This is a genomic window from Allobosea sp. TAB14 (assembly GCF_052113865.1).
Taxonomy (GTDB): Bacteria; Pseudomonadota; Alphaproteobacteria; order Rhizobiales; family Beijerinckiaceae; genus Allobosea; species Allobosea spartocytisi.
This window is the reverse complement of the sequence record NZ_JBFRDQ010000017.1, coordinates 1-97314: the sequence shown is the minus strand read 5'-3', so window position 1 is coordinate 97314 and position 97314 is coordinate 1. Positions and strand designations below refer to the sequence as shown.

93 protein-coding genes are annotated in these 97314 nt (G+C 65.8%); 50 read left to right on the top strand and 43 right to left on the bottom strand.

The window, feature by feature from the left end; all coding sequences use genetic code 11:
• Positions 1-361, top strand: a 361-nt coding sequence (locus tag AB4Y99_RS04380; RefSeq protein WP_441522503.1) for a hypothetical protein, incomplete at its 5' end; no start/stop codon positions are given.
• 365 nt (positions 362-726) lie between these two features.
• Here the strand turns inward: AB4Y99_RS04380 and AB4Y99_RS04375 are convergent.
• From AB4Y99_RS04375 to AB4Y99_RS04345, 7 genes are all read right to left on the bottom strand, one after another.
• The gene (locus AB4Y99_RS04375) at positions 727-1779 is read right to left on the bottom strand and encodes a LysR family transcriptional regulator (protein WP_441522502.1); all 1053 of its coding nucleotides are present in this window, start codon (positions 1777-1779) and stop codon (positions 727-729) included.
• A gap of 245 nt (positions 1780-2024) precedes the next feature.
• Positions 2025-2753 (bottom strand): amino acid ABC transporter ATP-binding protein, encoded by a 729-nt coding sequence (locus AB4Y99_RS04370; protein ID WP_441522501.1) that lies wholly within the window; start codon positions 2751-2753, stop codon positions 2025-2027.
• Positions 2754-2760: 7 nt separating this feature from the next.
• Positions 2761-3471, bottom strand: coding sequence for an amino acid ABC transporter permease (locus AB4Y99_RS04365; protein WP_441522500.1), 711 nt, complete (start codon positions 3469-3471; stop codon positions 2761-2763).
• Positions 3471-4169: an amino acid ABC transporter permease gene (locus AB4Y99_RS04360; RefSeq protein ID WP_441522499.1), complete on the bottom strand. Its 699-nt coding sequence runs from the start codon at positions 4167-4169 to the stop codon at positions 3471-3473. Before AB4Y99_RS04360 ends, AB4Y99_RS04365 begins: the two co-directional genes overlap by 1 nt.
• A gap of 33 nt (positions 4170-4202) precedes the next feature.
• Complete coding sequence (locus AB4Y99_RS04355; protein WP_112762640.1) at positions 4203-5015, bottom strand: ABC transporter substrate-binding protein; 813 nt, start codon at positions 5013-5015, stop codon at positions 4203-4205.
• A 15-nt stretch (positions 5016-5030) separates the two neighbouring features.
• Positions 5031-5915, bottom strand: a complete 885-nt coding sequence (locus tag AB4Y99_RS04350) for an aminotransferase class I/II-fold pyridoxal phosphate-dependent enzyme (protein WP_441522506.1) — start codon at positions 5913-5915, stop codon at positions 5031-5033.
• Positions 5916-5971: 56 nt separating this feature from the next.
• Positions 5972-6631, bottom strand: coding sequence for an RraA family protein (locus AB4Y99_RS04345; protein WP_133565758.1), 660 nt, complete (start codon positions 6629-6631; stop codon positions 5972-5974).
• A 132-nt stretch (positions 6632-6763) separates the two neighbouring features.
• Here AB4Y99_RS04345 and AB4Y99_RS04340 point away from each other — a divergent pair, with 132 nt between their 5' ends.
• Complete coding sequence (locus AB4Y99_RS04340) at positions 6764-7672, top strand: LysR family transcriptional regulator (protein ID WP_441522498.1); 909 nt, start codon at positions 6764-6766, stop codon at positions 7670-7672.
• 414 nt (positions 7673-8086) lie between these two features.
• On the opposite strand, the gene AB4Y99_RS04335 is transcribed toward AB4Y99_RS04340, so the two are convergent.
• A complete protein-coding gene (locus AB4Y99_RS04335) occupies positions 8087-8692 on the bottom strand; it encodes an amino acid synthesis family protein (RefSeq protein WP_441522497.1) in 606 nt (201 codons plus the stop codon).
• A 131-nt stretch (positions 8693-8823) separates the two neighbouring features.
• Here AB4Y99_RS04335 and AB4Y99_RS04330 point away from each other — a divergent pair, with 131 nt between their 5' ends.
• The 9 genes from AB4Y99_RS04330 to proX all read left to right on the top strand — a co-directional run bounded on the left by AB4Y99_RS04330 (position 8824) and on the right by proX (position 18636).
• Positions 8824-10437, top strand: a complete 1614-nt coding sequence (locus AB4Y99_RS04330) for a helix-turn-helix domain-containing protein (protein WP_441522496.1) — start codon at positions 8824-8826, stop codon at positions 10435-10437.
• Positions 10438-10543: 106 nt separating this feature from the next.
• The gene (locus AB4Y99_RS04325; protein WP_038367085.1) at positions 10544-11545 is read left to right on the top strand and encodes a flavin reductase; all 1002 of its coding nucleotides are present in this window, start codon (positions 10544-10546) and stop codon (positions 11543-11545) included.
• The gene (locus AB4Y99_RS04320) at positions 11542-13053 is read left to right on the top strand and encodes an aldehyde dehydrogenase (RefSeq protein ID WP_441522495.1); all 1512 of its coding nucleotides are present in this window, start codon (positions 11542-11544) and stop codon (positions 13051-13053) included. Before AB4Y99_RS04325 ends, AB4Y99_RS04320 begins: the two co-directional genes overlap by 4 nt.
• A 34-nt stretch (positions 13054-13087) precedes the next feature.
• On the top strand, positions 13088-14173 hold the full coding sequence (locus AB4Y99_RS04315; RefSeq protein WP_441522494.1) for an LLM class flavin-dependent oxidoreductase: 1086 nt from the start codon (positions 13088-13090) through the stop codon (positions 14171-14173).
• A gap of 41 nt (positions 14174-14214) precedes the next feature.
• Positions 14215-15024 carry an alpha/beta fold hydrolase gene (locus AB4Y99_RS04310; RefSeq protein WP_441522493.1) on the top strand — a complete coding sequence of 270 codons (810 nt, stop codon included), beginning with the start codon at positions 14215-14217 and terminating at the stop codon, positions 15022-15024.
• Positions 15021-15335: an NIPSNAP family protein gene (locus AB4Y99_RS04305; RefSeq protein ID WP_038367094.1), complete on the top strand. Its 315-nt coding sequence runs from the start codon at positions 15021-15023 to the stop codon at positions 15333-15335. Before AB4Y99_RS04310 ends, AB4Y99_RS04305 begins: the two co-directional genes overlap by 4 nt.
• A 67-nt stretch (positions 15336-15402) precedes the next feature.
• Entirely contained in the window at positions 15403-16572 is a 1170-nt protein-coding gene (locus AB4Y99_RS04300; RefSeq protein ID WP_038367095.1) for a quaternary amine ABC transporter ATP-binding protein, read from the top strand.
• Positions 16569-17516: an ABC transporter permease gene (locus tag AB4Y99_RS04295; RefSeq protein WP_441522492.1), complete on the top strand. Its 948-nt coding sequence runs from the start codon at positions 16569-16571 to the stop codon at positions 17514-17516. Before AB4Y99_RS04300 ends, AB4Y99_RS04295 begins: the two co-directional genes overlap by 4 nt.
• A gap of 79 nt (positions 17517-17595) precedes the next feature.
• Entirely contained in the window at positions 17596-18636 is a 1041-nt protein-coding gene (gene proX / locus AB4Y99_RS04290; protein ID WP_441522491.1) for a glycine betaine/L-proline ABC transporter substrate-binding protein ProX, read from the top strand.
• Positions 18637-18831: 195 nt separating this feature from the next.
• Here the strand turns inward: proX and AB4Y99_RS04285 are convergent, their stop codons facing one another.
• The 4 genes from AB4Y99_RS04285 to AB4Y99_RS04270 form a co-directional block, all read right to left on the bottom strand.
• Complete coding sequence (locus AB4Y99_RS04285) at positions 18832-20190, bottom strand: ABC transporter substrate-binding protein (RefSeq protein ID WP_441522490.1); 1359 nt, start codon at positions 20188-20190, stop codon at positions 18832-18834.
• A gap of 152 nt (positions 20191-20342) precedes the next feature.
• A complete protein-coding gene (locus AB4Y99_RS04280; RefSeq protein ID WP_038367107.1) occupies positions 20343-21164 on the bottom strand; it encodes an IclR family transcriptional regulator in 822 nt (273 codons plus the stop codon).
• Positions 21165-21232: 68 nt separating this feature from the next.
• The gene (locus AB4Y99_RS04275; RefSeq protein WP_441522489.1) at positions 21233-22759 is read right to left on the bottom strand and encodes an AMP-binding protein; all 1527 of its coding nucleotides are present in this window, start codon (positions 22757-22759) and stop codon (positions 21233-21235) included.
• A gap of 26 nt (positions 22760-22785) precedes the next feature.
• Complete coding sequence (locus AB4Y99_RS04270; RefSeq protein WP_441522488.1) at positions 22786-23562, bottom strand: enoyl-CoA hydratase/isomerase family protein; 777 nt, start codon at positions 23560-23562, stop codon at positions 22786-22788.
• Positions 23563-23699: 137 nt separating this feature from the next.
• Here AB4Y99_RS04270 and AB4Y99_RS04265 point away from each other — a divergent pair, with 137 nt between their 5' ends.
• The 4 genes from AB4Y99_RS04265 (at position 23700) to AB4Y99_RS04250 (ending at position 27737) form a co-directional block, all read left to right on the top strand.
• Positions 23700-25247 carry an AMP-binding protein gene (locus AB4Y99_RS04265; protein WP_441522487.1) on the top strand — a complete coding sequence of 516 codons (1548 nt, stop codon included), beginning with the start codon at positions 23700-23702 and terminating at the stop codon, positions 25245-25247.
• Positions 25248-25333: 86 nt separating this feature from the next.
• Positions 25334-26302 carry an ABC transporter permease gene (locus AB4Y99_RS04260; RefSeq protein WP_441522486.1) on the top strand — a complete coding sequence of 323 codons (969 nt, stop codon included), beginning with the start codon at positions 25334-25336 and terminating at the stop codon, positions 26300-26302.
• Positions 26299-27210, top strand: coding sequence for an ABC transporter permease (locus AB4Y99_RS04255; protein WP_441522485.1), 912 nt, complete (start codon positions 26299-26301; stop codon positions 27208-27210). The genes AB4Y99_RS04260 and AB4Y99_RS04255 overlap by 4 nt, the downstream gene beginning before the upstream one ends.
• A gap of 170 nt (positions 27211-27380) precedes the next feature.
• Positions 27381-27737 (top strand): response regulator, encoded by a 357-nt coding sequence (locus AB4Y99_RS04250; protein ID WP_441522484.1) that lies wholly within the window; start codon positions 27381-27383, stop codon positions 27735-27737.
• On the opposite strand, the gene AB4Y99_RS04245 is transcribed toward AB4Y99_RS04250, so the two are convergent.
• From AB4Y99_RS04245 to AB4Y99_RS04220, 6 genes are all read right to left on the bottom strand, one after another.
• Positions 27738-28676, bottom strand: coding sequence for a sensor histidine kinase (locus AB4Y99_RS04245; protein WP_162720020.1), 939 nt, complete (start codon positions 28674-28676; stop codon positions 27738-27740).
• 396 nt (positions 28677-29072) lie between these two features.
• A complete protein-coding gene (locus AB4Y99_RS04240; protein WP_441522483.1) occupies positions 29073-29387 on the bottom strand; it encodes a hypothetical protein in 315 nt (104 codons plus the stop codon).
• On the bottom strand, positions 29384-29668 hold the full coding sequence (locus AB4Y99_RS04235) for a hypothetical protein (RefSeq protein ID WP_441522482.1): 285 nt from the start codon (positions 29666-29668) through the stop codon (positions 29384-29386). Before AB4Y99_RS04235 ends, AB4Y99_RS04240 begins: the two co-directional genes overlap by 4 nt.
• 5 nt (positions 29669-29673) lie before the next feature.
• Entirely contained in the window at positions 29674-29895 is a 222-nt protein-coding gene (locus tag AB4Y99_RS04230; RefSeq protein WP_038367122.1) for a hypothetical protein, read from the bottom strand.
• Positions 29896-30116: 221 nt separating this feature from the next.
• A complete protein-coding gene (locus AB4Y99_RS04225; RefSeq protein WP_441522481.1) occupies positions 30117-30353 on the bottom strand; it encodes a hypothetical protein in 237 nt (78 codons plus the stop codon).
• An 82-nt stretch (positions 30354-30435) separates the two neighbouring features.
• Positions 30436-30900, bottom strand: a complete 465-nt coding sequence (locus AB4Y99_RS04220; RefSeq protein ID WP_441522480.1) for a hypothetical protein — start codon at positions 30898-30900, stop codon at positions 30436-30438.
• Positions 30901-31401: 501 nt separating this feature from the next.
• Here AB4Y99_RS04220 and AB4Y99_RS04215 point away from each other — a divergent pair.
• The 7 genes from AB4Y99_RS04215 (at position 31402) to AB4Y99_RS04185 (ending at position 39699) form a co-directional block, all read left to right on the top strand.
• Positions 31402-33303: an ABC transporter substrate-binding protein gene (locus AB4Y99_RS04215; RefSeq protein ID WP_441522479.1), complete on the top strand. Its 1902-nt coding sequence runs from the start codon at positions 31402-31404 to the stop codon at positions 33301-33303.
• A gap of 100 nt (positions 33304-33403) precedes the next feature.
• Positions 33404-34408 carry an ABC transporter permease gene (locus AB4Y99_RS04210; protein ID WP_441522478.1) on the top strand — a complete coding sequence of 335 codons (1005 nt, stop codon included), beginning with the start codon at positions 33404-33406 and terminating at the stop codon, positions 34406-34408.
• Complete coding sequence (locus AB4Y99_RS04205) at positions 34408-35271, top strand: ABC transporter permease (RefSeq protein ID WP_191125547.1); 864 nt, start codon at positions 34408-34410, stop codon at positions 35269-35271. The genes AB4Y99_RS04210 and AB4Y99_RS04205 overlap by 1 nt, the downstream gene beginning before the upstream one ends.
• Positions 35268-36278, top strand: a complete 1011-nt coding sequence (locus tag AB4Y99_RS04200) for an ABC transporter ATP-binding protein (RefSeq protein WP_191125548.1) — start codon at positions 35268-35270, stop codon at positions 36276-36278. The genes AB4Y99_RS04205 and AB4Y99_RS04200 overlap by 4 nt, the downstream gene beginning before the upstream one ends.
• Complete coding sequence (locus tag AB4Y99_RS04195) at positions 36275-37120, top strand: ABC transporter ATP-binding protein (protein ID WP_441522477.1); 846 nt, start codon at positions 36275-36277, stop codon at positions 37118-37120. The genes AB4Y99_RS04200 and AB4Y99_RS04195 overlap by 4 nt, the downstream gene beginning before the upstream one ends.
• Positions 37117-38652 (top strand): arabinosylfuranosidase ArfA, encoded by a 1536-nt coding sequence (gene arfA / locus AB4Y99_RS04190; RefSeq protein WP_133565776.1) that lies wholly within the window; start codon positions 37117-37119, stop codon positions 38650-38652. The genes AB4Y99_RS04195 and arfA overlap by 4 nt, the downstream gene beginning before the upstream one ends.
• A gap of 15 nt (positions 38653-38667) precedes the next feature.
• Positions 38668-39699, top strand: a complete 1032-nt coding sequence (locus AB4Y99_RS04185; protein ID WP_081925606.1) for an ArsR/SmtB family transcription factor — start codon at positions 38668-38670, stop codon at positions 39697-39699.
• 130 nt (positions 39700-39829) lie between these two features.
• On the opposite strand, the gene ald is transcribed toward AB4Y99_RS04185, so the two are convergent.
• Positions 39830-40945, bottom strand: coding sequence for an alanine dehydrogenase (gene ald / locus AB4Y99_RS04180; RefSeq protein WP_441522476.1), 1116 nt, complete (start codon positions 40943-40945; stop codon positions 39830-39832).
• 133 nt (positions 40946-41078) lie between these two features.
• Between ald and AB4Y99_RS04175 the strand changes: the two genes are divergently transcribed.
• Positions 41079-41261 (top strand): hypothetical protein, encoded by a 183-nt coding sequence (locus AB4Y99_RS04175; RefSeq protein ID WP_441522475.1) that lies wholly within the window; start codon positions 41079-41081, stop codon positions 41259-41261.
• 86 nt (positions 41262-41347) lie between these two features.
• Here the strand turns inward: AB4Y99_RS04175 and AB4Y99_RS04170 are convergent, their stop codons facing one another.
• Positions 41348-42247 (bottom strand): LysR family transcriptional regulator, encoded by a 900-nt coding sequence (locus tag AB4Y99_RS04170; protein WP_038367151.1) that lies wholly within the window; start codon positions 42245-42247, stop codon positions 41348-41350.
• A 137-nt stretch (positions 42248-42384) separates the two neighbouring features.
• Here AB4Y99_RS04170 and AB4Y99_RS04165 point away from each other — a divergent pair, with 137 nt between their 5' ends.
• Positions 42385-43302 (top strand): alpha/beta fold hydrolase, encoded by a 918-nt coding sequence (locus AB4Y99_RS04165; protein ID WP_038367154.1) that lies wholly within the window; start codon positions 42385-42387, stop codon positions 43300-43302.
• A 59-nt stretch (positions 43303-43361) separates the two neighbouring features.
• On the opposite strand, the gene AB4Y99_RS04160 is transcribed toward AB4Y99_RS04165, so the two are convergent.
• The 6 genes from AB4Y99_RS04160 to AB4Y99_RS04135 all read right to left on the bottom strand — a co-directional run bounded on the left by AB4Y99_RS04160 (position 43362) and on the right by AB4Y99_RS04135 (position 49283).
• Positions 43362-44045 (bottom strand): hydrolase, encoded by a 684-nt coding sequence (locus AB4Y99_RS04160; protein WP_441522474.1) that lies wholly within the window; start codon positions 44043-44045, stop codon positions 43362-43364.
• Positions 44046-44086: 41 nt separating this feature from the next.
• Positions 44087-45712 carry an MFS transporter gene (locus tag AB4Y99_RS04155; RefSeq protein ID WP_441522473.1) on the bottom strand — a complete coding sequence of 542 codons (1626 nt, stop codon included), beginning with the start codon at positions 45710-45712 and terminating at the stop codon, positions 44087-44089.
• Positions 45709-46128 carry a DoxX family protein gene (locus AB4Y99_RS04150; protein ID WP_441522472.1) on the bottom strand — a complete coding sequence of 140 codons (420 nt, stop codon included), beginning with the start codon at positions 46126-46128 and terminating at the stop codon, positions 45709-45711. The genes AB4Y99_RS04155 and AB4Y99_RS04150 overlap by 4 nt, the downstream gene beginning before the upstream one ends.
• A 2-nt stretch (positions 46129-46130) precedes the next feature.
• The gene (locus AB4Y99_RS04145; RefSeq protein ID WP_441522471.1) at positions 46131-48113 is read right to left on the bottom strand and encodes an amidohydrolase; all 1983 of its coding nucleotides are present in this window, start codon (positions 48111-48113) and stop codon (positions 46131-46133) included.
• Positions 48110-48382 carry a XapX domain-containing protein gene (locus AB4Y99_RS04140; protein WP_038367164.1) on the bottom strand — a complete coding sequence of 91 codons (273 nt, stop codon included), beginning with the start codon at positions 48380-48382 and terminating at the stop codon, positions 48110-48112. Before AB4Y99_RS04140 ends, AB4Y99_RS04145 begins: the two co-directional genes overlap by 4 nt.
• Before the next feature lie 64 nt (positions 48383-48446).
• Complete coding sequence (locus tag AB4Y99_RS04135) at positions 48447-49283, bottom strand: alpha/beta fold hydrolase (RefSeq protein ID WP_441522470.1); 837 nt, start codon at positions 49281-49283, stop codon at positions 48447-48449.
• Between the two features lie 244 nt (positions 49284-49527).
• On the opposite strand from AB4Y99_RS04135, the gene AB4Y99_RS04130 reads away from it, so the two are divergent.
• Entirely contained in the window at positions 49528-49869 is a 342-nt protein-coding gene (locus AB4Y99_RS04130) for a winged helix-turn-helix transcriptional regulator (protein WP_051988418.1), read from the top strand.
• A gap of 369 nt (positions 49870-50238) precedes the next feature.
• Here AB4Y99_RS04130 and AB4Y99_RS04125 read toward each other — a convergent pair whose 3' ends face one another.
• The 4 genes from AB4Y99_RS04125 to AB4Y99_RS04110 all read right to left on the bottom strand — a co-directional run bounded on the left by AB4Y99_RS04125 (position 50239) and on the right by AB4Y99_RS04110 (position 54050).
• Positions 50239-51252, bottom strand: a complete 1014-nt coding sequence (locus AB4Y99_RS04125; RefSeq protein ID WP_441522469.1) for a DUF1254 domain-containing protein — start codon at positions 51250-51252, stop codon at positions 50239-50241.
• Between the two features lie 42 nt (positions 51253-51294).
• Positions 51295-52125, bottom strand: coding sequence for an acid phosphatase (locus tag AB4Y99_RS04120; RefSeq protein WP_441522468.1), 831 nt, complete (start codon positions 52123-52125; stop codon positions 51295-51297).
• A 47-nt stretch (positions 52126-52172) separates the two neighbouring features.
• Positions 52173-53087 carry an outer membrane protein gene (locus AB4Y99_RS04115; protein ID WP_441522467.1) on the bottom strand — a complete coding sequence of 305 codons (915 nt, stop codon included), beginning with the start codon at positions 53085-53087 and terminating at the stop codon, positions 52173-52175.
• Positions 53088-53222: 135 nt separating this feature from the next.
• The gene (locus AB4Y99_RS04110) at positions 53223-54050 is read right to left on the bottom strand and encodes a transporter (RefSeq protein ID WP_112762584.1); all 828 of its coding nucleotides are present in this window, start codon (positions 54048-54050) and stop codon (positions 53223-53225) included.
• Between the two features lie 362 nt (positions 54051-54412).
• On the opposite strand from AB4Y99_RS04110, the gene AB4Y99_RS04105 reads away from it, so the two are divergent.
• The 15 genes from AB4Y99_RS04105 (at position 54413) to mmsB (ending at position 69428) form a co-directional block, all read left to right on the top strand.
• Positions 54413-54880: an AraC family transcriptional regulator ligand-binding domain-containing protein gene (locus AB4Y99_RS04105; RefSeq protein ID WP_441522466.1), complete on the top strand. Its 468-nt coding sequence runs from the start codon at positions 54413-54415 to the stop codon at positions 54878-54880.
• Positions 54778-55176 (top strand): helix-turn-helix transcriptional regulator, encoded by a 399-nt coding sequence (locus AB4Y99_RS04100; RefSeq protein ID WP_441522465.1) that lies wholly within the window; start codon positions 54778-54780, stop codon positions 55174-55176. Before AB4Y99_RS04105 ends, AB4Y99_RS04100 begins: the two co-directional genes overlap by 103 nt.
• Positions 55177-55323: 147 nt before the next feature.
• Positions 55324-55998 carry an RraA family protein gene (locus AB4Y99_RS04095; RefSeq protein WP_038367173.1) on the top strand — a complete coding sequence of 225 codons (675 nt, stop codon included), beginning with the start codon at positions 55324-55326 and terminating at the stop codon, positions 55996-55998.
• Positions 55999-56213: 215 nt separating this feature from the next.
• Positions 56214-57176, top strand: coding sequence for a galactofuranose ABC transporter, galactofuranose-binding protein YtfQ (gene ytfQ, locus AB4Y99_RS04090; RefSeq protein ID WP_441522505.1), 963 nt, complete (start codon positions 56214-56216; stop codon positions 57174-57176).
• Positions 57177-57303: 127 nt separating this feature from the next.
• Positions 57304-58821, top strand: coding sequence for a sugar ABC transporter ATP-binding protein (locus AB4Y99_RS04085; RefSeq protein ID WP_441522464.1), 1518 nt, complete (start codon positions 57304-57306; stop codon positions 58819-58821).
• 8 nt (positions 58822-58829) lie between these two features.
• Entirely contained in the window at positions 58830-59813 is a 984-nt protein-coding gene (locus AB4Y99_RS04080) for an ABC transporter permease (protein WP_441522504.1), read from the top strand.
• On the top strand, positions 59810-60787 hold the full coding sequence (gene yjfF / locus AB4Y99_RS04075) for a galactofuranose ABC transporter, permease protein YjfF (protein WP_441522463.1): 978 nt from the start codon (positions 59810-59812) through the stop codon (positions 60785-60787). The genes AB4Y99_RS04080 and yjfF overlap by 4 nt, the downstream gene beginning before the upstream one ends.
• Positions 60784-61506 (top strand): FadR/GntR family transcriptional regulator, encoded by a 723-nt coding sequence (locus AB4Y99_RS04070; RefSeq protein WP_038367182.1) that lies wholly within the window; start codon positions 60784-60786, stop codon positions 61504-61506. Before yjfF ends, AB4Y99_RS04070 begins: the two co-directional genes overlap by 4 nt.
• Before the next feature lie 68 nt (positions 61507-61574).
• Positions 61575-62507, top strand: a complete 933-nt coding sequence (locus AB4Y99_RS04065; RefSeq protein WP_441522462.1) for a dihydrodipicolinate synthase family protein — start codon at positions 61575-61577, stop codon at positions 62505-62507.
• A gap of 2 nt (positions 62508-62509) precedes the next feature.
• Positions 62510-63436: a Gfo/Idh/MocA family protein gene (locus AB4Y99_RS04060; RefSeq protein ID WP_191125563.1), complete on the top strand. Its 927-nt coding sequence runs from the start codon at positions 62510-62512 to the stop codon at positions 63434-63436.
• Positions 63430-64527 (top strand): aldose epimerase family protein, encoded by a 1098-nt coding sequence (locus AB4Y99_RS04055; RefSeq protein ID WP_441522461.1) that lies wholly within the window; start codon positions 63430-63432, stop codon positions 64525-64527. The genes AB4Y99_RS04060 and AB4Y99_RS04055 overlap by 7 nt, the downstream gene beginning before the upstream one ends.
• The gene (locus tag AB4Y99_RS04050) at positions 64524-65447 is read left to right on the top strand and encodes an SMP-30/gluconolactonase/LRE family protein (RefSeq protein WP_441522460.1); all 924 of its coding nucleotides are present in this window, start codon (positions 64524-64526) and stop codon (positions 65445-65447) included. Before AB4Y99_RS04055 ends, AB4Y99_RS04050 begins: the two co-directional genes overlap by 4 nt.
• Positions 65448-65552: 105 nt before the next feature.
• Positions 65553-66623 (top strand): multiple monosaccharide ABC transporter substrate-binding protein, encoded by a 1071-nt coding sequence (gene chvE, locus AB4Y99_RS04045; protein ID WP_441522459.1) that lies wholly within the window; start codon positions 65553-65555, stop codon positions 66621-66623.
• A 61-nt stretch (positions 66624-66684) separates the two neighbouring features.
• A complete protein-coding gene (gene mmsA, locus AB4Y99_RS04040; RefSeq protein ID WP_441522458.1) occupies positions 66685-68220 on the top strand; it encodes a multiple monosaccharide ABC transporter ATP-binding protein in 1536 nt (511 codons plus the stop codon).
• Between the two features lie 92 nt (positions 68221-68312).
• Positions 68313-69428, top strand: a complete 1116-nt coding sequence (gene mmsB, locus AB4Y99_RS04035) for a multiple monosaccharide ABC transporter permease (RefSeq protein ID WP_142023329.1) — start codon at positions 68313-68315, stop codon at positions 69426-69428.
• A gap of 117 nt (positions 69429-69545) precedes the next feature.
• On the opposite strand, the gene AB4Y99_RS04030 is transcribed toward mmsB, so the two are convergent.
• Positions 69546-71060 carry a tripartite tricarboxylate transporter permease gene (locus AB4Y99_RS04030; RefSeq protein ID WP_038367197.1) on the bottom strand — a complete coding sequence of 505 codons (1515 nt, stop codon included), beginning with the start codon at positions 71058-71060 and terminating at the stop codon, positions 69546-69548.
• The gene (locus AB4Y99_RS04025; protein WP_441522457.1) at positions 71060-71482 is read right to left on the bottom strand and encodes a tripartite tricarboxylate transporter TctB family protein; all 423 of its coding nucleotides are present in this window, start codon (positions 71480-71482) and stop codon (positions 71060-71062) included. The genes AB4Y99_RS04030 and AB4Y99_RS04025 overlap by 1 nt, the downstream gene beginning before the upstream one ends.
• 596 nt (positions 71483-72078) lie before the next feature.
• Here AB4Y99_RS04025 and AB4Y99_RS04020 point away from each other — a divergent pair.
• Positions 72079-72552 carry a peptidoglycan-binding domain-containing protein gene (locus AB4Y99_RS04020; protein WP_113251836.1) on the top strand — a complete coding sequence of 158 codons (474 nt, stop codon included), beginning with the start codon at positions 72079-72081 and terminating at the stop codon, positions 72550-72552.
• 77 nt (positions 72553-72629) lie between these two features.
• Here AB4Y99_RS04020 and AB4Y99_RS04015 read toward each other — a convergent pair whose 3' ends face one another.
• On the bottom strand, positions 72630-73661 hold the full coding sequence (locus tag AB4Y99_RS04015; RefSeq protein WP_051988423.1) for a LacI family DNA-binding transcriptional regulator: 1032 nt from the start codon (positions 73659-73661) through the stop codon (positions 72630-72632).
• A 163-nt stretch (positions 73662-73824) separates the two neighbouring features.
• Here AB4Y99_RS04015 and AB4Y99_RS04010 point away from each other — a divergent pair, with 163 nt between their 5' ends.
• The 6 genes from AB4Y99_RS04010 to AB4Y99_RS03985 all read left to right on the top strand — a co-directional run bounded on the left by AB4Y99_RS04010 (position 73825) and on the right by AB4Y99_RS03985 (position 81559).
• A complete protein-coding gene (locus tag AB4Y99_RS04010) occupies positions 73825-75111 on the top strand; it encodes an ABC transporter substrate-binding protein (protein ID WP_038367214.1) in 1287 nt (428 codons plus the stop codon).
• 5 nt (positions 75112-75116) lie between these two features.
• A complete protein-coding gene (locus AB4Y99_RS04005) occupies positions 75117-76139 on the top strand; it encodes a carbohydrate ABC transporter permease (protein ID WP_038367217.1) in 1023 nt (340 codons plus the stop codon).
• Positions 76136-77188 (top strand): carbohydrate ABC transporter permease, encoded by a 1053-nt coding sequence (locus AB4Y99_RS04000; protein ID WP_038367219.1) that lies wholly within the window; start codon positions 76136-76138, stop codon positions 77186-77188. The genes AB4Y99_RS04005 and AB4Y99_RS04000 overlap by 4 nt, the downstream gene beginning before the upstream one ends.
• A gap of 16 nt (positions 77189-77204) precedes the next feature.
• The gene (locus tag AB4Y99_RS03995; RefSeq protein ID WP_441522456.1) at positions 77205-78272 is read left to right on the top strand and encodes an ABC transporter ATP-binding protein; all 1068 of its coding nucleotides are present in this window, start codon (positions 77205-77207) and stop codon (positions 78270-78272) included.
• Between the two features lie 19 nt (positions 78273-78291).
• Entirely contained in the window at positions 78292-80583 is a 2292-nt protein-coding gene (locus AB4Y99_RS03990) for a glycoside hydrolase family 31 protein (RefSeq protein ID WP_142023313.1), read from the top strand.
• A gap of 277 nt (positions 80584-80860) precedes the next feature.
• On the top strand, positions 80861-81559 hold the full coding sequence (locus tag AB4Y99_RS03985) for an SDR family oxidoreductase (protein WP_113251833.1): 699 nt from the start codon (positions 80861-80863) through the stop codon (positions 81557-81559).
• Positions 81560-81633: 74 nt separating this feature from the next.
• Here AB4Y99_RS03985 and AB4Y99_RS03980 read toward each other — a convergent pair whose 3' ends face one another.
• From AB4Y99_RS03980 to AB4Y99_RS03945, 8 genes are all read right to left on the bottom strand, one after another.
• Positions 81634-82614 (bottom strand): peptide ABC transporter ATP-binding protein, encoded by a 981-nt coding sequence (locus AB4Y99_RS03980; protein WP_038367230.1) that lies wholly within the window; start codon positions 82612-82614, stop codon positions 81634-81636.
• Entirely contained in the window at positions 82611-83630 is a 1020-nt protein-coding gene (locus AB4Y99_RS03975) for an ABC transporter ATP-binding protein (protein WP_038367232.1), read from the bottom strand. Before AB4Y99_RS03975 ends, AB4Y99_RS03980 begins: the two co-directional genes overlap by 4 nt.
• A gap of 4 nt (positions 83631-83634) precedes the next feature.
• Entirely contained in the window at positions 83635-84546 is a 912-nt protein-coding gene (locus AB4Y99_RS03970) for an ABC transporter permease subunit (protein WP_441522455.1), read from the bottom strand.
• A gap of 58 nt (positions 84547-84604) precedes the next feature.
• On the bottom strand, positions 84605-85615 hold the full coding sequence (locus AB4Y99_RS03965; RefSeq protein WP_038367236.1) for an ABC transporter permease subunit: 1011 nt from the start codon (positions 85613-85615) through the stop codon (positions 84605-84607).
• 301 nt (positions 85616-85916) lie between these two features.
• Complete coding sequence (locus AB4Y99_RS03960; RefSeq protein WP_441522454.1) at positions 85917-87269, bottom strand: ABC transporter substrate-binding protein; 1353 nt, start codon at positions 87267-87269, stop codon at positions 85917-85919.
• Between the two features lie 123 nt (positions 87270-87392).
• Positions 87393-88985 (bottom strand): ABC transporter substrate-binding protein, encoded by a 1593-nt coding sequence (locus AB4Y99_RS03955; RefSeq protein WP_441522453.1) that lies wholly within the window; start codon positions 88983-88985, stop codon positions 87393-87395.
• A 213-nt stretch (positions 88986-89198) separates the two neighbouring features.
• Complete coding sequence (locus AB4Y99_RS03950) at positions 89199-90560, bottom strand: sigma-54-dependent transcriptional regulator (protein ID WP_370954784.1); 1362 nt, start codon at positions 90558-90560, stop codon at positions 89199-89201.
• A gap of 11 nt (positions 90561-90571) precedes the next feature.
• Positions 90572-92413: a sensor histidine kinase gene (locus AB4Y99_RS03945; protein ID WP_441522452.1), complete on the bottom strand. Its 1842-nt coding sequence runs from the start codon at positions 92411-92413 to the stop codon at positions 90572-90574.
• Positions 92414-92619: 206 nt separating this feature from the next.
• Here AB4Y99_RS03945 and AB4Y99_RS03940 point away from each other — a divergent pair, with 206 nt between their 5' ends.
• Positions 92620-93957 carry a dicarboxylate/amino acid:cation symporter gene (locus AB4Y99_RS03940; RefSeq protein WP_038367244.1) on the top strand — a complete coding sequence of 446 codons (1338 nt, stop codon included), beginning with the start codon at positions 92620-92622 and terminating at the stop codon, positions 93955-93957.
• Positions 93958-94031: 74 nt separating this feature from the next.
• On the opposite strand, the gene AB4Y99_RS03935 is transcribed toward AB4Y99_RS03940, so the two are convergent.
• Positions 94032-95381 carry an amidase gene (locus tag AB4Y99_RS03935; RefSeq protein ID WP_441522451.1) on the bottom strand — a complete coding sequence of 450 codons (1350 nt, stop codon included), beginning with the start codon at positions 95379-95381 and terminating at the stop codon, positions 94032-94034.
• A gap of 190 nt (positions 95382-95571) precedes the next feature.
• Between AB4Y99_RS03935 and AB4Y99_RS03930 the strand changes: the two genes are divergently transcribed.
• Both AB4Y99_RS03930 and AB4Y99_RS03925 read left to right on the top strand, forming a co-directional pair.
• Positions 95572-96549, top strand: coding sequence for an aldo/keto reductase (locus AB4Y99_RS03930; protein WP_441522450.1), 978 nt, complete (start codon positions 95572-95574; stop codon positions 96547-96549).
• Complete coding sequence (locus AB4Y99_RS03925) at positions 96543-96989, top strand: RbsD/FucU family protein (protein ID WP_133565805.1); 447 nt, start codon at positions 96543-96545, stop codon at positions 96987-96989. The genes AB4Y99_RS03930 and AB4Y99_RS03925 overlap by 7 nt, the downstream gene beginning before the upstream one ends.
• A 138-nt stretch (positions 96990-97127) precedes the next feature.
• Here AB4Y99_RS03925 and AB4Y99_RS03920 read toward each other — a convergent pair.
• A partial coding sequence (locus AB4Y99_RS03920; protein WP_441522449.1) for a DNA translocase FtsK occupies positions 97128-97314 on the bottom strand: 187 nt, incomplete at its 5' end.

Genomic DNA, 97314 nt, shown 5'->3' with positions numbered 1-97314 from the left:
GTCATCAGCCCACGTGCTCCTTGGCCCCGCTCGAAAGCTCTCGATGTGCCGCATCGGCTTTGGCGTTGATCTGATCGGTTTGGTCGCGCTGTTCCTTCAGCGTCGCAGCAATTTTTGTTCCGTGCTCTTCCGCCAGATCGAAGGCTCGTTCGATCCATGGCTCGCCGGCTTTCGGCACGGTGCGCAAGGCCGCGTGAGCGCGCTCGGGCGGCAGCTTCCGCCCGACGAGGGCATTGCAGGCCGTGAAATGGAGAGCCGGCTCCCGCTCGGCGTAGAATGGGGCGGTCAGGCCAAGGACAAGCCGTGCGAAGAGGAAATCAATCTCCGGTGCTGTCAGCCGATCAGCGTATTGCCGCTGTAAAGCGGTCCAAGCCATATCGGATTTCGAGCAAATTAATTCAAATTCCGAAGTTATTTCGCTCATATGCCAAGTCGACCGCCATACAGATGACCATTTGGACATCTGTTGCTACTCATGACTGCGCGTCTGCGTAAAGCGCCAATTTTGCCTCTTTGAAGACACGAAATTAGCGCATTGCGCCGCAGCATAGGTTACGGCTCATGAAAAGCGGCAAACGTTAGCCGCGAGGCGCTTTGCATGCGCCTTGCGCCTGATTGCCATGCTTTATGCGCATGAATTGCTTCTCATCGACGGCGGGGTGCGCGCCTGCGCATGCCTCGCCATTTAGGCCTCGGCGGCTCGCCTTTTCCTGATGCGCCGCGGAATCACCCGACGGTCAGGGTCTTTCCTTCCCCGTCTTGGCCCGAGCGCGCTTCGCGTTGCTCGAACGCTCTCAAGGCATCGCATACGGCTGCAGCGAACGCCGCCGCGGCCGGCGACAGGTCGCGATCGGGCAATTTGCAGCAGGCGAGCACATTCCGCGAAAGAAGAGCGTCGTCGATTTCGACATGGCTCAGTCGCCCCCGATCCTCCTTTTGCTCTCGCCCGGTCACGACGCTGACCCCGACCCCGCATTCCACAAGCGAATGGATCAGCTCGAAGGAGTTCGTCTGCACGATCTGGTTGACCCGTGCCTTGGAGCCGCCGAACGCGATATTGAATATCTGCCGTATAAACCCCGAGCCATCGGGCAAGATGAGATTGTGTTCGCCGAGGTCTGAAAGCGTGACGGACGGACGCGCCGCGAGAGGATGATCAGGCGAGGCGATCATATACATCTTGAGAGAGATGCTCTCCATGTATGAAAGCTCTGCTTCCGGGGAGAAATTATAAGCAACTGCGAAATCTATATCGCCATCCTTCAGCCGCGAAACGAGCTCCCRCGTGCTGTCGACCTTGACGTCGAAGGTTATATTCGGATGGGCCTGATGAAAACCTTTGATTGCCTCCGGCAATATGGTGTTTACGATCACGTCGTTGAATCCGACCGTCACGTGCCCGCGCCCGAGACCCTGCAGCGCAATAATTTCATCGTTTGCCATGCGCAGTTCGTTGATCGCCGAACGCAGGCGGGACTGCAGGATGCGTCCCGCTTCCGTCAGTTGCAGCCCGGCTCGACCGCGCGCCCTTTCGAACAATTTGACGCCGAGATCGGTCTCGAGATTGCTGACCTGCCGGTTGATCGCCGACGCCGCGATGCGCAGGGATTCCGCCGCAGCGCGAAAGGAGCCACGCTCGGCCACCTCGGAGAAGTAGCGCAGCGTGGTCGAACCCACCAATTTAGGAATCACCGGATGCTCCGATAGCCATGCAACCGCCTGGTTTCCCGTCAAAAAGTCATAGGGATTGCGATCCTGATGGCGAACAGCTCTCGCCATTCCGTCCATAAGGCGCGATTACGTTAGGCGACTGTCAATCGGTTGGCTTGTCCCGRCACGCATCGGCGGGGCAGGTTGCAGTTTGAGGTGCGTCATCGCAATCACCGCTCGCTCCCTCGTCGGTGTCCGCTTCCCGGCAGTGACCCAATGTCTGGTTGTGGCGCTCGGTTCCCGGGAAATCGTTCTGTTGCCGTGGGTTACGCTCCCTGATGGCTGCCGTCGAGATCCCTATCTTCGCCAGACACTCAGGTCGCGCCGACTTTCTGGAGGAATGCTCCCAGTCGTGACTGCGCTGCGCGACCCGCGAGTTCCGTCGGTTTACCACGCTCGATCACCCTGCCGGTTTCCATGAACCAAATCTCGTCCGCGACCTCGCGGGCGAAGCCGATCTCGTGGGTGACGCAGATCATGGTCATACCCGCGGCTGCGAGCCGCTTCATTGCGGCCAGTACCTCGCCGACCATTTCGGGATCGAGCGCGGAGGTCGGCTCGTCGAACAGCATGACTTCCGGGTCCATCGCCAGCGAGCGGGCGATGGCGATGCGCTGCCTTTGCCCGCCCGAGAGCAGGCCGGGCATCTCGTTTGCCTTCTCGGTCAGCCCGACTCGGRCAAGTTCCTCCATGGCGCGCTCGCGTGCCGCCGCCTTCGACATGCCGCGCAATTTGGTCAGGCCGAGCGTGATGTTGCCGAGCGCGCTGAGATGCGGGAACAGGTTGTAGGCCTGGAAGACGAAGCCGACGCGCTGGCGCAATCGGTTGATGTCGACGCTCCGGGCGGCGATGTCGGCGTCGTCCACAAGCACGCGCCCGCCTTGGATGGTCTCCAGACGGGTCACGGTGCGGATCAGGGTCGACTTGCCGGAGCCGGACGGGCCGACCAGGACCTTGACCTCGCCGCGCCGGACCTCGCCGGAGATTCCGGCGAGCACCTGGAGCGTCCCGAACCATTTGTCGACGTTTTCAAAGCGGATCATGGCTTCCTCACGCCGCGACGACGACGCCGGGCGCGCCGCCACGGCCGGCCGAGATGCGCCGCTCGATCAGGCGCGCCAGCGAGGTCAGCGCGAAGCAGAGCGCGAAATAGGTCAGCGCCAGGATGCCGTAGACCTCGAAAGGCTGGGTCAGCAGGACGTTGTTGACCTGCGCCGCCGCGAAGGTGAGCTCATGGGCGCTGATGACATAGCCCAGCGAGGTTTCCTTGATGGTCGAGACGAACTGGCTGACCATGCTCGGCAGCATGTTGTGCAATGCCTGCGGCAGCACGACCTTGATCGTCGTCGGCCAGTAGCGCAGGCCGAGCGAGGTCGCCGCCTCGGTCTGGCCCTTGGGCAGCCCCTCGATGCCGGCGCGGATGATCTCGGAGAGATAGGCGGCTTCGTAGACCACGAGCGCGATCACCAGCGTCTCGACCCCGCCGACGGCCCGGCCGATGATCAGCGGCGAGAAGAAATAGGTCCAGAAGATGAACATGATCAGCGGCAGGCCGCGCACCGTGTGCACGATCGCGGTCGCCGGCAGGCGCAGCCAGCGATAGGGGCTGAGGCGCGCCAGCGCCAGGCCGATCGCGAAGGGAAAGCACAGCGCCAGCGAGAGTGCGGCCATGAACAGCGTCATGACGAGGCCGCCGATCGGCCCGTGCGGATACTGCCCGACAAGGAAGAGCAGCCAGTTGTTCTGCAGGATCTCGAGCATCAGCGCGTCTCGAGCCTGAGGCGATGGCCGGACCAGCTGCCCAGCGCCATGATGCCGAAGGAGATGGCGAGATAGATCGCGGTCGCGACCGCGAAGGCCTCGAAGGTCTTGAAGGTGTAGCTCTCGACCTCGCGCGTCCGATAGGTCAGCTCGCCGACGCCGATCGCCATGGCGAGGCTGGTGTTCTTGAATAGCAGCAGGGTCTGGTTGATCAGCGGCGGCACGGCGATGCGCAGCGCCTGCGGCAGCACGACATAGCCCATGGCGCCGAGATARCCGAAGCCCATCGAGCGGGCCGACTCGTACTGGGCCTTCGGGATCGAGCGGATGCCGCTGCGGATATCCTCGGCGACATAGGCCGCCGCAGCCAGGCCGAGCGCGGTCGCCGCCAGCAGGAACTCGCCGTGATGGGCGTTGATCCACTGCCGGGCAGGGCGCGGCAGCAGCGAGGGCACGCCGAAATACCAGACGAAGATCTGGACCAGCAGCGGCACGTTGCGGTGGTACTCGACATACAGAGCCACGAACCAGCCGAGCGGCGGGAACGGAATCATCCGGACAAGCGTCAGGACGATCCCCATCGCCATGGCGAGGCACCAGGCGACCGCCGTCAGCGCCAGCGTGGTGGCGATGCCGATCAGGAACCAGTCGAGATATTTCCCGGTCAGCACGCTGCCGATATCGAAGATATAGCCCATCGATCGGCTCCCCTCCGATGCCCTGCCGTCAGATCAGCCCCTGATCTCTTCGATCTTGTAGTCGCGCTTGATGTCGAAGGCCGTGCCCGGGCCGAACCACTTCGAGAAGATCTTGTCGATCTCGCCGGAGTCTGCGGCCTTGGCGAGGGTTTCGTTGACCAGCGTCTTGAAGGCCGTTTCGCCCTTGCGCAGGCCGAGCCCCCAGGGTTCGACGAAAAGCGACTTCTCGATCACGACCATCGGCACCTTCGACTGCTTGGCGAGCTTCACCAGGATGAGCTCCGAGCCGCAGAAGGCATCGACCTTGTCCTGCGCCAGCGCCAGGAAGGCGGAGGAGGTGTCCTGGAAGGTCACGGTCTCGGCAGTCGGGATCAGCCGGCGCACGCCCTGTTCGGAAGACGAGCCCTTGATCGCCGTGATCTTCTTGCCGGCCAGCCCCTCCAGCGTGGTGATGCCGGTTTCCTTGGTGGTCAGCAGCTTCTGCTGGCTGACGAAATAGGAATGGGAGAAGTCGATCTGCTGGGCGCGTTCGGGCGTATAGCCGAGATTGGCGGCGAGGATGTCGACCCGGCCCTGCAGCAATTCGGGAATACGCGCCTCGACGGCGATGCTCTTCAGCTCAAGCGGAACACCGACCGCGTCCGCGACCTTCTTGCAGATGTCGACATCGTAGCCGACGATCTCGCGGGTCTGCGGGTGCTGGAAGGAGAATGGTTCGGAGGTGCCGAGCGTGCCGCAGATCAGCTTGCCGCGCGCCTTGATGTCGGCGAGCTGGTCGGCCTGGGCGGCTCCGGAGAGGCCGGCGGCGAGGGCGGCCGCAAGGCCGAGAACCGAGAAGAGCTTCATCGTCATCCCCTGTTGTTATGATCGTTGCAATGCGTCGCAGGCCGTCTTGATGCGGGCGGAGGCCTCCTCGATCGCGCCGAGCGAGGTCGCGATCGACAGGCGCAGATAGGGCGAGAGGCCATAGGCCGAGCCGTCGAGGACGGCGACGCCGGCTTCTTCGAGCAAGTAAAGCGCGACATCGAGGTCGCTCTGCAGCACCCGCCCGTCCGGCCGGCGCCGGCCGATCAACCCAGTGCAGCTCGGATAGACGTAGAAGGCGCCGTCGGGCTTGCGGCAGCTCATCCCGTCGATCGCGTCGAGCAACTCGAYCGCGCGGTCGCGCCGCTGTCGATAGGCCGAGCGGGCCTCGCCGACAAAGCTCTGGTCACCTTCGAGTGCCGCTGCGGCCGCCGCCATGCACATCGAGGCCGCGCCTGAGGTCGTCTGCGACTGGATGACGTTGATCGCGTTGACCAGTGCCTTCGGTCCGGCGCCGTAGCCGATGCGGAAGCCGGTCATGGCATAGGTCTTGGAGACGCCGTTGAYGAGCAAAGTGCGCTCGCGCAGTTCGGGCGCAATCGCGACCGGGCAGACCGGCTCGCTGCCGTCGAAGCGGATATGCTCGTAGATGTCGTCCGTCATCAGCGCGACGTGAGGATGGCGCTTCAGCACCTCGGTCAGCGCCGTCATCTCGTCGGCGGCGTAGGTCACGCCGTTCTCCCGCGCGAACTTGGCGATGATCGCCTTGCGCAGGCGGAGCGTGCCGTTGACCGGCGCATAGCGGGTTTCGCCGGCCGCCATGGCGGCGGTCGTCGCTTCCCGGATATGGGCAGGCGTGTCGAAATCGGGCTCTCCGGTGGTGAGGTCGATGATGTCGCGCCCCTGCGCCTTCAGCTCCTGGGCTCGCAGTCGCGCCACCATGCTGGGCGAGGGCTTGATCCGGCCGACGCGCGCGGAAAGCGGGATGGCCGGTACCGTCACGACGCAGCCTTTCCGGTCTTCATGTAGAAGCTGTCGACGCGCCCTTCCGCGATCGCGGCGAGCGCGTTCGCCTCGCGCTCTTCCTGCTGGCGCACCAGTTCGAGGAGCCCGGCCGCGTCGGTACGATCGAAGGCGACGATGCCGTCCGCATCGCCGACCACGACGTCACCCGGCATCACCACCATGCCGTCGATCGAGACCGGGACGTTGATCTCGCCCGGCCCGCTCTTATAGGGGCCACGATGGGTCACGCCGCGGGCGTAACAGGGAAAATCCGCCTGCTGGAACGCATCGACGTCGCGGATCGCCCCGTCGATGACGAAGCCGGCGACACCCATCGCCCGCGCCCGGCTCATCATGATCTCGCCGACGAGCGCCTGGGTCAGGTCGCCACCACCATCGACGACGAGGATATCGCCCGGGCGCAGCAGCTCATAGGCGCGGTGCAGGGTCTGGTTGTCGCCCGGCCTCGTCTTCACCGTCACGGCCGTGCCGAGAAGTCGGCCGGAGCGATGATAGGGCCGCAGCGCCCTGGTCCCATGCAGGCGGTTCATCACGTCGGAGATGATCGAGACGGGGGCGGTCCGGAAGCCGTCGAGGATCGCCTCCGGCACCGCAGGGCTGTTCGGATTGGTACGGTGGCCGATCAACGACATGGAAGATTCCGTCCCCAAGAGCTTGGTTTCGGGAATCATGTGACATGGCGAGAATGACAGAAAGCGAATATATTTCTCACAAGCTATCGCTTTTCTTCATCATGAAGTGGCGCCGAGCGATGGGGGAAAGCGATGCCGGCGAGTCTGAGGCAGATCGAGGCCTTCTACTGGACCGCCAAACTTGGCGGCTTCACCGAGGCGTCGCGGCATCTCAATCTGGCGCAATCGACGGTGTCGAAGCGGATCATCGAACTCGAGGCCGTGATCGGCGGACCCCTCTTCGACCGCACGAGCCATGCCTTGCGCCTGACCCGGGCCGGCGAGGCGAGCCTGCCGATCGCCACAGAGATGCTCGCGCTGGAACCGCGCTTCCGTGAGGCGGCCGGCGGGGCCGCGACCTTCTCGGGGCCGTTCCGCTTCGGCACGACCGAGCTCGTCGCCCTGACCTGGTTGCCAAAGCTGATCGTCGCGATGAAGCACGACTACCCCAATGTCGTGCCCGTTCCCGAAGTCGCGGCCAGCGTCGACCTGTTCGGCAAGCTGGCGGCCACCGAGCTCGACCTCGTCATCGCGCTGGATCCCCCGCAAACGCCGGAATTCACGGCATTGCCGCTCGATACGGTTCAGCTCGAATGGGTGTCGGCGCCGGGCTTCGGCCCGGAGGAGAACCTGATCCCGCTCGGCGAGATGGCGCGTTATTCGATCCTGACGCAGACCCAGGGCTCCGGCCTGCAGAAGCTGGTGCTCGACTGGGCGGTGGCCAATGGACTCGCGATCAACCACATCGTTCAATGCAACAGCCTGAACGTGCTGGCAGCCCTTGCCGCCGCCGGATTGGGCGTCACCTTCCTGACGGCCAGCTATTTCGGCCCGGAGATCGCCAACGGCCGGCTGCGCGTCATCCGGACCGAGCCGCCGATTCCACCGCTCCGTTACCATGCGGTGCACCGCAAGGGCGACATCTCGCCGCTCGCCGCGCGCATTGCGACAATCGCTCAGCAATCCTGTGACTTCAGCGCCCGCAGCCTGCCGCGGGATTGAGTGCTGAGGCGGACGCCTTCGTCGCTCGCCTGCGAGTGAGAAATATCCGTCTAAATCCGACACCGACACCAGGGTGTGCCTGAACGAATGTCTGCTTCCGGGCATCGTGCCAATGTTTACATACGGCGCAAGATGGGAGCGCGCAGCGCGATGTGCTGGCGAGGGATGCCGCCTCCCATCGGAAACATGCAAGTTATGTAGCGCCAAGATAGCTCGACGCCAGTCGCCTCATATAGATGCCGATCAAACCAGGCGCCCACGAGCGCACCGATGCCTCAAGTCGGGGCCATTGCGAAGGCGCCACGCCCCTGTGTGCCAGGATTATCTCGATGGCCCACCGCGCTGTGCATCGGCGCCGGCATGGACCGCATTCGCACAGATGAGGCCGACGGCGTCTGCCACCGTCGGATTCGATCAGATGCTGACGAGCTCAGGTGCTGTTAGCTCCGCCTCCATCTCCTTCATATCCTCGAAGCGGTCGGCGATGCGCGGATGGGCGCGGCCGCCATCGGAGGCGCCGATCGCGACGACGATCTCGTCGGGGCCGGGCGCATCGGCGATCTGGAAGGTTGCCGTGATGAAATGCGAACGCTTGCCGGTCTCGCTCTTGTGGATCATCGGCAGCGAAACCAGCGCGCCCGGCGCGGTGCGCGTGTTGGTGAAGCTCAGGAAGGCGGTTCCCGAGACCGCCTCGCGGAAGGTGTTGCCGAAGCGCAGCGTATGGATGAGCGCCGAAGCGTGCTCGATCTCGCCATTTACGCCGACGATCGCGGCCTTGCCGTAGGCTTCGACCCGCTCCCCCGGCAGCACGGCGATCAGCCGGCGCGTCATCTCCAGGCCGAGCGGGCGCGCGATGCGCATGATCTCGGGACGAAGGTTCTCGACGAAGCCCTGGCCGGCCCAGGGGTTCTTCACCACTGCCGCGACAACCGTCATGGTGATCGGACGCGGCGCCGCCTTGCCCCCCTCGATTATCGTCTCCTCGACGAAGGTCGCGATCTTGCGCACCCCGATATCCATGGCCCTCTCCCGACAGCTCAGTGGCGATGACGGCCGAGGCTAGTGTTCGTCAGCCGGATGTCTTCCTATGATTGCGAGGAAGCTTGGCCGTTGGAATGCTGCGAGGTTGCGCAAGATAGGAAGGGGACGAAGTGCTTACGCCTGTTTCGCAAATGCATTCGCTCAGGGAGGTGGCGAGCCGGATCAACTCCGGCGTCGATCTCCCCGGCATCCTGTTCGACCTGGTCAAGGCGGCCTGTGACCATGGYGGTTGGAGCATGGGCTCGATCATGTCGATCGACGTAGGGCATGGCTACGCCCATGTCTCCGTGCGTCATGACCCGACGCTGCTGCGACGCCAGCTCGAGGATCGCTGGGAACTGGCGACGAGCCCGGCGCTCTTGGCGTTGCGGACGGGAGAGCCGGTCTACATCCCCGACGCACGGGCCTCGGAGGAATTCCCGGGCTACCGGCGCGAGGCCTTCGAGCGCGACTACCGTTCGGTTCTGGTGATGCCGCTGACCAGCGTCGATGCCGAAGGGCGCCCGATGGTGCTGAGCCTCATCTCGCGCGACATCAAGCCGCTGCCCTCCGACGACCTCGCCTTCATGGGCATGATCGCCCATCTCGGCGCGATCGCAGTCGAGCGCGAGCAGCGTTTATGGGCAGAGCGGCGCGCAGCAGAGGAGCAGCGTCGCGCGCTGCATGCCCAGGGAGCCTTGCTGCAGGAAGTCCTGTCGGGCGGATCGGCGGATGCCCTGGCGGCTCGGCTCGACGAGTTGCTGCGATGCGCGGTGCTTGTGGTGGATTTCGCCGAAAACGGACTCGTCGCCGCAGGCTCGCCAGCCCCCGTCTCCTATGACGAAGCTGCGTGGCGCACCTTGTTGGCGACGGGGCAGGCCGATCCCGTCATCGCCACGGTCAAGGCCGCGGTGGCCGACGGCGAGGCAAAAATTGGCAGCATCTCCATCGATGCCGGCGGCGGAAAGCTGGTCTTGCCTGCCTTGATCGAGCCCTTGAGCGTCGATGCGGATATCGTCGGTGCCCTCGTCCTGTTCGACGCCGAGCCGGGCGACGATCTGCGGCGGCTCATGCTGGACAGCGCCAAATTCGCGCTGAGCGTCCAGATGATGCGCAGCGTGATCCAGTTCCGCCCGGGGCCCCCGCGGCAACATGGCCTGAGTTGCCATGTCATAACGATCGGAACAGGCTTGGTCTGCCTGCTCCCAGCGCAGGCGGGCGAGGAGCGAGAGCGGCTCGACCGTTTCGCGCAGCGCCTGGTCGAAACGCTGCGCCATGGCCCGCGTGGCGAGCCCATCGCCGTCATCGGCGGCGTCTGTGACGGGCTCGACGCCTATTCCGGAGAATGGGAGCGGGCCTGGCGAATGCTGCGGATCGCGCGCAGCTTCCGGCGCAGCGGCGTGCTTTCGGCGCTCGATTTCGGCCCTTTGCCGATGCTGATTGGCGCCGCCGATTCGGCCGAGGTGCGGGCCTTCGTCGAGGGCAGCATCGGCCGGGTAGCATCGCATGATCGCGAGCATGGCACGCCCTATCTGGAAACGCTGACGGCTTATCTGCGCGCCGGCTGCCGCAGCCAACCCTGCGCCGATGCGATGGCGCTGCACGTCACGACGCTGCGCTATCGGCTCGCTCGGATCGAGGAGTTGTTCCAGATCAATCCGGACACGCCGGAAAGGCGCTTTACTCTCGAACTGGCGTTGAAGATGCACGACGTCATTGAAGGCCGAACCGCCGCTTACCCCTGAAGCGGCGAATCCTTTTGCCTACGTGTCCTCCGTTTCGGAGGAAGAAAGGCTGCGGGCGGCTGCCTAGCCTCATCCTCATTGGTGACGAGCACCGAAGAGGATCGCCATGCTGGCGACGGCGCCCCAACATTCCACCACGATCGACCCCGTCGCCTTGCGGCGGGCTTTTGGGACCTTCCTGACTGGCGTCACGATCGTCACGACGCACGACACCGAGGGTCGTCCGCGCGGCATGACCGCGAATTCCTTCACCTCAGTCTCGCTGGATCCGCCCTTGTTGCTGGTTTGCGTCGGCAAGGGGGCGTCGAGCTTTCCCGCCTTCGAAACGGCGGATTGCTTCGCGGTCAACCTGCTGCAGGAGGAGCAGAAGGACCTCTCGAACCTCTTCGCCTCCAAATCTCCGGATAAATTCGCCAACGTCGCTTATGACAGCGTCCATACCGGCGCGCCCGTACTCGGCGATTGCCTGACCTGGTTCGACTGCAGCCTGCACCAGCGCGTCGATGCCGGCGACCACATCGTCCTGATCGGACAGGTGCAGGCATTCGGCACCAGCCCCTCCGCGCCGCTGGCCTTCTGCCGCGGCCGCTATGCGGCGGTGAAGGATCCGCTGCCGCCGGGCTGGCTCGCTTCGAGCAGCATGATCGTCAACTACCTCGTCGAGTCCGATGGCAAGCTGCTGCTTTGCCGCGAGGGCGATGGCGGCTGGGCCCTGCCGCGAGCGACCCGCCGCATTCTCGACGGAAGGCTGCCGCTCGCCAATGGCGAGAGCCTGCCGCTGCTGCCGGAGGACACCTTCCTCTATTCGGTGTTCGACGTCGCCGATGGCGATCCAGGCCATCTTGTCTACCGGGCGCGTCTCGCAGGTGATGCCGGCGACATTTGCCTGCCCGAGGGCGTGCGCTTCTTCGGCTTCGACGAGTTGCCCTACGAGCAGATCCTGACGCGGGAAACCCGCAGCGTTCTTCGCCGCTATGTCAGCGAGAGCAACGGCCGCCGCTTTGGCATCTACATCGATTCCCATGATGGCGGACGCTTCGCGATGGTCGAGGACACCCGGCCCTGGGCCGGCATTCCGCAACTCTGGGAGCGCGGCGGCGCATCATGAAGACGACGGTCGAAACCCTTCAGGGCTCGCGCATCGGGCATTTCATTGACGGCTCCTTCGTCGCGCCGCAAGGTGGCGTCTACGTGCCGAGCTATGATCCGACCACGGCCGAGCCATGGTACGAGTTCGCCCTGGGCGATGCCGGCGATGTCGACGCCGCCGTCCGCTCGGCCCGCGCCGCGCTGATCAACCCGGCCTGGCGGCGCATGACGCAGACCGATCGCGGCAAGCTGCTACGCCGGCTCGGTGAGCTCGTTCTGGCCCATGCCGAGGAATTGGCCCAGCTCGAATGCCGCGACAACGGCAAGCTGATCAAGGAGATGCGCGCCCAGATGCGGGCGATCCCGGACTCCTACGGCTACTTCGCGGGGATGGCCGACAAGCTCCAGGGCGACACGATCCCGGTCAACAAGCTCGACACGCTGAACTTCAACCTGCGCGAGCCGATCGGCGTCGTCGCGATGATCATCCCCTGGAATTCGCCGCTGATGATGCTGACGGGCACGCTGGCGCCCTGCCTCGCCATCGGCAACACGATCGTGGTCAAGCCCTCCGAGCATGCCACGGCCTCGGCGCTGGCGCTGGCGGAACTGGTGATCGAGGCCGGCATTCCGCCTGGCGTCGTCAATGTCGTGACCGGCGACGGCATGACCACCGGTGATGCGCTGACCCGCCATCCCGGCATCGCGAAATACGTCTTCACCGGCTCGACCGACACCGGCCGCAAGATCGCCGGCAACGCAGCGGGCAATCTCGTGCCCTGCCAAATGGAACTCGGCGGCAAGTCGCCCCATGTCGTGTTCTCGGATGTCGACATCGAGCGCGCGGTCAACGGCGTCGTCTCCGGCATCTTCGCTGCGGCCGGCCAGACCTGCGTCGCCGGTTCCCGCTGCTTCGTCGAGGCGCCGGTCTATGACCGCTTCGTCGAGGCGCTGGTCGAACGCACCAGGCGCGTCAAGGTCGGCCATCCCATGGCCGAGGACACCGATATCGGGCCGCTCGCGCTCGCGGCGCAACTCGACAAGGTCGAGCATTTCGTCGGCTCCGGCGTGCGCGAGGGCGCCAGGATCGCCGTCGGCGGCCGCAAGCCGCAGAACGAGGCGCTGGCGCGCGGCTGGTACTACGAGCCGACGGTGCTGACCGAAGCGCGCAACGACATGAGCTTCATGCGCAACGAGATCTTCGGCCCCGTCGTCGGTGTCGTGCCCTTTTCGAGCGAGGAGGAAATGATCTCGCTCGCCAACGACAGCGAATACGGGCTCGCTTCCGGTATCTGGACCCGCGATATCGACCGAGCCATGCGCTTCRCCCGCAATGTCGAGGCTGGCACCGTCTGGATCAACACCTACCGCTCGGCCGCCTTCATGTCTGCGAACGGAGGCACGAAGAAGAGCGGCTATGGCCGCCGCGGCGGCTTCGAGGTCATGCGCGAGTTCTCGCGCCTGAAGAACGTCGTCATCGACTACTCGGGTGCCATGCAGGACCCGTTCGTCATCCGCCTGCGCTGATGCGCTGTCCCGCACGTTTGCACGGAGGCAAGCCATGAAATTCGCTCTTTCGGTCAATATGGAGCGCTTTTCACCCGATGAATCGATGCAGGACGCCATGTCCAACATGCTGGCGCTTGCCCGCATGGCCGACGAGGGCGGCTTCGAGACGTTGTGGACCGCCGAGCATCACACCATCGAATGCAYGATCTCGCCGAATCCGTTCCAGACGCTGGGCTGGCTCGCCCAGCATACCAGCCGGATCAGGCTGGGCACGGCGACGCTGGTCGCGCCCTACTGGTCGCCGATCCGGCTGGCCGGCGAGGCGGCGCTCTGCGACCACCTGACCGGCGGCCGCCTCGAAATCGGCATCGCGCGCGGCGCTTATCAATACGAGTTCGACCGCATGGCCGGTGGCATGCCCCAGCAGGAGGGCGTCGCCTATATGAAGGAGCTCGTCCCCGCCGTTCAGAAGCTTTGGGCCGGCGACTACGCCCATGACGGGCATTACTGGCGGTTCCCGCTCGCGACCTCGGTACCCAAGCCGCTGCAGAAGCCGCATCCGCGGATTTGGGTCGCGGCGCGCGATCCCGGCACCTTCGACTGGGCCGTCGGCCTTGGCGCCAGTATCCTCTCGACCCCGCTTTCGGCGCCTGTTGCGGAGATCGGCGTACTCGCCGAGAAGTTCCGCAAGGCCTGCGCCGATCATCCCGAGCGCCCGCGCCCGAAATTCATGATGCAGCGCCGCACCTGCGTCTATGACAGCAGGCAGGATTGGCAGGAGATCGTCCGATACAGCGTCGATTACGGGCGCTATTTCGAGAATCTGATGCAGAATATCGGCACGGTGAAGAACGGCTTCCCCGAGGCCGTGCCATTCGAGACGGTCGCCAATCGCGGCAGCTACGACCCAAAGGCGATCCGCGATAACCTCGTCTTCGGCACGCCGGAAGAGGTCATCTCCAAGCTCGAGGTCTACGAGGCCGCAGGCGTCGACCAGTTCTGTCTTGGCCTCTCCTACAATCTGCCCTTCGAGTTGCAGGTCCGGACGCTCAGGCTCTTCATCGACGAGGTGATGCCGCATTTCGCAGCCCGCGAACGCGAGGCCGCCCGTCCGCGCTTCGCTGCGGTCGGGGCCTGACGGCGATGGCGGATGCGGCTGCCCTGACACAGGCGCCTGACGTGAACGGCGCGCTCCTTCGCGACGGCGTCGAGCTGAACTACCGGCTGAGCGGCTCGGGCGGTCTGCCGCTCGTGCTGGTCCATGGCGTCGGCTCCTATTGCGAGTCCTGGGACGGGGTGATCACGCGGCTGTCCGACCGCTTCCGCATCTTGAGCTTCGACCTGCGCGGCCATGGCCGCTCGGCGCGGGTCAAGGGCCGCTATGAGATCGACGATTTCACTGGCGACGTGCTCGCGCTCGCCGATCACACCGGCTTCGGCCGCTTCGATCTCGCCGGTTTTTCGCTCGGCGGCCTGATCGCGCAGCGCCTCGCCCTGACCCACCCCGAGCGGCTGCGGCGGCTGGTGCTGCTGTCGACGGTCTCTGGCCGGACCGACGAGGAGCGGGAGCGCGTGCTGGCGCGCCTCGCCGCGCTCAAGGCCGGCGATCGCGGTTCGCACTACGACGCCTCGCTGTCGCGCTGGCTGACCGAGGATTTTCAGGCGCGCAATCCCGAGCTGATCGTCGAACTCCGCCGCCGCAACGCTGAAAACGATCCCGATTGCTACGCATCGGCCTACCGCGTGCTGGCCGAGACTGATTTTGGCGGGTTGATCGACCAGATCCGGCTGCCGACACTGATCATGACCGGCGAGCTCGATCAGGGCTCGAACCCACGCATGTCGCGCTACATGCATGAGCGCATTCCGGACTCCCGGCTGCACATCCTGCCGGGGCTGCGTCACTCCCTGCTGAACGAGGCACCCGGCCAGGTTGCTGCGCTGATGCGGGGCTTTCTCACCGAAGCCGCCGAGGAGGGCCGCGCGTGATCGTCGAGGAGCGCATCTATCGCATCCGAACGGGCAGGATGGGGACCTATCTCAAGCTTGTTCGCGAGGAAGGGCTCGCGATCCAGCAGCCCATCCTCGGTCGCCTTATCGGCTACTTCACCACCGAGATCGGTGCACTCAGCCAGGTCACGCATCTCTGGGCCTATGAGGATCTGGAGGACCGGCGGCGCAGGCGCCAGCAGCTTGCCGACGAGCCGCGCTGGCAGGCCTTCCTGCCCAGGCTTTCCGAGAACATCGAGCAGGCTGAGAACAAGATCCTGCTGCCGACCGACTTTTCGCCGCTGCGCTGACCGCGCAGCGCTCCTGGGAGAACGGGCGGAAGGTCGACCCCACCGGACAATGAGAAGGGGAACAGCGGTGAGCGAAAGGCTGCGTATCGAAAACCTCTACAAGGTTTTCGCCAAGGACCCGACCGAGGCGCTGCAGATCCTGCGCGGCGGCGGCACGAAGGACAGCGTCTTCGGGAAGCTCGGCCAGGTTGTTGGGCTCGATGGCGTCTCGCTCAGCGTCCCGTCCGGCGCGATGTACATGATCATGGGTCTGTCCGGCTCCGGCAAATCGACGCTCGCACGCTGCGTCAACCGGCTGAACGAGCCCAGCGCCGGGCGCATCCTGCTGGACGGTCAGGACATCGTGCCGCTCTCCGAGAAGGCGCTGCGCGAGGTCCGGCGCACGCGGATGTCGATGGTGTTCCAGCACTTCGCGCTGCTGCCCAACAAGCGCGTCATCGAGAATGTCGAGTTCGGGCTGAAGCTGCGCGGCGTCGCGCCGGCCCAGCGCCGCAAGCGCGCCGAGGAGATTCTCTCCGTCGTCGGGCTTGCGCGCTGGGGCTATCACCTGCCGCACGAGCTGTCGGGCGGCATGCGCCAGCGTGTGGGGCTCGCGCGGGCCCTCGCGACCGATGCCGACATCCTGATCATGGACGAGGCCTTCAGCGCGCTTGATCCGCTGATCCGCACCGAGATGCAGGACGAGTTGCTGCGCCTTCAGCGCACGCTGAACAAGACCATCCTGTTCATCACCCATGATTTCCAGGAAGCGCTGAAGCTGGGCACCCGCATCGCGATCATGTCGGAAGGCAAGCTCGTGCGCGAGGGCACGCCGCAATCGATCGTGCTCGAGCCGGGCAGCGACTATGTCGCCGCCTTCACGCGCGAAGTCGACAGGGCACGGCTGTTCGACGCACACTCGGTGATGAAGGCGCCGACCGTGCTCTGGCGCGGGCCGAACGGCATCGTCGTCGGAGGCGCCGGGGGCGGCCTCCTGCTCGACCAGCAGGAGCATGTGGTCGCCGGACTCGGCGAAGCCCAGATCGCTACGCTGAAGCAGACCGGCGAATTGCCGGCCGGGCGTGGCCCTTATCTCTGCGTTCCCGAGGGCGCCAGGCTCGTCGATGTCGCGCGCAGCTACCGCTCCGATCACGCCATGGGCGTCGTCGACGACAGTGGCAAGCTCGTCGGTCTGCTCGGCGCCGAGCAGATACTCGCCCGTATCGCCAACCTGCCGAGCCCGGGAGAAGCCGCATGATCAAGGCTGACGATCTCGCGATCTTCCCGGTCGACCAGTGGATCCAGGACGGAGTCCGCTGGCTGGCCCTGAACCTGCGGCCGCTGTTCCAGGCGATCAAATGGCCGGTCGAAAGTCTGCTCGGCTTCAACGACTGGGTGCTGCATGCGATTCCGTTCCCCGTGATGCTCCTGCTGATCGGCTTGATCGCTTGGCGCAGCGCCGGCCGGGGCGTCGCGGCCTTCAGCGTCGTCTCTCTGATCGTCATCGCCATGCTCGGCGTCTGGACCGAGGCGATGACGACGCTCTCGCTAATCACGACCGCGATCGTTTTCTGCGCGGTGATCGGCATCCCGATCGGTATTCTCTGCGCCCGCAGCGACCGGGTCTGGAACGTCGTCCGCCCAATCCTCGACATCATGCAGACTACGCCGACCTTCGTTTACCTCGTGCCGGTGGTGATGCTGTTCGGCGTCGGCACTGTCCCGGGCGAGGTCGCGGTGGTCACTGCTGCGGCTCCCCCGCTGATCCGCTTCACCAATCTCGGCATCCGCATGGTCGAGCACGAGATCGTCGAGGCTGGTCTCGCCTTCGGCGCGGACAGCCGCCAGTTGCTCTGGGAGATCCAGCTTCCGCTTGCGATCCCGTCCATCCTCGGTGGGCTCAACCAGACCGTTCTGACCGCGATGGTGATGTCGGTCGTCGTCGCGATGATCGGCGCCGAAGGGCTCGGCCTCGTCGTGCTCCAGGGCCTCGGGAGGCTCGATGTAGGCCGCGCCGCCATCGGCGGCATCGCCATCGTCCTGCTGGCGATGATGCTCGACCGCATCACCCAGAAACTCGCCGAGACGAAACGTGATCAGCGCACCTCCCTGCTTCAGGCGCTGATGCGCTTCCTGCGGGGAAGCCGCCGCGAGGAGATCACCGCGCCTGCGCCGCCGGAGGCCAGCCGACAGGCGGCGTGACCGACCGATTTCAACGAAGAACCCGCCCACAAAGGGCGGGCCGGGGACAAGACCAGCCATAACCGAAGAGGAGAACGCGATGATCAGCCTGTCAGCCAGACCGTTTATCAAGACTGTTGCCGCGGCGGCGCTCGCCGCAGTCACCCTGCAGGGAGCGGCGTTCGCCCAGGCCTTGCCGGGCAAGGGCAAGACCGTGCGCTACGCCCAGAGCGACAGCCTCGGCGCCAATTACGTGACTGCCCAAATCATCAGCCGGGCGATGAAGGAGCTCGGCTACGAGGTGAAGCTCTCGACGCTCAACACGACGCTGTTCTTCCAGGCTGCAGGGCAGGGCGATCTCGACCTCGCCACCGACGTCAACATGCCCCAACGCGAACCCGCCTTCCGGGCCGTCGAGAAGCAGGCCGAGCTGCTCGGCAGCGGCATGATCGTCGGCGGCGGCATCAACGGCTACCTCATCGACAAGAAGACCGCGACCGCACACAACATCACCACGCTGGTGCAGATGAAGGATCCCAAGATCGCCGCGCTGTTCGGCAAGGATGGGCGCGCGGACCTGATCAACTGCGACCCGGGCTGGAGTTGCGGCGACGTGGTCGACTTCCAGCTCGACAAGTTCGGCCTCAAGGACACCGTCCGCTCGGTGCGCGGTAAATACGAGACCCTGATGGTCGAGGCGGTGGCGCGCGTGAAGCGCGGCGAGCCCGCCTTCTTCTATGCGTGGAGCCCGTCCTGGGTGAACAACGCGCTGATCCCGGGCGAGGACGTCGTCTGGCTGCCCACGCCGGAGGATGCGCTGCCGCCGAACATGCCGAACCGCGGTTCAGCCCTGGTACCGGGCGTCAAAGGCTGCGCCGGCGGAGCCGATCCCTGCCGCATGGCGATGTCGTCCTGGAACTGGGCCTCTGTCGCGAACAAGCAGTTCGTCGCGGCCAACCCGGCGATCAAGACACTGATCGAGCAGATCAAGTTCCCGCTCGCGAGCTGGTCGGCCTGGGAGTTCAACATCAACAAGAACGGCGCCAGCAGCGCCAACATCAACCGCATGGCCGATGAGTGGATCACCCAAAACAAGGCCATGTTCGACGACTGGGTGGCGAAGGCCAGAGGCGGCGTCTAATCGCAACTTGTAGGGAAAACGACAACAGTTCGGAATCGCATGCCCGGCTTGAGATGCCTCCAGGAAGGCTGCTGGAGGCCTCTCGGCGCAAGGCAGCCCCCATTCGCTCGCCCAACAGCGTCTGCTTCCTGGCCGGGCGACAAGGTCGGCTATTGGCGCTTGCCGCTGATCGAGATCAAACTGTGCGTGCTCGTGCTATTTGTGTTTCACGTCGACTGCCAATGTGAGCTCGTCGATGCGTGGCTGGTAGAACACCTTGCCTCGCGTCGCCCAGATGTTCTTGAAGTGGTAGAGCGGGAGGATGGCGACGTCGGTGGAGACCAGCTTCACCGCGTCGAGCACGAGGGCCTCGCGCTTGGTGTCGTCGATCTCGGCGATGGCGCTGGCATTGAGCGCGTCGAGCTTCGAATTGGAATACTGCGCCCAATTGTAGAGGCCCCAGCCGGTCTCCTTGTTGCGCGTGCCGACGAGATCCCTGAGCAGGCCCGTGCCTTCCATGGAATTGTTGCTCCAGCTCCCGAGATAGGCGGTGAACTGGCTTTTGGCGCCTCGCGACGAGTAGACGCTGAAGGGGATGGCGTCGATCGCGGTGTCGACGCCGATGCGGCTCCACATCTGCGCGATCGCCTGCGCGACCTCGACGCTGTAGGGCACCCGGTCGTTTGAGGTCGAGAGCGTGATCTTGAAGCCGTTGGGGAATCCAGCCTCGGCCAGAAGGCGCTTGGCCTTTTCCGGATCATAGGCCGGGACCGGGGTCTTGGGATCGTATCCCATGATCCCGGGCGGCAGCCATTGGCCCGTGGGATTGGCGGTGCCCAGCATGATCCGCTCCGTGATGCCGGCACGGTTGATCGCGATCGAGAGCGCCTCGCGGACCTTCTGGCTGGTCAGCGGCGACGGATCGAGCTTGGCGCCCTTCTTGTCCGTTATCGGCGGCGCATCCTCGGCCGGCTTGATCATCGGGACGATGTAGTTGACGCGCATGCCAGCGACCGAGGCAACGTGGATGTTCTCGGACTTCTCGAGGCGCGGGAGATCGCTGGCGGAGGGCGTGTCGATCAGGTCGAGATCGCCGGACAGCAGGGCGGCCGTCCGTGCGGCGGTATTCGGGATCAGCCGGATCGTCAGCGTCGTCCAGGCGGGCTTCTCGCCCCACCAGTTGTCGTTGCGGGCGAATTCGACGCGCTCGCCGGGCGTATAGCTCACCAGCTTGAACGGGCCGGTGCCGATCGCCGCCTTGCCGCTGTTGTAGTCGGCCGTGGTCGCATCGGTGCCGGCGTGGCGCGAGACGATGGCGAGGCGGGTGAGGTCGCTCGGCAGGTTCGGCACTGGCGACGTGGTGGTCAGGCGGATCACGGTGGGGCCGACGACCTCGGTGTCCTTGATCGGCCGGATGATGCCGGCGAAGCCGCCGAGATTGTTGGGAACGTCGATGGCGCGCTTCAGGGTGAAGGCGACGTCGTCGGCCGTGAAGGGCCTGCCGTCATGCCAGGTCACGCCTTCGGTCGAGGCGAGCGCGAGGCGCTTTACCGGCGAGGTGAGGGTGGCAGCCATACGCGATCCCCTTATTATTGGTATATAATAATTGATATTTGAGGACGATTTTTGCTGACTGTCAAGCGAGCGCAAGCCCGATTGCGCGCGAGCGACGCCCGCACGTTGAAACCCAGAGATTCCGATTGAGTGAGCGGGCGCCGAGGCCCGGCTCAGGAGGCGAGCGTTTCCGTCGCTTTCGTCGCGGCCTCGAGCACGAGCGGCGCGAGTTCCGCGATCGCGGTCTCGCGGCTGTAGCGCGTGGTCAGGGTCGAGAGGTTGATCGAGCCGATCGCGCGGCCGGCGCGATCATGAACCGGCGCGGACACCGAGATGCTGCCCTGTTCCATGTTCTTCTCGGTGACGGAGAAGCCGACCGCCTTGGCCGCTTCGAGGATGCGCATCATCTCGGCCGCGTCGCGCGCCTTGGTGCGCTGTGACACCGAAGGGGCGGACGCTTTCCAGACCTTCTCGACATGGCTCGGTGCGGAATGGGCGAGCAGCATCTGGCCGGACGAGGAGGAGAGTGCCGGAAACCGGGTGCCGATGGGGAGGTTGACCGACGAGATATGCGTGCTCGGTATCGTTGCGATGATGACGATGTCGGCGCCGTCGACCTCGACCCAGGAGATCGTCTCCCGGGTCTTCTCGCTCAGGATGCGCATCTGCGGATAGGCCGCTTCCAGCCCTTGGTTCGACGAGCTGGCATTTTGCGCGAAACGGAAGACCTTCCGCGACAGGCCGTAGCGCTTCGTCTGGGCGTCGCGATCGAGATAACCGAGGCGCTCGAGCGTATAGATGAAGCGCTGCGAAGCGCTGCGGCCCAGCCCCGTACGGATCGCGATGTCCGACAGGCTCAGCGTCGCGGCCGTCTTGTCGAAGGCCTCCAGGACCTTCATCGCCTTGGCGACGGAGGCGACGAAGAGGCGCTCGTCGATCTCCGGCGCCCCTTCGCCGCGGTCGGCCAGGGGTGCGGCTGGCGCAGATTTCGACATCGACGACACCATGGTGTGCGGAGACCTTTCGCGGGGCTGTCCAAGCTGTAGCAGCTTCGTCCGGCGCCTCAACCCGCGCCCGGGCCGAACGTTCCGGCGAAGCGCTGCTTGAGGAGGTTCTTCTGGATCTTGCCGAGCGTATTGCGCGGCATCTCGTCGACCAGCTCGATGCGCTTGGGCACCTTGTAGCCGGCCAGCGAAGATCGGAGCGCCGCGATCGCTTGCTGCGGATCGAAGGGTGTGCGGCGGTTCGCCAGCTGCACCACGGCAACGACGGCCTCTCCGAAATCAGGGTGCGAAACGCCGATCACAGCGCTTTCGGCGATCGCGTCCAAGGCGTTGAGCGCCGCCTCGACTTCCTTGGGGTAGACGTTGAGGCCGCCGGTGATGATGAGATCGGCGCCGCGACCGAGCACGCTGACATGGCCCTCCTCGTCGACGCGGCCGAAATCGCCGGTCACGAACCAGCCGTCGCGGAAGGCGGCTGCCGTCTTCGCGTCGTCGCGCCAATAGCCGAGGAACGGAAAAGGCTGCTGCAATTCGATCATCCCGACCGTTCCGGTCGGCACCTCCTGCCCGTCCTTGTCGACGATGCGAAGCCGCGAACCCGGCAGCGGCAGGCCCGACGTATCGGGGCGGCGATGATCCTCGAAGCGGTTTGAGGTGGCGATCAGGGCCTCGGTCAACCCGTAGCGGTCGAGGAGGCGATGGCCGGTGCGGGCCGCGAAGGCCTCGAAGGCATCGGCCCGCATCGGCGCCGAACCGGTGACGAACAGGCGCATCTCGGTGCAGAGCTCCCGGCCGAAACGCGGGTCGGCCATGAGGCGGCTGTAATAGGTCGGGACCCCGGCGAAGATCGTCGCGCGGGGCAAGGCGGCCAGCACCGCCTCCGTCTCGAATTTCGACAGCAGGATCATCGCGGCGCCTCCGGCAAGTGCCGGCGTCGTCGTGCCGAAGAGCCCGTAGGCCATGGGGTTGGCGTGGAGCAGGGTATCGTCCGGGCCGATCCGCCAGCAGGCGGCGAGCGCGCGTGCGTTCCAGATCACGCTGCCGGCCGAAAGCAGCGCGCCTTTCGGCCGGCCCGTCGTGCCGGAGGTGTAGACCATGGCGTTCGCGTCGGACGGCGAAACCGCCGTGAGTTCGTCCAGCCCTTCGATTCCGCGGCTCCCCTCGGTCAGCGTGCCTGCGCCCTTTGCGTCCAGCGTCAGCACTCGGTGCGTTCCGGCCGAGCCGACGCAGTCGCGCCGCGAGGGGTCGCAGACCACCGCCACCGRCTCGGCGTCCCGGAGGATATGGCTGATTTCAGCGTCGGTCAGGCCGATATGGACAGGCAGATAGACGGCTCCGAGCCTGCAAACCGCGAGATAGAGCAGGATGCCCTCCGGCGATTTCTCCAGAAGGCCGGCGACGAGCCGGCCTTTCGCGACGCCGAGTCCGGCCAGCAGGCCGGCGTAGCGGGCGGTGATGCCCGCCGCCTCGCCGAAGCGGAGCTGCCGCCCGGCCGCCGTTTCCATGAAGACGCGCGCCGGATCGTGCTCCCGGCCGAACAGGGCGCCAAACACGTTCGCGTCGGTGGGCACGGTGATCTCGGTCATCGTCGTCGTCCTGTCGGCGTTCCGGTTCAGCGCCCGGTGAAGACCGGCTTGCGCTTCTCGGCGAAGGCGCGCGTGCCTTCGCGATAGTCCTCGCTGCGATCGGCGGTGTCCGACAGCGCCGCGACATTGGCTGCAACATCGGCGAGGCGGCCCAGCTGAATCGCGTCGCAGGCGAGCTTGGCGGCCCGGATCGACAGTGGAGCATTGGCGAGTATCGGCCGGGCGAAGCGCAGCGCCGCCTCGACGACATCGTCCTCGACGACGTCCGACACGAGCCCGCAGGACAGCGCCGCCTCGGCCCCGATCAGAGCGCCGGTGTAGAGCATATGCCGCGCCATCGAGAGGCCGGCCGTCGCGGCGAGGAGCTGCGTGCTGTCGGCTGGATAGACCAGGCCTAGCTTTGCCGGGGGCACGCCGAAACGCGCGGTCGCGTCGGCGATCCGGAAATCCGCGCGCAGCGCCAGGGTGCAGCCGCCGCCGACGCAGGGTCCACTGACGGCCGCGATCACAGGTACGCGTGCCGCCGACACCGCCGCGTAGCAAGCCATGATGCCGTCCCAATAGACCTGGCGCGCCGGAGGATCGTCGCGCACGGCGGCGAAGGCGCCAATCTCGTCGCCGGCGCAGAATGCGCCGCCACGGCCGGTGAGAATGATGGCACGCAGCGCATCGTCGGCATGAAGTTGCGTGAACGCGCCACCCAGTTCGCGCCAGGCCTCGCCGCTGAGCGCGTTGCGCTTGGCCGGACGATTGATCGCGACGATCGCGACCGCGCCGTGGCGTTCCAGTTCGATGTCGGACAAATCAGCCTCCGTGTCTCGCTCGCCCTGGCTTGACACATATCCGAACATAATATCAATATTCAATCACTGTTATTGCAATTCGATACTGCCTTGGCCGACATATGCGCGTCGACCGGGCGAGCATTCCGGGATACGACATGCAGACCGACGCCGTTACGATCGGGCAGCTCTGGGACAGGCGGGCTGCCGCGGATCCCGCACATGTCTATTGCCGCTTCGGGGAGCGCGACTGGTCCGTCGGCGAACTCGATGGCCGGATCAACCGGCTGGCGAACGCGTTGCTGGCGACGGGATTGCGCAAGGGCGACCGTGTCGCCGTGATGCTGCCGAGCCATCCCGATCACATCGTCACCATCTTCGCGCTGGCGAAGGCGGGACTGGTCCGCATCCCCGTCAATGTCCATCTCAAGGGCGCCTCGCTCGACTTCGTCTTCGATCGCTTCGCGCCGCATGCGCTCATCGCCGATCGCAGCCATGCCGAGCTGCTCGCGCCGATCACCGCGCGGCTGCCGGAGCTCAAGCTGGTCTGGCGCGGGGGCGACGGTCCGGGAGAGTTTTCCCGGTTGATCGATGCCGCTTCGCCTGGCCGGCCGCCCGTCGATGTGTTGGCCGACGACATCATCGCGATCACGCCGAGTTCCGGCACCACCGGCGAACCGAAGGGCGTGCTGAAGAGCGACCGCAGCCTGCGTGCGGGGCCGATGGGGACGCTGGCGCTGACCGGCGCCAGGGCCGGAGACGTCTTCCTGCTCTGGGAGCCGTTGCATCATGGGGCCGGCGTCGCCGTGCTGATCGCGGCGCTGATGGAGCCGATCACGCTCGCCATGGTCGAGAAGTTCAGTGCCTCGCAGTTCTGGGACCAGGTCCGGCGCTACGACGTCACGCATATCCACTATCTCGGCGGCGTCCTGCCGCTGCTCCTGAAGCAGCCGGAAAGTCCCCTCGACCGGCAGCACAAGGTCCGCATGGCCTGGGGTGGCGGCTGCCCGATCGATGTCTGGCGGGCCTTCGAGGAACGCTTTGGCGTCGTGTTGCGCGAGGGTTACGGGCTCTCGGAAATGACGACCTTCGTCACGATCAATCCGGAAGGCCGGCTCGGTTCTTGCGGGCGCGCCCTGCCGTTCTACGATGTGAAGCTGCTCGGCGAGGACGGGCAGGAGGTGCCTGTTGGCGAAGCGGGCGAGATCGTCGTCAGGCCGCGCGAGGCCGAGCTCGCCTTCAAGGGCTATTTCCGGATGGAGGAGGCGAGCGCCGCGCTGGTCAGGGACGGCTGGTTCTCGACCGGCGACCTCGCCCGGAGCGACGAGGACGGCTTCCTGTTCTATGCCGGCCGCAAGAAGGACAGCGTGCGCCGGCGCGGCGTCAACATCTCGGCCTGGGAGGTCGAGCGCATCATCCTCACCCATGACGACATTGAAGAATGCGCGCTGATCGGCGTGCCGAGCGAACTCGGCGACGACGATCTCAAGCTGTTCATCCGCGCGGCCGGCGGACGCAGCCCCGATCCGCTGGCGTTGATCCGCTGGTGCGAGGGGCGGATGCCGTATTTCCAGATTCCGCGCTATATCGAGAGGATCGACGAGTTCCCGAAGACGCCGACGCAGCGGATCAAGAAGAGCGATCTCAGCCGCAGCACCGAGGCCGCTTTCGATCTCGAGCGCTCCGGGCATCGGATCGGCAAATAGCGGCCCCAGCCTGCAGATGAGCGGACGGCGCGAAATCAGATGAATGGCAGCACCACCGAGGCGCGTGAGATGGGCGAGCGCAGATCATGAGCGCCTGGCTGCTGCGGCGCCTGCTGCAGGCGATCTTCGTGGTGMTCGCCATGACGGTGATCGTCTTCRTCGGCRTCARCGTGMTCGGCGATCCGGTCGAGACGCTGATCTCACAAGATGCCGACCAGGGCGAGAGGCTGCGCACCATTGCCGCCTTCGGCCTCGATCGGCCGCTCTGGGTCCAATATCTCTCCTTCCTGAACGGCGCGATCCACGGCGATCTCGGGCGCAGCTTCGTCTATAACGAGCCTGCCCTGCAGATCATTCTTCAGCGCATGCCGGCGACGCTCGAACTGGCGGTCGCGGCGATGTTGCTGGCGATCGTGATCGGCATCCCGCTCGGCTTGTTCGCCGGGGTGAAACCGCATTCGCCGGTCTCCAAGGCGATCATGACCGGCTCGATCCTCGGCTTCTCGCTGCCGGGGTTCTGGGTGGGGCTGCTGCTCATCATGGTCTTTGCCGTGCAGCTCGGCTGGTTGCCCTCCGGCGGGCGCGGCGAGACGCGCGCGCTCCTCGGCATCCAATGGTCGTTCCTGACGCTGGACGGGCTGCAGCACATGATCTTGCCGGCGCTGAATCTGGCGCTGTTCAAGACCTCGCTGGTGATGCGCCTCGTCCGCGCCGAGGCGCGCGAGATCATCCCGCAGGACTACATCCGCACCGCCCGCGCCAAGGGACTTTCCGAGCGCGCGGTCGTGAGCAGGCATCTGCTGAAGAACATCATGATCCCGGTCGTCACCATCGTCGGGCTSGAATTYGGMTCGGTGATCGCCTTTTCCGTCGTCACCGAGACGATCTTCTCCTGGCCGGGCATGGGCAAGCTGATCATCGACAGCATTCATGTCCTGGATCGGCCGATGATTGTCGCTTATCTGATGATCATCGTCCTGCTCTTCGTCGCCATCAACCTCCTGGTCGATTGCCTCTACGCGGTGCTCGACCCGCGCGTGAGGACGAGCCGATGAGCGCGCCGGCCTCGTTCGATCAAGTCGTCCCGCCGCGCGCCTCGGGCTTCAATCGATTCGCACGCGCCTTCACCGCCTCGCGCACCGCCGTGGTCGGCCTGACGCTGCTGGCGGTCGTCGTCCTGCTCGCGCTCCTCGCTGCCTGGATCGCGCCGCAGAACCCCTACGACCTGACTCAGCTCGACATCCTGGACGGACGCATGCCGCCCGGCTCGACCTCGGCGGGCGGCATGACGTTCTGGCTGGGCACCGACGACCAGGGGCGCGACATGCTCTCGGCCATTCTCTATGGCCTGCGCATCTCGCTGTTCGTGGGCGTGACCTCCGCCGTGGTCGCGGCCGCGGTCGGCGCCCTGCTGGGCCTCTTTGCTGCCTATGCCGGCGGGCGGATCGAGAGCGCCTTGATGCGCCTGGTCGACCTGCAGCTCTCCTTTCCGGCGATCCTGATCGCCTTGATGATCCTCGCCTTTCTCGGCAAGGGCGTGCTCAACGTCGTGCTCGCGCTCGTCATCGTCGAATGGGCTGCCTATGCGCGCACGGCCCGGGCCAGCGCGCTGATCGAGAGCCGCAAGGAATATATCGAGGCGGCCAGGGCGATGGGCGCCTCGCCCTGGCGCATCCTGCTGCGGCACCTGCTACCGAATTGCCTGACGCCGCTGATGGTGATCGCGACCGTCCAGGTGGCCCGCGCCATTGCGCTCGAAGCGACGCTGTCCTTCCTGGGGCTCGGGGTCCCGGTCACCGAGCCGAGCCTCGGCATGCTGATCGCCAATGGCTACCAGTACATGCTCTCCGGCAAGTTCTGGATCAGCTTCTATCCGGGCCTCGCTCTGCTGTTCACCGTCATCGCGATCAACCTTGTTGGGGATCGGCTGAGGGACGTTCTCAACCCGCGTGGAGCAAGCTGACAGGCTGGCAGCACCGCGGCTGAGGCGAGGCGGGCAGGAAGCGCTCGGCTTCATCGAAACCCCGCCGGCTTTCATGCGGCGATCAGGACAACGGACGCAATTCTTTTCAATGCGAGGCAACAAGAGCTGCCGCGGGCAGTTGGCTTGAGAGACGCATCCGAAAGAACATGATGTCGAAGCTGGTTGTCCTGATCGTCGAAGATGAGCCGCTGCTCCGGATGGACGCAGCGGACTTCATCGCGGAAGCCGGATTCGAGGTGATCGAGGCTGCTCATGCCGACGAAGCCATCGCCATCCTGAAGGCCCGCCGCGACATCGCGGTGGTGTTCACGGATATCGAAATGCCGGGCTCCATGGACGGCATGAAGCTGGCGCATGCCGTGCGCCTGGGCTGGCCGCCGGTCCTCGTCGTGGTGACGAGCGGACGCGTCCAGCCCCGTGAAGGCGATCTGCCGGCGAATGTCCGCTATCTCAGGAAGCCGTACCGGCCGGCCGAGGTGATCGAAGCCTTCCGGGAAGCGGCTTGATCAGTCGGCGGTGAGGGCTTCGATGGGCCCACGGAGCGAAAAGACCACGCCGGCCGGCTGATAGTCCATCCCGGCGGTCCCGCTGAAATATCCGGCCAAGGCCCGTTCGATCATCCGCGATCCGAAGCCACGGCGGCTGGGCGGCTCGACGGGAGGGCCGCCGCTCTCGCGCCACTCGAAATTGAACTCGCCCTCCAGGACCGACCACGTCACGTCGATGCGTCCGTCGTCCTGGCTGAGCGCGCCATATTTCGTGGCGTTGGTCGCCAGTTCGTGGAGCGCAAGCGCCATCGCCAGGGCGGTCTTCGACGAGAGCTCGACGGCCGGACCTTCGATCCGGAAGCGCGACAGGTCGCCATGCCCCTTCAACGATTCTGCGACGAGATACTTCAAGCTCGCCCTTGCCCAGGCGGTCTGTGTCAGGATGTCCTGCGCCGAGGCCATGGTGTTGAGCCGCGCGGTGAAGGCGTCCTTGACGGCGTCAATCTCGGCGCCGCCACGGATCGTCTGATTGGCGATCGCCTGGATCATGGCGACCGTGTTCTTCATCCGGTGCTTCAGCTCGAGCGCAAGCAGGCGTTGCCGTTGCTCGGCTTCCTTGATCGCCGTGATGTCGCGCGACACCGACAGGATCGCCTCGGGCTTGCCGTCCGGACCGATGATCGGGCCGACCTGGACATCCCAGAAGCGAGGATTTCCGGCAAACGTATTGGCGATGCCCTGGAAGCGATAGCTGCGGCCGGCCCGCGCTTCCTCGAGCGCGAATTTGGCGTCTGCGTTGCCCTCATCGGTCCAGAAATCAGGCCAGGGACATCCCTTGATCGCGTTGAAGTCGCTGACCTCCATGATGCGCTGGCCGCCCTCGCTCATGAAGGACAGCCCACCGGCAAGATCGATGACCTTGATGCAGTCGTCGGACGCCGCCAGCAGGCTGCGCATGAAGCGTGCGTCTCGCAGTTCCGGCGTCGTCAAAACATCCCCGCTCTCGCTCCGCTTGGCGGGGCATTCCCAGTTTATGCCATGTACGTGCCACGCGGCCAGATCGATGTCCCTGTCATTTGACATGCAGGACTGTCCGACTTGAACTCGAGAGCGGGCCTCGACGAGGAACAAAGAACAGCGCGGGCCGTTCGTCCTTGATGACCGATGCGATCAAATCCCAGGACGGCCAGACACACGCTGCGACACACGCCCCGGTTCACGACATGGATCGGTCGCTTCCGCTGGATTCGCCCAAGAATGTCACCCGCAAGAGCCAGCAACTGAAAGCGCGCGCCGTTGCAGGGCGGCATATCGACGAAGCGCTCTCCGACGTGCCGATCGCGGGGCGCTTCGTCACGATGCCGGCTCCTCGTCACGATCGCCGGGTTGCGCGCGCCTACAAGTTCCACGGGTGAAGCGTTCGATCTCGGCAAGCGCCTCATCCAGTGTCCGATAGGGTTCGAGCTTCATGCTCGCCATCGTCTGCACCGCATGACCGGCGGGCTGGATCCGAAACGCGCCTGGGCTTTCTTCCACAACCTGCCCCATCTCCCGGCCGAGCAGATCGGTCAGCAGCCACGCCGCCTCGCCGGGTTTAGACGTCACGTCGATATCCAAGACAGATTCCTTCGGTTCGTTGCTTGCGACCGCGACGGCCTTGGCTGTCATTTCGGGCGCTTGCTGGCCTTCGGCGTTGCTGCCGCGGTCGCGCGGTCGAGGGCTTCCTTCTGGAGCCGCTGTTCCTTCAGCCTGGCCGTATTGGCGTCGCGGGCCTGATTGACGCCTTCGGCTTCCGACAGGATGCGATTGCGCGACAGGGCTTGTGTCTGCGTCTTGAGGRATGCGGCTTCCGCCTGGGTGCGGGATTTCGAATGTTCGGTCATCTGCTTTCTCCTGATAGGCGGCTGCGGCCGCCCCTTCTGTCCGGTCGCTGATGCCAGCGAACCCATGATCGTCACCGGGAGCCGGATGCCGGCGATTTCGTTGTCGAAAGGACGATCTGGTCGTGACCGATCGCCCTCTCATGTCCGTCAGCGCCTCTGACGCGATACTGGCGCTCTCCGCTCTCGCGTACGGGCATCACGCGAAAGACCTCATAATCTCCCTCTCCCGACCGGTCGGCGAAGCCGAATGAGAGGTTCACGATATCGCCAACCTTGATGATCCGTTCGGTCATGGTTTTTCACTTTCGAGGGCAAGTTGCCCGGCGGGACGCCGTGCGTCTTCGCGGCGGGTATCCAGGCGCGCGTCGCAAACGTCCATCGCATCCAGCAGCGCGGCGATACCGGCGCACGACGACCCTCGACGGATCGGGGTGCAGGTACAAGGCCTGCCTGTTCGGGAAACTGGGCTGGGACAAGATGTCCGCCGATCTGTTTGTGCAAGATCGCCGAAGGCTCAGGYGTGCAAGACCCGAAGCGGCGCCAGTTTCGGCCGATCCCCGCCGACGCGGGCAAACTGGCGAATCTCGGCGAGACTGATCAGACAGGATACCACGGATTCGCCGCCGCTGTTCTCATTTGACCGATCGCGATGCAGGCGGTCGCGGCAGGCGCCGGCATCGAGGTCGACCAGCGATAATGCGAGATCGCTATCGCCCCGGAAACCAGGCAAAGGCACGCGCGGCTTCAGCACACGCCCCCGGCGCGCTGTCCCGAAAGCGTCGCGACCGCTCGACCGATGTCGCACTGCGCGCGGAACGGTCGCTGCGATCGCCTCAAGTCTTCGGCATGCCGAGCCTTTCGGCACAGGCCTTGGCGACCGCCGAGTCGGGCGATGTGCTGCCGATCATCGTGGCCCAGCCACCCTTGGCGATGAAATCGCCCTGGCTCCACGAGCTGATCTTCTTCAGCTCGGAGAGCGCGGCATCCGCGTTTGGCTGATTTTGGAAGTTGCTCACGCAGATCGGAGACAAGGCGGCGACAACGGCGTTCTCGGCTCTGAGCTTCGCCAAGCGCTCGCTCGACGCGGCTGTCGACCAGCCGCCCCAGGAGAATCCGACTACGGCCAGGGCGATCGCGCCACCAACGGCACCCCAGATGGCAGGCTTGGTTTGTGAAGGAATCTTCATGATATTTTGTTCCGTTCTACGGAAGAAAATCTTTCCGTAGAACATAATATCATACTTTAAAGAAATAATTCGTGATATTTTATTTTCAATGACGATGGCGAATATCTTCAATTATGTAGAAATTATGCGCGATACTTCGCGCTAAAGCTGCGGCCGGCGCCGATCGAAAACAGTAAGTTCTGAATTTTTCGCAGCTCAAATCTCTCTGGAAATCGCAAATCGCTTGAAATCTCTGGGGGAGCGATCCAGCGGCGATGGCGGTGCTCGGGCGCTATGGGCTTGTCCCGGATTCGGGCGGACCCCGGACACCGATCAGGGCGGACCTTTCTCCTCCATCCGGGCGCGATAGGGCGGCCAGAGCCCTGCATATCGTTCGCGGTCGCGCCGGATCGCCGACGCATCAGCCCGGGCGATCTTCACGGCATGGCAAGCGGCGCGGCCGGATGTGGCGGGGCGCTCGAAAGATGCATTATAGGTCATATTTTCAATGTCTTACGTCATTCATATCTAACCTTCTGATATAGACCATATCCATCGTTGCTCCCCTTTTGGGCACCGCCTAAGCTCGCGTCATCGAAGGGCGAACAACGCCCCGTCTTTAGGGAGGTGACGATGACGCGTCTGCGCGCGTGGCTGCTTGCGGCCGCGCTCCTTGCACCCGCAATACCGTTCTTACCGACGCCGTCGGCGGCCCAGGGCGTTCCGCAGAGCATCCCCCGCAAGGAGCTCCTGATTCTCGAGAATCCGGAAGGGACGATTAAGAACGCGGGCTGGTTCAACATCTGGGCGATCAACGCCGGCAGCCAGTCGAACGGGCTGCAGCAGGCGGCTCTCGACACGCTCTGGTACATCGATCCCGAAAAGGGTCTCGACGGCGCCTGGGACAATTCGCTGGCCGCCGAGAAGCCGGTCTACAATGCCGACTTCACCGAGATGCGGGTCAAGCTGCGACGCGGCCTGTTCTGGAGTGACGGCGTCGAATTCACCTCCGCGGATGTGAAGGCAACGGTCGATATCCAGATCAAGAACCCGAACATGCGCTTCTCGGCGGTGCTCGCCAATAACGTCGCCTCCGTCGACACGCCTGACGCCGAGACGGTCATCTTCAAGCTCAAGAAGTCCAACTCGCGCTTCCACACCAATTTCACCGTGCGCTGGGGGGCGATCTGGATCCTGCCCAAGCACGTCTTTGAGAAGGTCGAAGATCCCGCGAAGTTCGACTTTAACAAGCCCGTCTCGCTCGGGGCCTATACGCTCCACTCCTTCGACCCCGACGGCAAATGGTACATCTGGCAGCTGCGCGAGGACTGGCAGCGCAGCTCGCTCGGCCGGCACGGCAAGCCGGGACCGAAATATCTCGCCTATATCGACCCGGGGCCGCCGGACAAGCGCGTCATCGCGCAGCTCAATCATGAGCTCGACGTCATTCACGACATCGCCCCGGAGGGCATGTTCACGCTGGCAAAGCAGGACAAGGGCACCCGCGCCTGGTTCAAGGGCTTCCCCTATGGCCATCCGGACCCGACCTTGCCGGCGGTGATCTTCAACACCCAGCACGAGCAGCTGAAGAACCGCGACGTGCGCTGGGCGCTGGCGCTGATGATCGACGTCAAGGCCGTGACCATGGCCGCCTATCGCGGCGCCGCGACCATCTCCGCGATCGCCGTGCCGCCGACCGGTATTCATCCGGAGGCCTATCACAAGCCGATGGAGGCCTGGCTCAAGGATTTCGAGATCGATACCGGCAAGAGCAAGATCAAGCCCTACGACCCGACGGTCGGCAAGCAGATCGCCGACATGCTGCGTCCGTCCATGGGCGACCAGATCCCCTCCGATCCGGCGGTGATCGACAAATCCTTCGGCCTCGGCTGGTGGAAGACCAATGTCGCCGCCGCCGGCGAATTGCTGACGCGGGCCGGCTTCCGCAAGCAGGGCAACCAGTGGCTGACGCCTGACGGCAAGCCGTTTGTGGTCAGGCTCATGGTCGAGGGCGATCTTCGGCCGGTCATGACGCGGGCGGGCACGATGATCGTGCAGCAATGGAAGCAGGCCGGCGTCGATGCGCGCATCGACGTCGCGCAGGGCACGCTGCTGACGCGGCGCGCGRCCGGCGATTTCGACGCCTTCATCGGCTGGAGCGTCGAGACCTGGGGCGGCCATCAGGACCTGTCCTATTTCATGGACAGCTGGCATTCGCAGTTCGTCGCCCCGCCCGGCCAGCCGCAGCCGCTGCGCAACTGGCAGCGCTGGAGCCATCCGGAACTCGACAAGATCATCGAGGATATCCGCAAGATCGACTTCGACGATCCCAGGGGCGTCGAGCTCGGTCGCGACTACGTCAAGCTGATGACCCGCGAGATGCCGATCATTCCCTTGATGGCCTACAACGTCTTCACCGCGATGGATCAGACCTATTGGAAGGGCTACCCGACCGCCGACGATCCCTACGCGAACCCGGTCACGAACTGGGGCAACTCCCGCTACATGTTCGTGCGCTTGAAGCCGGCCAACTGAGAAACCCGGGCCGCCTCGCCGGGCGGCCCGCCTTCCTCCCAGGACAATCGCCAGCCGGTGACGTCTGCGTCGCACGGACCGGTGGAGCTTTCGGGATCGCATGAGCGCCTACCCCGCCTATCTCGCGAAACGTCTGGCCCAGTTCGCCGTCGTGGTTTTCATCGGGGTCAACCTGGCCTTCGTGATCACCCATGCCTCGCCGATCGACCCGGTCGAGCAGTCGATCTCGGCCGTGACCTCCTTCGGCAGCACCGCGCCCGAGGCGATTGCGGCGATGCGCGCCTCGCTGCAGGAGCTTTACGGGCTCAAGGGCACGCTGGCCGAGCAATACCTCACCTTCTGGAGCCGGGTCCTGCGCGGCGATTTCGGCCCCTCTCTCTCCGCCTTCCCGACCCCCGTCTCGACCCTGATCGGTCGCGCGCTGCCCTGGACGGCGGGTCTGCTGATCGTCTCGACGCTGATCACCTGGGTGCTGGGCAATTGGCTCGGCGGGCTCGCCGGCTACTACCAGCGCAACCGCACGCTGAAGCTGATGGGCGTCGTCGCCATGGGCGTCCATCCGATCCCCTACTACATCGTCGCGCTTCTGCTGCTCATCGTCTTCGGCTTCCTCTGGCCGGTGCTGCCGATCACCGGCGGGGCGGCGATGAACCTACAGCAGGGCTGGAACTGGTCCTTCGTTTCGAGCGTCGCCCGGCACTCGGTCCTGCCGGCGCTCTCGCTGATCCTGATCGGGCTCGGCAGCTGGTTCCTCGGCATGCGCTCGCTCGTTTCGAACATCGTGACCGAGGACTATGTCGTCTATGCCGAGATCGCCGGGCTCGACAGCCGCAGGGTGCTCGGCTCCTACGTCATGCGCAATGCGCTGGCGCCGCAGGTGACCGGGCTCGCCATGTCGCTCGGCGGCATCTTCAACGGCGCGGTGATCACCGAGAAGGTCTTTGGCTATCCCGGCGTCGGGACCCTCCTTGTCGATGCGGTCTATGCCGGCGACTACGGGCTGGTGCTCGGCGTCACCACCGTCTCGATCATCGCCGTCTCGGTCGGGGTCCTGGTGATCGATCTGCTCTACCCGCTGATCGACCCGCGCGTGGAGCTGCGCTGATGCTGGCCATCCTGCGGGACCTGATCCGCTACAACCTCGAATTCCGGATCGGGCTCGTGCTCGTCGGCATCGTGGCGATGATGGCGGCGCTGTCCCTCGTCTCGCCCTATCCGGCGGGCGACGTCTATGTCGTGCCGCCCGACCTGCCGCCCTCCACCGCCTATTGGCTCGGAACGACCTCGCGCGGGCAGGACGTGTTCTGGCAGCTCACGGCGGCGATCCGCAACACGCTCTCCTTCGGCATCATGGTCGCGGCGCTGTCGCGGGTGATCGCGCTCGTCGTCGGGCTGCTCGCCGGCTACTGCGGCGGCTGGATCGACCGGGTGCTGATGTCGATCAACGACACCTTCATCATCATCCCGCTCTTCCCGATCCTGATCCTGTTCTACTTCGTGCTGCGCGACTCGATGTCGACGCCGCTGCTCGCCACCATCATGGCCTGCCTCGGCTGGGCCTATGACGCCCGCCTGATCCGCTCGGTCGCGCTTTCCCTGAAGACGCGCGAGTTCACGCAGACGAGCATCTTCTCGGGGATGAAGACGCACGAGATCCTGGCGCGCGAGCACCTGCCCTATGTGCTGCCGATCGTCTTCTCCACCACGATGAACAACATGAACTGGTCGATCGGCATCGAGGTCACCCTCGCCGTGCTGGGCTTCACCGACATCAACACACCGACCATCGGCGGGATGATCTACTGGGCCAACCAGCATACCGCTCTCGTGGCCGGCATCTGGTGGTGGATCGCCTTTCCGGTCGCGCTGGTGGTGATGACCTTCGTCGGCCTGTTCCTGCTGGCGGTCTCGATGAACGAATATATCGACCCGCGCAGCCGTCTCGCCCGGATGGGAGGCAGCCGATGAGCGGCGGGGACGATGCGGGGCCGGTGCTCGAGGTTCGCGACCTCCAGGCGCATTTCCGCAGCCATTATTTCGGCGTCAACCGCGAGGTGAGGGCGGTGGACGGCGTCACCTTCGCGGTGAACCGCAACGAGATCTACGGGCTCGCGGGGGAATCCAGCTCCGGCAAGACGACTCTGGTCAAGACGATCGCGGGGCTGCTGAAGCCGCCGCTCGAAATGGTCGGTGGTTCGGCCCGCTTTTCCTTCCTGCCGGGCTGGGACGCGATCGGCCGGGCGCCGCCGGATGTGGTGCGCGCCATCCGCTGGCGGCACCTGTCCTACATCATGCAGGGCTCGATGAACGTGCTGAACCCGCTCAGGCGGGTCAGGCACAGTTTTCGCGACTTCGCCTGGCGCCATCTCGGCGGCAGCAAGGCCGAATTCGACGCGCGGGCCGAAGCGCATCTGGAGCGCGTCAAGCTCGACCCGTCGGTGCTCGCCGCCTATCCGCACGAGCTGTCCGGCGGCATGCGCCAGCGTGTGACCATCGCGCTCGCGACGATCTGCAAGCCGGATTTCATCATCGCCGACGAACCGACCACGGCCCTCGATGTGGTCGTGCAGAAAGACGTGCTGGCGATGATCCGCGCGATCCAGTGCGAGATGGGCTCGAGCGTGCTGTTCATCACCCATGACATGGGTGTCCACGCCGCCCTGACCGACCGGCTCGGCATCATGTATGCGGGGCGCCTCGTCGAGGATGGCGAGACGCCCGAGATCTTCTCGCGGCCGCTGCATCCCTATACGCGCCACCTGATCGCGAGCCTGCCGCGCATCGGTGACACGCAGCAGCGCGACGGCCTCGAAGGATCCCCGCCCAATCTGGCGGCGCCTCCGCCCGGCTGCCGCTTCCATCCGCGCTGCCCGCTGGCCATGCCGATCTGTGCAACCACCGTGCCCGCCATGATCGAGAGCCTTCCCGGCCATCGCGTCGCCTGCCATGCGGTCAACGAGGGGGCGGCGGCATGAGCGCGCTGCTCGAACTCGACCGGGTCAGCAAGAGCTTCTCGCGCGGGGGGCTGTTCTCGACGCGCCGCGTCGAGGCCGTGAAGGAGGTGAGCTTCGCCCTCGCGGCGGACAAGCCCGAGATCTTCACCGTGATCGGCGAGTCGGGCTCGGGCAAGTCGACCCTGGCGCGGATGGTCCTCGGCATCCATGCGCCCAGCTCCGGCCTGATCAGGCTCGGGGGCCGCGACGTCGCGGCCTATGAGCGGCGCGCCTTCATGGCCGAGGTCCAGCCGATCTTCCAGAACCCGTTCGAGGCGTTCAATCCGCTGAAGCAGCTCGACCGCTATCTGTTCATGACGGCGGAGCGCTTCGGCGGCGCGRCCGGCAAAGGCGCCGTCGAGGAACCGGTCGACGAGGCGTTGCGGCAGGTCGGATTGTCGCTCCCGGAAATCGCGGGGCGGTTTCCGCACGAGCTCTCCGGCGGCCAGCTGCAGCGCGTCGCCATCGCGCGTGCCCTCGTCGCGAAGCCCAGGCTGATCGTCGCCGACGAGCCTGTCTCGATGGTGGACGCATCTCTGCGCATGTCGATCGTCAACCTGTTCGGCCGGCTGCGCGACGAGCTCGGCCTGTCGATCGTCTACATCACCCACGATCTCGCCACCGCCTACTACATCAGCGACCGGCTGATCATCATGCAGAAGGGCGTCGTGGTCGAGCAGGGACCGGCTCGTGCCGTGCTCTCGGCACCCACGCATCCCTATTCCCGCCAACTCCGCGACGCCGTGCTCACGCCCGACAGCGCCGGAGCCTTCCGTGCCACCCATCCACGCAAAGCGGTTGAAACATCCGGAGACAGGTCATGAGACAAGCCAGCATCACCTTCGACCGCGCCTTCGCCATCGGCGACACCGATCCGAGGCTCTTCGGCGCCTTCGTCGAGCATCTCGGTCGCTGCGTCTATGGCGGCATCTACGAGCCCGGCCACCCCACCGCCAACAAGCGTGGCTTCCGCAAGGACGTGCTCGAACTCGTCAAGGAGCTCGGCCCGACGATCATGCGCTATCCGGGCGGAAATTTCGTCTCCGGCTATAATTGGGAGGATGGCGTCGGCCCGATCAAGGACCGCCCCGCCAGGCTCGACCTCGCCTGGTTCACCACCGAGCCGAACAGCTTCGGCACCAACGAATTCGTGGACTGGTGCCGGGCGGCGAAGATCGAGCCCATGCTCGCCGTCAATCTCGGCACGCGCGACGGTGACGCGGCGCGCAACCTCGTCGAATACTGCAACCATCCCGGCGGCACGGCCTGGTCGGATCTTCGCATCAAGCATGGCTGGAAGAAGCCGCATGACATCAAGTTCTGGTGCCTCGGCAACGAGGTCGACGGCCCCTGGCAGATGGAGCACAAGACCGCGACGGAATACGGGCGTGTCGCCTATGAGGCGGCGAAGATGATGCGCTGGATCGACCCGTCGATCGAGCTCGCCGCCTGCGGCTCCTCCGGCCGCAACATGCCGACCTATGGCCGCTGGGAGGACGAGGTGCTGGAGCACACCTTCGACCAGGTCGAATTCATCTCGCTGCACACCTACTTCAACAACTACGCCGGCGACACCAAGGCCTTCCTCGCCAGCCCCGACCTGATGGACCAGTTCATCGAGGAGGTCGTCGCGATCTCCGACGCCGTGGCGGCACGCCGTCGCTCCGACAAGCGTATCATGCTGAGCTTCGACGAATGGAATGTGTGGTACCGGACGCGGCGCGTGCGGGCCGACCGCGTCAAGGAAGGATGGCCGGTGGCGCCGCCGATCCTCGAGGAAATCTACTCCATGGAGGACGCCCTGGTCTTCGGCGGCGCCTGCATCTCGCTTCTCAATCACGCCGATCGCGTGAAGACCGCCTGCCTCGCACAGCTCGTCAACGTCATCGCGCCGATCATGACCGAGACCGGCGGTCCGGCCTGGCGCCAGACCATCTTCTGGCCCTTCGCGCAGATGAGCCGGCTGGGACGCGGGACCGTGCTCAAGGCGATTGTCAAATCCGAAAGCTACGAGGCCTCCTATTTCGACCCCAGGGGCAAGCAGGATCTCTTCTATCCGATCGACGCGCCCTATCTGAAGGCGTCCGTGGTCTGCGACGACAAGGGCGTCTCGCTCTTCCTGCTCAATCGCGACCTTGAACAGGGCGTCGAGGTCACCGTCGATGCGCGCGGCTTCGGCAAGCTCACGGTCACGGAGGCGACGGAACTGCGCCATGCCGACCTGAAGGCGGTCAACAGCAAGGAGGAACCGCTCAAGGTCAAGCCGGCGACATTGAAGAAGGTCTCGACGAAGCCGGACAGCATCACCCTGGCCTTGCAGCCGGCTTCGTGGAATGTGATCAGGCTGGACAGCTGACAGAAGCCCGCGACGATGGACGAGAGCCCGCCACGACACCAGCGCGGCCGCCGCGGCAATCGCGGCGACACGTCGGGCGCGACCAAGCCGCGCGACCGGGGCTTCCTCGTCGTCAACGCCGACCGGCAGTATCAGGTGCTGCGCGGCCTGGCCTCTCCGGTCAGGCTGCGCATCCTGAGGCTGCTCAACCGGCAGGGCCCGAAGAACATCAATCAGATTGCGGAGATCCTCGGTCTGCCGCAATCGACGATCGTGACCAACGTCCAGGTGCTGGAGGAGGCCGAGCTGATCTCGACCTCGCTCGGCAAGGCCACCAAGGGCCAGCAGAAGGTCTGCGCCGCCCGCTATACCGAGATCGTCGTCAATCTCGACCCCGACGATCCCAGCCGCGAGAACAATGTCGTCGAGGTCGAGATGCCGCTCGGGCTGTATACGAATTCGGACGTCTCCGCCCCCTGCGGTCTGTGCTCGACCGAGCGCATTCTAGGGGTGCTCGACGTGCCCGAACTGTTTCTCGATCCGCGCCGCGTACAGGCGGCGCTGATCTGGTTCGGTCGCGGCTATGTCGAATACAAATTCCCGAACAACGCGAAGGTTCTCAACCGCAAGGTCGAAGCCCTCGAATTCGAGATGGAGATGTCGTCGGAAGTGCCGGGGACCAATTCCGACTGGCCCTCGGACATCAGCCTGTGGGTCAACGAGCGCAAGATCGGAACCTGGACATGCCCCGGCGATTATGGGGACCGCCGCGGCGCCTACACGCCGCACTGGTGGAAGCTTGAGGGATCGCAATACGGCATTCTGACGACCTGGCGCATCACGGCCGAAGGCACCTTCCTCGGCGAGCGCAGACTCAGCGATGTCACGATCGAGGAGCTCGACCTCGACCGGCACCACTCGATCAAGATGCGTGTCGGCATCGACGAAAGGGAGGGCAGGCCCGGCGGCGTCAACATCTTCGGCCGCGGCTTCGGCAATCACAACCAGGACATCAAGATGCGGCTGCACCTGCACGCGATGACCGCGCTTCCCCACGCCACGACGTGAGCGTCACCCGCCCAAACACGCCGTAGTCGGACCGCGATCTCAGGCTTTCGCGGCAGATGGCTTCCACGTCAGGAGCAACTCGGCAGCTCCCGGCAAACCGTCCAGGGAAAAACTGCCGGGAGCCACCGCCTTATGCGGCCAGGGCCTTCTCCACCGATACGCAGGGCGATCGAAGGCTGGCGGCGACCGGTTCGTTCGTGATCTGGCCGCGGTGGACGTTCAGGCCGGCCGCGAGATGGGGATCGCTGCGAATGGCGTCGAGGCCCTTCGCGGCGAGCGCCAGTCCAAACGGGAGCGTGGCATTGTTCAAGGCGTAGCTGGAGGTCAGCGGGACGGCTCCAGGCATGTTTGCGACRCAATAGTGGATCACGCCGTCGACCTCGAAGGTCGGGTCGGCATGTGTCGTCGGCCGCGAGGTTTCGAAGCACCCGCCCTGGTCGATCGCGACATCGACGAGAACCGCCCCGCGCTTCATCTGCGAGAGCTGCGTGCGTGACACCAATCGCGGTGCCGCAGCGCCGGGGATGAGGACCGCTCCGATGACCACGTCGGCCGCGATCACCTCCTCTTCGATGGCATGCAGCGTCGAAAACCGCGTGCGGACCCTACCGCCGAACAACTCGTCGAGCTGCCGCAGCCTTTGCAGCGATCTGTCGATGATGACGACGTCCGCGCCCAATCCGGSGGCCATGCGGGCAGCATGCGTGCCGACGACGCCACCGCCGATCACGACGATGCGGGCCGGCGGAACGCCGGGCACGCCGCCGATCAGGATGCCGCGCCCGCCKGCATGRCGCTTGAGSGARACGCCSGCGGCCTCGAYCGCSAGSCGTCCGGCGACYTCGCTCATCGGCGCCAGMAGTGGCAACCCGCCAAAGCGGTCTGTCACGGTCTCGTAGGCAATGGCGGTGACGCCGGACTGTACCAGGCCGGCCGTCTGTTGCGGGTCGGGGGCGAGGTGCAGATAGGTGAAAAGAATCTGGCCTTCACGCAGCTGCCCCCACTCCGTCAGCTGCGGTTCCTTGACCTTGACGATCATATCCGCCGAGGCGAACACCTCGGCAGCGTGGCCCACAATCCGCGCTCCGGCTGCTTCATAGGCTGCATCCGGGGCGGAGATACCAGTCCCGGCTCCTGCCTCGATCAACACCTCGTGGCCGGCGGCAACATATTCCCGGGCGGCTTCCGGCGTCAGCCCGACGCGATATTCATGGACCTTGATTTCCTTGGGGACGCCAACGCGCATGATTTCCTCCAACCGGCTTGCGGGATCGATGTGTCGTCTCGATCAGCGTCGAGATTCTACCAGGAAACACCGTATCGCTCCCGGCCCCTGTTCGCGAAGGCCTGCAAAATTGGCCGTGATCTTGGGGGGCGATTTGAGCGCGACGCGCAGCAGCTTTGGCAGCGACGGCAATTTCACGTCGAGCGTCGGGACCTCGACGCTCGACGGGCTGGGCGTCATCGGGAACGAGTGGCACTCGCCGCGCGAGCACATTCTCGTATCGGCCCTGCCGCGCAGGGAAGCGCTGCTGAGGCACATGATCTTGCGCCTGCGCTGACGCCTCAAAATCCGATCGCAGGTCTCGCTGCTGCATGAGGGGCGGCGGCGAGAAGCTTTGTCGTCCGTCCTGCTGCGGATTGCGCCTCAGCGTTCCCAAGGGGGCGGATCGCCGAAGGCGCGGCGAAGGCAATCTGCGAAGGCGCGCAGCTTCGCCGAGGGGCGGCGACCTTCGGGATGGGCCAGGTGAATGAATTCGGTTTCAGGCTGAACGCCGATGTCGACGATGCGCAGACCGCCGCTCCGGATCTCGGCGCTTGCGATGAACAGCGGCAGCAATGCGATGCCCAGACCCGCCAGTGCGGCATCCCGCATCATGTCGCCGTTGTTGACCCGCAGCGCCGGGCGCCCGCGCACGCTGATAGCGCCTTCCGGCCCGCGGAACCGCCAGTCGCCGACGCCGCGGTTCGTGTAGAAGATGCCGTCATGCCCATCGAGCTCGGCCAATGAGCCGGGCGTCCCGCGCCGCGCAAGATAGTCCGGCGACGCGACGAGAGCCCGCCGGCTCGGCGCCAGCGTCCAGGCGACGAGGCGTGAATCCGCGATCGGCCCATGGCGCAGCACGGCATCAAAGCTGTCGGAGCCGGCATCGATACGGCGGTCGTCGAGGTCGAGCGTCAACTCGATCCGGGGATGCCGGGCCAGAAAAGGGTAGATCGCCGGGCCGAGATGCATCCGGCCGAAGGTGACCGGTGCCGAAATCCGCAACGCTCCGACGAGGGCGCCCCGCCGCTCCGCCATATCGGCCGCAGCCTCCTCGACATCACGGGCGATACGGGTGGCGCGGGTGAGAAAGGCGGCTCCGTCCTCGGTGAGCGTGAGCCGGCGCGCGCTGCGATGCAGGAGGCTCGCGCCCAGGCCGCGTTCCAGCTCGGCGAGGCGGTCGCTCACCACCGATTTCGACAGGCGCAGCCGGCGGGCCGCCTCGCTCAGGGAGCCGGCCTCCGCGATCGCGACGAAGGTTGCGATGCCGTCGAGCTTCAACATCGTTCGGTTTTTCCGGACCTGAATTTCGCCGATGCGATGCTAATCCGAACGTGAGGCCAATGCTACGCTGCGTCATGCCAACGGGGCTGACAGCGACGGTCACAGCGACCGCCCTCCCGACAGGCGGGAGATTTTAGATGTTGAAGCTCGCTTTAGCACTTGGAGCACTTGCCATGGCGACCCCGGCGGTTGCTCAGGTTTCCGACTTTCCGGCTTCCTTCAAGACGCAGGAGATCGCGACCAACGGCGCGACCATCCATGTTCGTGTCGGCGGGCGGGGCCCGGCGGTGCTGCTGCTGCATGGCTATGGCGAGACCGGCGACATGTGGGCACCGATGGCGGCCGATCTGGTGCGGGACTACACGGTGGTGGTGCCCGATCTGCGCGGGCTCGGCCTGTCGTCGAAGCCGGCCTCGGGCTTCGACAAGAAGACCCAGGCCGGGGACGTGGCCGGCGTGCTCGACGCGCTCAAGATCGAGCGTGCCGATCTGGTGACGCATGACATCGGCAACATGGTCGGCTTCGCCTTCGCCGCGCAGTATCCGCAGCGCGTCGGCCGCTTCGCTCTCATCGACGCACCCGTACCCGGCGTCGGTCCCTGGGAGGAGATCCTCAAGAACCCGCTGCTCTGGCATTTCCGCTTCGGCGGGCCGGACATGGAGCGGCTCGTGGCCGGCCGCGAGCGCATCTATCTCGACCGCTTCTGGAATGAGTTCTCGGCAACGCCGGCGCGCTTCACCGAGGCGTCGCGCGAGCATTACGCCAAGCTCTACGCATTGCCCGGCGCGATGCATTCGGGCTTTGCCCAGTTCGCGGCCTTCGATCAGGACGCGATCGACAACCGCGCTTTTCTGAAGGCCGGCGGCAAGCTCACCATGCCGGTTCTGGCGCTCGGCGGCGAGAAGTCGTTTGGCACGACGATGGCGGTGGTCATGCGGGATGCTGCGACCGACGTGACCGAAGGCGTTATCCCCGATTCCGGTCATTGGATCATGGAGGAGAACCCCACGGCCACGATCGCCATGGTCCGCCCCTTCCTCGACAAGGGGCGTTGATCCATCCGGGCACGGACGGAGGTCACGGCCGAAAGCACCCGGCTGTGACCTCCCGAACCTCAGGCCTTTGCCGGCCGAGGGCCGATCCGCTCGCCATGGGTGACACGCTCCGGCGCGCCGTGGACCATCGTATAGGCGTAGTCGACGCCCATGCCATAAGCGCCGGAATGCTCCTTCACGAGGCCCATGACCGCGTCATAGGTGTCACGGCGGGCCCAGTCGCGCTGCCATTCGAGCAGCACCTGCTGCCAGGTCACCGGGACGACCCCGGCCTGTACCATGCGGTCCATGGCGTATTTATGCGCATCGACCGAGGTGCCGCCGGAAGCATCGGCGACCATGTAGATCTCGTAATCGCCTTCCAGCATGGCGCAGAGCGCGAAGGTCGTGTTGCACACCTCGGTCCAGAGGCCGGAGACGACCACCTTCTTGCGGCCATTGGCAGCGAGCGCCTCGCGGACGTTCTGGTCGTCCCAGGAGTTCATCGAGGTGCGCTCGAGGATCTTGTTCTGCGGAAAGACTGCCAGCAATTCGGGATAGGTATGGCCGGAGAAGCTCGTGGTCTCGACCGTGGTGATCGTCGTCGGAATGCCGAAGATCTTCGCGGCCTTGGCCAGGCCGACGACATTGTTCTTCAAGACCTGTCGATCGATCGACTGGACGCCAAAGGCCATCTGCGGCTGCTGGTCGATGAAGATGATCTGGCAATTCTGCGGGGTGAGGACTTCGAGATATTTCGTCATAGGGCTCTCCTGTTCGTGAGTGGTTGAATGGCGCGACCGCATCAGGCCTTGGTTCCTGCAGGGGCATCGGCAGGACGGGCCGGCGGATCGACATGGAGGAAGTGGCGGACGACCGGCCCTTCCTGCCCGGCATGGAAGCGCCTGACTTCTTGCTGGATATCGGCATCGGCCTTCGAGACGCGGCGATGCTGGCGCAGATGCTCGGCCCAGGACGAGACCATGAACCACTCCACGAGCTTCTCGGGGTCGGCCGTGTCCTCGGTGATGCCCCAGCCATAGGCTCCGTCGCGGCGCCGCTCGATCGACAATTCGTTGATCGCCCGCAGGAACACCTCCCGATCGGCAGCCGGCACGCGGTATTCGATCAGGATCAGAACGGGGCCGCGATCATTGCCGACCTCCGCCGCGACGAGCGGTTCCGGCCAATGATTGGAGGGCGCGAGATCGGCCTCGCCCGCGGGCAGCTTGATCCGGTGCATCACGATTCCGGCCACGAGCAATGCGGCCGCACCGATCAGCAAGGTGCCGCGGATGCCGGCTGCTTCCGCGACCGCGCCCCAGCCGAGGCTGCCGGCGGTCATCGCGCCGTTGAACACGGTGAGATAGACGGCAAGCGCCCGTCCACGCACCCAGTTCGGCAGAATGGCCTGCGCGACGCCATTCAGCGTCGTCAGCGCCACGATCCAGGCCATCCCGAGTACGAGCAGGATAACGATCGCGAGCCATTGCGGTGGCGACAGCGTCAGCGCGGCCATGACCAACGCCGTGAGCACGGCCGAGAGCAGCAGCAGGCCATCGGCATCGAGACGCTCCCGCAAGCGCGGCAGGATGACGGCACCGCCGATCGCGCCTGCTCCAACCGCGCCGAGCAGGACGCCGTAGAAGCTGGCGCCGCCGCCGAGCAGATTGCGCGCGACCAGCGGCAACAGGGCCCAGACAGCGCTGGCGCAGCCGAAGAAGATCGCCGCGCGCAGCAGCACGCGATGGAGCTCCCGGCTCGCTTTGGCATAGCGCAATCCGGCCCGGAACGCCCCGGCAAAGCGCTCGCTCAGCGCGTCGTCGGCGCCCGCCGGGCGGTGCCACCAGAACAGCGCGCCGATCACCAGCACATAGCTCAGCACGTCGGCGCCATAGGTGAAGCCGGCGCCGAAGGCGGCGAGGATCAAGCCGCCCAGCGCGGGGCCGATGGCGCGCGAGATGTTGATGCCGAGCGAATTCAGCGCCACCGCGCTCTTGAGATCGGCCTTGCCGACGAGTTCGGGCACGATCGCCTGCCAGGTCGGCGCCATCAGCGCCGCGCCAATGCCGCCGAGAAAGGTGAGGCCGACCAAAGCGGGCACGCTGAGCTGGCCGAGGCTGGCCAGCGTCATCAGCGAGAGGCTGACGCAGCCGAGCAGGATCTGGATGGCGATCAGGAATTTGCGGCGGTCGAGGATATCCGAGAGCACGCCGGCCGGGATCGCCAGCAGGAAGATCGGCAGCGTCGCCGCCGCCTGCACCAGCGCCACCGCGGCGGGTGCGCCGGAGAGGTCGGTCACCAGCCAGGCGCTGGCGACGTCGCGCATGAACGAGCCGATATTGCCGATGATCGTCGCCGCCCAGAGGACCGCGAAGACCTTCTGGCGCAGCGGCGCGAAACCGGAGGCCAGAGAGGTGGTGCCGGTCATAGCAGTGATTCCTTTTGCCGACTAAAGTCGTCGAGCGCCACGATGACGAAGCCGCCGATCAGGCCGAGATGCTCGAAGAAGGCGTTCATCGCCATCATTCGCCCCTGGCCGGCCGGCATTTCCCAGAAGCGCAGGGCGACGAACGTTGCAGCCAGCGTGAACATGGCGAGCGCCAGCGCCGCGAGCCAGCGCCAGCGGCCAAGCAGGATGAGCGCGCTCATCGCGAGTTCGAAGACGATAACACCGATCGCGAAAATCGGCGCGGGCGACAGGCCGAAATGGGTCATCTCGGCGATGGCGCCCTCGAAATCGAGGATCTTGGTCACCGGACCCTGGATATAGGCGGCGCAGAGCAGCAGCAGTGCCAGCCAACGCAGGCCGCGCATCGGCTGCGAGTCGTGGTCGTTCGCTGTCATGGTCACACCGCCCAGCAGGCGCAGCCGAGCGCGCCCCAGAAGCTGCGGAGGTCACCGACCGGCAATTTGCTCGACCAGGCGCCGGCATGGTCGTGGCCATGCACGCCGCAGGAGCTGGCGCAGCCGCAATGCGTCATGGCCGCCCGCCGCAGCGAATTCTTGCCGGCGCCATCCGGCTCGCCCCAGGCGCCATAGCCCTTGAACGTCCTGACCGGCGACCAGTCCGGCATCGCCGGCGGTGGTGCGCTCTCGTCGAGCCCGGCGAAGTCCCGCGCGCCATAGACGACCTTGCCGCCGACGATGGTCAGGTCCGCCGAGATATGCGCGATGTCGTCTTCGGGGCAGCCGAAGAAATCGCGATCCGGCACGATCAGATCGGCGAACTGGCCCGCAGTGATCCGGCCTTTCTTGCCCTCCTCGTTGGAGAACCAGGTGACGTTCTCCGTCCACATCCTGAGCGCGGTCTCGCGGTCGAGACAGTTGCGCTGCGGCGTGATGCGCAAGCCCCCGACCGTCTTGCCCGTGACCAGCCAGGAGAGCGCGACCCAAGGGTTGTAGGAGGCGACGCGGGTGGCGTCGGTGCCGGCCGAGGTCTTCACCCCCTTCTCCAGCAGGCGCGCCACGGGGGGCGTCGCTTCGGCTGCCGCCGCGCCATAACGCTCGACGAAATACTCGCCCTGATAGGCCATGCGRTGCTGCACGGCGACGCCGCCGCCGAGTGCGGCGATGCGGTCGATCGAGCGTTCCGAGATCGTCTCGGCGWGGTCGAAGAACCAGTTCAGATCCTTGAGAGGGATCTCCTTGTCGACTTTCTCGAACACGTCSAGCGCGCGCGAGATSGTCTCGTCATAGGTCGCGTGCAGGCGCCAGGGCCAGCGGTTTTCGGCGAGGATGCGCACGACGCCTTCGAGATCGCCTTCCATCTCGGGCGGCATGTCGGGCCGGGGCTCGCGGAAATCCTCGAAATCGGCGGCGGAGAAGACCAGCATTTCGCCAGCGCCGTTATGCCGGAAATAGTCGTCGCCCTGCTTGTATGTCGAGGTCTTCGTCCAGTTGAGGAAGTCCTCCTTCTCCTGCTTGGGCTTCTGCGTGAACAGGTTGTAGGCGAGGCGGATCGTGAGCTGGTTCTCGTCAGCGAGCTTCTGGATGACGGCGTAGTCGTCCGGATAGTTCTGGAAGCCGCCGCCGGCATCGATCGCGCCGGTGACGCCGAGCCGGTTGAGCTCGCGCATGAAATGGCGGGTCGAATTAACCTGATAGTCGAAGGGCAGCTTCGGCCCCTTGGCCAGCGTCGCGTAGAGGATGGCGGCGTTCGGGCGCGCCAGCAGCAGCCCGGTCGGATTGCCGTTGGCGTCGCGTGTGATCTCGCCGCCCGGCGGCTGCGGCGTGTCCTTGGTATAGCCGACGGCCCGCAGCGCGGCGCCGTTCAGCAGGGCGCGGTCATAGAGGTGCAGGATGAAGACCGGCGTATCCGGCGCGACGGTGTTGAGCTCCTCGATCGTCGGCAGGCGCTTCTCGGCGAACTGGTGCTCGGTGAAGCCGCCGACGACGCGCACCCATTGCGGCGGCGGCGTCACCGCGACCTGGCGCTTGAGCATGCTCATCGCGTCGGCCAGCGAGCGCACGCCGTCCCAGCGCAGCTCCATGTTGAAGTTGAGCCCGCCGCGGATGATGTGGAGATGGTTGTCGATCAGCCCGGGCAGGGCGCTGCGGCCCTTCAGGTCGATGATCTTCGTGTTCGGTCCGGCATGAGCCATCACGTCGGCTTCGCTGCCGACGGCGAGGAAGGCGCCGTCCTTGACGGCAACCGCATTGGCGATCGGGTTGCTCCGGTCGAGCGTCGTGAAACGGCCGTTGCGGAGGATGAGATCGGCGGTCATGGGAGCGGTTCCTCGCTGCGGAGACTGGGCGGCGGCGGTGCCGAGCAGGCCCGACAGGGCCCCGGCGGCGGCACCAAAGGTGGTTTGCCGGCGTGTCGGACTCATGACTCGCGCCTTTCATGGTTTTGATCGCCCGAGGGGCGGGACGGCAGCGTGCCGAAGAGATGTTCGCCACATTCATGCCGCAGCCAGCCAAGCGTCAGGCCCTGTCCCGAAGCGAGGCGCTTTGCGACCGGAACGATCTGCTCGCCGGCGAGGATGCCGAGCAAGCCGATGAGCGCGATCACGGGAGGCGCAGGCGAGCGAACGTTCAGCAGGCCGTAGACGACGCCGACGAGCAGACCGGCGCCTAGCGAGACCAGATAGAGTTTCATCACGTCTTCCTGTCGCGTGGAATGGCAGCGGCCGGGCAAGCTGACGGCCGCTGCCCGCGGGATCTCAGGCCTCGACGAAGGCCAGCAGACCGGCGTTGAGCGTCCCGGCGTTCACGGTCAGCATGCCGTGGCTGAAGCCGGGATAGGTCTTCAGCGTGCCGTGCCTCAGATGCTTGATCGATTCATGCGCGGAATCGGCGATCGGTACGATCTGGTCGTCCTCGCCATGGAGGACCAGCGTCGGCACGCCGATCGCCTTCAGATCCTCGGTCTGGTCGGTTTCGGAGAACGCCTTGATGCCGTCGTAATGGGCCTTGGCGCTGCCCATCATGCCCTGGCGCCACCAGTTCCAGATGACGCCCTGATCGACCTTCGCACCCGGCCGGTTGAAGCCGTAGAAGGGGCCGGTCGGCACATCGAGAAAAAACTGGGCGCGGTTGCCGGCCAGGGCCTTGCGGAAGCCGTCGAAGACTTCCAGCGRCAATCCCCCGGGATTCGTCTCGGTCTTGATCATCAGCGGGGGCACGGCGCTGACCAGCACCGCCTTGGCCACGCGCCCGGCTGGCTCGCCATGTACAGCGACATAGCGTGCCACTTCGCCGCCACCGGTCGAGTGGCCGATATGGACGGCGTTCCGCAGATCCAAAGCCTCGGCAACGGCGAAGGCATCCGCGGCATAGTGGTCCATGTCGTGTCCGTCCGAGACCTGGGCGGAACGACCATGCCCGCGCCGGTCATGCGCGACGACGCGATATCCCTTCGACAGGAAGAACATCATCTGCCCGTCCCAGTCATCCGAAGACAGAGGCCAGCCATGGTGGAAGACGATCGGACGGGCGTCCCGCGGGCCCCAATCTTTGAAGAAGATATCGACCCCGTCGCGCGTCGTCACGAATGGCATGGCAAGCTTCCTTCTCTAAAGTGGTCCGCGGGCCCGTCAGGTCGGGCATCGTCCGGGGCCGGTTGCGAAAGCGCGGGCATCCGCGCGCTGGTCGCCGCCTGGAGCGGCGAACGAATATGTGGCCTTGCCTGCCCGACGACCGGTATGGGAAACCCGGAACATCCGAACTCTGGCGGAACCTAGGGGGCGGGCGGCGCGAAATCCATTAGTTACCTGAGAGATACCGGTAGTCAGAGCAAAGCGCATGACCAGTTCGAATGATTCCGCAGACGAACACTGTCTGGCCGACGGCTTCCTGAAGTTCTTCTCGCAGGAATGGATGAGCCACATCGTGTTTTCACTGGCTCGTCACGGGCCCCTGCGTTTCGGAGCTCTGAGACGGCAACTCCCGCCGCGTATTTCGGCGCGGGTTCTCTCCGCCCGGCTGAAGGCTCTCGAGGCCGCCGGCTATGTCGAGCGCCACGATCTCAGCGGACGGGTGTTGCATGTCGAGTACTCTCTCACGGCTTCGGGGCGCGCCGTCGACGTCGCGCTCGCGGGGAGCGAGCAGCTGCTGTCCGGCGGTGCGCGCCAGGAGCCGCGCTAACAAAATCTGAGCGGGTCTGGGCGTCGGCAATTCGTCCGTTCCGCCTGCGCCGTAGTGGCGGTCGAGGGCCCTCCGCGCGGTTGGAATCGCCGATGGCCTGTGTTCGGGCAGCGCAGACCCGCAGCGTGACGGGACAGCGATTTCCGTCTGAAGCTCGGTGGTGGCTGCGGAAATTCTCTCGCGGGTCGGCCGTGCAGAGACCGGGACCTGCATCTGTCGGACCGGCTTCAGGTCAAGAAGCCGGTGGCCGGTCCCGTCATCCGCATCTCTGTGTCCCAAACGACGACATGCGGATCGAAATCCCGGCTGGCAAGCCTCGGTGGGTGATGACCGCTGCTTGCCGGGCCGAGCGAAGGAGGTTGATACCCTCTACGATGCAGGCTGCGCCACCGGCAGCTTCCATGTGCCGTTCAGGTACGCGGCACGGGGTCGGTAGAGCCGGAATGTGTAGTTCCACCCCTCCGTGATCGGCAGGCAGTTCGCGATCTTGCCGTCGCAGCCGCCGAACTGGATGTCGATCGCGCCGTCAGTGCTCTTCGTGCCGGTGATGCTGTTGACCGAATAGGCGTCGTAATCGTTCTTCTGGAAGAAGCCCTTGTCGTTGTAGACGCTGATCGACCAGAACGCGTCGACGGGAACATCCCTGAGCCTGAGCTTGTAGACCGTCTTGCCGTCGTTCCTGGCCGGGGTCACCGAGGGGTAGGATGCGTCCTTGTCCGGGTTGCCGCCCCAACCGGACGCGGTGCCGAGCAGATGCTTGACCGGGTCGACCTTGCCCTTCGGGCCGAAAGCGTTGCTGAAGTCGCCTGATGCAGCGGAGAGCGTTTCCAGCGCCTCGCGGATCTTCTTCTGCTGAACCAGGTCCCAATTCGGGGCCTCGAACTTGCCGGCCGACTTCTGCTGCACCTTCAGCGCATCCTGCAATGCGTGAACCTGCGCGAGGTCCTTGCTGTCGTTGGGATCGACAAGGATGCGAACCGCAACGAACACATAGCGGGTGCCGACCTTGTCCCGGGTGAGCGTCGTGCGGCCCGGCTTGTAGACCACCATCGGGGTGTAGTGGTCTTCGCTGATGACCTGCATCGAGACGAAGCRCTTGCCGGCGTCTGGAAGGGTGATGGTCACCGGGCCGGCGTCGAGATCGAAGATCGCCTGGGAATAGAGCGTATCCCGGTTCATCCGGACCACGGGCTGCTTGTCGATCGGCGTCGGCGTCCTGTTATGGACGAACTTGCCGAGAGCGCCCGCATCGACCGTCTTGGCCATATAGAAATCGGACTCGGCTCGCTTGAAGTTGTCGACATTGACCGCAACCGGCTGGGCGAACGCCACGCACGGCGCGAGAACGAGGAAACTTAGGCTGGAGAGCAGCGTCATGCGCATCGAACGGTACCTCATTGGTGTCTTTGATCCATGTGCTCGTCGTTACTGCGCCGACAGCGCRGCCGCTTCCGCGGCGCATTCGGATACCGAGAGCGGCCGCTTCGCCTTCGCTGCCTTCACTTCTGCCTTCGCGGCCTTGAGATCGGCGAGGAAGGCCGGGTCGGTTTGCAGTCGTGCAACGGTCGCCGCGCCCATGATCCGGCCTGCATCGACATCGCTCTGCCAATGCGCGTCGCAGATCACGCGGCTCTGCCCGAACTCGATGCCACGCTTGAGCAGCGCATCCGCGTGCTCGGGGCTGATTTGCGCGAGGACGAGGGCCCAGCCCCAGCCGGCAGCCGTGTGCCCCGACGGATAGGAGCCGTCATTCCGCAGAATGGCCTCCTGATCCGCCCGGCAGGTCGCTTCGTTGTGAACCACGAAGGGGCGGACCCGGTTGTATTTGTTCTTCACGCCATAGGTGGAGAGGCCGAAATCCGACAGCACCTTCTGCATCATCGCGGAGAGGCGCGGCGTCTGCCGGCTGTCGATCTTCACGCCCAGCGCGCAGGAGAAATTGTCGGCAGCCTGCGGAAAGGCGAGATCGGCATCGGTACGGGCGAGGTTCCAGCGCGCGGTGTTTCGCAAGGGAAGCGTCGCCTTTCGCGCTTCCTCGTCCCGGGCGAGCGCAGCCGAGCCTGCTTCGGGAGGCGGGCCGAGCAGGACCAGGCTGTTCGGCAGATCGGATCGCTTCAGATAGCCCGGAGCGATCTTGAAATGCGGGTCGGTGACCTCTGGCCGGGCTTCACCCGCCTGCGCCAGGGCCTGCCCGCAGAGCGAGACGAGCAGTGCAAGCGTGGTAGCCCCAGCGCTCCGAAGCGCAGTCCCTGTCATCGACATTCCCATCCCTTTCGACATCGCCGAACTCATCAAGGCCCCGGTCAGAATCGGTACGTTGCCGCGACCGCAGGCCCGTGCTGCGTCACGTCGTATGAAAAGCTGCCGCTGCGATAATCGACATGAAGCGCGCGATAGCCGGCTTTCAGCGTCAGGTTCTCGCTCCACGCGTAGTTGACGCTGCCCAATGCCTGCCAGGTCAGGCGCGAGCCGGCGCTGAAGCCGCCGATGTCGCCCGCCACCGTCAGGCTCCACGGACCGTCGAGYTTCACGCCGAGCCGCGCGCCGAGAATCGGGTCGGCCCACATCTGCGATTGACGGTGGTCGATGCGAAGATTGGCGAGGCCGGGCAGGATTTCGAGCTTTGTGTCGAGGTTCCAGAACCGGACGCCAGCCCCCACATCCAGCGCAAGAACGGTGTCTTCATAGACGCGATAGAAGACCGAGCCCTGCAGGGTCGTAGTCTGCGAGCGCAGCTTCAGCGCGGAAAAGAAGGGGCCGGGCAGATTGCCACCCGTCGTCACCTGCGAGAACTGCCCGTCGACCAGGACGCTCCAGCGCTCGATGCGCATCTCGGCGGACGCCATCATCGCGCCGTTCAACTGCTTGAGCACGTCGCGGAAGCGCAGATTGATATCCGCGGGCGGCAGTGGCGGCAGCGTCGCGCTCCTGCCGTCGATCGCGGTCGCCCAGATGTAGCTGGTAACCGAGAAGCTCGGCGCCGATGCGAGGACAGGCCCTGGTGGCGCGGCGGGCTGCCGGAGATCGGACGCCAAAACGGGTCCACACAACGCAGCCGACAGCCAACCGATGGCAAGATTGCGCGCCGTTGCGCCTGACATTGCTGCTTGTCCCCTGCCTAGCCTGCCTAACGGCATCTGCGCGAGCGCTTCGGCTTGCTGCAGCACGTGATCGCGGCCCGATGGGCCGGCGAATGTCGTCACGAGCATCTCGTGCATGGGCGGCCTGTCCGTCTTGCCATTTCGCGACAATCGCGACCGGTTGTGCTCCCTCCCCATGGGGCGGCGCACCAAATTGCTGAATCGTCAGTTCACCGCGGCGCGACAGAACCAGTGTTGCAGCGCCAACTGCACCTATGTCGGAAACAGGAAAGTCAACCCCACACGGGGGCCCCAGCCATGCGGCCCGTTCTTTGGCGCGGCCGCCCAATAGCGCACGCCTGCGGTGAGACTCACCGGCTGCTCGCCAAATTTCATAAGCTTCGAAACCTGGACGTTAATGGGCACCGACCATCGTTCAGCCTTCCAGTCATAGGTGCTCTCGGTATTGAGCGTGAACGTCCAGGCGTCCGAGGTCCTGTAGGCGATGAAGGGCTGCAGGTAGGTCACGCTGATGTCGGACCTGTCTCCCCGCCCCGCAACGGACCAGATGTGGTTTGCAAGTGCGCCGATCGTCCATGCCCCTTCCTGCTTCAGAACGACGGCAGTCAGACCCATCCCGAACTTGCCGCCTCCGAGCAGATCGTCGGTCGCCGTCGGCAGCAGGAAGACAGGACCCGCGCCCCAGATGATCCCACCGGCGGTCGGCTGCGTCGGGGAAATGAAAAAGCTCTGCGTGATGTCGCCAAGGCCGGATTGGTAGCCGGAGGGCCCTGCTATGTCGTGCTGCCAGATGACGGGGACGATGGTCCGGGAAATGATGTTCCAGTCCGCGTTCAACGAGAACGGGATGACCGGTTGGATGTCGAGCGTTTTCCGGTCGCCACGGTTCGGTCCGAAGCCTCGGTCGTAGTTGAATTGGAAAGGCACGCTGATGAGCGACGACACGGGATTGCTGAGTTTTTTAGCCAGCTCAGCATTTGCATCCTGCGCCAGTGCAGCACCGGTACCAGTCAAGTCGATGCCCTGCCCAAGGAGTGCGAAGGCCGAGAGCACAGCCAGTTGGTCAATTCTCGACAGCATTCAAAAACTCCTCAATCTGCAATCTCAGAGGCCATCCGCAGATGGTCGAGCAATTCAATGGTGATCACGAGGTGGGATCTGGAGGTTTGCGGTGACGCTCACTTGACGAATTAGAACTAAAACGTACGAAAGCTCGGGATTTCCGAATAAGAAGGCCGCATTGCCGAATCTCCGTGAGGCGGAAGTTTCCAGCAGCGGACGCTCCATGCGACGGATCATCTTCGGCTCAGCCGACATGCTCTATTTTGAATACTTGGTGCATATGCGGGTTGTCGGTCTTGCCATTTCGCGCCACCCGCAAATGGCTATTCTGCACTCCTCAGGCGATTCAGGGGCCTGCCTGAGGACGTGCAGATCCTGTGATGACGGTGGACCTGATGGCTGACATCCCGTTGACGCGCGGCCAGTTTCTGCTGCCCTTCGTCAGCATCCTGGACGATATCGGTGCGCCGACGGAAACTCTCCTGGAGAGGTCGCGGCTGCCATCGTCCCTGGCCGAGAAGAGCGAGCTCTACCTGCCGCTCCTGCCGGCCTTGCGCTTCGTCGAGACCGCCCAGAGAAGCCAGGGTATCGAGGATTTCGGCTTCCTCGCTGCCCGGCGCCTGCATTTCTCGCATATGAGGGAAAAGACGCGGGCCCTGATCGCGCATTCACCGACGCTGCTCGTCGCGCTCCGGCACGCCTGCCGCGAGGCGGCCAGCATGCCGCTTGGATCAGAGTACCGACCATGCTGCTCGGCCTCCCAAACCGTTCGGCCGCCTCGTTTGCGCCGCCACCCGACAATGAGGACGGCCCGTCCGCCTACAATATCGTCGAWCTKCTCAAGCTGATGCTKCCGGCCTATCTCGACGAGGGRACWACYGCTCTTGCCGACGTCGCCGARATCGCGGGTATCAGCATCCGGACGCTTCAGCGCAGGCTCGCCCATCTCGGTCTCTCCTATTCGGACCTCCTCGACACCGTCAGATACGAAAATGCGAGCAAGCTGCTGCGCGACACCGATTGCAGGATCATCGACGTCGCTTTTTCCTCCGGTTACACGGATCCGGCGCATTTCAGCCGCGCCTTCAGGAGGATGACCGGTGTCACACCGCGTCAGTTTCGCGAGCAGTCGCGGCTCGGCTGAAGGTGGGTGAATGYGGCTTTCGGGAAAAGCCGACGTGAAAACAATGGTGCACAGCATCGACCTGAATACGATATTCAGGTCGATGCTGTGGCGCTTTGCCGGCCCCTTCGGGCTCTTATCCATTTTCTCCCGCCAGACGAGGTCGATATGATCGGTTTCCGCATCCTGAAGCGTGAGCGTGCCGTGAGCGCCGAGGTCGTCGCGCGTTTCCGTTCGCTGCCCGTGGCCAATGTCAGCGATTCGATGTCGCGCATGACGGCGGGTGGGCCGCGGCTGCGCCCGATGCACAAGGGTGGGATGCTGGCCGGGCCGGCGCTCACCGTGAAGACGCGGCCGGGCGACAATCTGATGATCCACCGGGCTATCGACCTGGCGGCGCCGGGCGACGTCGTCGTGGTCGATGGCGGCGGCGATCTCACCAACGCCCTGATCGGCGAGCTGATGGCGGCCTATGCGCAGACGCGCGGCATTGCCGGCATGGTGCTCTACGGCGCGATCCGCGATGCAGGTTGGATCGCCGCCCATGACTTCCCGGTCTACGCCGCCGGAATCACCCATCGCGGCCCCTATCGGGACGGCCCCGGCGAGATCAACGTGCCGATCGCGCTCGACGGCATGGTGATCGAACCCGGCGATCTGGTCATCGGCGACGAGGACGGTCTGCTCTGCGTGCCCTACGACGAAACGGAGACGGTCTTCGCCGCCGCGCAGGCCAAGCAGCAGGTCGAGCAGAAGCAGAGGCGCGCGATCGAGGAGCGCCGCTACGATCGGAGCTGGGTCGAGGAGACGTTGAAGCGGCTTGGCTGCGAGACACAAGGCTGATCCCGACGCGCGGCCTTCGCCGCCGGCCCCGGCCGGAATGGCCCGCGCTGGCGAGCGAGGCCGCGCTCGAGCCGGATCTGCCGACGTCGCTTCCCGGCCCGCGCGATCATCATCCAATAGTCAAACAATATGACTATTCCTCCACCTCCGCGCCTGTGCCATAAAGAGGAACAACAAGCTGCATCAAGCGGCGTGGCTCACCAAGGAGGATCATGATGAAGCTCAAGGGCATTTTGATCGCGTCTGCGATTGCGGGCGCCATGTCGGCCAATGCGCAGGCCAAGGACCTGACCGTCGGCTTCTCGCAGATCGGCTCGGAATCGGGCTGGCGCGCAGCTGAAACCACGGTTTCCAAATCGGAGGCCAAGCGGCGCAACGTCACCCTCAAGATCGCCGACGCCCAGCAGAAGCAGGAGAACCAGATCAAGGCGATCCGGTCCTTCATCGCCCAGGGCGTCGATGCCGTGTTCCTCGCCCCGGTGGTGTCGACAGGCTGGGACAGCGTGCTGAAGGAGGCCAAGGAGGCCAAGATTCCGGTCGTTCTGCTTGATCGCGACATCGATCCCGCCGGCAAGGACCTCTATCTCACCGCCGTCACCTCCGACAGCGTGCATGAGGGCAAGGTCGCCGGCGATTGGCTGGTGAAGACCGTCGGATCCAAGCCCTGCAACGTCGTCGAACTCCAGGGCACCGTCGGCGCCAGCGTCGCGACGAACCGCAAGAAGGGCTTCGAGAACGGCATCGCCGGCCAGGCCAACATCAAGCTCGTCCGCAGCCAGACCGGTGACTTCACCCGTGCCAAGGGCAAGGAGGTGATGGAGAGCTTCATCAAGGCCGAAGGCGGCGGCAAGTCGATCTGCGCCGTCTACGCGCACAATGACGACATGATGGTCGGTGCCATTCAGGCGATGAAGGAAGCCGGCCTGAAGCCCGGCAAGGACATCCTGACCGTCTCGATCGACGCCGTGCCGGACATCTTCAAGGCAATGGCGGCGGGCGAGGCCAACGCCACGGTCGAGCTGACGCCGAACATGGCCGGGCCCGCCCTCGACGCGCTCGTCGCCTACAAGGCCAAGGGCACCGTGCCGCCGAAATGGATCCAGACGGAGTCGAAGCTTTACACGGCTTCCGACAATCCCCAGGCGATCTACGACAGCAAGAAGGGCCTCGGCTACTGAGCCGAAGTAGCGGCGCGCCGGTCTCGAGCCGGCGCGCCGTCATCCCCTTCTGCCTCGGCGCTTGCGGCTTTCAGCGTGGCATGCCCCGGCGGAAAGCGGCCGTCCTCCCGTTGCGCAAAGCCGTTTCATGGACCAGCCTCAAGCATCTCCTCTCCTGACCGCCACCGGCTTCTGCAAGTCCTTCGCCGGCTTCGTCGCGCTCGACCATGTCGATTTCACCCTGCATGCGGGCGAGATTCATGCCTTGCTGGGCGAGAACGGGGCAGGCAAATCCACGCTGATCAAGACGATGACCGGCGTGGTGCAGCGCGATGCGGGCAGCCTGACGCTGAACGGCGAGGAGATCGCGCCCCATTCGGCGAAGGAGGCCGCGAAGGCGGGCATCGCCACCGTCTATCAGGAGGTCAATCTCGCGCCCAACCTCTCCGTCGCCCAGAACCTCTTCCTGGGGCGCCAGCCGACCCGTCTCGGCTTCGTCCGCGAAGGTGAGATGCGGCGGCGCGCACGGGCGCTGGTGGCCGAGTTCGGCCTCGACATCGACGTGTCGCTCCCGCTCGAGCGCTATTCGGTCGCGGTCCAGCATATCGTCGCGATCGCGCGGGCGGTAGATCTCTCGGCGCGCGTGCTGATCCTCGACGAGCCGACCGCGAGCCTCGACGCCCATGAGGTCGAGGTGCTGTTCGCCGTCATGCGCCAGCTCCGGGCGCGCGGCATCGGCATCGTCTTCGTTACCCATTTCCTCGATCAGGTCTATGCCATCTGCGACCGGATCACGGTGCTGCGCAACGGCCGGCTCGCCGGAACGGCTGCCGTCGCCGAGATGCCGCGCATGGACCTCGTCACCATGATGCTCGGACACGAGCTCAGCGAGGCAACCCACACGCGCCCGCCCCATCGCGAAGGCGGGGAGACCCTTGCGACCTTCTCCGGCTTCGGCAAGGTCGGCTATGTCGAGCCTTTCGACCTCACCTTGCAGAAGGGCCGCGTCGTCGGGCTGGCCGGGCTGCTCGGCTCCGGCCGCACCGAGACCGCCCGCCTCGTCTTCGGTGCCGAGCGCGCCGATCATGGCTCGGCGACCGTCGTCGGCCGCGAGGTCAAGCTGGCGAGCCCGGGCGAGGCGCTGCGGCTGGGCTTCGGCTACTGCCCGGAAGAGCGCAAGACCGAGGGCATCGTCGCCGAACTGAGCGTGCGCGAGAACATCGTCCTGGCGCTGCAGGCCCGGCGCGGCGTGCTGAAGCCGCTGTCGCGCCGCGAGCAGGATGCGATCGCGCGCCGCTTCATCGAATTGCTCGACATCCGTCCACCCGACCCTGAACGTCCGATCGGCCTGTTGTCGGGCGGCAACCAGCAGAAGGCCTTGCTCGCCCGCTGGCTCGCGACGGAGCCACGCCTGCTGATCCTCGACGAGCCGACGCGCGGCATCGATGTCGGCGCCCATGCCGAGATCATCCAGCTCATCCGCAAGCTCTGTGCCGAGGGCATGGCGCTGCTGATCGTCTCCTCGGAACTCGAGGAGATCGTGACCTATGCCGACGAGGTGATCGTGCTACGCGACCGGGCCCATGTCGCGCGCCTGACGGGCGACGCGCTCAGCGTCTCCGGCATCCTGGGCGCGATCGCCGCCGACGCATCGCAGGCGGCCTGATGAGCGCCATGCCCTTCCGTCTGCCCCGTATCGGCACGTCGCAGGTCGCGGCGCTGCTGGCCATCCTCGCGATGAACTGGCTGGTCTCGCCGCAATTCTTCGAGATCCGCCTGCAGGATGGCCGGCTGTTCGGGAGCCTGATCGACGTGCTGAACCGCGGCGCGCCGGTGGCGCTCCTGTCGCTCGGCATGGTCCTGGTCGTCGCCATGCGCGGCATCGATCTCTCGGTCGGGGCCGTGATGGCCATCGCGGGGGCCATCGCAGCCAGCCTCGCGGACAGCCATTCGCTGCCTGTGGTGTTGGCCGCGGCCCTGGGAGCCGGCCTTCTGTGCGGGCTGTGGAACGGCATCCTCGTGGCGGTGTTCGGCATCCAGCCCATCGTCGCGACGCTGATCCTGATGGTGGCGGGGCGCGGCATCGCCCAGCTGATCACCGAGGGGCGCATCGTCACCTTCACCTCGCCGTCGCTCGCCWGGTTCGGCGGCGGCTCGGTGCTGGGCCTGCCGCCGCCCGTGGTCCTGACGCTGGCGATGCTGGTGCTGACACTCGTCATCGTGCGCGGCACCGCGCTCGGGCTGCTGATCGAGGCAACCGGCGCGAATGCCAAGGCGAGCGCTCTGGCGGGCGTCGGCACGCGATTGATCACCATCGCGACCTATGTCTGGTGCGGCCTCTGCGCCGCGCTGGCCGGCGTCGTCGCGGCCGCCGACATCCTCGGCGCCGACGCCAACAATGCCGGGCTCTGGCTCGAGCTCGACGCCATCCTCGCGGTCGTGATCGGTGGCACCTCGCTGCTTGGCGGCCGCTTCAGCCTGGTGCTGGCGGTGGTCGGCGCATTGATCATCCAGGCGATGAACACCGGCATCCTGCTGTCGGGCTTCCCGCCGGAGACGAACCTGATCGTCAAGGCGATGGTGGTGCTTGCCGTGCTGCTGGCGCAGTCGCCGCGGCTGTCGGGGTTGGCCACGTTTCTGCGCGGGAAAAGCCGATGATCCGCTTCATGCCGCTTGCCGCCACCACGGTCGTCTTCCTCCTCGGCTTCCTCGCCTGCGCGATCGCCTTTCCGAATTTCGCCTCGCTCCGGGTGGTGATGGACCTCCTGACCGACAATGCCTTTCTCGGCATCGTCGCGGTCGGCATGACCTTTGTGATCATCTCGGGCGGGATCGATCTTTCGGTCGGCGCGGTGATCGGCTTCACGACCGTGTTCCTCGCCCTGGCGATCGAGCGTGCCGGCATCCCGCCTGTGGCGGCCTTCGCGCTGATCCTCGTCATCTGCGCGCTGTATGGCGCCCTGATGGGGGCTGCGATCCAGTATTTCGAGCTGCCGGCTTTCATCGTGACCCTGGCAGGCATGTTCCTGGCACGCGGCGCGAGCTTCCTGCTCTCGACCGAGTCGATCCCGATCAACGCGCCGCTCTATGCCGATCTCGCGGATAACGCCCTGCGCCTGGGTGGGGGAGCGCGCCTCACCGTTCCGGCGATGATCATGCTGGCGGTGGTGCTCGGGGGCGCGGCGCTGCTGCATTTCACGCGCTTCGGCGCCAATGTCTACGCGCTGGGCGGCAGCCGCGGCTCGGCGGCGCTGATGGGCATCGATGTCGGCCGCACCACGGTCGCGATCTACACGCTCTCCAGCGTTCTCGCCGGTGTCGCCGGCATCGTCTTCTCGCTCTACACCTCGAGTGGTTATTCGCTCTCGGCGGCCGGGGTCGAGCTCGACGCGATCGCGGCGGCGGTGATTGGCGGCACGCTCCTGTCGGGCGGCTACGGTTTCGTCTTCGGCACCTTCGTCGGAGTGCTGATCCAGGGCCTGATCCAGACCTACATCACCTTCGACGGCACGCTTTCGAGCTGGTGGGCGAAGATCGCGACCGGCCTCCTGCTGTTCGCCTTCATCGCATTCCAGCAGGCGACGCTGCATGTGGCGCGGCGCCGGCGCCCTGCCAGGGTCACCTCGCCATGAACCCGCTCCTCGTCATTCCCGCCAGGCGCGGGCATTCCAACCATGCCGAGGTGGCGCGCACCATCGGCATCGACATCATCGCAGGGCGCTACCCGGAAGGGACCAAGATCCCCGGCGATGCCGAGCTGATCCTGCGCTTCCGCGTTTCGCGCCCGGTCCTGCGGGAGAGCGTCAAGACGCTGGTCGCCAAGGGGCTGCTCAGCACCAAGGCCAGGATCGGCACGGTGGTGCGCGAGCGCGCCGCCTGGAACATGTTCGACGCCGATGTGCTGGCCTGGCATCTCGACGGCGGCATCGACAAGCGCTTCCTGCGTGACCTCGCCGATATCCGTCTGGCGGTGGAGCCGCGTGCCGCCGCGCTCGCCGCCGAGCGTCGGACCGAGGCCGACCTCGCGCTGATGGCCGCTGCGATCGACAGGATGCGGATCGAATCGGCACGGGAGGCGCCCGGCTTCGCCGAGGCGGATCTCAGCCTGCACCTGCTCGTTGCCAATGCCTCCGGCAATCCGTTCATGCGCTCCATCGGTGCGGTCGTCGAGGCGGCCTTGCGGGCGTCCTTCCTTTTGAGCGCGCCGGTCGACGAGAGCGAGTACGAGATTTCCGTGGCGGCGCATGGGCGCATCGTCGAGGCGATCGCCGCCCGCGACGCCGATGCGGCCGCCGCGGCGATGACCGGCGTGATCTTCGACGGTTTGCGCCGTCACGGCGCAGCCGAATGAACTCGCAGACAGCACGACCCGCGCGCCCCGGCCTTGCCGGTCCGTGCGACAACCCATGAAGGTGACAGATGCCGAAGCTTTCCGCCGCGCAGACCTACAAAGGCGTCTTTCCGGTCGCTCCCACCGTGTTCGATGCTGAGGGGCGGCTCGATCTCGAAGGCCAGAAGCGTGCCGTCGACTTCATGATCGATGCCGGCTCGCACGGGTTGTGCATCCTCGCCAATTTCTCGGAGCAGTTTGTGCTCACCGATGAGGAGCGCGAGCGGGTGATGGTCACCGTTCTCGAGCATGTTGCCGGCCGCGTTCCGGTGATCGTCACCACCACGCATTTTTCCAGCTTCGTCTGCGCCGAGCGCTCGCGCCGGGCGCAGGAGCTGGGCGCGGCGATGGTCATGGTCATGCCGCCCTATCATGGCGCGACCTTCCGGGTGCCCGAAGCCTCGATCTACGATTTCTACCGCCACGTCTCCGATGCGATTTCGATCCCGATCATGGTGCAGGATGCGCCGGTGGCCGGCACGCCATTATCGGTGCCGTTCCTCGCCCGCATGGCCAAGGAGATCGAAAACCTCGCCTATTTCAAGATCGAGATGCCCCAGGCCGCCGCCAAGCTGCGCGCACTGATCGAGGCCGGCGGCCCCGCGATCGAGGGGCCGTGGGACGGCGAGGAGGCGATCACGCTGATGGCCGATCTCGACGCCGGCGCGACCGGCGCGATGACGGGCGGTGGCTATCCCGACGGCATCCGCCAGATCACCGACCCTTATTTCGCGGGCCGGCGCGACGAGGCGATCGACGCCTATCAGCGCTGGCTGCCGCTGATCAACTACGAGAACCGCCAATGCGGGCTCGCCGCCTGCAAGGCGCTGATGAAGGAGGGCGGCGTCATCGCGCACGAGACGCTGCGCGCGCCGCTGCCGGCGATGCATCCCGCCACCCGCGCCGGACTGATCGAGATCGCCCGGCGGCTCGATCCGGTCGTGCTGCGTTGGGGGCGTTGAGCGTGAATCCGATCCGCCTCGCCATCGTCGGCCTCGGCAAGATCGCCCGCGACCAGCATCTGCCGGCGATCGCGGCGACGCCGGGCATCGCGCTCGCCGCCATCGCCAGCCGGAATGCCACGCTCGACGGCGTCGCCCATTTCGACACGCTGGAGGCGCTCCTGGCCGAGGCTCCCGAGATCGAGGCGGTGGCGCTGTGCACGCCACCGCAGGGCCGCCGCGCCCAGGCGGCGCAGGCGCTCGCAGCCGGCAAGCATGTGCTCCTGGAAAAGCCGCCCGGCGCGACGGTGAGCGAGATTGCGCCGCTGGTCGATGCCGCAAGGGAGGCCGGGCTGACCCTGTTCGCCACCTGGCATTCGCGCTTTGCCCCGGCCGTCGAGCCCGCCCGCGATTTTCTGGCCGCCCATGCACCGCGCTCCGTCGAGATCACGTGGAAAGAGGATGTCCGCGTCTGGCATCCCGGCCAGGACTGGATCTTCGAGCCCGGCGGGCTCGGCGTCTTCGACCCCGGCATCAACGCCTTGTCGATCCTGACGCGCATCCTGCCGCGGCCGCTGTTCCTCACGGGAGCCACACTCGCCTTCCCCGAAAACCGCGCCGCCCCCATCGCGGCCGAGCTGGATTTCACGGATGCGACCGGTCTGCCCATCCATGCCGTTTTCGACTTCCTCCAGACTGGCCCGCAGAGCTGGGATATCGCGATCGACAGCGCGGGCGGCCGGCTGCTGCTCTCCTCGGGCGGTGCGCGGCTGACGCGCGACGGCGCGGTGCTGGTCGATGAGAAGGAAGCCGAATATGCCGGCATCTACCGGCATTTCGTCGATCTGATCGGGCGCGGCGCCTGCGACGTCGATCTTGCCCCGCTCGGCCATGTCGCAGACGCCTTCATGCTGGGGCGCCGGACCAAGGCGGCACCGTTCTCATGGTGAAACCGACGCCCGCCATCACGCGAGACGGCTTCGGCACGCTTGCCGACGGGCGCGCAGTCGAGCGCGTGACGCTGCGTGGTGCCGGCGGTTTCGAGGCCCGGATCATCACCTATGGCGCGGCGCTGCAGGCGCTCCTCGTGCCCGACGCGAAGGGCGCGCTCGCCGACATCGTGCTCGGCCATGACGATGCCGCCGGCTACGAGGCGCGGCGGGATTTCTACGGCGCCACGATTGGGCGCTTCGCCAACCGCATCGCCGGTGCCGCCTTCACGCTCGACGGCGAGCGCATCGTGCTGCCGGCCAATGACGGCGCGAATACGCTTCATGGCGGTCCGGGCGGCTTCGACCGGGTGCTCTGGTCGGTCGAAGCGATCGAGGAGAGCGACACTCCGGCCGTCACGCTTCGTCATGTGAGCCCCGATGGCGAGAGCGGTTTTCCCGGCTCGCTCGACGTGCGTGTGAGCTTTCGCCTGTCGGCCCCCGGTGAGCTGACGATCAGCTATGAAGCCGTGACCGACCGTCCAACCGTGGTCAGCCTGACCAATCACAGCTTCTTCAATCTCGATGGCGTCGCTGCGGGCGGGGACATCCTCGACCATGTCCTGACCCTGGCCGCCGACAGCTTCCTGCCGACGAATGCCGAGGCGATCCCGCTGCCGGGGCCACCGCGTCCGGTCGCGGGAACGCCCTTCGATTTCAGATCGGGCGCGGCGATCGGCGCGCGCATCCGCGAGGACGACGCCCAGTTGCGCGCCGGGCGCGGCTACGACCATAATTTCTGCCTCGGCATATCGGCGCAGCCGCGCCTCGCCGCCCGTGTCGAGGCAACGTCTTCGGGGCGGGTCATGGAACTGCTGACGAACCAGCCGGGGTTGCAGTTCTATTCGGGCAACTTCCTCGATGGTGCCGCGCCGGGAAAATACGGGCGCCTGCACCGCCAGTCCGATGCGTTCTGCCTGGAGCCGCAGGCCTGGCCGGACGCGCCCAACCGCGGCGACTTTCCCTCGGCGCGGCTCGATCCAGGCGAGACCTATCGCCACGTCTCGATCTATCGTTTCTCCACCGCCCGCGACGGAGGCATGCGCGCATGACCATGCTTCACACACCGCCTTCGCAGATGACCGCGCCGGAGTCGGTTCCGGTCTCGGTGCTCTGCATGGAGCGCTGCCATCTTGGCGAAGGCCCGAGCTACGATGCCGGGAGCGACACGGCCTGGTGGTTCGACATCCTCGAGCGCCGTCTGTTCGAGGCGCATCTGGAAACCGGCCGCATCACGATCCACGATCTGCCGGTCATGGCCAGCGCGCTGGCGCGGATCGATGCCGGGCGCCAGATGCTCGCGGCCGAGGACGGGCTCTATCTGCGCGAGATCGCGAGCAGAAAGCTGACCCGGGTCGCGGAGCTCGTCGGCAAGGACGGTCCCATCCGTTCCAACGATGCGCGCGTCCATCACAGCGGCACCTTCTGGGTCAGCACGATGGGCCGTGCTGCAGCAGCCGGCGCCGGTGCGATCCATGCGTTCCGCGACGGGAAGCTGTCGCTGCTCTTCAGTGGCCTGACCATTCCCAACGCCATCTGCTTCTCGCCGGATGGCGCCACCGGCTATTTCGCCGACACCCGCGAGAACGCGCTCTATCGTGTCGCGCTCGACCCTGCGACCGGCCTCCCGGTCGAGGCGCCCGCGATCCTGCACAAGCGGGAGGCCGCCGGCGGCCTCGACGGCGCCGTCACCGATGCGCAGGGCCTGATCTGGTGCGCGATCTGGGGTGGCGGCTGCGTCGACGTCTATTCGCCGCGCGGGGACCGGTTGCGCAGCATCGCGATGCCGGCACGCCAGCCGAGCTGCCCGGTTTTCGTCGGGCCGCGCTTCGACCGCCTGCTGGTCACCTCGGCCCATGAGAACATGAATGCGGATGCCCGCGCCGCCGACCCCGACCACGGGCGGACCTTTCTGGCCGAGGTCGGGGCCATCGGACGTGCGGAGCCGAGTTTGCGCTGGGGAGGATCCTGACCGCGTCAGACGCAGCCAGCCCGCCCCGAACGATCAGCGGCCGACCCGCCGCCAAGAAACCGGTCCGCGAATGCGGCCGACCCCTTCACAACCCGGGAGTCCAGTATGAAACGCCTGACGACACTTCTCTCCGCTCTGACGCTCGCGGCCTTCGCCATGGGCCAGCCGCACTCCGCCGCCGCGCAGAGCAAGCCGACGGTCGGCATCGCGATGCCGACGAAATCCTCCGCGCGCTGGATCGCCGACGGCGACAACATCGTGAAGGTGCTCAAGGAGCGCGGCTACGACACCGATCTGCAATATGCCGAGGACGACGTCCCCAACCAGCTCTCGCAGATCGAGAACATGATCACCAAGGGCGCCAAGGTCCTGGTGATCGCGGCGATCGACGGCTCGACCTTGTCCGATGTGCTGGCCCAGGCCAAGGCGCAGGGCATCAAGGTCGTGGCCTATGACCGGCTGATCAGGGGCACGCCGAACGTCGATTACTACGCGACCTTCGACAATTTCCAGGTCGGCGTGCTGCAGGCTCAATCCCTGCTGAAGGGGCTCGGCCTGCCTGAAGCCAAGGGCCCGTTCAACATCGAGCTCTTCGGCGGCTCRCCCGACGACAACAACGCCTTTTTCTTCTACGATGGTGCCATGTCGGTGCTGAAGCCGCTGATCGACGAGAAGAAGCTCGTCGTCGCCAGCGGCCAGATGGGCATGGACAAGGTCTCGACTCTGCGCTGGGACGGCGCCACCGCCCAGGCCCGCATGGACAACCTCCTGAGCGCCTTCTACGCGAACAAGAAGCTCGATGCCGTGCTCTCGCCCTATGACGGCATTTCGATCGGCATCCTGTCCTCGGTGAAGGGCGTCGGCTACGGGTCGGGCGGGCAGAAGATGCCGGTCGTTTCCGGCCAGGATGCCGAGGTGCCTTCGGTGAAGTCGATCATCGCCGGCGAGCAATATGCCTCGATCTTCAAGGACACCCGCGAACTCGCCCGCGTCACCGCCGACATGGTCGATGCGATGCTGTCGGGCAAGGAGGTCAAGGTCAACGACACCAAGACCTACAACAACGGCGTCAAGGTCGTGCCGTCCTATCTGCTGACGCCCGTGGTGGTCGACAAGTCGAACTGGGAACCGGTCCTGATCGGCTCCGGCTACTACAAGGCCTCGCAGGTCAAGTGACGCCTGAGGCCCGGCTTCGCTGCCGGGCCTCATCCACCGGCCCGAAGGCGGGAGAACCACCATGAGCCCTGTGCTGGAAATGCGCGGCATCTCCAAATCCTTCACCGGTGTGAAGGCGCTGAACGATGTGTCCTTCACCGTCGAACCCGGGGAGATCCATGCCCTCGTCGGCGAGAACGGCGCGGGCAAGTCGACGCTGATGAAGGTGCTGAGCGGCGTCTATCCGCACGGCTCCTATGACGGCTCGATCCTGTTCGAGGGGGAGGAGCGGCGCTTCCGCGACATCAATGAATCGGAAGCGCTAGGCATCATTATCATCCATCAGGAACTGGCGCTGATCCCGCTGATGACGATCGCCGAGAACATCTATCTCGCCRATCCCCCGACCCGGATGGGGATGATCGACCGCAGCGCCGTCTATCGCGGGACGCAGGCGCTGCTGGCCCGGGTCGGGCTCGACGAGGCGCCCGATACGCGCATCGCCGATCTCGGCATCGGCAAGCAGCAACTCGTCGAGATCGCCAAGGCGCTGGCCAAGAACCTGCGCGTGCTGATCCTCGACGAGCCGACGGCGAGCCTTAACGAGCGCGACAGCGAGGCGCTGCTCGATCTGCTGCTCGAATTCAAGGCCCAGGGCATCGCCTCCGTGCTCATCTCCCACAAGCTCAACGAGGTCTCCCGCGTCGCCGACCGGATCACCGTGCTGCGCGACGGCCGCTGCGTCGACACGCTCGACTGCCACGCCGGCCCTGTCGAGGAGGACCGCATCATCCGCGCCATGGTGGATCGCGACCTGGCGCATCGCTACCCGCAGCGCGAGCCGAAGATCGGCGAGACGGTGCTGGAGATCGAGGACTGGTCCGTGTTCCATCCGCTCGACACCCATCGCAAGGTCGTCCGGAACGTGAACTTCCACGTCCGGCGCGGCGAGATCGTCGGCATTGCCGGGTTGATGGGGGCCGGTCGCACCGAATTCGCGATGAGCGTCTTCGGCGGCTCCTATGGCCGCAAGGCCTCCGGCACGGCGCGGCTGGAAGGCCGGCCGATCGAGCTCTCCGACGTGCCCGGAGCGATCGCGGCCGGTCTCGCCTATGTGACGGAGGATCGCAAGGAGCTCGGCCTGATCCTGGCGGAGGACATCCGCAAGAACATCACGCTGACCAACCTGCCCGAGGTTGCGCGCTCGGGCGTGGTCGACGACATGGCCGAGCTGAAGGTCGCCAATGCCTATCGCAGCCGCATGCGGATCCGCTGCGCCAGCGTCTATCAGGAGGCCGGCCAGCTCTCGGGCGGCAACCAGCAGAAGATCGTTCTGTCGAAATGGCTCTTCACCGATCCCAAGGTGCTCTTCCTCGACGAGCCGACGCGCGGCATCGACGTCGGTGCCAAATATGAAATCTACTGCATCATCAACGAGCTGGCCGATGCCGGGCGCGGCGTCGTGGTGATCTCGTCGGAGATGCCGGAGCTTCTGGGCATCTGCGACCGCATCTGCGTGATGAACGAGGGCGCCTTCGTCGGCGAGTTCCCAGCCGCCGAGGCGACACAGGAAAAGATCATGCGCGCCATCATGCGCAACCGGGAGGCAAGAGCGTGAGCACCGACGTCCAGAACGACGGCATCGTCAAACCCGCCGCGGCCCGGGCCGAAACCGCCAGGCCCAAGGGCGGAAACCTGCGCGAATACGGCATGCTGATGTCGCTCGTCGCGATCATGCTGTTCTTCCAGGTCGTGACCGGCGGCAAGCTGCTGCTCCCGCTCAACCTGACCAACCTGATCCTGCAGAACAGCTTCATCGTCGTCATGGCGCTGGGCATGCTGCTTGTCATCGTCACCGGCCATATCGATCTCTCGGTCGGCTCGGTCGCCGGCGCGGTGGGGGCTGTCGCTGCCGTCCTGATGGTGCAGTACGGCATGCATTTCGTGCCGGCGACGCTGATCTGCCTGGCGCTGGGCGGCCTGATCGGGGCCGCGCAGGGCTACTGGGTCGCCTATTTCAAGATACCGTCCTTCATCGTCACGCTGGCMGGCATGCTCGTCTTCAAGGGACTGGCGCTAGCGATCCTGCAGGGTCAGTCGGTGGGGCCGTTCCCGGCCGAGTTCCAGAAGCTCTCCTCCGGTTTCATCGTCGATCTGTTCGACAAGATTCAGGGCCTGCAGCCGACCTCGATGCTGCTGGGCGTGGCGCTGGCCCTGCTGCTCGTCGTCCTCAACCTGAAGAGCCGCAGGCGCCAGCAGGACCACGACATTCCCGTCGAGCCCTGGAGCTTCTTCATCGCCAAGACCGCGATCTTCGCGGGGATCGTCCTCTACGCCAGCTATCTGCTCGCCTCCTATCGCGGCCTGCCCAATGTTCTCGTGGTGATGGGGGTGCTGATCGCGCTCTACGCCTTCGTCACGACGCGCACGACGATCGGCCGCCAGATCTACGCCGTCGGCGGCAATGCGCGTGCCGCCAAGCTCTCGGGCGTCAGGACCGAGCGGCTGACCTTCCTCGCCTTCGTCAATATGGGCGTGCTGGCGGCGCTGGCAGGGCTCATCTTCGCCGCGCGCCTCAACACCGCGACGCCCAAGGCCGGCCTCGGCTTCGAGCTCGACGTCATCGCCGCCTGCTTCATCGGCGGCGCCTCGGCCTATGGCGGCGTGGGCCGCGTCTCGGGCGCCGTGATCGGCGCGCTGATCATGGGCGTGATGAACAACGGCATGTCGATCCTGGGCATCGGCATCGACTATCAGCAGGTCATCAAGGGCCTGGTGCTGCTCGGTGCCGTTTGCCTCGACGTCTACAACCAGAAGCGCGGCTAGAGCATTTTCGAGCGAAACGGATACCGGTGCGCGTGAAGAAAATGCGATAAAACAAAGAGATGGAGCATTTCCGCGATTCGGAGAAACGCGGAAATGCTCCAGGATTGGCGGCTTGGGTCAGCCCGACGCGGCGTGCGGATCGGCGGGGGCGAGCGTGGTGCGCCGCCCCTTCAGCGTGGCGTAGATCTGCCAGGCGATGAACAGCCCGAGGATGCTGAGCAGCGTCGCGCTGATCGGGTGTTCGAAGAAGGTCAGGAAGCTGCCGCGGCTGAGCAGCATCGAGCGCCTGAAATACTCCTCCAGCATCGGCCCGAGGATGAAGCCGAGCATCAGCGGCGCCGGGTCGAGGGACAGCCGCATCATGATGTAGCCGATCAGGCCGAAGGCGGCGGTGGTGTAGATGTCGTGCAGGCTGTTGTTAATGCTGAAGGTGCCGATGCAGCAGAAGAACAGGATCGACGGGAACAGCACGTTGTAGGGAATCTTGAAGACCGAGAGCCAGAAGCGGACCAGCGGCACGTTCAGCAGCAGCAGGAAGCAGTTGCCGATCCACATGCTGGCAACCAGGCCCCAGAACAGGTCCGGATGCTTGGCGATCATGTTCGGGCCGGGCTGGATGCCCTTGATGATGAAGGCGGCCATCATCAGCGCCATCACCGCATTCTCGGGGATGCCGATGCTCATCAGCGGGATGAAACTGGTGCGCGCCGCCGCCTCGTCGGCCGCGGCCTGGCCGGCGACGCCCTCGATCGCGCCAGAGCCGATCTCGTCCTTGTATTTGCTGACCTTCTTGTCGAGGCCGTAGGCCGCGAACTGGGCGATCGTCGGCCCGCCGCCCGGCAGGATGCCGAGGAAGGAGCCGACCACGCTGCCGCGCAGCGCGCTCGGGATGATGCGCTTGAACTCCGGCCAGGTCGGCATCAGCTTGATCTTGCCGTTGAACGGCGTGCGTTCCTCCTTCGCATCGAGGTTCTTGGTGATCTCGGCGATGCCGAAGCAGCCGAGCGCGAGGCTGACCAGGCTGACGCCGTCGACGAGCGAGGGCAGGCCCATGGTGAAGCGCTCGAGGCCGGTCTCCAGATCGGTGCCGACCTGCCCGAGCAGCACGCCGAGCAGGCACATCGCCATCCCGTTCAGCAGGCTACCGGTGGTGACGAAACTGACGCAGAAGAAGCCGAACAGCATCAGCGCGCAGTAGTCGGTCGGGCCGAATTTCAGGGCGATGGTGCCGAGCGTCGGCGCGAGCGAGGCCAGCACCACGATCGCGACGGTGCCGCCGATGAAGCTCGACACGCCAGCGGTGAACAGGGCGAGGCCCGTCTTGCCCTTGAGCGTCATCTGATAGCCGTCGATGCAGGCCACGATGCTCGACGCATGCGGGATCTTCATGGTGATGGCGCTGACGCTGTCGCCATATTGCGCGCCGTAATAGATGCCGGCGAGCATGATCAGCGCGCCGCCGGTCGGGATCGAATAGGTCAGCGGCAGCAGCAGGCTGATCGTGGCCAGCGGGCCGAGGCCGGGAAGCAGGCCGACCAGCGTGCCGACGACGCAGCCGATGGCGCAGTAGAGCAGGTTCTCGGGTGTCAGCGCATGGCCGAAGCCGAAGGCGAGGTTGTTGAGCACCTCCATCACAGCAGCCTCAGATTCAGACCGAGGAAGCGCTGGAAGATGAAGGCCACGACGATCAGGCCGATGGCGATCTTGAGGTTGCGCACCCAGGAATAGCTGTTGGCGGCGAAGCCGGCGACGAAGACCAGCACGATGATGCCGACGGTCACGTTCACACATTCGGAAGCGATGACGAAGCCGATGAGGCTCGCCATGATCAGCGCGATGTTCCGCGGGCTGAACTGGAGAGGCTCCGGATCGGCGAGGCGCGCCTGCACGATCGTCGCCAGGGCTATGATCAGCAGCGGCGCGCAGATCAGGAGCGGGAAGAGCCCGGGACCGGCATGGGCGAGGGTGCCGATCGGATAGCGCAGCGCGTTTACGGCAAAGAACAACGCGACGGCGGCCAGAAAGACCCCGCGCGCAATCTGTTGATTTGGCATTGTCGCTCCGCGTCTCGTCCCGTATTGGTCGGTATTCTTATTTATTGAAGTTCTTTGTCTTGCGTTTTACTGTCTTAATTTCGATGTTATTCGGTCGTTTAAGGAAAGTTCCAGCCGAAAAAACGCCGCCATAATCAAATTTATAGTTACAAGTAGCCGAAATTCTGAGGCAAGAGTTGGTTGATTGTTGCATTCCATTCTGCGGCAAGCTGCGTGTATCGTTACATGGCAGTATCAAATTATTGTATTTGAGTGAATGATTAAACGCAATAATCACATTTGCCAACCGCGTTTCCCCGATGTCGAGCATGTCATTTCGGTGGCGGTCCAAGAGGCTCCGCGACCGCGCGGGGCGATCACCTGCATCCCGAGAGCGAGCGCACGCTTGCCGACCTCTTCGCCGATCGCGGCCATGCCGGCGAYCCCCGTTTGGCGGTCAACCGATGTGAGCCGCCGCGACCCGCGCGGTGATCGAGGAGACGTCGCCATATCCGGCCGATCGGAGCGCCTGATCGGGCGCTTTTCATTCATCTGGTGGACGCGGCGCCCTCACGCATGCGTCTAGCCTGATGAAGGGGCACATGTGGGGACGTCTGATGGCTTATACGATGCAGACAGACCTGACGGGCATGCATCAGGTCTACAATGTCTCGTTCCCTGTCGGGCCGAGGATGCCGAACGCCCGTGACGATGTCCTGCTGGTGCAGACGCTCTTGAAGCTGGCAAATTTCGTGCGCTTCACGCCCGCTTTGGGGCCTGTCGAAAGGAGTGCCGAGATTGCTGTCGATGGCTATTTCGGGCCTCAGACCAAGCGCATGATCATCGCTTTCGAGGATGATCAGAAGCTCCATCGACGCTTCTTCGTCGCTGATGGCATCGTGGAGCCATCGCCGAAGGACGGCTATACGCGCTCCGGCGTCCTGTACAAGATCATCCTCATGAACCGCTCGGCATTGGATGCCTCGGGCTGGAGGCATGAGTACCTGCCGTTCCACGAAACCACTCATCCCCTCTTGCGGCAGTCGTTGCAGAAGGGGGCGGTGAAGCCGCCGCCATCCCCGCACTTTTGAGGGTCGACAGGAGCAGCCGCGCGGAAGCCGAACGGCGCATCGTCGGGATCGCGTTCTGAGGCCGGTGCTCGCTTGCTCTATGGCTTTGCCGCCAGCGGTTCATGCGGCACGTGGATCTCGGATGTCGCCGCGCCGCTCCATTGCAGCCGCAACTGCTCCAGCACATGCCGGCCGAAGATCTCGTAGGGAATCCGGATCGAGGTCAGCCAGGGGGCGATCCAGTTGTTGATCGCGTTGCCGTCGACGCCGACCAGCATGCAGTCGCGCGGGATCGCCACGCCCGACTCGGCCGCCAGCCGATAGGCGCCGTAGGCGATCAGGTCGCTGACGCAGAGCGCGCCTTGCGGCCAGCCGCCATCCCGAACGAGGGCCTGGGCCGCCGCATAACCGATCTCGATATGCGACAGGCCGGGCGCGCTTGCCCGGCGGATCGCGTCCGCCGGAACGCCGCGCGCGACGAGCCGCTCGATGAAGCCGGCGGCGCGCTCGGCGGTGCTCGAAATGTTCTGGGCCGCCATCAGCACGGCGGGGCGCTCGATCCCGCGCGCGAGCATGAAATCGGCGGCATCGGCTCCCGCGCCGCGATCGTCGATTCCGACGAAGGCGCCGCCGCCGAGGGGGTTGCGCCGCGCCACGAAGACGATCGGATCGCCGCGCCCGAGCGCCTGTTCCAGTCCCTGGCTGCGCACGGCGCTGACCATGATGTAGCCGGCGACGAGCTGGTCGCGCATCGCCAGCAGATAGTCGTCCTGCAGCTCCGGGCGGTCATGCGTATCGCAGAGGATCATGACGTAGCCGGCATCGCGCAGCGCGGCTTCGGTCGAGACGGCGATCGCGGCCATGGCGGGGTTGTCGAGATTGGGCGAGAGCATCGCCACGACGCGGCTGGCCCGGCGGCGCAGCGCCCGTCCGATGGGGTTGGGGCGATAGCCGAGCCGCTCGATCGCCTCCGCGACGCGCGCGACGGTCTCGCTCGAGGCACGCCCGCTCTTGCCGTTGACGATGCGCGAGACGGTCGCGACCGAGACGCCGGTCTCACGCGCCACTGTCGCGAGCGAGGCCGTCTCATGCCGGATCTTGCCCGGTTTCGCCGTCGTCCTGGCCGTCATTTCCCTGCCAGCCCTCCCATGGGGTTCCCGCTACGCACCGGTGGAAAGCCGGCCCACGCAGCAATGCTGACGCATCTCCCCGTTGACAAGCTAGGCAAACGTTTGCCTTAGTAGATGTCAAGACGCTCGTTGAGGCGTCGCGATTGCTCAGGGGATGGAGCCCATGCAGAGGAAACACTGGATTTCCGCCGTTGCCGCGACGGCCGGCCTCGCGATCGGCCTCATGGCCTCGACCGCATTCGCCCAGACCACGGTGCGCATCGCCTGGTATTCCGACGGCAACGAGGGCGAGGTCCTCGCCGATCTGCTGAAGCGCTTCGAGGCTGGCAACAAGGACATCAAGGTCGTGCTCGACCAGGTGCCCTACAAGGCGATCACCGAGAACCTGCCCGTCCAGCTCGCCTCGGGGCAGGGGCCGGACATCGCCCGCGTCGTCGATCTCGGCGGCGTCGCCCGCTACGCGCTCGACATGCGTCCCTATCTCAAGGACGCCTCCTACTGGGAGAAGAATTTCGGGCCGTTCCTGCCCTGGATGCGCCCCGAGGGCGATTCCAGCGCGATCACCGGCTTCATGACGCAGCTCACCGTCACCGGCCCCTTCGTCAACAAGACCCTGTTCGAGCAGGCCGGCACGCCGCTGCCGGGTCCGAAGGCGACCTGGGAGGAGTGGGGCAAGGCGGTGAAGGACGTGGCGGCCAAGGTCAAGGCGCCGTTCCCGCTCGCCATGGACCGTTCCGGTCACCGCTTCTTCTCCGTCGCGGTCTCGGAAGGCGCCAAGGTCTTCGACGACAAGGGCGAGCCGGCCGTGATCGACGAGGGCTTCAAGCGCGGCGCCAAGCTCGTCTATGACTGGCACCAGAACGGCACCATGGCCAAGGAACTCTGGGGTTCAGTCTCCGGCACCGCCTATCGCGGCGCCAATGACGAGTTCAAGAACGCCCAGGTCGTGATGTACCAGTCCGGCTCCTGGCAGATCGCCCAGTTCGACAAGACGGTGGGCGACGCCTTCGACTGGGTCGCGGTGCCCTCGCCTTGCGGGGCGGGCGGCTGCTCGCCCATGCCGGGCGGCGCCGGCCTCGTCGCGATCAAGACGACCAAGAGCCCGGAAGCCGTCGCCAAGGTGATGGACTATCTGGCGAGCGAGCCGGTGCTGAGCGAGTTCTATGCACGCTCGCTCTTCGTGCCCGGTCATCTCGGCATCGCCGCCAAGGGGCTCGACTATGCCGGCGCGACGCCGCAGGGCAAGGCCGCGCTCAAGGTCTTCTCGGATCAGGTCGCGCAGATCTCGCCGGCGGCCTACAAGCTGCAGGGCTATGCCAACAACCGCGTGATCTTCAACGCGGTGATCAGCCGCCTCGGCCAGGCGATCTCGGGCGAGGGCAGCCTCGACGATGCCTATAAGCGCATCGAATCCGACGTCGCCCAGCAGATCGCCGAGCGCAAGAAGTAAGACTTATGGCCTCTGCCGAAACAAATCCGCGCCGGGATGGCGCGGGCGCCGCAGGCACTCTCGCCGCGCCGCTCGCGCTCGTCATGCGGCTCGTCGACTGGCCGATGCGGGCGCTCCAGCGCCTGATCGGCGAGCGGCGGATGGCCTATGTCTTCATCCTGCCCAACCTCGCCTTCTTCTCGCTCTTCGTCTTCCTGCCGCTCGTCATCAACTTCGTCTTTTCGGTGACGGGCGGGGCGGGGCTGTTCCCGAGCGAGCGCCCCTATGTCGGGGCGCAGCAATACGCCTATCTCTTCGATTGCGGCTCCTTCCTCGATCCCTCTTCCTGCCGCGAGGACCATTTCTGGCGCGGCGTCTACAACACCGCCCGCTTCACCGTCTTCCAGGTGACGGCGATGGTGCTGTTCTCGCTGCTGACGGCGGTCGTGCTGAACATGAAGATCCGCGGACGCGGCTTCTTCCGCGCCGTCTATTTCTTCCCCGTGCTGCTCTCGCCGGTGGTGGTCGCGCTGACCTGGAAATGGATCCTCCAGCGCGACGGCCTGCTGAACGCCGCGCTCACCTCCCTCGGCGGCGAGCGCATCCTCTTCCTGGTCGATCCGAGCTGGGCGATGTTCTGGATCGTCTTCGTCTCGGTCTGGGCCCATATGGGCTTCTACACGCTGATCCTGCTCGCCGGCCTGCAGGCCATCCCCGCCGATCTCTATGAAGCGGCCGAGATGGATGCGACGCCGCGCTGGCGGATGTTCTGGCGCATCACCCTGCCGCTGCTCTGGCCGAACATGATCGTCGTGATCGTGCTCGCGCTGATCAAGGGCGTGCAGACCTTCGACGAGGTCTTCGTCCTGACCGGGGGCGGACCCGGCACCGCGACGCTGATGATCGTGCACTACATCTACGAGACGGCCTTCGCCAATCAGGTCCAGAATTTCGGGCTGGCCGCTGCCGCCTCGGTCGTGCTCGGCGTGGTGCTCTTCGCGCTGACGCTGGCCCAGCTCGCGGCAAGCCGCCGCAAGGGGGCAGCATGAGCCTCGTGACCAAGCTCGCCACCGCCCGCCGCAAGCCCGGCCGCTGGCATTGGACCGATATCGCGGCCTATGCCTATCTCGCGCTCGGCGTCGTGCTGATGTTCGGCCCTGTCCTCTGGCTCGGCATGTCTTCGTTCAAGACGCAGGCCGGCCTGCTCGAATTCCCGCCTTCGCTGCTGCCGATGTCGCAGAAGGAGGTGACGGTTCCCGGCCAGTCCCAGCCGCTGCCGCTCTTCGAGGTGACGATGCCGGACGGCACGAAGCGCGTGCTGGCGCAGGTCCGCCGCATCGGCATCCAGGCGCAGATGATCGACCCCGCCAATCCCGGCGAGACGGTCCGCGTGCCGATCGAGGGCCGTGTGCCGGTGCGCGAGTTCAAGCTCGCGACCGAGAACTACACCGAGCCGCTTGAGCGCTTCGCCTTCACGCGCTTCCTCTGGAACTCGGTCTTCGTCACGCTGATCGCGACGATCATCACGCTGATCATCAACTCGATGGCCGCCTATGCGCTCTCGATCTACGAGTTCCGTGGCAAGACGGCGGTGATGCTGATGGTGGTCGGCACGCTGATGATCCCGATCACGATCATCCTGGTGCCGGTCTATCTCGTCATCACCAAGCTCGGGCTGGTCAATTCGCTCTGGGCGGTGATCCTGCCCGGCGCGGCCACCCCCACCGGCGTCTTCTTGCTGCGCCAGTACATGCTGACCCTGCCGCGCGACCTGATCGAGGCGGCGCGCATGGACAAGGCCTCGGAATGGCAGATCTACTGGCGCATCGTCATGCCGCTCGCCATGCCGGCGCTGGCCGTGCTCGCGATCTTCTCGATCATGTGGCGCTGGAACGAGTTCCTCTGGCCGCTGGCGGTGCTGACCAAGACCGAATCCTACACGCTGCAGATCGGCCTCAACGCCTTCCAGGGCGAGTTGCAGACGCAGTGGCACTATTTGCTCGCGATGACCGTGGTGACGCTGCTGCCGGTCGCGCTCGTTTTCGTCTTCCTGCAGCGCTTCATCACCACCGGCATTGCCAATACGGGTATGAAATGAGCGAAAAGGGTTCCGCATGGCCGGGCTGAAGCTCTCCGCGGTCCGCAAGGCCTATGGCGCCACGACCGTGCTCCACGGCATCGATCTCGATGTCGCGGATGGCGAGTTCGTCGTCTTCGTCGGTCCCTCCGGCTGCGGAAAATCGACGCTGCTGCGCTCGATCGCCGGGTTGGAGGAGATCACCGGCGGCGCGATCGCCATCGACGGGGCCGATGTCACGCATCTGCCGGCGTCGGAGCGCGGGCTCGCGATGGTGTTCCAGTCCTATGCGCTCTATCCGCATATGAGCGTCTACGCGAACATGGCCTTCGCGCTGGAGAATATGGGGTTCAAGCGCGACGAGATCGACAAGCGCGTGAAGCGCGCGGCCGAGATGCTGCGGCTGACGGACTATCTCGAACGCAAGCCCAGGGCGCTCTCGGGCGGCCAGCGCCAGCGCGTCGCCATCGGCCGCGCSATCGTGCGCGACCCCAAGATCTTTCTGTTCGACGAGCCGCTGTCGAATCTCGACGCGGAGTTGCGTGTTGCCACCCGCAAGGAGCTCGCCGCGCTCCATGGCGAGATCGGCGGCACGATGATCTACGTCACCCATGATCAGGTCGAGGCGATGACACTGGCCGATCGCATCGTGGTCCTGCGCGCTGGTCGCATCGAGCAGATCGGCACGCCGCTCGAACTCTATAACCGCCCCGACAACCTCTTCGTCGCCGGCTTCATCGGCTCGCCGCGCATGAACCTGCTGCCGGGCCGCGTGACGGCTGCGGGCAAGGTCGCGCTGGGCGAGGGCGGTCACGAGATTGCCTGCGCGACCGGCGGTCTGGCCCCCGGCGCGCCCGTGACGGCGGGCATCCGGCCCGAGCATCTGGAGCTGGCGCCGGAAGGGCAGGGCCTGCCGCTGATCATCGAACTCGTCGAGCGTCTCGGCGGTGAGAGCTATCTCTACGGCTCGGCCGCCGGCTTGCCGCAGATCACGCTCAAGCTCGATGGCCAGAGCGAGCATGAACGGGGCCATTCGGTTCCGCTCGCCTTCCCGCAGCAGAAGCTGCACCTGTTCGACGAAGCCGGCCAGGCGATCCGACCCTAAGACTGCCGAGAGAGATTCCATGAAAGCCCTCACGCAAGGCCGTTATCTCGGCCGCGATGGCGAAGCTGCCCTGTTCGATGTCGGGCTCGGCCACACCCTCATTGTGCGCATCCTCGAAGGCGATATCGGCCGGGTGACGCTGAAGCCGCAGGATGGCTACCGCCTCGACCGCGGCTGGTCGATCGCGCCCGGCGGATTGGAGCCGGCCTATGAGGGCCGTCTGCGCGACAGCCTCGAGGGCTTCTCCTGCCCCAAGGCGAGCGTCAGCGAAGAGAACGGCAAGGTCACGCTGTCGGCCGGCGGTCTCGCCGCCGAGGTCACGCTCTCGCCCTTCGGCATCGCCTGGCGTCGTGCCGGCGAGGACAAGCCCTTCCTGCAGGATCGCACGACGCAGGCCTATCTGGTCTCGCCGCGCACCGGCGCGGTCGCGCATTTCATGGCCCGCGACTACACCGAGCGGCATTACGGCCTCGGCGACAAGGCCGGTCCGCTCGATCGCACCGGCCGCCGCTTCGCCATCGATGCGGTCGACCCTTGCGGCTTCGACGCCGAACTGTCCGACCCGCTCTACAAGATGCTGCCCTTCTTCATCGTCGACGGGCCGGCGGGCGCGCACGGGCTGTATTACGACAACCTCGCCACCGGCAGCGTCGATTTCGGCTGCACGCTCGACAATTATCACGGCCTGTTCCGCTCCTGGAAAGGCGATGACGGCGATCTCGACTATTACGTCATGGCCGGCCCGACCGTTCCCGACGTCGTTCGCCGTTTCTCCTGGCTGACCGGCGGACAGGCCTTTGCGCCGCTCTGGTCCTTCGGCTTCGGCGTCACCTCCATGGCGATCGCCGACGCGCCGGATGCCGATGCCCGCATCAGCGACTTCATCGGCAAGCTGGAGACGCATCGCATCCCCTGCGACTCGTTCCATTTCGGCTCGGGCTACACGCAGATCGGCCATCGCCGCTACGCCTTCAACTGGAACCGCGACAAGTTCCCCGATCCGAAGGCGACGATGCAGCGGCTGAACGACGCCGGCATCTTCACGGTCGCCAATCTCAAACCTTGCCTGCTCGACGACCATCCGCGCCTGAAGGAGACGCTCGACGGCGGCTTCCTGGTCAAGGACGGCAAGACGGGCGAGCCGGCGGTGGCCCAGTTCTGGGACGGGCTCGGCTTCCATCTCGACTACACCAACCCGAAGGGCCGGGCCTGGTGGCGCGACGGCATCGAGACCGCGCTGCTCGACTATGGCTTCACCACGGTCTGGAACGACAACAACGAATACGAGATCTGGGATGAGGATGCCGTCTGCGACGGCGACGGCCGCCCCTTCCGCCAGGCGCTGGCGCGTCCGGCCCAGCCGCTGCTGATGACCAAGCTCTCCTATGAGGCTCAGGTCGCGCGCCAGCCGGCCAAGCGCCAGTATTCGGTGACGCGCGGTGGCTGCGCCGGCATCTCGCGCTACGCCCAGACCTGGTCGGGCGACAACGAGACCGCCTGGAAGACGCTGCGCTACAACCTGACGCAAGGGCTCAATATGAGCCTGTCGGGCATGTTCTCGATCGGCCATGATGTCGGCGGCTTCCATGGCCCGACGCCCGGCCCCGAGCTCTTCGTGCGCTTCAACGAGTTCTGCTCGCTCTGGCCGCGCATGGTGATGAACTCCTGGAACGACGACGGCGTCGTCAACCTGCCCTGGATGTATCCGGAAATGGTGCCGCAGGTGCGCGAGGCGATCGCGCTGCGCTACCGGCTGATGCCCTATCTCTACACGCTGATGTGGCGCGCCAGCCGCGACGGCACCCCGGCGATCCGCCCGCTGCTCTGGGATTTCCCGAAGGACGCGATAGCGGCGAAGGCCGACGACGCCTTCATGCTAGGCCCGGACGTGCTGGTCGCGCCGGTGCTGGAGGAGGGCGCGCGCGAGCGCAGCATCTACCTGCCGGAGCACGAAGGCGGCTGGTATGATTGGCATGACGGCAAGCATTTTGCCGGCGGCGCGGTCGCGACCGTGGCGGCTCCGCTCGGCCGCCTGCCGGTCTTCGTGCGCGCCGGCGCGCTGATCCCGCTCGGCAATCCCGAGGGCATCGACGACCAGCGCGAGGTGCTCGTCTGCGGTCTCGTCGAGGGCGCGACCGGCGAACTCTACGAGGACGACGGCGAGACGGTCGATTGGCGCGGCGCTGGCGGAACGGTCATCCGCTTCCGCGTGCGCGGCGGCGAGATCGCGATCGAGCAGGAGGGGGCGGACGCTCCCTTCGTCGACCGGATCGCCATCCGGCAGATCGGCGAGGCGGTCGGCCCGCGCTGAGGTCGATCGGAAACACTCCGTCATTCCGGACGCAGCGAAGCGGAGATCCGGGATCCATCTTAGAGCGCACTGCCTCACGATGGATCCCGGATCGACGCCGCTTCGCGGCTTGTCCGGGATGACGCGGAGTTTCATCGTGTTGGACCGCTGCGCCACGTCCGTCGGCCGCGGCCATGCGGCTTCGCGAACCGGCTCATGCAGCTTTGCTGTGGCGCTATGCGGACGCACCGTCCAAGAATAGCCGCCTATTCGCAGCGATCAGGCGCGGGAGCAGGACATGGACAAGGTAGCGATCGTCACCGCAGGCGGCAGCGGCATGGGCGCGAGCGCGGCGCGGCGGCTGGCGAAGGACGGCTATCGCGTCGCGATCCTGTCCTCTTCGGGCAAGGGCGAGGCGCTGGCCGCCGAGCTGGGCGGCATCGGCATCACCGGCTCGAACCAGTCCAACGACGATGTCAAGCGGCTGGTCGACGCCACGCTCGACCGCTGGGGCCGGATCGACGCGCTGGTCAACAGCGCCGGCCATGGCCCTCGCGCGCCGATCCTCGATCTCACCGACGAGGATTGGCAGAAGGGCCTCGACGTCTATTTCCTCAGTGCGGTCAGGCCGATCCGGCTGGTCACGCCGGTGATGCAGCAGCAGAAATCCGGCGCGATCGTCAACATCTCGACCGCCTGGGCCTTCGAGCCGAGCGACATGTTCCCGACCTCGGCCATGGCGCGGGCCGGGCTCGCGACCTTCACCAAGATCTATGCGGACAAATACGCCGCCGACAACATCCGCATCAACAACGTCCAGCCGGGCTGGATCGACAGCCTGCCGGCAACCGATGCGCGGCGCGCCAGCGTGCCGATGCAGCGTTATGGCAGCGCCGACGAGATCGCCGGCACGGTCGCCTTCCTGCTCTCGCCCGATGCCGGCTACATCACCGGTCAGAACATCCGGGTCGACGGTGGCGTGACCAAGGGGATTTGAGCGGGTTCTTTTGCCCCGCCGTCATTCCGGGCCCAGGCCTTCGGCCTCTCCCGGAATGACAGTGTTTTGCGGAGTTAAGCCGCTTTCGCCAGGAAATCCTCGGCGAAGTGGCAGGCGACCTGCCGTCCGTCGATCTCGCGCTTCTCCGGGCGCTCGGCCCGGCAGCGATCGGTCACGAAGGGGCAGCGCGTCGAGAACACGCAGCCTTTCGGCGGGTTGAGCGGGGAGGGCAGTTCGCCGCGCAGCACGATGCGCTCGCGCTTGGCCCCGCCGACGCGTGGCGTCGAGGCGAGCAGCGCCTGCGTATAGGGATGCAGCGGCCGGGCGTAGATGCGCTCCTTCGGGCCATGCTCGATGGCATTGCCGAGATACATCACCATCACGTCATGGGCGATGTGCCGGACGACGCTGAGATCGTGCGAGATGAAGAGATAGGCGAGCTTCAGCTCGTCCTGCAGGTCGGCGAGCAGGTTCAGCACCTGCGCCTGGATCGAGATATCGAGCGCCGAGACCGGCTCGTCCGCCACCACCAGCTTGGGCGAGAGGATGAGCGCGCGCGCGATCGCGATGCGCTGGCGCTGGCCGCCCGAGAACATATGCGGATAGCGGGCGTAGTGCTCGGGCCTGAGCCCGACCTTGGCCATGATCGCACGCGCCTTCTCGGTCCGCTCGGCCTTGGACAGGTCAGTGTTGATCTTGAGCGGCTCTTCCAGGATCGTGCCGATCTTCTTGCGCGGGTTGAGCGAGCCATAGGGGTTCTGGAAGACGAACTGCACGGTGCGGCGCAGGCGCTTGCGCTCGCTCGCGGGTGGGTGCACCGCGTCGAGCCCGTCCAGCATCAGCGCGCCCGAGGTCGGGGCCTCGATCAGCGTCGCCATGCGGGCCAGCGTCGATTTTCCGCAGCCGGATTCACCGACGACGGCCAGCGTGCGCCCGGCCTCGACGGAGAACGACACCTTGTTCACTGCCTGCAACTGTGCCGGCGGACGGAAGAACCCCTGCTTGACCGGGTAGGTCTGCGTGAGTTCGCGGGCTTCGATGACGGGGTTGCTCATCGCGTCGCCTCCGTCGTCGAGCGGTCGTCGCGGGCGCGCTCCGCATCCCGGTTCGGGTCGCCGAGCGGATAGTGGCAGCGCACGCGCCCGTCCGCCCAGTTCCGGAGCTCCGGCTGGACAGCGCGCGAGTGGTCGGTCGCATAGGCGCAGCGCGGGCTGAACAGGCAGCCTTTCGGCCGGTCGTTCAGGCCCGGCACCATGCCGGGAATGGTGGCGAGGCGGCTCGCATGCTCGCTGCGCTCCGGCAAGGCGGCGAGCAGGGCGGCGGAATAGGGATGCTGCGGATCGGCGAACAGCGCGTCGACCTTGCGCTCCTCCATGATCTGCCCGGCATACATCACCATGATGCGCTGCGCCGTCTCGGCGACGACGCCCATATTATGGGTGATCAGCACCAGCGCCATGCCGCGCTCGCGCTGCAGCGACATCAGCAATTCGAGGATCTGCGCCTGGATGGTGACGTCGAGCGCCGTCGTCGGCTCGTCGGCGATCAGCAGGCGGGGATTGCAGGCGATCGCCATGGCGATCATGACGCGCTGGTTCATGCCGCCCGAGAGCTGGTGCGGAAAGGCCTTGAGGCGGCTTTCCGGGGCGGGAATTCCGACCTGTTCCAGAAGCTCGATCGCCCGGTGCTTCGCCGCCTTGCCGTCCATGCCCTCATGCTTCCGGAGCGTCTCGGCGAGCTGGAAGCCGATGGTGAAGCAGGGGTTCAGGCTGGTGGTGGGCTCCTGGAAGATCATCGCCACGTCCTTGCCGGTCAGCTGGCGGCGCTGGCGCGCGGACATGGTGAGCAGGTCCTGGCCGTCGAAGCGCAGCTTGTCGGCGCGGACGCGGCCGGGATAGCCGACGAGGCCCATCAGCGCGAGCATGGTGACTGATTTGCCGGASCCGGATTCGCCGACGACGCCGAGCACCTCGCCTTCGTCGAGGGTCAGGTCGATGCGGTCGACGGCGCGCAGCGTTCCCTGGGAGGTCGGGAATTCGACGCTGAGGTTTTCGATTTCGAGCAGGGGCATGGGATCAGCGCTTCAGCTTGGGGTCGAGCGCATCGCGCAGGCCGTCACCGAGAAGGTTGAAGGCGAGCACGGTGATGAGGATGGCAAGGCCCGGSAAGGTGACGACCCACCAGGCGCGCAGCACGAATTCRCGSGCATCGGCSAGCATCGTGCCCCATTCSGGYGTCGGSGGCTGGGCGCCCAACCCGAGGAAGCCGAGCGCGGCGGCATCGAGGATCGCGGTGGAGACGCCGAGCGTTGCCTGCACGATGAGCGGGGCGGCGCAGTTCGGCAGGATCTCGGAGAACATCAGCCGGACTGTCTGCGCGCCGCTGACCTTGGCGGCGACGACATAATCCTTGCTCGCCTCGGTGATGACGGCGGCGCGGGTGATGCGGACGTAATGCGGCAGCACSACGATGGCGACSGCSAGCATSGCGTTCATCAGGCCGGGSCCGAGGATCGCGACGATGACGATGGCGAGCAGCAGGCTCGGCATCGTCATCAGGATGTCCATGAAGCGCATGATGACGATGTCTGCGACGCCCTTGAAATAGCCGGCGATCAGGCCGAGCACCACGCCGACGACGATCGCGAGCGCCACCACGGCGATGCCGATGACCAGCGAGAGCCGCGCCCCGAAGATGAGGCGCGAAAGGATGTCGCGGCCGATCGCGTCGGTGCCGAGCGGGTAGGACAGCGAGCCGCCCTCCTGCCAGAATGGCGGCTTCAGGAAGACCGTATTATTGGTCAGGTCCGGGTTGTGCGGGGCGATCAGCGGCGCGAACAGCGCGCAGAGCAGCACCAGCACGATGACGACGAGCCCGGCGACCGCGCCTCGGTTGGCGCTGAAGTAGCTCCAGAACTCGCGGACGGGATGCGGCGGTGCGCCGCTCGGCGCAGCGACGGCAGGGACTTCGAGGGTTTCGGCGCTCATGGGCGAAAATTCCTTGGGCGACGGCTCCGGCGGGCGCGGGACTCGAATGGAGTGCGGGTCATTTGGCGTGCCTGATGCGCGGGTTGATCAGGCCGTASAGCAGGTCGACCAGCAGGTTGACGCTCATCACCACCATTCCAAGAAGCAAGGTCCCGCCTTGCAGGACCGGATAGTCGCGCCGGCTGATCGCCTCGATCAGCCATTTGCCGACKCCSGGCCAGGAGAAGATCGTCTCGGTCAGRATCGCGCCGGTGAAGAGCGTGCCGACCTGCAGGCCGATGACGGTGACGACCGGGATGAGCGCATTGCGCAGCGCATGCAGGGCGACCACGCGGATCGGTGCCATGCCCTTGGCGCGGGCCGTGCGGATATAGTCCTCGCCGAGCACCTCCAGCATCGCCGAGCGGGTCATGCGGGCGATGACGGCGAGCGGCACGGTGCCCAGCACGATCGCCGGCAAGACGAGATGCGACAGCGCCGACCAGAAGGCGTCGGTGTCGCCGGCCAGCAGGCTGTCGATGGTGAGGAAACCGGTGACCGGCTCGATGAAGTACTGCACCGCGATCCGGCCGGAGACCGGGGTGATGCCGAGCTGCACCGAAAACAGCAGGATCAGCAGCAGACCCCACCAGAAGATCGGCATCGAATAGCCGGTGAGCGAGATGCCCATCACGCCATGGTCGAAGATCGAGTTCCGCTTCACCGCCGCGATGATGCCGGCCGGCAGCCCGAGGAGCAGCGCGATCAGGATGGCGCAGAGCGCGAGCTCGATGGTGGCCGGGAAAAGCTGCCCGAATTCGGAGAGCACGTTCTCGCGTGTCACGATCGACTTGCCGAGATCGCCCTGGACGACGCGCTCGATATAGACGCCGTACTGGGTCAGCAGCGGCTTGTCCAAGCCGTATTCCTTGACGAGCTGAGCATGGCGGGCCGGGTCGATGCCGCGCTCGCCCGCCATGGTCTCGATCGGGTCGCCGGGGACGAGCCGGACAAGGAAGAAGGCGAGCAAAGTGATCCCGATGAAGGTCGGTATCACGAGGCTGACCCGGGTCAGGATGAAGCGGAGCATGGTTCTTCCAGCCTTATCGGCCGGCACGGTCGCGGTGCGCGGCGTTTTGTCTTGTCGTTTTATTCAAGTTCGAAATCCGGCGCAGCGCAAACACCAGATTGGACGAAAGATCAAGCCGGCCTTGTTGAAGAATCGCGGGCACTCTTAGTACCGCGCGGTACGTCGCGGCGGTCGGAATGCAAGACTTGCGAAGATATGGCCGTGCATGCGCAATAATATGATCGAGTCTTGTGCCGGCGCGGCAATGAATGCAGCGCCGGCACGATCTGTGAGGACAGGCGCCGCCAAGCGGCGCGGCGCCTCATTTCGCGATCGACACACCGTAGAAAGGCTGGCCGCCGTCCCAGRTATAGCCGAACATGCCGACCTCGTGCTCGCCGGCCCGGCCGCGCTTGAGGTACTCGCCCCATTCGAAGGTCTGGATCGTCGCCTTGACGCCGATCTTGGCCCAGTCGGCCTGGATCAGCTCGGCGGCGCGCCGGCCGTTCGGCATATAGGCGCGCACGACGGGGATGGCCCAGAGCGTCGTTTCGAAGCCGTTCGGCAGGCCCGCCTCCTTGAGCAGCGCCTTGGCCTTTTCGGGATCGTAGGCGCGCGGCTTCAGATCGTCGTCATGCGACCACAATGCCGGCGGCACGGCCGCCGCGGTCGCCTTGCCGGTGCCCTGATAGACCGCGTCGATGATCGCCGGGATGTTGGTGGCATAGGCCAGCGCCTCGCGCACGCGCCGGTCGTCGAAGGGCTTCTTGCGCTCGTTGAAGGCGAGGAAGCTCTGGTCGGCGATGCTGCCCTGCGCGATGGTGAGGTTGGGGTCCGCCTTCATCGCCGGCAGGTCGCCGGGGTTGGGATAGCGCGCGATCTGGCATTCGCCGGACCTGACCTTGGCGAAGCGCACGGCGGCGTCCGGCGTGATGACGAAGATCAGGTCGCTGACCAGCGCCATGCGGTCGCGGTTGCCGGCGGCCTTGGTCCAATGGTCCGGCACCGCCTTGAAGCGGATCGTCGCGTCCTTCTGATAGGAGAGCAGCGAGAAGGGGCCCGTGCCGATCGGAGCGAAATCGACCTGCTCGGGCGTGCCGGCCTTGCTCATCGCGGCGGCATATTCGGCCGAAAGAATCGACATGGGCTCGACGGAGAGCGCGCTGAGCAGCGGCGAGTTCGGCTTCTTCAGCGTGAGCTTGACGGTGTAGTCGTCGACCTTCTCGACTGAGGCGAGGCTTGGCTTCACGATCTCGTCGAAGAACTGGTAGTTGCCGTTGCTGACCTTGTTGTAGGGATTGGCGGGGTCGAGCATCCGGCCGAAGGAGAACACCACGTCGTCGGCGTTGAAGTCGCGGCTCGGCGTGAAGGCCTTGTTCGCATGCCACTTCACGCCCTTGCGCAGCTTGAAGGTGTAGGTCAGCGCGTCATCCGAGATCGTCCAGGATTCGGCGAGGCTGGGGATGATCTGCGAGCCGCCGCGCTCCGTCGCCGTCAGCCGCTCATAGACTTGCGCCGCCACGTCGTAGGCGGTGTTCTGGCTGCTGAACTGCGGATTGAGGAAGTCGGGGCTGGCCTCGGTGCAGACGACCAGCGCCTGCGCGCGGGCGGCGGCGGGAAGCAGGAGGGTGCTGAGCCCGAGGGCAAGGGCGGCTGTACAAGCGCGAACGGCCATGGCGGTTTCTCTCGATGGAAAAGGGCGGGATCTGGCGCAGGGCGCTCGCCCCGTCGTCTCCCGCCCGAAAAAGGATGCGGCCCGCCGGGCCGCATCCGTCATTGATGCATGACTTGCGCCAGCTCAGTTCGCGATATCGACGCCGTAGAAGGTGTGGCGGCCGAAGGGCGAGAGCTTGAAGTCCTTCACTTCCTTGCGGACCGGCTTGAGCTGGATCGCATGGGCGATGGTGAACCAGGGGGACTGCTCCTTGAAGATCACCTGCGCCTGCTGGTAGAGCTTCTCGCGCTCGGCCTGGTCGGTGACCGTCTTCGCCTTCGTCACCAGCTCCTCGAAGGGCTGGTAGCAGAATTTGGCGACGTTCGAGCCGTTGGTCTTGGCCGAGTCGCAGCCGAGCAGCGTGTGCAGGAAGTTGTCCGGGTCGCCATTGTCGCCGGTCCAGCCCAGCATGCCGGTCTGGTGCTCGCCCGCTTGCATGCGCTTGCGGTACTCGCCCCATTCATAGGTCTTGATCTCGGCCTTGACGCCGACCTTGGCGAGGTCCGCCTGCATCAATTCGGCGATGCGCTTGGCGTTGGGGTTGTAGGGGCGCTGCACCGGCATGGCCCAGAGGTCGATCTCCAGCCCGTTCGGGTAGCCGGCCTCGGCGAGCTCCTTCTTGGCCGCCTCCGGATCGTAGGGGTCGTCCTTGATGGTCTCGTTATAGGACCACATCGAGGGCGGGATCGGGTTGATCGCCGGGATGCCACTGGAGAGATAGACCGCGTCGATGATCGCCTTCTTGTTGATCGCCTTGTTGACGGCGTGGCGCACCTTGACGTTGTCGAACGGCTTCTTGGTGGTGTTGTAGGCGAGATAGCCGATATTCAGGCCGGGCTGCTCGAGGATCTGGACATTGGCGTCCTTCTTCATCGCCTCGAGATCGGCCGGGTTCGGATAGGGCATGACATGGCATTCGCCCTTCTGGAGCTTGGCCCAGCGCACGGAAGCGTCCGGCGTGATCGCGAAGATCAGGTCGTCGATCTTGGCCTTGCCGCCCCAGTATTCCGGGAACGCCTTGTAGCGGATGATCGCGTCCTTCTGGTACTGCACCAGATAGAACGGCCCGGTGCCGAGCGGGTCCTGGTCGAGCTTCTCGGGCGTGCCGGCCTTGAGCATGGCATCGGCATATTCCTTCGACTGCACGCCGGCATATTGCATGGCGAGGTCGGCGAGGAAGGGCGCCTCAGGCTGGTTCAGCGTCACCTTGACGGTGTAGTCRTCGACCTTCTCGACCGAYTTSAGCARCTTSGGCATGCCCATGTCGTTGAAGTAGGAGTGGTTCGAGCTGGTGACCTTGAAGAACGGGTTGTCCTCCTTCCACTGCCGCTCGATCATGAACATCACGTCGTCGGCATTGAAGTCGCGGGTCGGCTTGAAGCCCTTGTTGGACTGCCACTTCACGCCCTTGCGCAGGTGGAAGGTGTAGGTCAGGCCATCGGCCGAGATGTCCCATGTCTCGGCAAGCGCCGGCTGCACCTTGGTGCCGCCGCGCTCGAACTGGACGATCGTGTCGTAGATCTGCGTGCCGGCGTCGAAGGAGGTGCCGGTCGTGTTGACGCTCGGCGCGAAATTCTCGGGGCTCCCTTCCGAGCAATAGACCAGCGTCTTGGCCATGAGCGGCTGCGCCGCCATGAGGGCGGACGCCGACAGCGTCGCCAACAGCAATTTCTTCATGTGAAACTCTCCTCAACCCTTCCCCGCCTCTGTCAGGCGGGGTTATGGCCCCGTTGCATCGGAAGCTCCGTGGGCGGAATTCCCCGGGCCGCCTTGTTCACAGCTTATTGAAAGAAAAGGGTCGGGAACAGTCGTTCTAAAGGTGGGAGGAAATTCTCCGGGAATGACAGTAAACGACAGCGTTGTGCTATCTGAAGCCGTTGCGTCCGCCCGTCATTCGCTCTCATAGGCGGCGCGGGTGATGCCGTAGCGCGCGAGCTTGTCGTAGAAGGTCTTGCGSGGAATCCCCAGCGCCTCCAGCGTCGCCCTGACATCGCCGCGATGGGCCTCGAGCGCCTCGCGGATCAGGTTCGCCTCGATGGCGTTGAGGCGCTCGGGCAGGCTGAGCGCGCCCGCATCCTCRCGCGCCGCCGTGATCGGCAGGTCGCCGGCAAGGCCGAGCGCGACGCGCTCGGCGAAATGCACGAGCTCGCGGACATTGCCCGGCCAGTCGTTCTCGACGAGGTGGCGCTCGACCGAGCGGTCGAGTCGGGGAACCTCCCGCCCATATTTGCGCGCGGCGCGGCCGAGGAAATGCGCAAAGAGCAGCGGGATGTCGCGGCGCCGCTCACGCAGCGGCGGCAGGCGAAGCGTGACGATGTTCAGCCGGTAATAGAGATCCTCGCGGAAATCGCCGCGCTGGGCGGGGTCGCCGAGATCGACCTTGGTCGCGGCCACCACCCTGAGATCGACCTTGCGCGTGTCGTTGGAGCCGAGCGGCGTGATCTCGCGCATCTCCAGCACGCGCAGGAGCTTGACCTGTGCGCTCGTCGGCATGCTCTCCAATTCGTCGAGGAAGAGCGTGCCGCCGCTGGCATGCTCGATCCGGCCGATGCGCTTCTTCTGCGCACCGGTGAAAGCGCCGGGCTCGTAGCCGAAGAGTTCGCCCTCGATGACGCTGTCGGGCAGGGCGCCGCAGTTCAGCGCAACGAAGGGCTTGTCGCGGCGCCGGCCGAGCCGGTGCAGCAGATTGGCGACGACCTCCTTGCCGGTGCCGGTTTCGCCCAGCACGAGCACGTCGACCTCGACATCGGCGAGGTCGTGGATGGTCTGGCGCAGCCGCGAGATCGCCGGCGTCTCGCCGATCAGCCCCTCGTCCTTCTCGGCCGATGCCGTCAGCGCGCGCAGCCTACGATTTTCGAGGACCAGTGCCCGTTTCTCGACGGCACGCCGCAAGGTCTCGCTCAGCCGCTCGCCGGCATAGGGCTTGGCGATGAAATCATAGGCGCCCTCGTTCATCGCGGCGACGGCCATGGCGATGTCGGCATGGCCGGAAATCAGCACGACCGGGATATCGGCGTCGAGGGCCTTGAGGCGGCGGAACAGCTCGATGCCGTCCATGCCGGGCATGCGGACGTCGCTGACGACCGCGCCGGCGAAGCCGGGCCCGATCTCGGCCAGCAGCGCGCCCGCCGAGGCGAAGGCGGCGGCCTTGAAGCCGGCGATCTGCAGGGCTTGCACATTGGCCTCGCGCAGATCCTCGTCGTCGTCGACGAAGGCGATGTCGAGGCCGGCGAGATCGGGCGCGCGTGTCATCGAAGCTGGGGTCATGGGTTGGAGCCGGACGAGGCTTTCCGGAGGGTGATGGTGAAGACGCAGCCGTCCCCCGGCCGCGACGACGCCGTCAGCGTGCCGCCGAAGGCGGTGACGATGTCGTGCGAGATGACGAGGCCGAGGCCGAGGCCGCGCGGCTTCGAGCTGCGGAACGGGGTGAACAGCGCCGCAAGCGCCGCTTCGTCGAGGCCGGGGCCGCGATCGGCGACGGTGATCGCAACCTCCTCGCCCGCGTCGCGGATGCCGAGCGAGAGCAACGGCGGTGCTGGTCGAGGGTCGGCGCTCTCGACGGCCTCGACGGCATTGCGCAGCAGGTTGACCAGCACCTGCTCCAGCTCGACATGCCGGGCGAGCACCCGCAACCCTGGCGGGCTCACATCGACCTGCGGCGCGATGCCGGCCTGCCGCAGGGGCGCATCGAGGATCATCAGCGCGCCTGCGACCGCCTCGCTCAGCAGGACCGGTTCGAGCCTGCCGTTGCCACGCCGGGCGAAGCCGCGCAGGGTCTCCGTGATGGCGCCGATCCGTTCGGTCAGTCCGATGACCTTGCCGAGCGCGCCTGTCGCGGCGCTCTCGTCGCGCCCGGCGACAAAGGCGCGGGCGTTCTCGGCATAGGTGCGCAAGGCTGCGAGCGGCTGGTTGATCTCATGGGCGACGCCGGCCGTGACCTGGCCGAGCGTCGCCAGCCGGTTCGCCTTGGCGAGTTCCTCGCGCGTATCCGCGAGCCGCTCCTGGGCGCGGGCGCGCTCGGCCATCTCCTCCACGAGCTTGCGGTTGCTGCCCGCGAGTTCCGCCGTGCGTTCCGCGACGTGCCGTTCGAGCTCTGCTTTCGCCTGCGCCGCCGCCAGCAGGCGCATCGCCGCCTGCTGGCGGCGGCGCAGCAGGAACGCGGCCAGCAGCAGCCCGAGCAGCAGCACGAGTGCGACCAGCGTCTGCAAACGCGATTGCTCGGCGCGGATGGCCTGGTCGACCGGCAGCAGCATGTCGATGTGCCAACTGGTGGTCGGCACGTCGCGACGGGTCATCACGTTGAGGCCGCGCGTCGGGGCGGTGCTCTGGACGAGGTCGTCATCCGGCGCCAGCGGCAGCGGCTTGAGCGGTGCCTCGCCGAATTGCAGCGAGCGGCGGATGTCCTTCTGTGTGTCCTCGTCGAGCGGGGCCTCGACATGGAAGCGCCATTCGGGGACCGTCGAGAGCAGCACCACGCCGCGCTCGTCAGCGACGTAGATCTGGCCGCCGAGCGCGCGCCAATCGGCCTCGACCCGGTCGAACTCGACCTTGGCCACGATGACGCCGAGCAGCCTGTCGCCGTCATTGATCCGGCTGGTGATGTAGAGGCCCGGGCGCTGGCTGACCGTGCCGAGCGCGAACTGCTCGGCCGAGCCTTTCAGGATCGCGCCGAGATAATAGTCGCGGAAGGCATAGTCGTTGCCGATGAAGCTCGTCGGCTCGTCCCAGTTGCTCGCCGCGATGGTCAGCCCGGTCACGTCGAGCAGGTAGATCACGGCCGTGCGCGTCTCCCGCGCGATGCTTGCGAATTTGAGGTCGAGCGCATGACGGCTGTTGCCCGAAAGCGCGCTGCGGACATCGGGATCGCGGGCGAGGATCATCGGCAGAGCGCGTTGCTTCTCCAGTTCGCCGCGCAGGACCGCGATGGCCAGCGTGGTGCCGTCCTCCGCGCGCGCATTCACGGCCTCGATGGCGCGGCTTCGGCCGAGATCGCCGGCGGCGATCAGCCCGATGGCGAGCAGGATCGCCGCCGCGAGCCCGAAGGCCAGCCAGCTCCAGCCGCCCGGTGAAGCGGCGGTTCCTGCTTGCGGTAGGGTGCGCTGCATGAAGCCCATGCCCGATCATGGGCGGATTTCCGCATTGCGCAACAAAAGATTGTGCGGATTTTCGCATGAATAGCGCGGTAGAAAATACGACGAAGAATCTAGAGGTCTGATATCGTTTCGTTTTCTGAGTTTGATCCGGCTGGCACGCGGCTTGCGAAAAATCACTCGCTTAGATCAAGCCAAACAAAAGCCCACCGGAGGAAACGATGGCTGCCCATTTTGAACCCGCGACGGCTGCGCCGGCGCGCCCGAAGAAGCTTTACCAGCAGCTCTATGTCCAGGTGCTCGTCGCGATCGCGCTCGGCATCGCGCTCGGCCATTTCTGGCCGGAAACCGGCGCCTCGATGAAGCCGCTCGGCGATGCCTTCATCAAGCTGGTGAAGATGATCATCGCGCCGGTGATCTTCCTGACGGTCTCGACCGGGATCGCCGGGATGACCGATATGCAGAAGGTCGGGCGCGTCGCCGGCAAGGCGATGATCTACTTCCTCGTCTTCTCGACGCTGGCGCTGATCGTCGGCCTGATCGTCGGCAATCTCATCCAGCCGGGAACGGGGCTTCACATCAGCCCGGCCAGCCTCGATGCCAAGGCCGTTCAGAGCTATGCGGCCAAGGCGCATGATTCCAGCGTCGTCGGCTTCCTGCAGAACATCATCCCGGACACGATCGTCGGCGCCTTCGCCTCGGGTGACATCCTGCAGGTRCTGTTCTTCTCGGTTCTCTTCGGTCTTGCGCTCTCAATGGTGGGCGAGCGCGGCAAGCCGGTGCTCGATTTCCTGCAGGCGCTGACCTCGCCGATCTTCAAGCTGGTCGCGATCCTGATGAAGGCGGCCCCGATCGGCGCCTTCGGTGCCATGGCCTTCACCATCGGCCGCTACGGCATCGGTTCCGTCGCCAATCTCGCGATGCTGATCCTGACCTTCTACCTCACGGCGGCGATCTTCATCCTCGTCGTGCTCGGCGCAGTCGCCCGCTACAACGGCTTCTCGATCTTCGCCCTGATCCGCTACATCAAGGAGGAGATCCTCCTCGTCATCGGCACTTCGTCCTCGGAGGCGGCACTGCCGAGCCTGATGGAGAAGATGGAAGCGGCCGGCTGCAAGCGCTCCGTCGTCGGCCTCGTCATCCCGACCGGCTATTCCTTCAATCTCGACGGCACCAACATCTACATGACGCTGGCGGCCTTGTTCATCGCGCAGGCCATGGACATCCACCTGCCGCTCGGCGACCAGGTGCTGCTGCTGCTCGTCGCGATGCTCAGCTCGAAGGGCGCGGCCGGCATCACCGGCGCGGGCTTCATCACGCTGGCCGCGACGCTTTCGGTCGTCCCCGCCGTCCCGGTGGCCGGCATGGCGCTGATCCTCGGCATCGACCGCTTCATGTCGGAATGCCGCGCGGTGACCAACTTCATCGGCAACGCGGTGGCGACCATCGTCGTGGCGCGCTGGGAAGGCGAGCTCGACCAGAACCGCCTGCACGCGGCGCTGAGCGGCGCGGTCGTCACCAGCGAGGATGGCGCGCCGCTGCCGCTGCCGGCCGAATAAGGCACGGCGGTTCTTCGGGTATCACGATGCGCCGGTCGGACCAGAAGGTCCGGCCGGCGTTTCTGTTCGGAGCCTCAGGCGGCGCGAGAAGGGGCAAGCGCCGCCTCGATCGCTTGTCCGATCGCCAGGATGCGGCGATCCTGCCCGCCGGCGCCGGCCACCATCAAGCCCACCGGCGCCTCGCCTTGGCGATGGCAGGGCAGGCTCGCCGCGCAGCCGTCGAGGAAATTGATCAGCGTCGGGTTGCGCAGGATCAGGAGATTGGTCGTGCCATAGGCGGCCTCCTCCGCGAGATCGGCGATGCGCGGCGCGATCACCGGCACGGTCGGCATCACCAGCGCGTCGAAATCCGCGAGGCGTTGGCCGACCGCGGCGATCCAGGCTTTGCGCGCCGCGACCAGATCGAGATAATCCGCCAGCGCCATCTTGGCGCCGCGCTGGATACGGACCAGCACGCGTGGGTCGTAGCGGTCGCTGGCCTCGGCGATCAGCGCACGGTGCCAGTGCCAGGCCTCGGCACCGGCAAAGCTGCCCTTGGCCTGAAGGCTGCCGAGCGTGGCGAATTCCGGCACGGCGATCTCGCTGATATGCGCCCCGGCGCGCGACAGCGTGTCGAGCGCGCGGCGGAAGGCCGCTGCCACGGTGTCGTCCAGACCGTCGAGCGCCAGCGTCGTCGGCACGGCAAGGCGCAGTCCGGCGAGTTCGGCCGGGGCCGGGACGCTCTCGCCTGAGCCGGACAGCACGGCATCGAGCAAGGCGCAGCAGGCGAGGCTCGGCGCCAGCGGGCCGATCGAATCGAGGCTGGCCGAGAGCGGCACGCACCCCTCGCGCGGCACGCGGCGCGCCGTCGGCTTGAAGCCGGYGATGCCGCAGAGCGCGGCGGGGATGCGCACCGAGCCGCCCGTGTCGGTGCCGATGGCGGCGGCCGCCATGCCGTCCGTCACGGACACCGCCGCACCCGAGGACGAGCCGCCGGGAATGCGCGCGCCGGCGCGGTCGAAGGGATTGAGCGGCGTGCCGTAATGCGGGTTGATGCCGAGCCCCGAGAAGGCGAATTCGGTCATATTGGTCCGGCCGACCAGCACGGCGCCGGCTGCCAGAAGCCGGTCGACGATCGGAGCGTTTACCGTTGCAGCCGGTGCACCATCCAATGCGACGCTGCCGGCCTTGGTCGTCTCGCCGGCGACGTCGAACAAATCCTTGATCGAGATCGGCAGCCCTTCGAGTGCCGAACGGRCGAAGCCGGCCTTGCGCATCAGATCGGAAGCGCGCGCCGCAGCCAGCGCCCGCTCGCCATAGAGACCGGTGAACACGCGCGGACCTTCGCCCGTGCCGCCGCGGGCGAGAGCGGCTTCCGTCAGGGTCTCGGAGGTCGTGCGGCCAGTGGAAAGCGCGTGCTGCAGGGCGGAAAGGGTCTCGGTCATCGTCAGCTCGCCGTGGTGCCAGGTCGGTTGGTTCGAGGCTCGACGCCTAACAGAGTCCCGCTGGACGGGCGATTGATTTCCGCTACGGACATGGTTTGCTGCGCCGCCCGACGCGGGGGCAGGACATCGCGGGGCTTTGGGGAGTCATACGGATTTGGGCGCAACGACAATGGGCCGGCCGATCGCCGGCATGAAGCCCAGCCTGATCGGCTTCGGCGGCGCGCCGCTCGGCGATCTCTACCAGCATCTCGATGAAGGGGTGGCGCAGGCGACGGTGGTCGCCGCGCTCAAGGCCGGCATCAATCTGGTCGATACCTCGCCGCTCTACGGCCATGGCCTTTCCGAGCACCGCATCGGCGCGGCCTTGCGAAGCGTTCCGCGCGAGAGCGTGATCCTCTCGACCAAGGTCGGGCGCTGGATGAAGCCGGGCGAGCCGAAGACGGACGGTTCCGGCTATCGTGGCGGCCTGCCGCATCCGGCGGTGATCGACTATTCCTATGACGGCGCGATGCGTTCGTTGGAGCAGTCGCTGCTCAGGCTCGGCACCGACCATGTCGATATCCTGCTGATCCATGATGTCGACGTCTGGACCCATGGCGAGCGAATGGAGCAGCGCTTCGCCGAGGCCATGGACGGCGCCTACCGCGCCTTGGATCGCTTACGCGCCTCCGGTGCGGTGAAGGCGATCGGCGTCGGCGTCAACGAAGCCGAGATGTGCGAGCGCTTCGCCCGCGCCGGCGATTTCGACGTGATGATGCTGGCCGGGCGTTATTCGCTGCTGGAGCAGGGCGCGCTCGACGGCTTCCTGCCGCTGGCGCTGGAGAAGGACATCGCGGTGATGCTGGCCGGCGTCTTCAATTCCGGCATCCTCGCGACCGGCGCCCGCGAAGGCGCCTATTACAACTACAAGCCCGCCCCGCCCGAGATCCTCGCCAGGGTCGCGCGGATCGAGGCGGTCTGCGCCGCCCATGGCGTGGCATTGCCGCAAGCGGCGCTCGCCTTTGCCGGCGCCCATCCCGCGGTCGCGACCGTCGTGCTTGGCGCCGTGACGCCGGACGAGGTCGCGCGCAATCTCGACCTCGTGGCCCGCCCCGTGCCGAACGCTCTCTGGGTGGATCTCAAGGCCGAAAAGCTCATCCCCGATCACGCCCCGGTGCCGGCATGCTGAAGACCATCGACCCGATCCTCGGTCCCGATTTGCTCTGGCTGCTCGCAGCGATGGGCCATGGCGACGATCTCGCGGTGGTCGACGCCAACCATCCGGCCGAGACGATCGCGCGGGCGACCACCTCGGGACGCATCGTCCGCCTGCCGGGCCTCGCCATGGCGGAGGTCGTGCGCGCCGTCCTCACTGTGCTGCCGATCGACGATTTCGAGCCCGATCCGATCCGCCGCATGCTCGTCGTCGGCGATGCTGCGGCCGTGCCGGCGGTGCAGAAGGAGGTCGAAGCCGTGGTGGCGCAGGCGGCAGCGGCACCGACGCCATTGCCCGGCATCGAGCGCTTCGCCTTCTACGAGGCGGCCCGCAAGGCTTTCGGCGTCGTGCAGGTCGGCGATGCCCGCCCCTATGGCTGCTTCCTGCTCAGGAAGGGCGTCATCGCGGGGTAATAGGCGCTGAACGCTTCGCGCGTTTGTGCCTGTGCCGTCATTGCGAGCGTAGCGAAGCAATCCAGTGGGCTAAGGCGAACGGTTCAGCCCTGCTGCCCCTGGTTTGCTTCGTCGCCGTACTCCTCGCAATGACGGGCGTTACTCTTCCTCGTCGTCGCGCGGACGGGGGCCTTCCCCGAGGATCTCGCGTTTCCCGGCGTGGTTGGCGGGTCCGACGATGCCCTCGTTTTCCATGCGCTCCATGATGGATGCGGCGCGGTTGTAGCCGATCTGGAGGCGGCGCTGGATGTAGGAGGTCGAGGCCTTCTTGTCGCGCAGCACGACG

Excerpts from the sequence above, each read along its gene's own strand:
- AB4Y99_RS04365 (WP_441522500.1), bottom strand. The coding sequence starts at position 3,471 with ATGCTCGAGATCCTGCAGAACAACTGGCTGCTCTTCCTTGTCGGGCAG.
- AB4Y99_RS04355 (WP_112762640.1), bottom strand. The coding sequence starts at position 5,015 with ATGAAGCTCTTCTCGGTTCTCGGCCTTGCGGCCGCCCTCGCCGCCGGC.
- AB4Y99_RS04345 (WP_133565758.1), bottom strand. The coding sequence starts at position 6,631 with ATGTCGTTGATCGGCCACCGTACCAATCCGAACAGCCCTGCGGTGCCG.
- AB4Y99_RS04340 (WP_441522498.1), top strand. The coding sequence starts at position 6,764 with ATGCCGGCGAGTCTGAGGCAGATCGAGGCCTTCTACTGGACCGCCAAA.
- AB4Y99_RS04335 (WP_441522497.1), bottom strand. The coding sequence starts at position 8,692 with ATGGATATCGGGGTGCGCAAGATCGCGACCTTCGTCGAGGAGACGATA.
- AB4Y99_RS04325 (WP_038367085.1), top strand. The coding sequence starts at position 10,544 with ATGCTGGCGACGGCGCCCCAACATTCCACCACGATCGACCCCGTCGCC.
- AB4Y99_RS04295 (WP_441522492.1), top strand. The coding sequence starts at position 16,569 with ATGATCAAGGCTGACGATCTCGCGATCTTCCCGGTCGACCAGTGGATC.
- proX (WP_441522491.1), top strand. The coding sequence starts at position 17,596 with ATGATCAGCCTGTCAGCCAGACCGTTTATCAAGACTGTTGCCGCGGCG.
- AB4Y99_RS04285 (WP_441522490.1), bottom strand. The coding sequence starts at position 20,190 with ATGGCTGCCACCCTCACCTCGCCGGTAAAGCGCCTCGCGCTCGCCTCG.
- AB4Y99_RS04280 (WP_038367107.1), bottom strand. The coding sequence starts at position 21,164 with ATGTCGAAATCTGCGCCAGCCGCACCCCTGGCCGACCGCGGCGAAGGG.
- AB4Y99_RS04265 (WP_441522487.1), top strand. The coding sequence starts at position 23,700 with ATGCAGACCGACGCCGTTACGATCGGGCAGCTCTGGGACAGGCGGGCT.
- AB4Y99_RS04255 (WP_441522485.1), top strand. The coding sequence starts at position 26,299 with ATGAGCGCGCCGGCCTCGTTCGATCAAGTCGTCCCGCCGCGCGCCTCG.
- AB4Y99_RS04250 (WP_441522484.1), top strand. The coding sequence starts at position 27,381 with ATGTCGAAGCTGGTTGTCCTGATCGTCGAAGATGAGCCGCTGCTCCGG.
- AB4Y99_RS04245 (WP_162720020.1), bottom strand. The coding sequence starts at position 28,676 with ATGCGCAGCCTGCTGGCGGCGTCCGACGACTGCATCAAGGTCATCGAT.
- AB4Y99_RS04240 (WP_441522483.1), bottom strand. The coding sequence starts at position 29,387 with ATGACAGCCAAGGCCGTCGCGGTCGCAAGCAACGAACCGAAGGAATCT.
- AB4Y99_RS04230 (WP_038367122.1), bottom strand. The coding sequence starts at position 29,895 with ATGACCGAACGGATCATCAAGGTTGGCGATATCGTGAACCTCTCATTC.
- AB4Y99_RS04210 (WP_441522478.1), top strand. The coding sequence starts at position 33,404 with ATGAGCGCCTACCCCGCCTATCTCGCGAAACGTCTGGCCCAGTTCGCC.
- AB4Y99_RS04205 (WP_191125547.1), top strand. The coding sequence starts at position 34,408 with ATGCTGGCCATCCTGCGGGACCTGATCCGCTACAACCTCGAATTCCGG.
- AB4Y99_RS04200 (WP_191125548.1), top strand. The coding sequence starts at position 35,268 with ATGAGCGGCGGGGACGATGCGGGGCCGGTGCTCGAGGTTCGCGACCTC.
- arfA (WP_133565776.1), top strand. The coding sequence starts at position 37,117 with ATGAGACAAGCCAGCATCACCTTCGACCGCGCCTTCGCCATCGGCGAC.
- AB4Y99_RS04185 (WP_081925606.1), top strand. The coding sequence starts at position 38,668 with ATGGACGAGAGCCCGCCACGACACCAGCGCGGCCGCCGCGGCAATCGC.
- AB4Y99_RS04170 (WP_038367151.1), bottom strand. The coding sequence starts at position 42,247 with ATGTTGAAGCTCGACGGCATCGCAACCTTCGTCGCGATCGCGGAGGCC.
- AB4Y99_RS04165 (WP_038367154.1), top strand. The coding sequence starts at position 42,385 with ATGTTGAAGCTCGCTTTAGCACTTGGAGCACTTGCCATGGCGACCCCG.
- AB4Y99_RS04160 (WP_441522474.1), bottom strand. The coding sequence starts at position 44,045 with ATGACGAAATATCTCGAAGTCCTCACCCCGCAGAATTGCCAGATCATC.
- AB4Y99_RS04155 (WP_441522473.1), bottom strand. The coding sequence starts at position 45,712 with ATGACCGGCACCACCTCTCTGGCCTCCGGTTTCGCGCCGCTGCGCCAG.
- AB4Y99_RS04150 (WP_441522472.1), bottom strand. The coding sequence starts at position 46,128 with ATGACAGCGAACGACCACGACTCGCAGCCGATGCGCGGCCTGCGTTGG.
- AB4Y99_RS04140 (WP_038367164.1), bottom strand. The coding sequence starts at position 48,382 with ATGAAACTCTATCTGGTCTCGCTAGGCGCCGGTCTGCTCGTCGGCGTC.
- AB4Y99_RS04130 (WP_051988418.1), top strand. The coding sequence starts at position 49,528 with ATGACCAGTTCGAATGATTCCGCAGACGAACACTGTCTGGCCGACGGC.
- AB4Y99_RS04110 (WP_112762584.1), bottom strand. The coding sequence starts at position 54,050 with ATGCTGTCGAGAATTGACCAACTGGCTGTGCTCTCGGCCTTCGCACTC.
- AB4Y99_RS04095 (WP_038367173.1), top strand. The coding sequence starts at position 55,324 with ATGATCGGTTTCCGCATCCTGAAGCGTGAGCGTGCCGTGAGCGCCGAG.
- ytfQ (WP_441522505.1), top strand. The coding sequence starts at position 56,214 with ATGAAGCTCAAGGGCATTTTGATCGCGTCTGCGATTGCGGGCGCCATG.
- AB4Y99_RS04085 (WP_441522464.1), top strand. The coding sequence starts at position 57,304 with ATGGACCAGCCTCAAGCATCTCCTCTCCTGACCGCCACCGGCTTCTGC.
- yjfF (WP_441522463.1), top strand. The coding sequence starts at position 59,810 with ATGATCCGCTTCATGCCGCTTGCCGCCACCACGGTCGTCTTCCTCCTC.
- AB4Y99_RS04070 (WP_038367182.1), top strand. The coding sequence starts at position 60,784 with ATGAACCCGCTCCTCGTCATTCCCGCCAGGCGCGGGCATTCCAACCAT.
- AB4Y99_RS04065 (WP_441522462.1), top strand. The coding sequence starts at position 61,575 with ATGCCGAAGCTTTCCGCCGCGCAGACCTACAAAGGCGTCTTTCCGGTC.
- AB4Y99_RS04055 (WP_441522461.1), top strand. The coding sequence starts at position 63,430 with ATGGTGAAACCGACGCCCGCCATCACGCGAGACGGCTTCGGCACGCTT.
- AB4Y99_RS04050 (WP_441522460.1), top strand. The coding sequence starts at position 64,524 with ATGACCATGCTTCACACACCGCCTTCGCAGATGACCGCGCCGGAGTCG.
- AB4Y99_RS04030 (WP_038367197.1), bottom strand. The coding sequence starts at position 71,060 with ATGGAGGTGCTCAACAACCTCGCCTTCGGCTTCGGCCATGCGCTGACA.
- AB4Y99_RS04025 (WP_441522457.1), bottom strand. The coding sequence starts at position 71,482 with ATGCCAAATCAACAGATTGCGCGCGGGGTCTTTCTGGCCGCCGTCGCG.
- AB4Y99_RS04020 (WP_113251836.1), top strand. The coding sequence starts at position 72,079 with ATGGCTTATACGATGCAGACAGACCTGACGGGCATGCATCAGGTCTAC.
- AB4Y99_RS04015 (WP_051988423.1), bottom strand. The coding sequence starts at position 73,661 with ATGACGGCCAGGACGACGGCGAAACCGGGCAAGATCCGGCATGAGACG.
- AB4Y99_RS04010 (WP_038367214.1), top strand. The coding sequence starts at position 73,825 with ATGCAGAGGAAACACTGGATTTCCGCCGTTGCCGCGACGGCCGGCCTC.
- AB4Y99_RS04005 (WP_038367217.1), top strand. The coding sequence starts at position 75,117 with ATGGCCTCTGCCGAAACAAATCCGCGCCGGGATGGCGCGGGCGCCGCA.
- AB4Y99_RS04000 (WP_038367219.1), top strand. The coding sequence starts at position 76,136 with ATGAGCCTCGTGACCAAGCTCGCCACCGCCCGCCGCAAGCCCGGCCGC.
- AB4Y99_RS03990 (WP_142023313.1), top strand. The coding sequence starts at position 78,292 with ATGAAAGCCCTCACGCAAGGCCGTTATCTCGGCCGCGATGGCGAAGCT.
- AB4Y99_RS03985 (WP_113251833.1), top strand. The coding sequence starts at position 80,861 with ATGGACAAGGTAGCGATCGTCACCGCAGGCGGCAGCGGCATGGGCGCG.
- AB4Y99_RS03980 (WP_038367230.1), bottom strand. The coding sequence starts at position 82,614 with ATGAGCAACCCCGTCATCGAAGCCCGCGAACTCACGCAGACCTACCCG.
- AB4Y99_RS03945 (WP_441522452.1), bottom strand. The coding sequence starts at position 92,413 with ATGCAGCGCACCCTACCGCAAGCAGGAACCGCCGCTTCACCGGGCGGC.
- AB4Y99_RS03930 (WP_441522450.1), top strand. The coding sequence starts at position 95,572 with ATGAAGCCCAGCCTGATCGGCTTCGGCGGCGCGCCGCTCGGCGATCTC.
- AB4Y99_RS03925 (WP_133565805.1), top strand. The coding sequence starts at position 96,543 with ATGCTGAAGACCATCGACCCGATCCTCGGTCCCGATTTGCTCTGGCTG.